Below are 115,343 nucleotides of genomic sequence, written 5' to 3'. Positions count from 1 at the left end.
TTCTTCTTCAACAGCTATTTCGTGGCGGGAGCGGTGACCGTGCTGACGGTGCTGATCGCCTTGATGGCGGCCTACGGCTTCAGCCGCTTCAACTTCCGCGGCAAGGGCAGCCTGAACACACTCATCATCAGCACGCAGACGATTCCGCCGATCACACTTTTGATCCCCTTCTTCGGGCTTGTCGTCTCATACGGTATCTTCGATACCTACGTCGCACTGATCCTGACCTACCTGGTGTTTACACTGCCGTACGCGATCCTGCTGATGACGGGATATCTGAACACCTTGCCCCGCGATCTCGATGAAGCCGTGGCTGTCGATGGCGGCACCAGTTGGACAGCGCTTTGGCGGGTGATCGTCCCGATTTCTTTGCCTGGTATCGTGGCGACCGCGGTCTACACCTTCCTGTTGTGCTGGAACGAATTTCTCTTTGCGCTGACGCTGACGAAGTCAACGTCCATGCGCACCGTCCCGATCGGCATCCAGCTGTTGATGGGGCAGCACGCCTTCGAATGGAACCAGATGATGGCGATGAGCGTGCTCGGCTCGCTACCGCTCTTGCTCATCTACCTCGTTGCCCAGAGGTACTTCCTCGCCGGCATGACCGCGGGCTCGGTCAAGTAGGATGTCCACCCCAGGGAGAACCGAAGGAGCAGGCCCCCGCCTATCGCAATCGATGATTTACGCCGATCGTGCTCGTGCTGCTCTTCCCGCGCCACCTCATCGAGCGGCTGACGCAGGGCGCATCAAGAATAGGCGGTATCAAGGAATGAAAGGATGAACGTGAAAGACCTCAAAGTCGGCTGCCAGACCTTCACCTGGGAAATGCTTGGCAAGGGCTGGACTGGCGGCCCCGACGATCTGCTCAAGGCGATCACCGATGGCGGCTACGCCGGCATCGAAATCACCGACACCATGATCGGTCATTATGCCGGCAAGCCGTCGGAGTTCGCCGCTGCGCTGAAGGCGTCCGGGCTGATGCTGGTCTCCTTCGCCTTCGGCTCGAACAGCGGTTTCACGCTGAAGGAGAAGATCAGCGCCGATCTTGAGACCGCCAAACGCTGGATAGACTTCGCGGCTGCGTTTCCCGGCGCGCTGGTCTCGATGGGCTCGGCGACCGTGATGTCCGAAGGGCCGCGCGACGACAAGTTCGCCATCGCCGCGGAGGTTTACAACAAGGCCGCCGAGATCGGCCGCAAGGCCGGTGTGGATGTCGCGGTGCATCCAAGCTCGCACCACAACACGCTGCTGTTCGGCCGCGCCGACTACGACACGATCTTTGCCTTGCTCGACCCCGATCTGGTCGGCTGGGTGCCGGATACCGGCCATATCCTGCGCGGCCACAAGGACATGTCCGACACGCTGCGCACCTATCGCGACCGCATCCGCTACATCCACTTGAAGGACATAGATGCCAGCGGCACCTGGGCCATGCTCGGCAAGGGCGTCTGCGACACCCCTGCGGTCATCGAGATCGCCGGCACTGCGCCACGCTTCAACGGCTGGGTGGTGCTGGAGGAGGAATCCGAGACGGCCGCCGCCGATCCCGCCGGCGCGGTCAAGACCAACCGCCAGACAATGCGCTCCTACGGCGCCTGAAGAACGAGACGATGATCAAGAAACAGGACAGACGCCTCAGGGTCGGCGTGCTCGGCTGCGGCCCCATCGCGCAGTTCGCGCATCTGGAGTCCTGCGTGAAGGCCGGCAATGCCGACCTCTACGCCATCTGCGACGCGGCCCCAGACCTGCTTGCCCGCATGGGCGCCATCTACGAACCGCGGAAGATGTATGGCGACTATGACGCGATGCTCGCCGATCCCGAACTGGAAGCAGTGATCGTCGCCACGTCGGACGCCTATCACGTGCCGACGTCGATCAAGGCGCTCGATGCCGGCAAGCATGTTCTGTGCGAAAAGCCGATCGGAACTTCGGTCGAGGAAGGCGAGGCGCTCGCCGAAGCGGTTAGGCGTTCGGGCAAGGTGCTGCAGGTCGGGCACATGAAGCGGTTCGACCCGGCGCTGGAAGCAGCGCGCGACTTCGTCCGCGACGAGATCGGCGAGGTGCTGGCGCTAAAGGCCTGGTATTGCGATTCCACCCATCGCTACACCAACACCGATGCCGTGCAGCCGCTGCCTGTCACCAGCAAGCTGGCGATGAAGCCGGCGGGCAATCCTAAGGCCGATCTGCGGCAGTATTTCATGCTGGCGCATGGCTCGCATCTCGTCGACACGGCGCGCTTCCTGTGCGGCGATATCATCGCCGTGCGCGCCCGCCTCAACGAACGCTTCGGTGCCTATTGCTGGTTCGTGGAGACCGAGTTCGCCAGCGGCGCGCTCGGCCATCTCGACCTCACCGTCGCCGTACGCATGGACTGGCACGAAGGTTTTCAGCTTTATGGCGAGAACGGCTCCGTCATCGCCAGGACATTCAACCCCTGGTATTTCCGCGCCAGCGAAGTCGAGATCTTTCATGAGAAGACCGCCACGGCCCACAAGCCGCTCGGCGCCGACGGCCATTTCTTCCGCCGCCAGCTGGAAGGTCTTGCCCAAACCGTGCTGGAAGGCACGCCGATGCGCGGCGCCAATGTCGAGGACGGCGTTGCGTCGATCCGCGCCATGATTGCCATCGCACGCTCGGTAGCATCAGGTGAACGCGTTGAGCTCGCCTCGGTTTCGGGAGCGGTTTGATGCGTCTCGGCATTTTCGCCAAGACCTTTCCCGGTGCCGAGCCGGCCGCGGTGCTCGCGGCGGTTAAGCAGGCTGGCTACGAGACGACGCAGTTCAACCTCGCCTGCGCCGGCCTGCCTTCGATGCCGGATGTCGTGCCGGCGGATGCCATTGCGGCGATCCGCGCCGCCGCGCGGTCGACCCATGTTTCACTCGTAGCATTGTCGGGCACCTACAACATGGCGCATCCCGACAAGGGCGTCCGCGACGATGGTCTCAGGCGCTTGGCCGTCGTCATCGAGGCTGCTGCTGCCCTGGACATCCCGCTGGTCACGCTCTGCACCGGCTCGCGCAACACCGCCGATCAATGGGCGTATCATCATGACAATGCCACGCCTGCCTCCTGGTTCGACATGGCCACCGAGATGTCGAAGGCGTTGGCGCTGGCCGAAGAGGCCGGCGTCGATCTCGGCATCGAGCCCGAACAGGCCAACATCGTCACCTCGGCGAACGACGCGATCAGGCTGATTGCCGAGATGGGATCGAAGCACCTGAAGATCGTGCTCGATCCGGCGAACCTGTTCGAACACGCGACGCCCGACGAGGCGCGCTCCATCGTTGCCGCAGCGATCGACGAGGCAGCCGGCCACATCGCCATGGCGCACGCCAAGGATCGCCACGGTGACGGCCGCTTTGCCACGTCTGGGCAAGGCATCGTCGACTTCCCCGACTTCGTCGCGCGGCTCAAGGCAGTCGGCTTCGAGGGATCGCTCGTCACCCACGGCCTGTCCGCCGAGGAAGCTCCCGGTGTCGCTGCCTTCCTGCGAGGACTGCTCTGATGGGCGCAGCACCGGCAATCCTGCTTCGCGACGATGCGGCACTTCGTGTTTTCGACACGCGGCAAGCCGGGCTTCCCGTAGTCTTCCAGCATGGCCTTGGCGGCGATGCCGCGCAGGTGGCGCTGAACTTTCCCGACAGTCCTTCCTACCGCCGGCTGACCGTGGAATGCCGCGCGCAGGGCGGCTCCGGCGCCGGCAGCGGTCGCCCCTTTTCGATCGACATGTTTGCCGACGATGTGCTGGCTGCCGCCGATGCGGCTGGCATCAAGCACTTCGTTGCCGGCGGCATTTCGATGGGCGCGGCCATCGCCTTGCAGCTTGCCGTCCGGTATCCGGACCGTGTCCTGGGTTTGGTGCTTTTGCGCCCGGCCTGGGCTTTCGAAGCAGCGCCGCAAAACATGCGCCCTTACGTGGAAGTGGCGGAATTCATCCGCAACGGTTCGCTTGATGAAGCGCGCGATGCCTTCGCTGCCTCGGCGACGGCAGTCCGGCTTCGCACGGAAGCACCGGATAATCTCGCCTCGTTGCTTGGCTTCTTCGGACGTGAGAATGCGGCTGTCTTCGCCGAGGTGATGCAGGCGATCGCTGCGGATGGGCCCGGCGTCACGCGGGTGGCGGCCACCGGCCTCGCAATCCCGACGCTCGTCATCGGCAGCGGTGCCGATCTCGTCCATCCACTGGCGACCGCCCGCGGCCTCGCCAACGTCATCCCCAATGCAGTCTTCACCGAGGTGGCCCCGAAAGGCACCGACAAAGATCGCCATTTCGCCGAGATCCGCGCTGCTATCGCGGGCTTTCTCGATGCTCGTTTCAACAACCAGGACCAGTCATGATTTCGAAACCAGCCTCAGGCCCAGCCGCTATCGCCGCATTGCCACGCGATCGCATGATCGCTGAATTCTCGCTGTGGTCAGCCGACCTCGCCAATTTCGAGAGCGACCTGAAACGCATCGAGCCCTATGTCGACCTTCATCACATCGATGTGGCCGATGGGCATTTTGCCCCGTCCTTCCTGTTCTTTCCTGATCTCGTCGCCCGCATCGCCAGGCTGACGGCCAAGCCCATCCATGTCCATCTGATGGTCGACGAAGCAATCGTCGAGGCGCAGACGCGCCAGTTCATCGAGGCCGGCGCCGACATGATCAGCGTCCATGCCGAGAATGGCGAGGCGGGGTTGCGCGCCGTCCGGCTGGCTCGCGAACTCGGCGCCGAAGCGGGCGTCGTGCTCAGGCTGGAGACGCCGGTCGAGACGGTGACGCCTTTCGTCTCCGAGGTTGCCTTCGTCACGCTCCTCGGGACGGCAATCGGCGTCAAGGGGCATAGCCTCTCGGACAAGGCCTGCGACAGGCTGGGCGACGCCCGCACCATCCTCAAGCAGGCCGGCCGCGAGGCAGACGTGGTTCTGGCGGCCGATGGCGGCATCCGCCACGAGACGGTGCCATTGCTGCGTGCCGCCGGCGCCGAAACCGTGGTCCTCGGTTCGCTCGCCTTTGGCGACAAGGACCTCGCCGGTCGCATCGGCTGGCTCCACGGCTTGAAGGTAGCGGCATGACGATACAAGCCGCCCTTGCGATCGATCTCGGTGGGACGGAGCTTCGCGCCGCCCTGGTCGACCGCGAAGGCAATATCCTGGCATTCGCGGCGGTGCCGACGCAGGCGCAGGCTGGTCCCGATGTGGTGATCGGCCAGATCGAGGCGCTGGCGGCAACCGTCCATGCCGAGGCGCCGACGCTCGCCATCGTCGGTGTCGGCGTTGGCGCGCCGGGGCCGCTCGATCCACTGGCCGGCATTGCCGTCGGCCCGCCGACACTTGCCGGCTGGCTGGACGTGCCGCTTGCCGATATCCTCGAACGGCGGCTTGGCCTGCCGGTGCGGCTGGAAAACGACGCCAACGCGGCTGCACTCGGCGAATGGCGCTTCGGCGCCGGTCATGGCGCTCGCTCGCTGGTCTTCGTCACGGTTTCCACGGGCATTGGCGGCGGTGTCGTCGTCGACGGGCGCATCCTGCATGGCCGCCGCGGCCTTGCCGCCGAGATCGGCCATATGACCATCACCAATGAAGGCGAACGCTGCGTGTGCGGCGTCGTCGGCTGTTTCGAGGCTATCGCTTCGGGAACCGCACTCGGCCGCCGCGCCACCGCCGCCACGGCTGCCGACGACGGCTCGACTTTGCGGCGCCTCTCAGGGGACGCGGAGGTGACCGGCCGCCATGTCGTCGAGGCGGCACGGCTGCGGGACAGTCTTGCCTCGGCCTTGCTGGACGAGGAAGCCCGCTGGTTGGGCGTCGGCTTCACCAACCTCTTGCATCTCTATTCGCCCGATGTGCTGGTCGTCGGCGGCGGCATTGCCAATGGGCTCGACCTGATGCTGCCGACCATCGAGGCGACCATCAGGCAGCGGGCCATGCGCGCCTATCGCGACGTGCCGGTCGTTCAGGCCCAACTCGGCCGCCACGCCGGTCTCGTCGGCGCCGCCAGCCTTGTCCTGTTCGATGACGTGGTCACCTTGGCGGCTCGCATGCCTGTCGGCCCGAGCACCTATCCGGACCAGAAGAGGGACTTCAATGGCTGAGCTCAAGCTGCGCGGTGTGCGCAAGTCGCCTTCGTCGGCCCGTCGGGCCTGCGGAAAATTGACGTTGCGACCTGAACGACAACCGCCGGAGGCAGCACGCCTCCGGCCGTTGTTGGTGTGAGACCGGACGGACTATTACTCGGCGGGAACGACATCCGCCGGCAGGCTGTCATCCGCGGTGCCCGCCAGGGCTCTCGCCAGCTTGGCCTCGTCGAGTTCGCCTTCCCAGCGCGCCACCACCAGCGTGGCGACGGCATTGCCGACGAAGTTGGTTAGAGCCCGGCACTCCGACATGAAACGGTCGACGCCAAGGATCAGCGCCATGCCGGCGACCGGCACCGCCGGAACCACCGAAAGCGTGGCGGCGAGGGTGATGAAGCCTGCCCCGGTGATGCCGGCGGCACCCTTGGACGAGAGCATCGCAACCAGCAGCAGCAGGATCTGGTCGCCCATCGACAGGTGGATGTTGGTTGCCTGCGCGATGAACAGCGCAGCCAGCGTCATGTAGATGTTGGTGCCGTCGAGGTTGAAGGAATAGCCGGTCGGAATGACCAGTCCGACCACCGAGCGCTTGGCGCCGGCCTTCTCCATCTTCTCCATCAGCGAGGGCAGGGCTGCCTCCGACGACGAGGTGCCCAGCACCAGCAACAACTCTTCCTTGATGTAGCGGATCAGGGACAGGATGGAGAATCCGTTGTAGCGGCAGACCGCACCCAGCACGACAAAGACGAACAGGAACGACGTCACGTAGAAAGTGCCGACCAGCATGGCGAGGTTGATGACCGCGCCGATGCCGTATTTGCCGATGGTGAACGCCATGGCGCCAAAAGCGCCGATAGGGGCTGCCTTCATCAGCACGCTGACCAGCTTGAAGATCGGCGTCGTCAGCGCCTGCAGGAAATTGAGGACGGGCGTGCCCTTGTCGCCGACCAGCGCCAGCGCAATGCCGAACAGCACCGAGAAGAACAGCACCTGCAGGATGTCGCCGTCGGCGAAGGCACCGACGATCGTCGTCGGGATGATGTTCATCAGGAAGCCGGTGACCGACTGATCGTGCGCCTTTGCGGCATAGGTGTTGACAGTCGAGGCATCGAGCGTCGCCGGGTCGATGTTGAAGCCGGCGCCCGGCTGCACGACATTGGCCACGACAAGGCCGATGATCAGCGCCAGCGTCGAGAAGGTGAGGAAGTAGAGCATCGCCTTGCCGGCGACACGCCCGACCTTCTGCAGGTCGCTCATGCCGGCAATTCCGGTCGTCACGGTCAGGAAGATGACCGGGGCGATGATCATCTTGACCAGCTTGATGAAGGCGTCGCCGAGCGGCTTCATGCTTTCGCCGACCGACGGATAGAAATGGCCGAGCAGGATGCCGACGGTGATCGCGACGAGCACCTGCACGTAAAGTTGGGCATAGAAAGGCTTGCGCTGCGCGGAAGCCGCGGCTGAATGATCTGCGATGTGCATCGAACTCTCCCTGGCCGGATAGGGCGGAAATGCACCGCCCTGCGTGACTTCTCCCATCGCGGCGCTCCGGTCGCACGCCGCTGCAAGGACTTTCGCAAGCGTCGTGCCAGTTCGCGGAAAGGCCGGAATCCTGGCATTTCCGCCTTTGTGCGAGGTCATGCGGGCGATGCCTGTGCGGATTTCCGCACAGGCGGCGTTTGCCTGGGCGGATTTTCGCATTACACTGGCTGCAAAGCCGGGAAGGGAATAGGAGAGGGCAGACGTCGCAAGCAGGCACCGATAGCGAATCCCCTGGATTTGCCGGCCGTCAATTGCTGCGCGAGGTGGCGGCCCGGCTGCGCGATGGCCGCTGGCTTGTCGTGGTCGTCGCCCTTGCCTTCCTGGTTGGCGCGATCGCAATTGCCGGGCGCATTGCCTCCGGCCAAGCGGCAGACAATCTACGCGAAACAGCACTTGCGGCCCTGCCGCTGGCGGCGGGGACGCTGACCGGCGAAATCGAAAAGCAGCGCCTGGTTCCCTTGGTGCTGGCACGTGACGACGCTGTACGCGGCGCTCTGCGCCGAGCCGGAAAAATGCAAGAAAAGGCCCTAGACGACAAGCTCAAGGCGATTGCCGGCGATGCCTCGGCGTCCGCCATTTATGTCATCGACACGGCAGGCATCGCCATATCAGCCAGCAATGCCGGCGAGCCGACCAGCTTTGTCGGCATTGACTACAATTTTCGGCACTATTTTCAGGAGGCCATGGCGCAGGGTGCCGCCAGCCAATATGGCCTCGGCACGATCAGCGGCAAGCCAGGCCTTTACCTGGCCAGCCGGGTCGACGATGGCGCCAAGCCGCTTGGCGTGGCGGTGTTGAAGGTCGAGCTAGACAGCGTCGAAGCCAATTGGCGCTCCAGCGGCTTTCTCGTCTTCGTCACCGATGAACGTGGCGTGGTGCTGGCTACCAGTCAGCCCGACTGGCGGTTTCGTGCCCTCGCACCACTCTCCGCGCAGGACACCGCCGCTGCCCACGAGCAGCTCCAACTGGCCGATGCCGGCTTCGAGCCCCTGCCGATCCGACGCGGCGCTGGTGACGGCCTGGCGACGATCGACAGTGCCGGCAAGCAGCGCCAGTTCGTCGAGGTGGTGCAGGACCTGCCGGGTGCTGTCCCCGGTTGGCGTCTCTGGCTGCTGACGCCCGCCGATGCTGCTCTCTCCGCCGCCGCCAACACGGCGCGCCTCACCACGCTGCTCGGCTTGCTGCTGATGGGCTTGCTAACCTTTGTGCTGACCCGGCGCCGGCGCGCCCACCGGCTGAGGCAGGAAGCGCTGGCGCGGATGAATGTCGAACTGGAGAGCCGGGTCAGCATGCGGACGGCCGAGCTGACGCGCTCCAACGCCGCCCTTGCCGGCGAAATCGCCGAGCGCGAGAACGCCGAAGCCAAGGTCCGCCGGCTGCGTGACGACCTCGCCCAGGCCAACCGGCTGTCGATACTTGGACAGATCGCGGCGGGCGTGGCGCACGAAATCAACCAGCCGGTCGCCGCGATCCGCACCTATGCAGAGAACGCCGGCCGCTTTCTAGACAGCGGCAAGACCGAACCGGCCAGCGGCAATCTGACGTCGATCGTCTCGATGACCGAACGTATCGGCGCAATCACCAGTACCTTACGCACCTTCGCCCGCCGGCCAGGCGTCGCCGCATCGCCGCTGCCGGTGCGCGAAGCGATCGACGGCGCGCTGTCGCTGCTGTCCGGCCGCATCCGCGATTCTGGCGTGACCATCGTCAAGCCGCGTGGCAACGCGTCGCCGGTCGTCATGGCGAGCCGCATCCGGCTGGAGCAGATCCTGGTCAATCTGTTGCAGAATGCGCTCGACGCCATGAAGGACCAGCCTGATCCCCGCATCGAGATCGAACTCGCCGAGCGCGACGATCGGGTGCTGATTTCGGTGCGCGACAATGGCCCCGGCCTCGGGGCGGAGGCCGCCGGCAATCTGTTCATGCCGTTCCAGACCACCAAGGAGAAGGGGCTTGGCCTCGGGCTGGTGATTTCGCAGGAGATCGCCCAGGAACTCGGCGGCACGCTGCGGCTCGATCCCGGCAGCACCAGCGCCCCCGGCAGCGCCAGCGGCGCATCCTTCACCATTGACCTGAGGCGGATAGAATGACGGACCGATCAGGGCTGGTGGCACTCGTCGACGACGATGCGGACCTGCTTCACGCCACCACGCAATTGCTCGAGCTTGCCGGTTTCACCGTGGTCGCGCTCGACGCCGCCCGGGCCGCGCTTGATGTCGTCGACGGGAATTTTGAGGGCGTGGTCGTCAGCGACATCCGCATGCCGGGCATGAACGGCCTGCAGCTGTTCGACCGCATCAAGGCGATCGATCCGGACATACCTGTGATCCTGGTCACCGGGCATGGCGATGTCGATCTTGCGGTGGCCGCACTCAAGGACGGCGTCTACGATTTCATCCCGAAGCCCTATGCTGGCGATCGCTTGGTCGAGGCGCTGAAACGGGCATCGGAGAAGCGGCGGCTGGTGATGGAGAACCGGCGGCTGCGCGAGGCAGCGGCGCAGGCTGCCGACGGTCTGCCGCTGATCGGCGAAGCGCCCGCTATCAGAAGGCTGCGCGAAACCTTGCGCCAGATCGCCGACATGGATGTCGACGTGCTGGTCGAAGGGGAGACAGGAACCGGCAAGGAAGTGGTCGCGGACCTCCTGCACAGATGGGGGCGGCGCCGGGCAAAACCCTTCGTGGCGTTGAATTGCGGCGCGCTGCCTGAGACCGTCATAGAAAGCGAGCTGTTCGGTCACGAAGCGGGCGCGTTCACCGGCGCGCAGCGGCGGCGCATCGGCCGCATCGAGCATTCCAGCGGCGGCACGCTGTTCCTCGACGAGATCGAATCCATGCCGCCGGCCCTCCAGGTCAAGCTGCTGCGCGTGCTTGAAACGCGCAGCGTGACACCGCTTGGCTCGAACGAGACCCGCCGCGTCGACCTCAGGGTCGTCGCCGCGACCAAGGTCGATCTCGGCAGGCCGGACCAGCGCGGCGACTTTCGCGAGGACCTGTATTTTCGCCTCAACGTGGTGACGTTGCGCATACCGCCACTGCGCGAGCGCCGCGGCGACATCCCGATGCTGTTCGGGCATTTCCTCGGCAAGGCCTCGGAGCGGTTCGGCCGGCCCGTCGCCAAGGTGAACGCCGCGGTCAGCGACCATCTCCAGTCGCATGCCTGGCCGGGCAATGTGCGCGAGCTCGCGCATTTTGCCGATCGCGTCGCGCTCGGCCTCGGCCCGGACGACGAGATGAAGGTGGTACCCACCCGAGTACCGGAACCAGAGGCGACGCTGCCCGAACGGGTCGGCCTCTACGAAGCAGAACTCATCCGCGATGCGCTGCGCGACCATGGCGGCGATGTGCGCAGCGCCATCGATGCGCTCGGCGTGCCGCGCAAGACCTTCTACGACAAGCTCAAGCGCTACGGCATCGCCGCGTCCGAATTTCGCAATGGCGGCGATCAGGACGCGCACCCTGTTCGGGGATCGATATGAAGACGACATTTGAGACGACGGCAAATCCCCTGCCGGAAGAACTCACCTTTCTCGGCGAGCGTCTGACGGCGTTCAACGATGGCGATGTCGGTGCTTCCGAAAGGAAGGCCCTGGCCGTGTTCGTGCGCGACGAGGCCGGTGCGGTCGTTGCCGGCATTTCGGGCTACACCGCCTGGGGCTGGCTCTACGTGCAATGGCTGTGGGTCGATGAGAGGCTGCGCGGCCAGCACGTGGCCGGCACTATGTTGGACGCGGCCGAACAGGAAGCTGTTGCGCGCGGCTGCAACAATGCCTGGATCGATACCTTCAATCCAAACGCCGCCAAGGTCTATCAGCGCCAGGGTTATCAGCCCTTCGGCACGCTGGCCGATTTCCCGGTCGGCCGCAGCCGTATTTTTCTCCAGAAGAAACTATCGCCGGCTTGATCAACCAGCCAGTTTTCCGCCGCGCATCGGCTGCGGTGCGCCGGTCGTGCTGGGGAAGCTGATCGGCAGGCCGCGCAGCACGCGAACCGCGAGGAAGGCGAAGCACTCCGCCTCGACCGCGTCCCCGCTCCAGCCCAGAGTTTCGGCCTGCACCACCTCGACGCCGGCGCGGCTGGCGAGCATTGCCATCATCGTCGGGTTGTGGCGCCCGCCGCCGCTGACCACCAGCTTTCTAGGCCGCCGTGGCAAAAGGTCGAGCGCCTTGCCGACGGCAGCAGCAGTGAAGGCGGTGAGCAGGGCAGCACCGTCTTCGGCGTTCAAACCGTCCGCCATCGCGGCACCGAAGTCGAATCGGTCCAGCGATTTGGGATAGGCTTTGCTCAGATAGGGGTGCTGCAATAGCTTGGCGAGCCGGGCCTCGTCGACCTTGCCCGCCCGGCCAAGCGCGCCGTCGCGGTCCATTTCGCCCAGACCCTTCGATTTGATGAAATCGTTGAGCGGCGCATTGGCGGGGCCGGTATCGAAAGCAACGACATTGTCGGCGCCGTCCCACCAGGTGATGTTGGCGACGCCGCCCAGATTGAGCACCGCCACCTCGCCATTGGCGCCGGCGCTGCGCATCAGCGCCGTGTGATAGACAGCGGCCAAAGGCGCGCCTTGCCCACCGGCGCGCATGTCGGCCGAACGGAAATCGTAGGCGACCTTGGTGCCCAACAGGGCGTGCATCAGTTCGCCATCGCCGAGCTGCCGGGTCTGGCCAAGCCGTCCGGCCTGCGGCGCACGATGCAGCACCGTCTGGCCGTGAAAGCCGACGACGCCGATGTCGGCCATCGTCATGCCATAGCTTTCGACCAACTCCTTGACCGCCGCCGACTGGGCTCGCGTCAGCGCTTCCTCCGCCTTGCGAAAGATCGCCGGCTCCGGCCCGGTGAAGTTCCAGGCCCGCGCCTCCTTCAGCGTCTCCTCCAGCAGGGAGCGGATCGACGGGGGATAGGGCATCAGCCGATAGGTGCCGAAATCGTCGATCCGTTCGCCATCGGTCTTGATCAGCGCGACATCGATGTTGCCGTCCAGCACGGTGCCGGTCATCAGGCCGACGGCCCAGATTGGTTCCATTATTGAGCTCCATTGACGAGATCGCCGACCGCCTGCCTAAGCGAACCGATTCCACTGTCGAAATGACGTGTCGGATGGATCCGGTTGGTGAGCAAGGTCCAAGCCTTGCCTCCGTCGAAGTCGATCCACAGTCCCGTGCCGGTGAAGCCGGTGTGGCCGATAGTGCCCGGACTGCACAAGGTCCCGCCGGACCAGCCTTCATACGGGCGCTCCCAGCCATGGGTGCGGGTGGCCGACAGGAGCGTGCGCATCAGCGCGATCGAACGTTCGGAGGCGCCGGTCAGCAGCCCTTGCGCGAAATCCAGCACCGAAGCGGCTGTTCCGAACAGGCCGGCGTGACCCGCGCCTTGCAGCGCCGAGCAATTGTCGTCGTGGACCTCGCCGGACAGCACGCGATGGCGCCAGGTGCAGTCCTCGGTCGCGGCGGCAGCATCCGGTTCGGCGGACCAGGCGAATCCGGGGCCGGGATCCATGTTCCGGATCGTTTTCCCCGACAGCCGCTCCAGCACAAAGCCGAGCAGGATGAAGTTGATGTCGGAATAGACGGGGTCGCGGGCCCGCCATTCGCGCTGCAGGATGAAGGCGCGCAGCAGTTCGGGGTCGCGCCCATACGTGTAGATCGGCTCGACCGCCGGAAAGGGCGTCTGGTGGCCGAGGCACTGCCGGAACGTCACCTTCCGCTCCCAGGCTTCGGCATCATACTGGCGCAGGTCCGGCAGGACAGAGACCAGCGGCGCATCGAGGTCGATGGCGCCATCTTCGGCCAGCGCCAGGATGCGTGGCGTGGTGAAGATAACCTTAGTTAGCGATGCCAGGTCGAACCAGGTGTTGTCCCGCATGGGGCGGGGCTTCGGCACGAGTTGCGCCGAGCCGATTGCTCTGGTGATGCGGTGGCCGTTTTTGTCGACGATGCCGAGCACGCCGCCGGGAATGCGCTTGGTGGAAACTGCCGTTGCTAGCGGTTGGAAGGCGCGGTCGAAGAGTTGGAAGAGGTTGCTCAATGCCAGCCTCCGTCCGAGAGGCGGTGATCCGTCACACCCCCCTCTGTCTTGCCGGACATCTCCCCCGCAAGGGGGGAGATTGGCAGCGTTGATGTCCCGCCAACCTTCCAATTTTGGAGATTGGCGAAAGCCGAGGCGACATCAGATCTCCCCCCTTGCGGGGGAGATGCCCGGCAGGGCAGAGGGGGGTGCTGTCCCGCCGAGTTTAGAAGTGTCTGCGCACCACCCATCATACCTCCACCCTCGCCATGTGATCCCCGCCAAACTGCTCCCATCTCGCCGGCGCCGGTTCAAACCCCTGCGGGCGGACCAGCGAAGGAACCTGGCGCGTATCGATCTCGAAATGCTCGTGCCGTCGGTCGATGGTCGGAACGGCGGCAATGAGTTTTTTGGTATAGGAATGCTTCGGTTGCGACAGCACCGAGGTCGCGTCACCGATCTCGACGATCTGGCCGGCATAGATGACGGCGATCCTGTGCGCGATGCGCTCGACGACCGCCATGTCGTGCGAGATGAACAGATAGGCTAGCCCGAACTCGCGCTGCAAATCGACCAGCAGCTCCAGCACCTTGGCCTGCACCGAGACGTCGAGCGCCGACACCGCTTCATCCAGAACGACGACCGAAGGGTTGAGCATCAGTGCGCGTGCGATGCACAGCCTTTGCCGCTGGCCGCCGGAGAATTCATGGGGGTAGCGCTCCAGGCTGTTCTTGGGCAAGCCTACGCGTTCGAGCAGGCTCGTCATTCTCGTGCGGATCTTGGCGTCCACCCGACCGCCGGTTGCGATCACCGGTTCGGCCAGGATGCTCTCGATGCTGAGCCTCGGATTGAGCGACGCGTAGGGGTTCTGGAACACCATCTGCACGGGCAGGGCGCTTTGTTGAGCAGACGCTTTTCTCGCGCCGACCGAGAAGCTGCCGCGCGTCGACCGCACCAGCCCCAGGACGGCACGCGCGGTGGTCGATTTGCCTGAACCGCTCTCGCCGACGATGGCCAAAGTTTCGCCTGGCATCAGGTCGAAATCGACGCCGTCGACGGCATGCACGGCGCCAGTGGCGCGGCTGAAGAAACTGCTCTTGAGAGGAAACCGCACCACGAGGCCGTCGACCTTCAAGGCCGGCTCGTGGCTCGCGACCTTGTCGCGCCGTCCGTCCGAACGCGTTGTGCTCCCATTGGTGAAATGCGGCACGTCCTGCAGCAGATGCTGCGTATAGGGATGCTGCGCATTGTCGAGGATCTGGTTCAACTCGCCTTGCTCGACGGCCTGGCCGTTCTGCATCACCATCACCTTGTCGGCGATGCCGGCGACCAGGCCAATGTCGTGCGTGATGAAGATCATCGACATGCCGGTTTCCCGCTTCAGTTCGGCAAGCAGCGCCATGATCTGCGCCTGCACCGTCACGTCGAGTGCCGTCGTCGGCTCGTCGGCGATCAGCAGGCGCGGATTGCAGGCCAGGGCAATGGCGATCATCACCCGCTGCAACATGCCGCCCGACAGCTGGTTGGGCGTGTATTTCAGCCGCCGCGCGGCATCGGGAATGCGCACGCGGTCGAGCGCATTCTTGGCCGCTGCAGTGGCTTGCCTGCCGGTCAGGCCGCGGTGCAGGCGAAAGGATTCCTCGATCTGCCAGCCGATGGTCAGCACCGGGTTGAGCGAGGTCATCGGCTCCTGGAAGATCATGCCGATCTCGGCGCCGCGAATGCCGGTCAGTTGCGGTTCGGTCGCGGTCATCAGGTCGAAAAGGCTGCCGTCGGCGCGTTTCAGCGTCATGGCGCCGCCGGTGATGCGGCCGCCGCTGAAATCGATCAGCCGATTGATCGAGAGCGCGGTGACGGACTTGCCCGAGCCGCTTTCGCCGACAATGGCCAGCGTCTCGCCATCGGCCAGATCGAAGCCTATGCCGCGCACCACTTCGTTGGCTTGCGGGTTGCGGCCGAAGCCAACGCGCAGGTCGCGAATGGACAGCAGCGGGATCATGCCGGCGCTCTCCGCATCTTCGGGTCGAGGATATCGCGCAGGGCGTCACCCAGCAGGTTGAAGCCGAGGATGCTGATCATGATCGTCAGCCCCGGAAAGATCATCAGCCAGGGGGCGGTCTCCATCAGATTGCGGCTGTCGCTCAGCATCAGGCCGAGCGAGGCCGCCGGCGGCTGTGTGCCGAGGCCAAGAAAGCTCAAACCGGCTTCGGTCAAAAGCGACCATGCCAGCGCCAGCGTCACCTGCACGGTCAAGGGCGCCACCAGATTGAGCAGCAGATGGCGCGTCACGATGTAGCTCGAACTGCTGCCGAAGGTGCGTGCGGCATCGACGAATTCACGCGCCTTGAGCGACAGCGCAGGGCCACGCACGACGCGGGTGAAGATCGGCGTGTAGACGATGCCGATGGCAACGACGCTGGTCCAAGTACCGGGTCCGGCGACGGTGACGATGAGCAGCGCCAAAAGGATCGCCGGGAAGGCCAGCAGCACATCCATGATCCGCATGACAGCTCCGTCCCAGCGGCGTCCGAGCCAGGCGGCGGCCAGCCCGAGCACGGTGCCGGCCAGAGTGGCGAAGGCCACCGAGAAGAAGGCAACCGTGAAGGACTGGCCGATGCCTGCCATCAGCCGGCTGGCCACATCGCGGCCGAACAGGTCGGTACCCATCCAGTAGACGCCGTTGGGGGCATGCAGTCGGTCGACGCGGTACTGCGTGATGGGATTGTGCGGCGTCAGCCCCAGCATGGCGAGGATGGCGACCGTGATATAGGCGCCGACGATGACGCCGCCGATGCGGCCGCTGCCGTGGCCGAAGATGGCGCGCAGGATGCGCATCAGGACTCTCCAAGCCGGATGCGCGGATCGAGCCCGACATAGGCGAGATCGACCAGGAGATTGACGATCATGAAGTTCAAGGCGATGAACAGCACGCTGCCCTGCACCAGCGCGTAGTCGCGCTGCTGGATCGCGTCCAGCACCATGCGACCGAGGCCGGGCAGCGCGTAGATCTGCTCGACGATCACGGCGCCGCCCAGGAGGTAGCCGAACTCGATGCCGCTCAGCGTCACGACCGGGATGAGCGCGTTGGGCAGAGCGTGCCGCCAGATGACGCTGCGCGCCGAGGCGCCCTTGCTGCGCGCGGTCCGCACATAGTCGTCGCTCAACACATCGAGCATGGCAGAGCGCGATATGCGGGTGACCGACGCGGCGAAGGCGAAGCCGAGCGTGATGGCGGGCAGGATCAATTGGCTGAGATTGCGCAAGGGATCCTGCCAGAGCGGTGCGAACTCGCCCATCGCCGGCAGCACGCCGAACCCGGCCGACAGCGTGTAGATGATCAGCAGGCCTAGCACGAAGCTCGGCGTCGACTGGCCGATCATGGCGACGATGCGCACTCCCAAATCGGACAGCTTCTCGTTGTGCGTGGCGGCATAGATCCCGGCCGGCATGCCGGCAGCGAGCGCGATGACCATCGATAGAACGGCCAGTTCGAGCGTCAGTGGAAAGCGCTCGAGGATGACGTCGAGCACCGGCCTGCCATAGGTGACCGAGATGCCGAGATTTCCATGCAGGATGCCGCCTATCCAACGCCAGTACTGGACGAACCAGGGCTGGTCGGTGCCGAAATAGGCGGCGAGCGAGTCACGCTGCGCCGGCGTCAGCAGCCCGGCTTCGGTGCCCAGCATCGCCGTGATCGAATCGCCAGGCACCATCCGGATCGCCACGAAGACCAGGATGGATACGCCAAGCAGGACGAGAGGAAACGTCGCCAGTCGTCGCATCAGATAATTCACGCGAAGAAGTCCTCTCGTCTAGAGCATGATGCCGAAAAGTGTGAAGCGGTTTTCTCGGACAAACGGATATCGTTTGTCCAGGCATCATGCTCTATCTCTACAGCCTGCGGTGGCTACTGCTGGATGGTAACCTTGCTCAGGCTGAACAGCGTACCCGTCGGCGTCGGCACGAACCCGGCGATGTTCTTCTGCTGGGCCGTATAGCTGTAGGATGTGTAGAGCCAGATCCACGGCGACATTTCAGTGAGGTGCTTCTCGAACGCGGCGAAGATCGCCTTGCGTTTTGCCGGATCGGTTTCGGCGCGGCCCTGCTGCATCTGGCTGTCGAGCGTGTCGTCGATGTAGTTCGCCACCTTCTGCAGATTGCCCGCCTTGGTCCAGTAGCGGTTGTACATGGTGTAGGGATCGGCGCGGCCGCCGTTCAAGGCGATCGCCATGTCGAAGTCGCCCTTCAGCCAGGCATCGACATAGACGTTGAGCTCCATCATCTTGATGTCGAGCTTGACGCCGATTTCGGCGAGCTGCGACTGGATGACCTGGGCCTCCGCCGCTGCCGTCGGCGGTTCGCCGGTGGCGCCGATTACGGTCGCCGAAAAGCCGTCGGCATAGCCGGCCTCTTGCATCAGCTTCTTGGCCTTTTCGACGTCGCGCTTGTAGCAGAACAACTGGCTCGGGTCGGTCGCGAGCGCCGGAATGGTGAGCGGCCCGGTGACCTTGCCTTCGCCCAGCGAAGCGGTGTCCAGCACTTCCTGGCGGTCGATGGCGCAGGAGATGGCCTGGCGCACCTTGAGCTCGGTCATCGGCTTGCGCGACGGATTGAGCTGCAGCACGTGATAGGCGAGCACCGGCACGCGGTTCAGCTGCAGGCTGGATTCCTTCGGCACCAGCGTGGCGACCAGCGGGTCGTTGAGCAGCGCGAAATCGATCTGCTTGGTGCGCATGGCGGCCAGGATCGCCGCTTCATCGGGAAGCACGCTGATTTCGATGCCGTCGACACCGGTTGCGCCCCCGGCCCAATCCTTGTTGGCGCTCAAGACTTCCTTGGCATTAGGGTCCCATTTGTCGAGCTTGAAGGGTCCCGAGCCTAAAGCCTTGGTGCCGATCGAGCCGGCCTTGATTTCGCCGGCCGGGACGATGGCCGCGTTGACGTCGCTCATCGCGGTCAGGATGGGCGCATCGGGCTGCGACAGATGAAACACCACGGTCGCTGCATCCGGCGTATCGATGCTTGCGATCGACAGGAAGTTGGCACGAGCCGCAGCCCCCGTCTTCTCGTCGAGGATGCGTTCGAACGATGCCTTGACGTCGGCCGAGGTCACGGCGGCGCCGTCCTGGAATTTCGCCTTGGGGTCGAGCTTGAAGGTCAGCTCCTTGCCGTCCTTGGAGAACTCCCAGGAGGTGGCGATGGCAGGGATGATCTGCAGGCTGGCGTCGACCCGCACCAGCGGCTCATAGATCAGTTCCAGCAGCCGCAGCGACGAAAAGGCCGTCTGCTTGTGCGGATCAAGTCCCGTGGCGTCCTGTGACCAGGCCATGTGCAGCGTTGCCGCGTGGCTCGAAACCGTCGCAATGCCGAGCATCGCGGCCAGCGTGATACCTGAAAGCAGTGTTCTTGTGAGGTGCCTTGCCATTTTCGTCTCCCTTTGTGATTTGACTCGATGCCTTGCAGTTCTGCCGACCGCTTCCAAGACACACATGCTTTGGACCATCGGCCCAGTCTATGCGGCTCATGCCGTCATGTCGCTGATTGCCTTTCGCAGGAACCCGCCGGCCTTGCCGACAGCCGCGCGCGCCTCCTCGACACCCGTGCCGGTGATCGTCACCAGGATCGCCAGCTTCACATCGTTGCCGGTCTGGCCGAGCGCCTTTTTTGCCTGTCGCGCCGTACAGCCGGTCGTCTGCATGACGATCCTGATCGCCCTCGCGACAAGCTTCTTGTTCGACGGGTTAAGGTCAACCATCAGGTTCTGGTAACTCTTGCCGATGCGGATCATCGAAGCGGTAGTCAGCATGTTGAGCACCAGCTTCTGCGCGGTTCCCGACTTCAGCCGGGTCGAGCCGGTGAGCACTTCGGGGCCGACAACCGGCGAGATGGCAATATCGGCGATGCCGGCGATGGTCGAGGCCGGATTGCAGGACAGGGCGACCGTCGTTGCGCCCACCTGCCGGGCATAGTTCAATCCGCCGATGACATAAGGCGTGCGGCCGCTGACCGCGATGCCGACCACCACGTCGTCTGCTGTGAGCGTGATCTCCCGCAATGCCTTGGCGCCCATTTTCGGATCGTCCTCGGCGCCTTCCGTCGACCGCACCAGGGCGTCGGGACCGCCGGCAATCAGGCCGACCACCATGCCTTCGGGCACGCCGAATGTGGGCGGACACTCCGATGCATCGAGAACGCCAAGCCGGCCGCTGGTGCCGGCGCCCATATAGACAAGCCGCGCGCCTCTCTGGAAGGCAAGCACGATACGATCCACCGCGGCAGCGATTTCAGGCAGGACCTTTTCGACAGCCGCCGCGACAGCCTTGTCCTCGTCATTGATCTTGCGCAGGACGTCGATGGTCGGCAGCAAGTCGATGTCAATCGTCCTTGGGTTCCGGCCCTCGGAAACCAGCCGGTCCAGCTCAGACATCAACCTTTGCTCGGTCATCCCAGTGCTTTCAAGAGCCACGCGGCACAGCCGGATGAGCATGGCTCGCCGATCGGGAGCGGCATATAGGGGCCAAGAGCCTATCCTCGCTACCGTGTTTTCTCTGTTAACTTTTTAGAATTGGATATTCGTATCGTCAACAGAAATCTGGAATATTTTATTCCTTCGGGGCAAGACGCTGCCGTCGGTGAACGGACCTCTTGGCAAGGATGATCGCGCCGGACACGGCATCGCCGTCAGCAGGCTTCAACCGGCGCCGGACATCGGGGGAGAGCCACGGTTCGAGCGGGCTGGCGAGGCCGCCGAGCAAGGCCACACGCGGCGCGCCTTTTTCGACCAGCACCCGCACCAGCGTATCGATCTGCTCGGCCGCACTTTGCACGATGCGCCGTCCGACCGGATCGCCTTGATCGGCGTGGCGCATCACCATCGGCGCCAGGGCGGCATAGTCCGTCGGACTTGCGCGATCCATCCAGGCGACCGCTTCCATCGGATCGTCTTCGAAACGCTGCATCACTTCTGCCAGAAGTGCTGTCCGCTCATGGCGGCCGTCATGGGCGCGCAACGCCAGCTGCACGGCTTTCAGGCCGAGATCGGCGCCGCTGCCCTCGTCGGAGATCGGAAAGCCGTAGCCGCCGACACGCAGGTCGCGTCCGTCGACAAAGCCGAGGCCGATCGAACCGGTGCCGGCGATGACGATGGCGCCGTCCTGGCCCGAATGCGCGCCCAGGCAGGCGCCGACTCCGTCGCTGACGAAATCGATGCTGGCGAAGGGATGCGCGATCGCCCTGAGTGCTTCCAGCGCGCCTTTGCGGCCGATGCCGGCAAGGGCGATACCGGCGTGGGTCCGGGCGATCTCCGCAGCCCCGAAGCCCGCTTCTTCGACCGCCGTGCCAAACGCTTTCGCGACCGACGCCCAGGCGGCGTCGATGCCGAGCCGCGTCGTCGCCGGGCCCGACAGTCCTTGTCCCAGCACAGTTCCATCCGAGTCCTCGATGCGGGCGCGACAGCCGGTGCCGCCTCCGTCGACGCCGAGAAAGTAGCGCCCCGGGCTCATGCGCTCAGCCGCTCGATGTCGGCGCCGCACAGGCGCAGCTTGTGGTCCAGTTGCTCATAGCCGCGGTCGAGGTGGTAGACCCGGTTGATGATGGTTTCGCCCTCGGCGACCAGAGCCGCCAGCACCAGCGACACCGAAGCGCGCAGATCGGTGGCCATCACCTGCGCGCCGTACAGTGTCGCCCCGCCGCGCACCAGCGCCGTCGTGCCCTGCAGTTTGATGTTGGCGCCGAGCCGCATCAATTCGGGAACATGCATGAAGCGATTCTCGAAGATGGTTTCACGCAGCAGCGATGCGCCGTCACTGCAGCACATCAGCGCCATGAACTGCGCCTGAAGGTCGGTCGGAAACCCCGGATAGGGTTCCGTGGTGAGATCGACAGCCTTGAGCGGCCTATCGCGCGAGACGATAAGCCCGCGGTCGCCGGGCCAGACGCTGACGCCGGTGGCCTCCAGCAATTGCACCACCGAGGCCATGTGCTCGAGCCGGGCGTGGGTCAGCTCCAGCTGGCCGCCGGTGATCGCAGCGGCAATCGCATAGGTGCCGGCCTCGATCCGGTCCGGGATGATGTCGTGCCTGGCCGCATGCCAACTCGTGCCGCCGGCAATCAGGATGCGGTGCGTGCCGGCACCCTCGATACGCGCGCCCATGGCGTTGAGGCAAGCGGCGAGATCAGCCACTTCGGGTTCGCGAGCCGCGTTGAGGATTTCGGTTTCGCCCTTGGCCGTGGTCGCCGCCATCATGGCGGTTTCCGTCGCGCCGACCGACGGTGAGCTCAAGACGATGCGCGTGCCGGTCAGCCCGTTCGGCGCCGATGCGACGATCGAACCGTTCTCGATGGCAATCCTGGCGCCCAGCGCGGCGAGTGCTGAGACATGCATGTCGACCGGCCGCGCACCGATCGCGCAGCCGCCCGGCAGCGAAACCCGGGCATGACCGAAACGGGCCAGCAGCGGCGCCAGCACCAGCACTGTCGCCCGCATTTTTCGCACCGTGTCGTAGGACGTTTCCTTTGATACGGCGGCACTGGTGTCGATCGTCGCGGCATGCGCCGACCGCGTCACTTGGGCGCCATGAAGCCGCACCACGCCGAGCATGTTTTCGACATCGGTCACATCAGGCAGATTGGTCAGTTCGAGCGGGTAGGGGTTGAGCAGCGCGGCCGCTATCTGCGGCAAAGCCGCGTTCTTGGCGCCGGATATGGTGACCGCGCCTTCCAGTCTTTGTCCGCCGACGATCCGCAATCTGTCCATGGTCTGAAACCTTCGTGCGAAAGCCGGCCACACACGGGGCAGCTCGCTCTGGAGATGTTGCTCCGAATTCCGGATCTTGGCTCGATCCAGTCGAGAATTAATTCTACGTTCTTGGCTGTCAATCGGAATTGGAATATTTTATTCCTTTTGAAAGCGCGAGGGAATCCGTGTCAGTTCTGAACAGGATCAATGCGAAGCTCGACGGCATGGCGCCTGGCGATCGTGAGATCGGCCAGTACATCGTCGACAATCCCGACCAGATGCTGCGCCTGTCGACGGCGGCTCTTGCCGCCGAGATCGGACGCAGCCAGTCGAGCGTCGTCAAGTTCAGCCAGAAGCTCGGCTATGCCAGCTATCAGGAGCTCAAGCTCGCCGTCAGCGAGGCCAAGGCGCAGGAATGGCAGGTGCCGGCGGGCATGATCCACGGGTCGATCGAGGTCGGCGACAACTACCAGGTCATTTTGAAGAAGCTGATCGGCAGCAAGCTCCTGTCGATGCAGCGCACGGTCGCCGCCAACACCGAGCGCATCATCTCCAGGACGCTGGAATTGCTGGATGGCGCGCGCCGCATCCATCTGGTCGGCGTCGGCGCTTCCTCGCTGGTGGCGCGCGATTTCTCCTACAAGCTGATGAAGCTTGGGCGCAATGTCCTGCATGACAGCGACAGCCATATCCAGATGGCCAATGTCTCGACGCTCGGGCCCGGCGACGTGCTGTTCGCACTCTCCTATTCCGGCGCCAGCATCGAAACCTTGCGCATCGCCGAGCTTGCGTACAAGCGCGGCACGACCGTGATCGCGGTCACCGGCCTGCACGACAATCCGCTGAGCCGCGTCGCAGACATCTGCCTCTACACCATCGCCGACGAGGAGCGGGCGCGCTCGTCCTCGATCACCGCGCGCGATGCGCAGCTGGCGCTGACCGACTTGCTGTTCATCCTGCTGGTGCAGAAGCAGCCGGACGCCAACGATTATGTCCACAACAGCGAAGCGGCGGTTTCAGTGCTGAAGGCGGAACGGCCTTCGTAGCGCCACAGGCGACACAGGACCGTGCTACGCCGGGCCTGCGACCGTCTGGCACAACACCTGCAACAATGCCATCTCTTGCCTGACGACCGGGAAGGCGCGACCCTGGCTGATCAGGCGAAACGTTTCCGCCGAAATCCGTAAGGAGAGAAAAATCATGACATCCGATGTGGCCGTCATTGCAGGTGCTGGCGCTGGTCTGAGCGCCTCGCTTGCGCGCCTTCTCACCCGGGAAGGCTTTCGCGTGGTTCTGGCCGCCCGCAACGTTGAGAAGCTGGGCGCTCTGGTCGACGAGACCGGTGCGCTGGCCGTCGAGACGGATGTCGCCGACGCTGCGTCCGTCGCCAAGCTGTTCGATGCCGCCGACAAGGCCGGCCCGCTGGCGCTTGTGGTGTTCAATGCCAGCGCGCGCACGCGCGGCCCGATCGCCGAGCTCGATGCCGAAGCGGTGAAACAGGCATTGCTGGTCGGCGCCTATGGCGGCTTCCTGGTCGGCCAGCAGGCGGCGCGGCGTCTGCTGGTCCGGGGTTCCGGATCGATCCTGTTCACCGGCGCCACCGCCAGCGTGAAGGGATTTTCCGGCTCGGCCGGCTTTGCCATGCCGAAGTTCGGCCTGCGCGGCCTGGCGCAGTCCATGGCCCGCGAACTCGCCCCGAGGAACATCCACGTCGCCCACTTCATCATCGACGGGGCGATCGAGCCGCCCGGTCAGCCCGGTGACCCGGACCGGCCGGACCGCCGCCTGTCGCCGGACGCCGTCGCCGAGGCCTATCTCGCGACCCATCGCCAGCATCGCAGCGCCTGGAGCTCAGAGCTCGAGCTGCGGCCCTGGGTCGAGACTTTCTGACAATCCAGCGGCTCGCCCAGGGCGACCGTGTCGTGCAAGCCCTTGGACCTAAACGCTTTCGAGATAGGTCTCGATCTCGAAATCGCTGACATTGAGCGCGAACGTGTTCAGCTCCTGCCGTTTGCAGGCAACGAAGGAGTCGCGCAGGATCGCCGGAAAGATCTCCGCCACATGTGTCCCGGTTTCAAAGGCGGCGATCGCGGACGCCCAGTCCGGCGGCAGCTTTGCCGGCGGAAGTCCCTGGCCGTCACTGCCGGTCGGATCGCCAGGCGACAACTGTCTTTCAATGCCTATCAGTGCGGCGCCCAGTATGGCGGCAAGCACCAGGTAGGGATTGGCGTCCGCTCCCGAAACCCGATGCTCGATACGGCGCGCACCGCTAGGTCCGCCGGGAATGCGGATCGCCACCATGCGGTTCTCATAACCCCAGGCGACCGCGGTTGGCGCATAGGATCGCGGGCGCAGCCTGCGGTACGAATTGAAGTGCGGTGCGAACACCAATGTGCTCTCGGCCATTGCCGCAAGCAGGCCACCGACCGCATGACGCATGATCTCCGAGCCCTGATCGGTGCCGTCGTCGAAGACGTTACGCCCTTCGGCATCGACCAGGCTGAAATGGACGTGAAAGCCATTGCCGGCCCGGTCGCCATAAGGCTTGGCCATGAAGCAGGCGGCAAAGCCGTGCTTGCGGGCAATGCCCTTCACCGTGCGCTTGAAAAGCACCGCATCGTCGGCAGCCCGCAAGGCGTCCGCGACATGGTTCAGATTGATCTCGAATTGACCGACACCGTTTTCGGCGATCGCCGTGTCGACAGGAATGCCTTGCGTCCGGCAGGCCTCATAGACGTCATGGATAAAGGATTCAAAGTCGTCGATCTCATCGATCGACAGCGCCGCGTCGGAATCGAGACGGCGCCCGGTCACCGGCGAAACAGGTCCGACCGGCCGTTGCGACTGCGGATCGACGAGGTAAAATTCGAGTTCCGTTGCCGCGACCGGGGTCAGGCCCAAGGCCTTGTAGCGATCGAGGATGCGGGCCAGCGCCCGTCGCGGGTCGCCGAGATAGGGCGCGCCGCTTTCGTCTGCAAGCCAGAGCGGAACGAGTGCCGTCGGATGCGCCGTCCAGGCGACCGGGAGAATGCCGCGGCCCGTCCATTGGCACAGTCCGTCGGCATCGCCGGTCGAGAACACCAGGCTGTTGCCTTCGATGTCCTCGCCCCAGACATCGAGCCCGATTAGCGAATAGGGCATGCGCAGCTTGCCTTCCAGCGCCTTCCTTGCCTGCTCGACAGGAATGCGCTTGCCGCGCATGATGCCGTTGAGATCGCACACCGCGGCCCTTAGGCTCTGGATGTCGGTTCTGCTTTCAAGCCAGTTCAAAACGTCCGCAATTGCATCGCTCAATTTCTAACCTCTGGTTTTGAAGGTCCCGCAAGCCTGATCGGCTGCATTGTCCCCGGTAAAGATAGCTTGTGAGTTTTCGAAAAACGGACCTGGCTGTCGCCAAGGGCTTTTCCTTATTTTTTCAATTCACTAGCTGGGATGTCGGGAGGCATTTCAAAAACCAATTGCGCGATCTGCGATCGCAACATAGGGGCAAGAAGCCGGAAAGCCAAGGGGCATCCAGGCTGTGATGTCGGCCCCCAGCTCTTGGGCCGATGCCTGCTTCTTCGGCGAGAAAGTCTTGACGGTGACGAACCGCATGCCTTGGCGATTGGCGGAAACATCGGTCACTTCGTCATCCACGGGCGAAGCAAGGAGCGTAGCGACGCGGCGCAGACCCCTGGAGCTGCTTCGCAGCCCAAGGGATCCATGCCGCGATGTCCGAGCGTTGCTGCGTTGCAGAATTCTGCTCCGTTGCATTCTTCGACCAAGGTCGCGGCATGCATCCCAGGGTCTCCGCGACGGAGCTTCGCTCCTGCTTCGCCCAGGGATGACGACGTTGGGGAGGCTTCAGCCAATCGCGAAGGTTTTGCGACAGTCCGCTGAAAGGAACGATAGGCGGCGCCTTTCGGGTGATCCATTCTAACCTCTAGCGTCCGGAAATCTGGCCTGCTGGAGGATGTGCGCGGCGCCTTCATCGATATCACGCACGATGGCCATGCGCGCTCGCTCCCCATCCTGGGCTTCGATCGCCGCGACGACTTCCTCGTGATAGTCGATGGCGAGAATCGAGGCGAGGTTATCCTCGAACCCCATGGCAAGGTTCCTGAGAAACGGGCCGACCTGCATCCACACGGTCTCGATCAGGAAGATCATCTGCTCGTTGGCGCAATGGCGATAGATCGAGAATTTGAACTCGTGGTTCTTGCGCAGGTAGTCGTCGATATCGCCCTTGCGGGCCGCCAGGGTCAGGTCGGTGCAGTGGCGTCGGATCGTCCGCAGATTGTTGCCGTTGATGCATTCTGTCGCAAGCTCTGTCGCCGAGCCTTCGAGGATCGTGCGCACGGCGGTCAACTGCGAAAACCGCTCGGCCGAAATGACCGGCACTTCCACGCTGCCGCTCGGCAGTGGACTGAGCGCGCGCAGTGCCTGAAGCCGCATGAAGGCGCTGCGCACCGGCATGTCGCTGGTGCCGAGCTCCTTGGCGAGCTTGCGCGAGGTCAGCTTCTGGCCCGGCGCGAACTGGCCGGACATCAGCGCCCGCACGAGTTCCAGATAGACTTTCTCATGCAGGGGAACGGTGTCGACGGCGGTCAACCCGAATTGTGTCTTGTCGGCCATTGGCGGGGGCGCTGCTTCATTCGTTCTGAAATCTACCCTGGCGACAACAGCCGCGCATAATCCTGCCTGGCCGATCGCGGCGAGAACGCCAAGTCAGCGATCTATCGACGCATGATAGACGCTTCGATCGTCGGGCAGCAAGCCAGCTCGTCACCTGCCGGCCGTTGCAGCAAACAAGCCTTTCCAGAGACGGTGCGGTTCTTCCGGCGGCTATCGCAACCGCATCGGATTCAGTCTGGCATATCCGCGTCGGACACTCACCTCCGCGATCCCCCTGTCCAAAACGTTCATCACAAATCTTGACCTAACACGCACTTGCACCTCTGGCCGCTCTCTGGCTTTTTGGGGTACCCATCCGAACGGACTGATTCGCGTCACGCCGCTCGATTGCAATGTTCCCAAGGCAGTCTGCCGGTGGGTCGTGAAGCGCGCGCAATTGGCGAAGGAGAAACAGGCATGGCCGAGTTCAAGAAGCCCGAAATCTCCGAGATGAGACCCAAGATCACCGTTATCGGCATTGGCGGCGGCGGCGGCAATGCCGTCAACAACATGATCGCGGAGCAGCTTCAGGGTACGGAATTCATCGCCGCCAACACCGACGCCCAGGCGTTGACCATGTCGAAGGCGACGCGGCTGATCCAGCTTGGCGCTCACGTCACCGAGGGATTGGGCGCTGGCTCGCTTCCAGAGATCGGCCGTGCCGCGGCCGAGGAATCGCTCGACGAGATCATGGATCATCTGGCCGGCACGCATATGTGTTTCGTCACCGCCGGAATGGGCGGCGGCACCGGAACCGGCGCTGCACCCATCATCGCCCAGGCGGCGCGCAAGGCCGGTATCCTGACGGTGGGTGTCGTCACCAAGCCGTTCACCTTCGAAGGCCGGCGCCGTATGCAGATGGCCGAAGAGGGCATCGAGCGGCTGCGCGAGAGCGCCGACACGGTGATCGTCATCCCGAACCAGAACCTGTTCAGGATCGCCGATGCCAAGACCACCTTCGCCGATGCATTCGTCATCGCCGACCGGGTGCTCTATGCCGGCGTCAGCTGCATCACCGATCTCATCGTCAAGGAAGGCCTGATCAATCTCGACTTCGCCGATGTCAAATCGGTGATGCGCGACATGGGCCGCGCCATGATGGGCACCGGCGAGGCGTCCGGTGAGGGCCGGGCGATGAAGGCGGCGGAAGCCGCGATCGCCAACCCCCTGCTCGACGAAGTGTCGATGAAGGGCGCCAAGGGCGTGCTGGTCTCGATATCGGGCGGCAGGGACATGACGCTGTTCGAGGTCGACGAGGCTGCCACCCGCATCCGTGAAGAGGTCTACGAGGATGCCGACATCATCGTCGGCGCGATCTTCGACAAGAGCATGGAAGGCCGCTTCAGGGTCTCGGTGGTGGCGACGGGACTCGACCGTGCGTCTGGAGCAGAAGATGGCGATGCCGGCATAGCCCGGGATCACCTCGGCCAGAGCGCGCGGACGCTTCAGTAGATCTGGCCGACCCGGATGCGGAGCGCTAGCCTCCAATGTCGTCATCCCTGGGCGGAGCAGCCGCGAAGCGGCGTCGCGGAGACCCTGGGATCCATGCCGCGACCTTAATCGTAGAGTGCAGCGGAGCAGAGTTCTGCACCGCGGCAGCGCCTGGAAGTCGCGGCATGGCAACAACACACAGGATCCTGGGGTCTGCGCCGCGTCGCTTCGCTCCTAGCTCCGCCCCAGGATGACGATTGACGGGTGTTCCCGCAATCTTCTGGGCACGCCCAAACCCACCACACCGATGATCGGATCGCTTGTCAGTCCGCTTTGGATAGAAATTTAAAACGTTTGCATTTTTGCGAAAGGCAATTACAAACGTTTCAAACTTGTTCGAGGGAGAAGGATGACGACCCGCGTCATCACGCTCAAGGAGCTTGCCGCAGGCCTCGACCTGTCGATCACGACGGTGTCGCGGGCGCTTGCCGGCCATGAACAGATCGCGCTGAAGACGCGTGAACGTGTCGCGCACGCGGCACGTCAGGCGGGCTACGTGCCCAACACCGCGGCGCGCACGCTTGTCTCCGGCCGCAGTGGCTTCGTCGGCCTCGTGTTGCCGATCCGCGGACCGAACCTTGTCGATTCCTTCCTTGGCGAATTCGTCACCGGGCTCGGCGAAGGGCTGGTATCGCACGGCGCCGACCTGATCCTGGCCACGGCCGCCTTCGGCCATTCGGAATTGTCGGTGCTGCGCCATGTGGTCGAATCCGGACGCGCCGACGGCGTCGTCGTCACGCGTATCGCCGCGGTCGACGAGCGGCTCGCCTATCTGCGCGACCGCGGATTTCCGTTCGTTGCCCATGGCCGTTTGCTCGACAGCGACTTCGGCTACAACTGGCTCGATACTGACGGTGCTCATGCCTTCGGCGAAGCCTTCGACATGCTTTACGATCTCGGCCACCGCCATTTCGGCCTGGTGACGATATCCGAGCCGATGACGTTCCGGCATCTCAGACAAGACGGCTTTGCCGCGGCCATGGCCCGTAGGGGCGATCCGTCGGTGCGGCTCGACGTGGTGACGGCGCCGCGCTTTGACCGTGAGGCCCGTGTCGATGCCGTCAACCGCATTCTGCAGCGGCCTGACAGGCCGACGGCCATTGTCGCTCTGTTCGACGAACTGGCTTTGACCGTGATGGAGGAGGCCGCCCGCGCAGGCCTCAGCGTGCCGCGCGACCTCTCCGTCATCGGTTTCGACAACATCGCTGCTTCGGCCTACGCGCCGCCGGGCCTGACCACATTCGATGCCTCGATCCGTCAATGCGCGCGCGAGATCGCCGACATGCTGCTCACCATCATCGCCGACAAGCCCGCCGCACCGTTGACGCGGCTGATCCGGCCGACGCTGGTTGCGCGCGCAAGCCATGGACCCGCACCGCAGATGAGAAGCTGACGCCGCCGTGACGGCGCATATCCAGGGAGGAAGACCGTGATGAAAGCATTGAAGACACTGCTCGGCGCCGCGCTGGCGTTATCGATCGCCTCAGGCGGCGCGCAGGCCCAGCAGGTGCTGTTCTGGTCGACGCAGGCGCGCCCCGTCGAGGAAACCCAAAAGATGCGCGACGAGGTGCTGAAGGGTTTTGACGGTGCGGTCGACTATCAGGTCGCCGAGACCGGCCCCTGGCTCACCCGCTTGCAGGCCGAACTGCAGGCCGGCACCGGCACTATCGGCGTGCTGGGTGGCCTGCATGGTGATTTCTCCAATGTCGGCGCGAACTTTGTCGATCTGTCCGGCGTCGATGTCGGCGGCGTCAAGCTCAACGAAGCTTACAAGAAGCTTGGCATGCTCGGCACCGGCGAGCAGAAATACCTGCCATGGATGCAGGCCACCTATTTGATGGCGGCCAACAAGCAGGCCTTGCAATATCTGCCGCAAGGCGTCGATCTCAACACCATCACCTATGACCAGCTGATCGAATGGTCGAAGAACATTGCCGAGAAAACCGGCTCGCCGAAATTCGGCTTTCCCGCCGGTCCAAAAGGGCTCAAGCACCGCTTCTTCGAGGGGTTCCTCTACCCGTCCTACACCGGCTCGATGGTGACCAAGTTCCGTTCACCGGAAGCCGAGATCGCCTGGAACAAGTTCAAGGAATTGTGGCAATACACCAACCCGAACTCGACCAACTATGCCTTCATGCAGGAGCCGCTTTTGACCGGCGATGTCTGGGTGGCGTTCGACCATGTCGCGCGGCTTGCCGACGCCTTCAACAAGAAGCCGGATGAGTTTGTTGCCTTTCCGGCGCCGGCCGGCCCCGCCGGTCGCGGATTCATGCCTGTCGTGGCCGGTGTCGCCATCCCGAAGACCTCGCCCGACATCGACAAGGCCAAGGCGCTGGTCGCCTACATGCTGAAGCCGGAAACCCAGATCGCGACGCTGAAAGCCACGAATTTCTTCCCGGTCGTCGACGTCAAGCTGCCTGACGACATGCCGGCTTCGGTCAAGGCCTTCGGTCCGGCGATCACCACCATGACCGGGGCTCCCGATGCCCTGCCGGCACTGCTGCCGATGGGGCTCGGCGATCTCGATGGCAAGTTCAACCAGGTCTACACCGACAGCTTCGAGCGCATCGTGCTCGGCGGCGAGGACGTGCATGGCGTGCTTGGCGAAGAGGCCACGGTGCTCAAGGGCCTGATCGACCAGGCCAAGGCGCCGTGCTGGGCACCTGACAAGCCATCCACCGGCGCTTGCCCCGTCGACTAAATCCTCCCGAGGGGGCGCCCGGAGTTTGTTGCACTCCGGGCGCCCAGACCCGCACCCACATGGCCGCAGCATCGCAAAGGACACCACCATGCACGGCAAGGCTCTGCCCTATCTGCTGCTGATGCCGGCGACCTTGTTCCTCTGCATCTTCTTCCTTTACCCCTTCGCGCTGGTCGCTTTCGAGGCGGTGACCCGGGACGGCGCCTTCACCCTCGACAATTTTCGCACCATGGCCGACAGCTGGAAATTCCCCGTCACGGTCCGCAACACGCTGCTGCTCGCGGCGATCGTCGTGCCGATCCAGCTCGCCATGGCGTTGCTGATGGCAAGCGTGGTGGCGCGGCTGGAGACCGGACGAAGCGCGGCGCTCTATGTGTTCGCCATTCCGCTCGGCATTTCCGACCTCGCCGCGGGCCTGATCTGGCTCGCTATCTTCGACCAGTCCGGCTTCCTCAACACGCTGCTCTCCAACCTTGGCGTCGTCGACAAGCCGATCATGTTTCTCGGCTATCAGAGCAAACTGACCATCTTCATCGCCGTAGCGCTGGCCGAGATCTGGCGTGCCACCGCGATCATGATGGTCATCCTGGTCGCCGGCATGGGCCTGATCCCCAAGGAATATTACGAGGCGGCGGAGGTGTTTGGGGCCAGCCCATGGCAGCGCTTTGTGCGCATCACGCTGCCATTGCTGCGCCCCAGCCTGCAGACGGCGATCATCCTGCGGGTGATTCTTGCCTTCGAGGTCTTTGCCGTCGTCGCAGCGCTTGGCGGCACGAACCTGCCGGTGCTGATGGGCGAGACCTACAATTGGCAATTCACGCTGCAGGACCGCAATGTCGCCGCCGCTTCGGCGCTGCTCATCCTCGCCATCTCGATAGGCTTCACGCTGTTCTTCCTCAGGGTGCTGCGTGTACCCAAGGAGGCGCGCATATGAGCGTAGTCACTGAAGTGCCGGCTGCCGTCACCGCCGACGCACGTAAGGCCGGCGACTGGCTGCTGATCGCCACCGCCATCCTGCTTTGCGTCTGGGTGCTGCTGCCGATCTACCTCTTGATCGTCAACGCGCTGTCGTCGCCGGATGAGGTCACGGCCTTCCCCAAGCGTTTCTTTCCGTCCTTTGATCCCGGCAGCCTGTCCTTCTTCATCAATTTCGCCGGTGTCGCCAGGGCGTTGTGGAACTCGGTCCTCGTCGCCACCCTGACGATGATCCTGTCCATCGGCTTCGGCGCTCCGGCCGGCTACGCGCTGTCGCGCTTCGACTTTCCCGGCAAGGAGACCTTCCGTTTCCTGGTGCTGATGACGCGCGCCTTCCCGTTGCCGCTGCTGGCATTGCCGCTGGCGGTGATGTTCATCCGCACCGGCCTCGACGACACCGCCATTGGGCTGGCGCTGGTCCACACCACGCTGGCGCTGCCCTTCGCCGTGCTGATCACCTTCTCGCTGTTTTCTGGCATTCCCGTCGAACTCGAAGAGGCGGCGTGGACGCTCGGCTGCACAAGGCTGCAGGCCTTTCGCAAGGTGATCTTGCCGCTGGCGTTGCCCGGTATCGCCGCCTCGGCGGTGTTTGCGTTCACCATCTCCTGGAACGAGGTGTTTGCCGCCGCCGTGCTCACCATCGAGAACCGCACGCTGACCGCCTTCCTGCTGCAAAGCCTCGGTGAATCGCCGCTCTATCTCAAATTCGCCGGCGGTGCGGCACTGGTCGTGCCGGCGCTGATCTTCATCTTCGCCGTTCGAAAATACCTGTTTGCCATGTGGGGGATCGCCAACCGATGACGCGAGACACGGAGACCGCACATGGCTGAAATCGCGATCAAGGGTGTGGCCAAGCGCTTCGGCGGTTTCACCGCCCTGCATCAGGTCGACCTCACCATATCAGATCAGGAGTTCATGGTGCTGCTCGGCGCCTCTGGCTGCGGCAAGACCACGCTGCTGCGCATCGTCGCCGGGCTGGAAACACCAAGCCAGGGCGAGGTCTGGATCGGCGGCCGCCGCGTCGACCATCTGCCGCCGCGCGACCGCGGCATCGCTATGGTGTTCCAGAATTATGCCGTCTTCCCGCACCTGACCGTGTTCGAGAACATTGCCTTCGGCCTGCGCATGAAGAAATTGCCGCAGGCCGACGTCAATCGCCGCGTCACCCGCACCGCCGAGCTTATGCATATCGAGCAATTGCTGAAACGCTATTCGGGCCAGCTGTCCGGCGGCCAGCGCCAGCGTGTCGCCGTCGCCCGCGCGCTCGCCATGGAGCCCGACGTCATCCTGATGGACGAGCCGCTGTCGAACCTCGACGCGCTGCTGCGGCTGGAGATGCGTGCCGAGCTCAAGGGTGTGCTCGCCGCCTCGAAGACCACCACCATCTATGTCACCCACGACCAGGTCGAGGCGATGAGCCTCGCCGACCGCATCGCCGTCATGCATCAGGGCCGCATCGTCCAGGCCGCGTCGCCGGTCGAGGTCTATCGCAATCCGGCCGCGCGTTTCGTCGGCTCCTTCATCGGCAATCCGCCGATGAATTTTATTCCGGCAACCAAGGCCGCGAATGGCAGCTGGACCGTTGCCGGACTGACGCTGCCCGGCCCCAAATCGGACAAGCAGAACATAGACTTCGCCATCCGCCCCGAAGACGTGGGTGACGGCAGCGAGGGCCTGCATGCCACCGTGCGCGTCATAGAGCCGCTCGGACCACACACGCTGGTCACCTGCGATGTCGAGGGCGGCCTGTTCCGTGCCATCCTGGACTCGAATGCCGGCGTCCAGGTCGGCGATCACCTGCGGCTCGCGCCCAAACCCGACCGCATCCGCTGGTTCGATCCCGAAACCACCAATGCCCTTTGATGCCGAAAGCTCCGAACGCTCATGACTGCTTCCGCCGCCAGTGACATCATCGCCCGCGCCGTCGAGGTGCTGAAAGAGAACGACAAGGGCGCCTACACCATCCCGACGAGAGGGCTTTATCCGTTCCAGTGGAACTGGGATTCCTGCCTCACAGCGCTCGGTCTTGCTCATTATGACGAGGCCCGCGCCTGGACCGAGATCGAGACCTTGTTCGCACACCAATGGCCGGACGGCATGGTGCCGCACATCGTCTTCCACGTCTGGAGCGACGACTATTTTCCCGGCCCTGAGGTCTGGCGGACCGGGCGCCCGACGGCCACCTCGGGTATCACCCAGCCGGCTGTTGCAGGCTTTGCCATACGCCGCCTGTTCGACCGTTCCAAGGACAAGAAATTGGCCGCGGAGCGGGCCCGCGCGCTGCTGCCGAAGATCGATGCCTGGCACCGCTGGTTCTACGAAAACCGCGACCCCAGGGGCGAGGGGCTGGTCGCCATCATCCATCCGTGGGAGTCCGGCCGCGACAATTCCATCGACTGGGACGATGCCTTCGAGCGTGTGCCGACCGAGGGTGTCGAGCCCTACACGCGCCGCGACACTTTACACGCCGATCCGGCGCACCGCCCGACGCAAGGCCAGTATGACCGCTACATCTGGCTGTTGCAGCACTTTCGCGGGCTTGGCTGGGACAACACCAAATTGCATGACGCCTCGCCATTCCAAGTCGTCGATCCCGGCTTCAACGCCATTTTGGTCCGCTCCTGCGCCGATCTCGCCAATCTGGCACAATTGCTGGGCGAAACCGGGATCGCCAGCGCCAATCGTGCCCGCGCTCGAAAGGGCCTGGATGCGATGGAGCGGCTGTGGAGCGATGCGCACGGCCAGTATCTCTGCCTTGACCGCGTCACCGGCAGACTGATCGACAGCGCCTCCGTCGGCGGCATCCTGCCGGCCTTCGCGGCCGTCCCCGAGGCTCGCACCGCTGCGCTGGCCGCAACCGTCGAACGCCTTGCCGCCAAGGCACGCTACATCGTCCCGTCGCATGATCCAAACGATCCACGTTTCGACGCCAAGCGCTACTGGCGCGGCCCGGTCTGGCTGGTGGTCAACTACATGATATCAGACGGCCTCGCCGCCGCCGGCCACAACGACGCGGCACGGCGCATCACGCAATCCAGCCTGGACTTGATCCGGGAAAGCGGCTTTGCCGAATATTACGACCCGCTCACCGGCGAGCCGCTCGGCGGCGGCCGCTTCACCTGGACGGCGGCAATGGTGATCGAGTTTTTGAGGGGGGCGTAGGGGCAGCACCGCCCTCTCTTTCCCTTCTCCCCTTGTGGGTCCCCTTGTGGGAGAAGGTGGCCGAGCGAAGCTCGGTCGGATGAGGGGTGCTCCAGAAGACACCGCCGCCTCACTCCGCTGGACCTCAACCGTCTCGGCGCTGCGCGCCGATCCACCTTCTCCCACAACAAGGGGAGAAGGGAGAACCGCCAAGGCAGGCTATCCGAACTTCGGATCGAGACTGCCCGACTTGTAACGCTTGGCCATTTCCGCGACTGGCAGCGGCTTGATCTTCTGTGCGTTGCCGGCGGTGCCGAACTGTTCGAAGCGCTCCTTGCAGAGCTTGCGCATCGCGGCCATGGCCGGCGTCAGATATTTGCGCGGATCGAACTCGCTCGGGTTCTCGGTCAGCACCTTGCGGATGGCTCCGGTCAGCGCCATGCGGTTGTCGGTGTCGATGTTGATCTTGCGCACGCCGTGCTTGATGCCGCGCTGGATCTCCTCCACCGGGACGCCCCAGGTCGGCTTCATCTGGCCGCCATATTTGTTGATGATCTCCTGCAGATCCTCCGGCACCGAAGACGAACCGTGCATGACCAGATGCATGTTCGGCAGGCGGCGGTGGATTTCCTCGATGACGTTCATGGCCAACACCGCGCCGTCCGGCTTGCGCGAGAACTTGTAGGCGCCGTGGCTCGTGCCCATGGCAACCGCCAGCGCATCGACATGGGTGTCCCTAGCGAACTCCACAGCCTGTTCAGGATCGGTCAAAAGCTGGTCGTGGCTGATCGCGCCTTCGATGCCGTGGCCGTCTTCCTGTTCACCGCCGCCGCTCTCCAGCGATCCGAGCACGCCGATCTCGCCTTCGACGGATACGCCGCCCCAATGCGCCATGTCGACGACGCGCTTGGTGATGCCGGAATTGTAGGCGTAGTCGGCAGGCGTCTTGCCGTCTTCCTTCAGCGATCCGTCCATCATGACCGAGGTGAAGCCATACTGGATCGCGGTGACGCAGGTGGCTTCGTTGTTGCCATGGTCGAGATGCATGCAGACCGGAATGTCGGGATGGATTTCGACCAGCGCGTCGATCAGCTTGGCCAGCACCACGTCATTGGCATAGGCCCGCGCGCCGCGGCTTGCCTGCAGGATGACCGGCGATTTGGTCTCCTCGGCGGCCTCCATGATGGCGAGGCCCTGTTCCATATTGTTCATGTTGAAGGCGGGCACGCCGTAGCCGTATTCGGCGGCGTGGTCGAGCAATTGTCTCAGTGTTATGCGAGCCACCCAATAGTCTCCCGTATCTGGTTTCAAGCGCAACGTCGCGGGCCGACCGGTAGCCGGCCGGCCCTTGATGCTTCTGGCCGGATTTCAGGCCAACCGCAACCTTCAGAAGTCTTGTCGATCGCAATTCTTGTTGCATGGCTGAAATCCGGGCTCTTTGGTCAGGCCGCGATCAACTCCCGCGCCGCCAGGATCTGCACGCAGGCGTTGGCCGCTTCCTTGCCCTTGACGGCGAAGTGCTCGAAGAAGAAGCGGTGATGCTCGGCGCTGTCATGGTAGTTGTGCGGGGTGAGCACCGCCGACAGCACCGGCACACCTGTCGACAGCTGTACATTCATCATGCCGTCGATCACCGCGCTGGCGACGAACTCATGCCGGTAGATGCCGCCATTGACGACAAAGGCGGCGCCGAGGATCGCGGCATAGCGGCCGGTTTGGGCCAGGGTCTTGGCGTGCAGCGGAATTTCATAGGCGCCCGGCACATCGAAGACATCGACGGCGAAGCGATTCTCCCCGAGCGCGGAAAGCTCTGCCTCGAAGGCTTGCACGCATTGGTCGACGATATCCGCGTGCCAGCGCGCGCGAATGACGGCGATGCGAACAGTTTCATAGTCTTTATGGGAATGCTGATTCATGGGTCCATCCTTCCGTTTCGAACCAGAATCAGGACGCACGATACGAAATCCGGCCCGCCAAGGCGGTCCGTTTTCCGTTTCGTTCTCTTCCATCCGGACTCTAACCGTCGGCTCCGGAATCACACCGGATCTGCTGACCCCTCCGACAACCGGAGGGCGCTCGCGGGCTCAGGCCGAAACCTTTACCGCCGGTGGGGACTTTCACCCCGCCCTGAGAACTTTAACGGCTTTGTATGGAAGGGCAGGGGTGCCGCTGTCAACCGGACGAAGAGCCGATGACCAATACAGTCTGTCAATTGGATCGGCGCCACGCCGCCGCCGACGCCGCAACCAGCATCAGCACTGCCGCGACCGCCGCGCATGTCGCAAAACCAAAGCTGGCATAAAGCGGCCCGAAGCTGGTGGTGCCGACGAAGACCGCAAGATAGGTTACCGCGCTGTTCAAGCCCATGATCGTGCCGCGGCGCGACGGATCGAGTGCTGACAGACGCATCACCAAGACGTTGAGGCCGAAATGATTGGCCAGTCCCCAAACGGCCACCATGGTCAAGGTCAGCCCGAAACTGCCGCTCGTCGCGGCCATTGCGACATAGACGACGGCGACCAGAAGGTAGGCGAATGGCATGACGCGTCGTGCACCCAGCCGATCGATGACGCCGTCGAGGAGAGCAGCGGTGCCGAACCCGATCCCATAGGCGAGTGCGGCGAGCCCATTGGCGCTGACCGGCTCTCCCAGCCCAACGTGAAGGTGGTCGCCGAGATAGCCATAGACACCATAGAAGGCGGTCATGAACGCGGCGCAGGCAATGAGAAGCGGGACGATGCCGGGAATGCCGAGCGCGTCCAGCGGGGTCGGTGCCGGACCGCTTTTCCTGACATCGTTTAGCGAGGAGAGTGAGAGGCCGGCCAGTGCAAGCACTGCCAGCAGAGCGACTGCTGCGAAGACGGCGCGCCAATGCACGAGATCGGCCAACACCGCCGACAGCGAGACGCCGGCCACCATGCTGAGCGTCCATCCGGTCAGCACGACGCCGATCGTGCCGCTCTCCCTGCCCGGTGGAGCGATGGCCGCCGCACTGGCATAGATCGCCGGCATGGCGATGCCTGCAGCGATGCCCGCCAGCAGCTGTGCTGCGACCAGCATGACCACCGTAGGCGCTATCGCACTTGCGACCAGCGCTATCGCCAGCAACAGCAATGCGCCCTGCAGCATCCTGCGCGCGCCGAGCCGGTCGATGTAGCGGGCCAGGAACAGGGCGCTTGCGGAGGTACCGAGGCCGAACGCGGCCGCCGCAATCATCACGGCCGGCACACTGGTACCGAACGAGGAGGCCACGGCCGGTGCTATCGGGCCCAGCACAAGCGAGTTCGAGCCGATGACCGCAATGCAGCCGGTCAGCAGGTAAGCAAGCGCCGGGATAGGGGCGCGAGCGCTTGGCGCCAGTGATGCAACTTGATCTGCGTTCGACATATCGTCATGATCGCCGTATTTTATTCAGCGGCAATCGGGAAATTGGCCATGGATGAAGAAACAGATGGTATTCCGCAGAACAAGGCTGCGACCCGCGACCTCGACGCGATAGACCGAAGAATATTAGGCGTCCTGGTCGATGACGCCACGATCAGCTACGCCGAACTGGGCGATCGCGTGGGCTTGTCGCCTCCTGCCGCGCACGAGCGGGTCAAACGCCTTCGGCGCAGCGGCGCCATCAGAAACACCGCGGCAATCATCGATCCCCGGGCGGTGAAAAAGCCTTTGCTTGCCTTTGTCCATATCGACACCAAGGGCTGGGGAAAAACCCCGGAGCTGATGGCGGTTTCGGAGTATCCGGAGGTCGAGGAGATCCATTCGGTTGCCGGCGACAGCTGCATGCTGCTCAAGGTCCGCACCGAGGACACCAGGGCACTCGAAGGGTTGCTGTCGCGCCTTTACGAGACGCCTGGTGTCACCTCGACACGCAGCTATGTGGTGCTGTCGACTTATCTCGAGCGGCCGGTGCAGCCCGGCACCACCACCGAGTGGCCAACGCCAAGGCATATGGCCAAGCCGCTGTATTGATGGTTCGATGGCCGGCTCCTACCCGCGCTCTGGAAACATCGCCTTCAAGCCTTCGCGCGATGCCTTGGCGACGCCGCGCTCGGTGATCAGGCCGGTCACCAGCCGCGCCGGCGTCACGTCGAAAGCCGGGTTCGCCGCGGGCGTCGTCGCCGGCGAAATCCGCACCTGGGCAATCTCGCCGCTGGCGGTCTTGCCCCAGACCAGCGAGACCTCGTCGGAAGAGCGCTGCTCTATCGGGATCTCGGCCAGACCGTCATGCACCGTCCAGTCGATGGTCGGCGACGGCAGCGCGACATAGAAAGGCACATCATTGTCGGCGGCGGCTAACGCCTTGAGATAGGTGCCGATCTTGTTGCAGACATCACCACTGGCAGTCGTGCGGTCGGTGCCGACAATGACCATGTCGATTGCGCCGCGCTGCATCAGATGGCCGCCGGCATTGTCGACGATCAGCGTGTGCGGCACGCCGTGGCCGGCCATCTCCCATGCGGTCAGCTGGGCGCCCTGGTTGCGTGGCCGCGTCTCATCGACATAGACGTGGACCGGAATGCCAGCCTCGGTGGCTAGGTAGATCGGCGCGGTGGCGGTGCCGTAGTCGACGGTGGCCAGCCAGCCGGCATTGCAGTGGGTCAGGATGTTGACCGGTTCGCCCTTCTGCTTGCGCGCCGCGATCGCCTTGATGATGGCGAGGCCGTTCTCGCCGATGGCGCGGTTGAGGCCTACATCCTCGTCGGCGATTTCACCGGCGCGTCGGTAGGCTGCTTCGGCGCGTTGCTCTGCTGGCAATGGCCGCAGGAAGCGCCGCATCTCGTCCAGCGCCCAGCGCAGATTGATGGCGGTCGGGCGCGTCTCGTGCAACGTCTCCCACGCGGCATCGAGCGCCGCATCGGAGGGATCGTCGGCCATCTGCATGGCGACGCCATAGGCAGCGGTGACGCCGATCAGCGGCGCGCCGCGCACCCACATGTCGCGGATCGCGGTGGCGATGCCGTCAACCGTGCCGATCGTCTCGATGCGGAAATCATGCGGCAGCCAGCGCTGGTCGATGATCTCCACCGAACGCCCGTCGCCGCTCAGCCAGATGGTGCGATAGTGGCGGTCGCCGACGTTCAAATGCTGCTCTCCTGTTCGATCAGCGCGGCCAGTTGGTTGACCTCGCCGATGCTATGGATATGGCGCCGGTTGACGGCGATGTGACGGCCGAATTTCAGCGCCTTTGCTTCACAACTGGCGCGCAAATCCTCGTCGGCAATGGTCTCGAAGTCGGCATTGTGGGCGAGGCCGAGGATGCGCCGGTGCACCTCGATGCCGGCAAAGCCGAGCAGGTCGGTCCAGATCTGGTGCAGCACATGGTCGAGTGCCTGCTCGGCGCCGAGCCTGTCGCCCTGATCCTCGAACAGGCTTTTCTGATAGAGCATGCCGGTGCGTTCGGTGCGCCACAGATGCGAGAACTCGGCGCGGAACACTGACCAGGTCTCGACTGTCACCTCGAGCAGATAGGCGCGCATGGCATCGCGCTTGCTCTCCTGCTCGTGCCCGCGTTGCGAGAAGAACGACATCCAGAAATTGGCAAGCAGCATGCCGACGTCGAAGGCCATCGGACCGTAGAAAGCGAATTCCGGATCGATCATCCGGGTTTCCGTGTCGGTGATCATGATCGAGCCGGAATGCAGGTCGCCATGCAGCAGCGTTTCGGCATTGGCGGCGAAGATGTGCTTGAGCCGCTGCGCCTCGACCTTCAGGTCGCGGTCGGCGCGCAATTCGGCGACGAGGCCGTCTAGCTGCGGCGAGGTATGTCGGTTCATCCTGGCGTCGAAATAGGGATCGGAGAACACCAGGTTTTCGGTGATATCGCAGAGTTCGATATTGTCGGCGAACAGCGCCAGATCCGCCTTGCGGTCTTTGGCCGTCATGTGCAGGTCGGAGCCGCGAAACAGCGTGCGGGCCATGAACAGGCCGATATCCCGAGCAATGTTCGGCAATCGCCGGCCTTCGATCAGCGCGCGGCGCAGGATGATGTGCGGCGGCGCTAGATATTCCATGATGATCAGCGCCTGGCTTTCGTCGAAATAATGGATCGCCGGCACCGATCCGGGGGCGCGCGCTTCTTGCCTGGTCAGCGCATGATATTCGAAGAAGGAGCGTTTTAAAGGCAGCGGCCAGCTGTCGCCGACCAGACGGACATAGGGCAGGGCCTGCTTGACCACCGCCGCACCGCTGGCACCCTCGACGATGAATACGAGGTTGAGATTGCCGTCACCGACCTCGCGGACCTTCCAGCGTGTGGTGTCATTGCCGATCTTCGCGCACAGCGCGTCGTTTGTGCCAAGGCGGGCAGCCAGGGTCTCGACCGATAGGGCTTCGAACGGCAATTCTTCAGTCATCGTCATCCTCCCGCATATGCGCGCCCCGAACATAATCGAGGCGTGACGGTCGGGCCAAGCTAGGAAGCGATCTGGCAATTGTCAATCGGGTTGACAATTGCCGACACAGCCCATAGCGTCATGTCAGGGAGGAACGCATGGTCGGCAATGCCGTGTTCCGCGTAGAGGGACTGAGGAAATCCTTTGGCCATAACGAGGTGCTTGGCGGCGTCTCGCTCGAATTGCATGCCGGCGAAGCGACCGTGCTGATGGGCGCCAACGGCGCCGGCAAATCCACCCTCGTCAAGATCATTTCCGGCGTCTACGAACGCGGTGGCGGCACGATGGCGCTCGCCGACCAGGATTTCGCCCCGAAAACGCCGGCCGAGGCGATCCGCGCAGGCGTCGTCACCGTTCACCAGAACATCAATGACGGTGTCGTCGCCGATCTCGACGTTGCTACCAATCTCACTCTCGACAGGCTGAGCGGCAGCGGCGCGCCGACCCTGTTCAATCCGGTGCGCGTACGCCGGGAGGCCAAGGCGGTCGCCGACCGCATGGGGCTGGCCATCGATCTGATGGCGCGGGTAAGCGATCTTTCGCTGGCCGATCGCCAGATGGTGGCGATTGCTCGCGCGCTGGCGCACCAGCCGAAAGTGCTGATCCTCGATGAGCCGACCTCATCGCTCTCCAGCACCGAGGCCGATCGGCTGTTTGCGCTGATCGACAGGCTGCGCGAGCAAGGCGTGGCGATCCTCTACATCTCCCACCGCATGTCGGATATCAGGCGACTTGCCGACCGCATCGTCTCCATGCGCGACGGGATCATCTCAGGCATCTTCGACAAGAAGCCGCTCGACTATGAAGGCGCGGTCAACGCCATGCTCGGCCGCAAGATCCATCTCGACCAGATCGTTGTTAGGAATTCGGCCAAGGCAATCCTGACGATCGAAGGCCTGCGCATCGCGCCGGGCGCCAAACCGATCTCGCTGACGCTCGGCGACGGCGAGGTCGTTGCGATCACCGGGCTCGTCGGTGTCGGCAAGACGGCGCTTGCCGAGACGCTGTTTGGCGTGCGCCAGCCGCTCGCCGGCACCATGACGATGAACGGCAAGCCCTATGCACCGCGATCGACGGGTGAGGCGATCGCCGCCGGCGTGTTTCTCGTCGCCAAGGACCGCGGCGAGAACGGCATCGTCGGCGGCTTCAACATCCAGGAAAATATCAGCCTGCCGTTTCACAAGCGCATGTCGCGTTTCGCTGTTCTCAAGCGCCGTCTCGAACGCGCCACGGCTCGCCGGCAGATCGAGGAACTGGGCATTGTCTGCCGCTCCGAGAAGGACGACATGTCCGAGCTGTCCGGCGGCAACCAGCAGAAGGTGATGGTCGCCCGCTGGATGGCTCAGGATGCAAGACTGTTCATTCTGGACGAGCCGTTTCAGGGCGTCGACATTTCCGCGCGGCGCGACATTGCCGCCAAATTGAGAGCGAGTGCAAACGGCCGCGCCACATTGTTGTTCGTCACCGAACTCGACGAGGCGCTGGAGACCGCCGATCGCATCCTGGTGATGTCGGAGCAGACCATCGTCGGCGAGCATCGCAATGCCGACGTCGATCTCGATCGTCTGCTGGCCGAGGTGGCGGGCGGACCGCTGCACAGCGCCGCCTGAGGGTCGCGGTGAATAGGATTGGGAATGGAGAAAGCATGGGTTCGAGTTGGGTAAAGACGGCAGCGGCGCGCGGGAGCGCTGAATGACGTCGCGCGACCACGCCATCCGCTACGGCTTCATCGTGCTCTTGTTCGGGCTCGTCGGCTATTTCGCCATTGCCGCCGACGGTTTCGTCTCTCCGCAAAGTGCCGTCTTCATCTTCCAGTCGGTTGCCATCACCGGTGTGCTGGCGCTCGGCGTCACCGCGACGCTCGTCGTCGGCGGCTTTGACCTGTCGATCGGCTCGGTCGCCACGTCGGCCATGATGGCGGCCGCCTATGTCATGGTGGTGCTGGAGCAGAACGCCTTCGTCGCGGTCGTGGTCTGCCTGCTGATCGGCGCCGTTGTCGGCCTAATCAACGGCTGGCTGATCGTCTACATGCGCGTGCCCGATCTGCTGGCGACGCTCGGCATGATGTTCCTGCTCGTCGGCCTGCAGCGCATCCCGACCGAAGGCCGCTCGATCGCCACAGGCATGACCATGCCGGACGGTTCGGTCGCCAACGGCAAATTCTCTGACGCCTTCCTCGCGCTTGGCCGCCACCGCTTCGATTTCTTCATCCCCAACCTCATCCCGGTGTCGGTGGTGGTGCTGCTCGTGCTCGCCGTGCTGATCTGGTTCTTCCTCGAATACACCCGTTTCGGCCGCATGATGTATGCGGTCGGCAGCAACGAGCGCGCCGCCGAACTCGCAGGCGCGCCTGTCAAGGCATACAAGATCTGGGCCTACGTCATTTCAGGAGTTTTTGCCTCGATCGGCGGCATATTGCTCGCCGCCCGGCTTGGACGCGGCGACATCGCCTCGGGTAATAATCTGCTGCTCGATGCCGTCGCTGCGGCGCTGATCGGCTACGCGGTGCTCGGCGCCGCCAAGCCGAACGCTTTCGGCACCGCCGTCGGCGCGCTGTTCGTCGGCATCTTGCTGCAAGGCCTGACGATGATGAACGCGCCTTACTACACGCAGGATTTCGTCAAGGGCGTGGTTCTGGTCGTCGCCCTTGTCTTCACCTTTGCACTTTCGGGCAGGGGCAGGAGGTAGTTTCGACCGGAACAGGATTTTGGGTTCAACAAGAGTGGAGGAAAACAAAGTGAGCATTACAAGAAGACTTCTGGGGAAGGTGGCGCTCGGATTGGCCGGCGCAACCATGCTGATGCAATTCCCGGCGCTGGCCGCCGACAAGCCGGCGCCTTTCGACAAGCCCGGCGTCAAGATCGCGCTGGTGCGTTATCTCTCGACCGGTGACTTCTTCCAGGCCTATCTCAGCGGCGTCGAGGCACAGTCGAAGGCGCTCGGCATCGACCTGCGCGTGCTCGACAGCCGCCAGGACGCCGCGCTTCAATCCGACATGGTCGACCAGGCCATTGCGCTCGGCGTTCAGGGGATCATCATCCAGCACGGCCTGACGGAATCGATGAAGGACGCCGCACAGCGTGCGGTCGACGCAGGCATCAAGGTTGTGGCTTTCGACGTCAATGTCGAGAACCCCAAGATCCCGCAGGTCGAACAGTCCGACCGCGACTTGGCCCGCCTCGCGCTCGAACAGGCGGTCAAGGACAATGGCGAGAGCTGGGATGCCGGCTATGTCTATGTCGCCGGTATCGCGCCGCTCGACCGCCGCAACGAGACCTGGGTCGACGTGAAGAAGAAGTATGCCGGCATCAAGGAAGTCGCGATGTTCGGCACATTAGACAATCCGATCGCCAATTCCGTCGCCAACCAGGCGCGCTCGGTGCTGTCGGCCCATCCCGACATCAAGGTGATGTTCGCCCCCTATGATGAATTCGCCAAGGGCGTGAAGATCGCTGTCGACGAAGCGGGATTGAACAAGGGCATCAAGATCTATTCGGCCGACATTTCGACCTCGGATATATCAGCGATGCGCGAGCCCGACAGCGCCTGGGCTGCCACGGCCGCCACTAACCCGGCCGTCGTCGGCCAGGTTTCGGTGCGCGCGCTGGCGCAGCTGCTGGCCGGTGAAGACCCCGGCCACAACGTTATCGTGCCGCCGACGCTGATCACCCAGAAGGACCTCATCGACAAGGACATCAAGAACATGGAGGACCTGTCGGCCAAGCTGCCGCAGTTCGCCCATGCCGATGTCGCGATGCCGGCCTGGATGCCGAACCCGAACGCCAAGTAGGTTCGCTATAGGAGGCCGACTGCAGCCGCTTGCTGCAGGCGGCTTTTTGCCGAATATTCGCAGAGCCAGTCCGCTGGTTCTGGAAGGTTCGGTGCATGTATGGAATCACAGGCCGCAATCGAGGAAAATCTGTCCGGTGCCGTCGCCGGAACATTGCTTCGATCCCCGCAGGCCACCACCGGCGTCGTTGTGTTAGGCGGATCGAGCGGCCGCGTCGATGTCGGGCGCGCACGGCTCTTTGCAAACGAGGGCTCATCTGCCCTGGCCCTGCAGTGGTTCGGCGGCGAGGGCCAGGCTCCCGGAATATGCGAAATTCCCCTCGAAACCTTCTTTGCGGCAGCCAACTTTCTCATTGAAACAGGATGCCGCCGCATCGTCTACTTCGGCACATCCAAGGGTGCCGAGGCATCACTGCTTGCGGCGGTCCATGACCAGCGCATCAACGCTGTGGTCGCTATCAGCCCGTCATCGGTGGTTTGGGGAAATATCGGTGCGGGCCGGGATGGCGTCAGCTGGCCTGAACGATCCTCTTGGTCGCTCGACGGTATTCCCCTGCCATTCGTGCCGACGGACCCGAATTGGACCCGAGAGTATGTGGATGGCCTTGTGTCCTATCGAGGACACTTCGAGCATTGTTTGAAAGCCTTCGAACAGGAAGCAAATGCGGCAGCCATCCCCGTTGAGACCGCATCGGCCGAGATTCTGCTGGTCGCAGGTGGCGACGATGCGCTGTGGCCCTCCCTGTGGTTCGCGACAGAGATTGTTCAGCGGCGCGGTGAAGTTGGTAAGATCACCCATCTCGTTTCATCGCCGGATGCGGGTCACCGCATTCTCCTGCCAGGCGAGATCACGCCACGCTCGGCATTGCATGCACACGGAGGCAATGACGAGGCTGATTCAAGGCTTGGCAGAAAGGCTTGGGAAGGCATCCGGGAACTGCTGTAGCAGACCGGCTTCGGGCTACTCGTTGAACAGATCGGAGTGAGAGCCGGTGCGAGCAAGCTGTAATTCGTCGCTGACCACCCGATAGAGCAAGAGCCAGTCCGGTTCTATGTGCGCGTCACGATAGCCTTTCCAGTCGCCTTTCAAGGGGTGATCCTTATAACTCGCCGGTAGCTCGTTTCCGGCGATCAGCCGGCCGAGCAGTTCGCGCAATTTGCCAAGGTCTTTGCAACGCTTCTCCATACGTTTCACGTCGCGACGGAATTGCCCGGAGCGAACAGGCGTCAGCACATCAGATGCCCAAATCCTTGAACAGCTCATCGGCCGAGGCGAAACGCTTGCCCTTGCCCTGTTCCAATTCGGCCATGGCCTTTCGAGTGGTTGCGTTAGGCACCTTCACCGGAAAGGGAAATTCCTTGTCGGCAGCGACGCGAACCAAAAGCAGGCGGATGGCGTCGGAAACCGACAGGCCCATTGCCGCCAGGGCTTCTGTTGCCTGATCCTTTGTCGCCGTATCGATCCGAGCGCGGACCACGGTATCAGTTGCCATGTTATAACTCCTCTGAGTGAGCTACAATGTAGCTACGGATTGCTAGCTGCGCAAGCCGGTTGATGCTCTCTCAATCTACCGCAACGCCGCCGCGATATTGCCGCCATCGACCGTCGTTACGTCGGCGGTGGTGCGATCGGCCAGCGCATGATGCAGGAACGCCTGCGCCACGTCCTGTGCCGTTACTTCCTGGCCGAGCAGATTGCCGGACATATAATCCTTCTCCGACACGCCGCGCGCGCCCGAACGGCTAGCGATCATGGCGTCGGTCAAAAGCCCTGAGCGGATGCGGTCGGCATTGACGGCGTTGGAGCGGATGCCGTGCGCGCCATAATCAAGCGCGTACTGCCTGGACAGGAACAGGGTCGCTGCCTTCGGCACGCCATAGGCGCCGAACTTCGGCCCCGGATTGACCGCTTGCTTGGAGGTGTTGAACAGCAGAACGCCGCCGGTGCCCTGTTCGAGCATGATGCGCACGGCGTTCTGCGCCACCGACTGATGGGCGAAGAAGTTGAGTTCGAAACTCTTGCGCAAAAGAGCATCGTCTAGCTCACCGATCCGGCCTTCCCAGGCAGCACCGGCATTGGACACCAGGATGTCGACACCGCCGAACACGGCGACCGCTCTGTCGAAGGCGGCACGCACCTGTGCCGGGTCGGTAATGTCGGCGGCGACACCGATCGAATTGTTGCCGGCTTTCTTCGCCGCCTCTGCGGCCTTCTCGGCATCGAGATCGACGACAACGGCATGGGCGCCATTGTCGGCGAACAGTTTTGCTGTCGCTGCACCGATTGCGCCGGCGCCGCCGGTGATCAGCACCACTTGGCCGGTCAGCGGCTTCGGCTTGTTGGAGGCAAGCTTGGCTTGTTCGAGCGACCAGTATTCGAGCGGGAACAGGTCGGCCTTGGAGAGCGGATGGAAACGCCCGACCGCCTCGGCGCCGCGCACCGCCTCGATCCACATCTCGCCGACATCCGACGCGATCTTCGCATCCTTCAAGGTGCGGCCATGGCCGAACATGCCGAGGCCCGGCACCAGCGTCAGCCGCGGCATCTGGTCGAGCATGGTGCGCTTGACGTCGTCGAGCGCATCATTGGCTTCGAAATAGGCGCGGTAATCCTTGGCGAAGGCATCGACATGGCTCTTGATCACGGATCTGTAGTCGCCGGCCTTGTCTGCATCGGGCGCCGGCAGCGCCATAGGTCCGGTCTTGATTCGGATCGACAGATCGGGCGTCGACACGCCGCGTCCGGCATAATCGGCAATCTCGGCCGAATTGATGAAATCGACGATTGCCGGCGAAGTGCGGAAGTCGCTGATCATGCGGTCGAAGCGGCCTTCGCCGCGCGCCACGGCAACGGCGCCGCGAAGCGTCGGCGCGATGGAGGCCGGTGTTGCTAGCTTTGCCGGCAAGGCTGCCTTTGCCGCCTTGGGCTTGCCGCTTGCGGCAATGTAGTCCTCGGCGACGTTCACATAGTGGATCATTCGGTCGTAGGCCTGCCTGGCATCGTCGCCGAAGGTGAAGATGCCATGCTTGTCGAGGATCAGGCCCTCGACCGCGGGGTCGGCGTCGAAGATGTCGGCCGCCGCCTTGGCAAGGTCGAAGCCGGGCATGATGTAGGGCACGTAACCCATCTTGCTCCCGAAGACCGTCTTCACCAGCGGCTTGGAGTCTTCCTGGTCGACGATGGCGAGGATGGCGGTCGAGTGCGTGTGGTCGACGAATTTGTGTGGCAGGAAGGCATGCAACAGCGTCTCGACCGAAGGGTTTGGCGATGACGGATCGATGAGGTTGACGCGCTGCAGCGCGACCATGTCCTCGTCGGCCAATCTGTTCAGCGCGCGCGCCTTGAGCAGCGGCTTGAGCTTGACCGCCGGCAGCCCCTGCGGCTCGATGACGCCCATGTCCCAGCCGCTGCCCTTGACGCACAGCACGTCCCACTCGTCACCGACGAGATCGGTGGCTGTCGTCTTGCAGGATGTGTTGCCGCCGCCATGCAGGACCAGCCTTGGTTCGCCGCCCAGCAGCCGGGTCGTGTAGACGCGCAAGGCCAGGTCGCGGCCGACGCCCTTCGTTGCATAGTCGGCAACGAGCTTTTCGGCTGCATCGTCATTCCACAGGTTCTTCATGTTCGCTTCGTCCAATTGCTGTCTTCTATGGTGAAATAGGAATGCCGCGATCCAGGAGCCGCTGTGCCATGCGCGCGCCGACCACCAGATGCGTGCAAAGGCCACCGGCGATCGCCGCGAGCAGCGGCTCGAACTTGCTGTCCTCCTGCACGACCATCAGCCGCCGGGCGATGGCGCGCAGCGAGGCAAGTTCGGCCGAGATCACACGCCTGTTATAACTGCAGTCGAGCACTTTGCCCTCGGCGTCGATGATCTGCCCGGCAATGACGCCGGCAGCGCCCTGCTTTCGCAGTTCCGCCATTTCACTTGGTGTCAGCGCGCCGCATTTGACCAGGTGGCTGTCGGCGTCGACCGCCCCGACCGAGTACAGCGCCAGGTCGCATTCGCCGACGCCCGACAATTGTTCGCGGATCACCGGCTCGGCACGCAGCGCGCGTGCCAGCTCTTCCGTCGACAGCACCAGCGGTGCGTAGAAGTTGAGTCCCTTGGCGTTAAGGCGCCGCGCAATCTCCATCGTGCACTGGTCGGGCCGATAGGAATAGGGCGCACCGAGATTGCCACAGAGCTGCACCACCGTGACATCCTGCAGGTCGGCATAGGACATGACGTCGGCGATCATGTAGACGGTCCGGCCCCAGGCGACGCCGATGCGGTCGCCCTTCTTGACCAGTTCGAGAAAGACGCTTGCCGCCAGCACGGCGATTTCCGTCGATGGGTCGGCGATATGGTCGTTTTCAGGCGCGATCCAGACGGCGTCGAGGCGCAGCGCATCCTCGAGTTTGCGCGCCAGCACATCGTCGGTGAAAAGTTGGGTCGAGGTCGAGATGTTGACGATGCCGGTCTCGCGCGCCTTGCGTAGATACATGGCGACCGAGGCACGGGAAATGTTAAGCTGGCTCGCCACCTGGTCCTGCCGGAGGCCATGGGCGTAATAGAGCCAGGCGGCCTTGTGGATAAGTTGTTCTGCCGGTCTGATCGCCATGCCGTCTCCTCGGCTGACATTATTCACGGCTCTCGACAAAAGTCAAACTGGACACGGGTATGCGATGCCCTTTGGCGCGGCGATTCTGGATCATCATTGCGCCAAATGTGCTCCAACGGAGCATCGCTGATGGTGACGCGGCCCGAGGCCGTGATTAGAACGTCTAAAGAAAGAACGCGGGGAGTATGGGGATGGGCAATCCTTACGAACAGGATCTCGACAAGAACGCGGCCAACCATCAGCCGCTGACGCCGCTCACCTATCTGGAGCGCGCGGCCAGGACCTATCCCGACCATATCGCCATCATCCACGGCCGCCAGCGCATCGACTATCGCAATTTCTGGCAGCGCTCGCTGAAGCTTGCCTCGGCGCTTCAAAAACGCGGCATCGGCAAGGGCGACACGGTCACGGTCATGCTGTCCAACACGCCGCCGATGCTGGAGGCGCATTTCGGCGTGCCGATGACCAAGGCGGTGCTGCATTCGCTCAACACACGCCTCGATGCCGCGGTCATCGCCTTCCAACTCGACCACGCGGAGACCAAGGTGCTGATCGTCGACCGCGAGTTCTCCAGCGTCAGGCAGGCCCTGGAACTGGCCAAGGTCAAGCCGCTGGTCATCGACTATGACGATCCCGACTACGCCGCCGACGCGCCGTACCCAAAAGGCGAGCGGATTGGCTTGCTCGACTATGAGGCCTTTGTCGCCGGTGGTGATGCGGATTTCGCCTGGTCGATGCCCGACGACGAATGGGATGCCATCTCGCTCAACTACACCTCCGGCACGACAGGCAATCCGAAGGGCGTGGTGTACCACCACCGCGGTGCCGCCCTGATGGCCTACACCAACACCATCCATGCCGGCATGGCCAAGCATGCTGTCTATCTGTGGACGCTGCCGATGTTCCACTGCAATGGCTGGTGCTTTCCCTGGACGCTCGCCGTCCAGGCCGGCACCCATGTGTGCCTGCGCTGGGTGCGGCCGAAGCCGATCTACGATGCGATTGCCGATCATGGCGTCACCCATCTATGTGGCGCACCGGTCGTCATGTCGGTGCTGATCAATGCGAAGGACGGGGACAAGCGGGAATTCCCGCAGACGGTGACCTTCAACACCGCGGCAGCACCGCCGCCGGAAGCCGTGCTGTCGGGGATGGCCGACGCCGGCTTCGCCGTCACCCATCTCTACGGCCTCACCGAGACCTACGGTCCGGCGGTCGTCAACGAATGGCACGGCGCCTGGGACGACCTCGAAAAGGGTGAACGCAGCGCCAAGAAGGCACGGCAGGGCGTACGCTATGCGGCACTCGAAGGCTTGACCATCATGGATCCCGAGACGATGCGGACGACGCCGGCGGACGGCGAGACCATCGGCGAGGTCATGTTCCGCGGCAACATCGTCATGAAGGGCTATCTGAAGAACCGCAAGGCCAGCGATGAGGCCTTTGCCGGCGGCTGGTTCCATTCTGGCGATCTCGGCGTCATGCATCCCGACGGCTATATCCAGCTCAAGGACCGCTCCAAGGACATCATCATCTCGGGGGGCGAGAATATTTCCTCGATCGAGGTCGAGGATGCGCTCTACAAGCATCCCTGCGTCGCCTCCTGCGGCGTCGTCGCCAGGCCCGATGACAAATGGGGCGAGGTGCCCGTCGCCTATGTCGAATTGAAGCCCGGCAAGTCGGCGACCGAGGCCGAGATAATCGAACACTGCCGCGCGCTGCTTGCCCGCTTCAAAGTGCCGAAGGCGGTGATCTTTGCCGAAATCCCGAAGACCTCGACCGGTAAGATCCAGAAGTTCCGGCTGCGCGAAATGGCAAAGGCCGCCTGAAGCGCCGACGGCCTCTCGCGGGAAATATTTTCTACAGTCCGCATCCTCCGCTGGCTTCGTGACGTCTATCGAATGTCACCATATGTCAACAGGCGTACAAGTACGTCGAAATTGCATTGACAGGTCACTCGTTTCGATTTACGAGTGACGAAAATTGAAATTCGTCATTCATAAAGCAACAGAGGTCATGTCCGAAGCCGCCACCATCGTCGCCGACGCCGCCCGACAGGAAAATGTGACGCGCATTCTCGATTGCGCCGAGCGCTTGTTCCGCCACTACGGCTACGGCAAGACCAATGTCGCCGACATCGCCCGCGAACTCGGCATGTCGCCGGCCAACATCTACCGCTTCTTCACTTCCAAGGTGGAAATCCACCAGGCTGTCTGCGGTCGGATGCTCGGCGCAAGCTACAAGATGGCCTACGATATTGCGCATTTGCCGGTCAGCGCCGAGGAGCGGCTTCGGCGCTACATACATGCCCAATACAAGATGACGACGGAAGTCATGCTCGACGAGCAGAAGGTCCACGAGATTGTCGTCGTCGCACTCGAACGAGACTGGGGCGTCATCGACAAGCATGTCGACAGCATTCACGACCTGATTGCGGACGTGATCCGCGACGGCATCGAGGCCGGTGAGTTCAGGGAACAGGATCCGGTGATCGCGTCTCGGTGTTTCGGCGCCTCGACCGTCATCCTGTGCCATCCGCAGATGGTGGCGCAATGCCTTGCCAAGACCAACCGGGCGATGCCCGACGACCTGATCGACTATGCGATCAGGGCTTTGAAGTAATAGCCGCCGAACGCCGGTGTCGACCGTTCATCTCCAGTCGGGAGTACAAGATGTCTTTGTCCAGTTCCATCCTCCGCAAACTGCCAGTTGCCGGCCTGATGGTCGCGGCCCTCGGGCTCGCCGGCTGCAGCCAAGAAAAAGCCGAAGTCAAGGAAATCATCCGGCCGGTCAAGGTCGTCGAGATCGCCCAGGCGCATGATACCCGCACGCTCTCCTATTCCGGCTCGGTGCGGGCCCGCACCGAAAGCGCGCTGGCTTTCCGGGTCAACGGCAAGATCACGGAGCGCCTCGTCGACATCGGCCAGCACGTGACCTCGGGCGATGTGCTCGCCCGCATCGATCCCATCGACTACGACCTTTCGGTCAAGAGCGCGCAGGCAGCCCTTGATGCCGCCGATCGGCAGGTCGAGACATCGGAGCTTGCCCGCAAGCGTGCCGAACAGCTGTTCGACAAGAAGTTCGCACCGAAATCGCAGCTGGAGCAGGCGACCCTGGCCTACGACCAGGCCGTCGCCACCCGCGATTCCGCCCGCTCGACGCTCGCCCAGGCCAGGAACCAGGTTGGCTACACCGATCTCAAGGCCGACAGGGATGGCATCGTCACCGCGGTCACCGCCGATGTCGGCCAGGTGGTCGGCTCCGGCTCGCCGGTGGTCACCGTCGCGGTCGACGGCGAAAAGGAAGTGCTGATCGCTGTTCCGGAAATGGAAATCGCCGAATTCAAGCCGGGCAAGGTCGTCAAGGCGGGCTTCTGGTCCGACGACGCGCTGGCGCTGGACGGCAAGGTCCGTGAAGTCGCCGGCAGCGCCGATCCGCAATCGCGCACCTTTGCCGTCCGCGTCAGCCTGCCAAACGACCCGCGCGTGCTTCTCGGCATGACCGCCGGCATCGAAGCCTCGGCGGCCAATGAGCGGCAGCTCGTCTCGATCCCGCTGAGCGCATTGGCAGAGAAAGACAGCCAGTCGATCGTCTGGACCGTCGATCGTGGCGCCGACACCGTTCATGCCCGTCTGGTCAAGGTCGCGAAGTTTGCCGCCGATGGCGTGCGTGTCGCAGAGGGTCTGAAGCCCGGCGACGTCGTGGTCGCTGCCGGCACGCAGTTCATGACCGAGAATCTCAAGGTGAAATTCGCCGGTGACACGGTGCTGCAATCCGCCTCTGCGGCGGGTGACGGCGGCGACACCAAGCAGGTGCGCTGACTCAAGACAACCGGCTGCGCGTTCCCGCAGCCGCTGGTTTCCGGGCGGCAAGCGCCCACCCGAGACGCTCGATTGATGTAACCCCCACATCGATTTTCGCGTCCCACCGCGATGAGCGTTTCTCCTCTCGGAGAGCCTTGCCGCCCGGAAGCCACTCCGAACCTCGATTGCTGAACAGATGGATCTGCATCCATGACCAATTCCACGGAAGAGAAGCGGCCCTTCAACCTGTCGCGCTGGGCAATCGGCCACCCCGCCATTGCGCGGTTCCTGTTTGGCCTGATCATCATTTCCGGCGCGCTCGGCCTGATGCGCATGGGCCAGAAGGAAGATCCCGATTTCACCTTCCGGGTCATGGTCGTCCAGGCAATCTGGCCGGGCTCGTCGATCCAGGAGATGGAAGACCAGGTCGTCAACAAGATCGAGCGCAAGCTGCAGGAGACGCCGCATCTCGACTTCGTCCGCTCCTTCACCCGCGCCGGCAGCGCCATCATCACGGTCCAGATCAAGGGCGACACCAACACCGCCGAGGTGACCGACGCCTTCTATCAGGTGCGCAAGAAAGTCGGCGACATATCAGGCGACCTGCCGCAAGGCCTGCTCGGCCCCTATTTCAACGACGAATTCGGCGACACCTTCATCACGCTGCATTCGATCAGCGGCGACGGCTTTAGTTATCCCGAGTTGAAGAAGTTCGCCATCCAGGCGCGCGACATGCTTTTGACGACGCCAGGCGTCGAGAAGGCCGTCATCATCGGCGATCAGCCGGAAAAGCTCTATATCGACGTCTCGTCCAAGGCGCTCGCCGAACGCGGCCTGACGCTGACCGATCTGCAGAACGCGATCAAGGGACAGAACAATGTCGATCCGGCCGGGTCCGTCGACACCGGCACCAATTCGGTGCGCATTGCCGTCGAAGGCGACGTCGCCAAGGTCGAGGATATCAGGAACCTGCGCCTGCGCGCCGGCGGCCAGGTGACAAGGCTGGGCGACATCGCCACGGTGACCTCGGGTCTGGAAGATCCGTTCCAGCGCAAATACCGCTTCAACGGTCATGACAGCGTGCAGCTTGGCGTCGTCATGGCCAAGGGATTTAAGGTCACCGATGTCGGCAAGGACGTCGAGGCCACCTACAAGCGCTTCGAGGAGACGCTGCCCTATGGCGTTTCGGTCGACCAGATTTCCGATCAGCCGGGCGTCGTCACGGATGCGGTGGCCGAGTTCATGCATGCGCTCGGCGAAGCGCTGCTGATCGTGCTCGTCGTCTCGTTCCTGTCGATCGGCTGGCGCTCGGGCCTGATCATCGCCATCACCATCCCGCTGGTGCTCGCTGCCACCTTCGCCATCATGTACGAACTCGGCATCGACCTGCAGCGCATCTCGCTCGGCGCCCTGATCATCGCGCTCGGCCTGCTTGTCGATGATGCCATGATCGTCGTCGAGATGATGGAGCGGAAGCTGGAAGAGGGGCTGGTCAAGATCGAGGCGGCAAGCTTCGCCTATTCCTCGACCGCCTTCCCCATGCTGACCGGCACGCTGATCACCACGGCCGGCTTCATCCCGGTCGGCTTCGCCGCCTCGACGGCCGGCGAATATGTCCGCACCCTGTTCTATGTCGTCGGCATCGCTCTGGTCGTCTCCTGGTTCGTCGCGGTGTATTTCACGCCGTGGCTTGGCAACATGATCCTCAAGCAGCGCAAGCATGCTGGCAGCCACCACGACGCCTTCGACACGCGCTTCTATCGCCGGCTGCGCGGAACCGTCGGCTGGGCGGTGCGCCATCGCATCATCGTCCTGGCCATGACTTTGGTCACCTTCGGCACCAGCCTGTGGGCGTTCCAGTTCATCCCGCAGAACTTCTTTCCGCAGTCGTCGCGTCCGGAAATCCTCGTCGATCTCTGGCTGCCGGAAGGCACCAGCATCAAGGAGGTCGAGGCACAGGCCAAGTCGCTCGAAGCCAAGATGATGGACGACAAGGACAAGCGCTTCATCGCGACCTATATCGGCGAAGGCGCGCCGCGCTTCTTCCTGCCGCTCGACCAGCAGCTGAGCAACCCGAACTTTGCCCAGCTGCTCGTTATGGCCAATGACGAACCGGCCCGCGAACGGCTGATCGTCAAATTGCGCACCGTCCTGGCCGAGGATTTTCCGTCGATCCGCGCCAAGGTCGACCGTTTGTTCCTCGGTCCGCCGACCGGATGGCCGGTGCAGATGCGCGTCATGGGGCCGGATCGCCAGGAGGTGCGCCGCATCGCCGACCAGGTGAAGGCGAAGTTCCACGAGAATCCGCTGCTCGGCGCAGTCCATGACGATTGGCTCGAGCCGGTGCCGGCCATGAAGCTGGACATCGACCAGGATCGCGCCCGTGCGCTCGGCGTCACCTCGCAGCGCATCCGCCAGACGCTGCGGGCGGCCATGTCCGGCGTGCCGCTCGACGACTTCCGCGACGGCGAGGAGACGGTGTCGATCGTCGCCCGCGAGCCGGATGCCAGCCGCAGCCTGCTGTCCTCGGTCGACTCCGTCTATATTCCGACCGATTTCGGCGGGTCCGTGCCGCTGTCGCAGGTGGCCAAGGTTGTGCCGGTGATGGAGCAAGGCATCGAATGGCGCCGCGACCGCTTGCCGACCATCAGCGTGCGGGCGACGCTGCCGGATGGCGTGCAGTCCAACGACGTCATCACCAAGATGTACAAGGACATGCAGGGCCTGCGTGACGGGCTGGCGCCCGGCTACAAGATCGAGATCCAGGGCGGTGCGGAGGATTCGGCGGAAAGCCAGGCTTCGATCGCCGCCAAGGCGCCGATAATGCTGGCCGTCATCGTCGTGCTGTTGATGATCCAGCTGCAGCATTTTGGCAAGGCGATGTTGGTTCTGGCGACCGGCCCTCTCGGCATCATCGGTGCTGCGGCGGCCCTTTTGATCAGCGGCGCACCGTTCGGCTTCGTCGCCATCCTCGGCGTCATCGCTCTGCTCGGCATCATCATGCGCAACTCGATCATCCTGGTCGACCAGATAGACCAGGACATTGCGAGAGGCATGGACCGCTACGAAGCGATCATCGGCTCGGCCGTGCGCCGCTTCAGGCCGATCGTGCTGACAGCGATGACGGCGGTGCTTGCACTGATCCCGATCTCGCGCGGCGTGTTCTGGGGGCCGCTCGCCTACGCCATGATGGGCGGCATCCTCGTTGCCACCGTGCTGACCATCCTGGTCCTGCCGGCGGGCTACGCCCTGTTCTTCGGCCGCGAGCCAAAGAGGATTGCCGCGAAGGAAGACGATTTGGCATCCAGCAAAGTAGCCGAAAGGCCTCGACTGGCCTTGGCGGCTGAATAAACGATATCGGCCGGTCGAGTTTCGACCGGCCGATTGTCCATCCTGTTAAGGCTTTCCGCTGCCGGCCTTTTCGGGAAGTCGTCAGATGACGAAAAACCAGTTGGCCAGCAGCATCACCACCACGCCGGCGACCAGCGTCAAATAGGGCAGCATGCCCGCCTTTTTGACCGCGAGGTCGGCTCCCGTCATGCCGAGGTCGGCCAGCATGTGGTCGGGGAACTTGCCCTTGTCCTGGACGTAGTGGCGGAAGCAGAACACCGGGATGATCAGCGCCGCTGTGATCAGTCCTGCCCACAGCGCCATCGGGTTCCACACCTTGGCGCCGGCGCCCATGAAGATGGCGTTGACATAGGCGAAGATCGCCCCGATCCCGAGCAGCCAGCTCGGCGCCTTCCAGGGCCGCGCGATATGGCCGTTGTCGATGCGGTGGATCCAGCCGGCGTTGAGGTTGAGGAAGTTGAAGATGATGTAGCCGCAGTTCGACACTGCGAGGATGAAGAAGAAGCTCGTCGCGTCGGCCGAGGCGATGGCCAGCACGATCAGGTTGAAGACGAGATCGGTCCACATGGCGCGGGTCGGTGCGCCGTGTTCGTTGACATGGCTCAGATAGCGCGGCAGCCAGCCGTCGACCGAGCCCTGGTAGAGCGTGCGCGAAGAGCCGGCCATGGCGGTCATGATGCACAGCACCAGCGCCAGGATCATCAGCATTACCAGCAGGCTGTGGATCAGCGCGCCGCCACCGACCATGCCGGCCAATGCGTCGGCGACGCCGGAGCCGTCGACGATCGGCGTGGCCAACATGCCGTTAAGGCCGAGCACGCCCTGGAAGGTGAAGGGCACCAGGATGAACAGCAGCATGCACAAAAGGCCGGAATAGAAGATCGCCTTGAAAGTGTCGGTACCGGGGTTCTTGAACTCCGAGGTGTAGCAGACGGCGGTCTCGAAGCCGTAGGTCGACCACGCGGCGATGAACATGCCGCCGAGCACCAGCGTCCAGCCAGCGATATTCCAGACGCCGGGTTCTGGCGCATAGGCAGCCGCCAGCGGTACAAATGGCGAAAAATTCGCCCAGTTGATCTGGCCAGTGATGATCGGCACGACGCCGACGATCAGCATCGGGATGATGACCAGCAGGCCGATATACTTTTGCACGTTGGCCGTCCCGAGGATGCCGCGATGCTGGATGGCGAAGATGATCAGCATCAGCACCGCGCCGATGAAGAAGGTCGCGTTGAAGGTGAACGAGACCGGTCCCAGCGTATGGCTGTAGAGCGTCCAGTTGCGGATCGCCGGCGTCGCGGCGGCTGTCACCGCCGTGATGGCGTCGGCGGCACTCGTTCCGGCATGGGCGGCGATATAGGCGACGACATCCGGCGAGGCGTCGGTGAACAGCGGCACCGGCGCCAGCGCGTTGAGGATGTAGGCGGCGGCGATCGAGCAACCGAGCGACAGCACCGGCGACCAGGCGAACCAATTGCACCAGACCGACAGCGGCGCGATGAACTTGGAATAGCGCAGCCAGGCGGTGGCGCCGTAGATCGAGGCGCCGCCGGATTTGTTCGGGAACAGGCCGGCGATCTCGGCATAGGTGAAGGATTGCAGGAAGCCCATGATCATGGAGGCGATCCAGATCGCGAAGGCCAACGTTCCGGTCGTACCGGCAATGCCGCCGATCGAGAACAGGACGAGGGCAGGGACGCCACTCGCCACCCAGAAGGCGCCGCGCCAATCGATATTCCGGTGCAGCTTGCCTTCTGCAAGCGGCTCCAGGGCAGTCGTTATCGTGCTCATGTGTGTTTGTTCCCCTTTTTGATGTTCCCCGTTCGTGACGGCCGCGACTTCGCGAGGCTTCATCATCGACGCATGCATTGAGCGACTGCGGGTGTTTCCACTCAGTCGCATTTTTTTCTTAGCAGTGAAGATTGATCCGGCGCGCTTTCAGGTCAAGCGTTTTGTGAAGCCATGCACATCACGCTTGTGAGCGTAGGATTCACGCGACCGGTGAAATTACAGACCGGCCGACCTGTTTGTCGTGAAAACGGTCCTCATGAGCGCGGTTTTGCCTTCTGCGGATCGTAATGCGCGAAGGCGACGACGCGCGCCGGCAGCCGCTTGGCATGGCCATCGAGCTTGCCGATCTCGACCTCGGTGCCAATGGCCGAATGAGTGACCTCGAGCCTCGCCAGCGCGATATTCTTGTTCAGCACCGGCGAACGCATGGCTGAGGTGACGACGCCGATCTGGGCGCGGCCGACATGCACGCAGTCGCCATGGCCGACGGCGACATTGGCGTCGATGTCGAGCCCGACCAGCTTCGTCCGCGGGTGCTCCTTGCGGCGGATCAGCGCCTCGCGGCCGATGAAATCGTCGGTCTTGCTCTTCAGCGGCACGGTGAAGCCGATGCCGGCCTCGAACGGATCGGTCTGGTCGGAGAATTCGTAGCCGGCGAAGATCAGCCCGGCCTCGATGCGCACCATGTCGAGTGCCTGCAGCCCCATCGGCTTCAGCCCATGTGGCTGGCCGGCCGCCCAGATGGCATCGAACACCTTTTCGGCGTCGCGCGGATGGCACCAGATCTCGTAGCCGAGCTCGCCGGTGTAGCCGGTGCGCGAGACGACGACCGGAATGCCGTTGCCGCCACCGATGCGGGCGACGGCGAAACGGAACCATTCGAGTTCATCGATCGACGGCTGCAGCGGCGACGTCCAGATGACTTCACGCAGGATGTCGCGGCTCTTCGGCCCTTGCAGGGCGACATTGTGCATCTGGTCGGTGGAGGAGCGGACCAGCACGTTGAGCCCCAGCTTTGCCGCTGTCTCGCGCAGCCATTCGCCGGACAGATCGTCGCCGCCGACCCAACGGAAATTATCCTTGCCGAGGCGCAGCAGCGTGCCGTCATCGATCACGCCGCCATGTTCGTAGCACATGGCGGAATAGACGACCTGGCCGACGCCGAGCTTCTTGACGTCGCGGGTCAGCGTGTACTGCAGCAGCGCTTCGGAGTCGGGACCGGTGACCTCGAACTTGCGCAGCGGCGACAGGTCCATGATCACTGCGTCCTGCCGGCAGGCCCAGTATTCGGCGATCGGTCCTTCCTTGGCGAAGGAGTTGGCCAGCCAGTAGCCCCTGTACTCCTGAAAGTTGCGGGTGTGCTTGGCAAAGCTCGAATGAAAGGAGGTCTCGCGGGTCATTTTCGGTTCCGAATCAGGCGTCATGCGTCTGGCGATCGCTCGCGAGAATTTGTGCTGGCCGGAATAGGTGCGCACATGGATGTCGGTCGGGTTCCAGCCATTGGCCGGCGTCGTGTCGTCGGGGCAGGCGGAGGAAACGCAGACGATGTCGGTGAGCGCGCGCAACAGCACATAGTCGCCGGGCCGCGACCATGGCTCATCGGACACCATCACGCCATGCGCGTCGATCGCGGTGTTGAAGAAGAAGTTGATCGCCATCCAGCCGGCACGAGGATTGACGCCCCTGTCCGCCAGCGCGCGATTGAAATTCTCCGAGCAGTTGGTGTGGCCGGGATAGCCGATATCGTCGTAATATTTGGCTGCGCAGGCGAGCGCGAACGCATCATGCCGACCGCATGTGTCCTGCACCACTTCGACCAGCGGCTCCATGTCCTGGTCGTAATATTTCGAATGCAGGCCGGGCATCGGATAGCTCGCACCCATCAGCGTGCGGGTCGTCGTCACGTCGAGTGGATGGTCGAAGCCCTTGTCCAGCTTGCGCGCCGAAAAGCACTGGAAGTCGGTGCACTGGCGCCCATCGACATCGATGATCTGCAGATAGTCGCCCGCCTTGACGAAATAGGACTGCGCCGTCGCCGAATGGACGCGCAGGTCCAGCACCGGATCGGCCAGCGGATCGGCCAGTTGCGATTTCGCCGCCGGGTGGATTGTGGCGCGGCGCACGATAACCGTGAGCGGCGTCGCGGTGTCGTGGCCATCGACCAGCATCGGCCCGCCGGGTGCGGCGATGACCATCGAGCCGTCGCGCGCGACGGTGAAAGCCTGCTCGCTGCCGGCAGGCGTGGAGCCGCCGAACACGCGCACCGCCTTGGCCTGGTCCAGCTGCACCTGCCGGCGTGAGAGCCCGCCCCGCAGGGATGCGAGACTATCGTCGCCATCGTCCAGCAGCGCCTTGATGCCGGCTGCATTGCTGTTCGACGTTTCTCCAAAAATGCCGGGATCGGTCGCGCCGGTCTTGTCCCAGGCCAGCAACTCGCAGGCCTGGCCGCCCTCGACATTGCGCACGGTGATCGTATCGCCGGCCTCGATGTCGATCAGCACGGCGCCGTTGCCATGGATCGTGTAACGCTCCATGCCCGGCGGCAGCGCAATCTGGCCGGGTCTCAGGATGAGGCTCGGCCGGGGCGGTCCGGCTGCAATTGCGGGGTAGGGCGACCGGCTCATCTCAGCCTTGCGGTTAGAGAAACAAGTTTGCCTGTGTGTGAAATTATTTTAGCAGCAAGAATAGCAGTGCGGTTGCGTTTGGCAAGGCGGAGGGCGCGCACAAGCGCTACGCCAGCTCCTCGGAATGGCTGACGTCGACGCCATATTCAGCCGCCGCATCAAGCATCGTGCCCCACAGGCTTTCGGCAAACGTCGCAAACACCAGTAAATTGAACACCGCCTGCCCATCCGGCCGGTCGCCGCCGCGCCAGAGCGTCACGCTGGTGTGGTCCATCGAGGTTGCGGCGGCGGCGCCAATCGGAAATGCTCCCGCGTGCAGATCGATCGACGACAGTTTCACCAGCATCATCCGCGCCTTGGCTCCGGAAATGCTGATCAAGGCGCGCGCATGCGATTGGTCGGACAGCGAGGCGGCACCGGACAATGAAGGCGCCAGCGTCTGCATCGCGTGCTTGCCGCCATTCGACAGCACGAAGAACTGATCCGGTCCGGACCAAATCAGCGTGGCGTCCTGAGCCTGTATCGCCTTGGGCACATCGGGAGCCGCCACGCCAAAACGGGCCATTGCCGCCTTTGCCAGCTCGGCCGCTTGGCCGCGCCGCGCCATCACCTGGATCAGGTCGAAGTTGCGTATCTCGGTCAGCGATACGCCGGCGTCGGTGCTGCTTGCACCATGCACGCCGGCGACCAGCGCATGCTCGAGAGGACTGCGGGGAGCCCAGGAAAACTCAGCCACGCTGGCGCCCTCCATCGGGATCGCAGTAGACGGGATTGCACAGCTCGACATCATAGTCCTCACCGCGCAATGGGTCATGCGCGTGTACGATCTCGCCGATGCGCTCGCGGCCGCGTTCGACAAGTGCGAGCCCGATCCATTGGTCCGATGTCGGCGAGAAACAGACCGAGGTGACATACCCCTGGTCGTTGCCGGGGCCAGGTGTCTGCCCTTTCGGAATGACATGCGCGCCGGAGCGTAGCCGGCGAGCCTTGTCGGTCGGCTTGACGCCGACAACGACCTGGCGATCCGGCGCGACCAGCGCTTCGCGCCCCGCCATGACGCGGCCGATATAGTCCTTCTTGGTCGACATCATCTTGCCCAAGCCGAGATCGGCCGCCGTCGTCGTGCCGTTCAGTTCCGGTCCGGCGATGTGGCCCTTTTCGATCCGCATGACGCCGAGCGCCTCGGTGCCGTAGGGCGTGACGCCGAATGGCGCGCCGGCCAGCATCAGATTGCGCGCCATGGCGTCGCCGAAGCGTGCCGGCACCGAAATCTCGAAGGCCATCTCGCCGGAGAACGAGATGCGGAACAGCCGCGCCTTGAGGCCGCCGCGAAGCGCCACTTCGCGGGCGCCCATGAACGGAAAGCCTTCGTTCGACAGGTCTTCCGACGGGTCGACGACTTCCCTGAGCAGGTCGCGTGTCTTGGGCCCGGCGATCGAGAACTGCGCCCACTGGTCGGAGACCGAGGTGAGCTGGACGTCGAGTTCCGGAAACAGCACCTGCCGGCAGAATTCAAGATGCTGCATCACCAGCCCGGCCTTGGCGGTGGTGGTGGTCAGGAAATAGTGATCCTCGGCCAGCCGCGACGTGGTGCCGTCGTCATAGACGATGCCGTCCTCGCGCAGCATCAGCCCGTAGCGGGCTTTTCCCACCGCAAGGCTGGAGAAGGTGTTGATGTAGACGCGGTCGAGGAAGGCACCGGCATCCGGGCCGTGCACGTCGATCTTGCCGAGCGTCGAGACATCGCAGAAGCCGACGCCGCCGCGCACCGCCTTGACCTCGCGGGTCACCGATTCCAGCCAGTCCTTTTCGCCGGCGCGCGGATACCATTGCGCACGCTTCCACAGGCCAGTGTCGACGAAGATCGCACCCTGTCCGGCCGCCCAGTGATGCGACGGCGTCAGCCGCGTCGCATGGAAAGTCTCGTCGCGGTGATGGCCGGCGAAGGCGCCGATGGCGACCGGCACGTAAGGAGGCCGGTAGATCGTCGTCCCGGTCTCGGGAATGGATCGTCCGCTTACCGCGGCCATGATAGCGAGGCCGGCGACATTCGATGTCTTGCCCTGGTCGGTCGCCATGCCGAGCGTCGTGTAGCGCTTCAGGTGCTCGACGGATTCAAAGCCCTCGCGCTGCGCCAGTTCGATATCGGAAGCGGTGACATCATGCTGGTAATCGACAAAGGCTTTTCCCTTACCGGCGACATGCCAGAGCGGCGTCAGCGAAAAGGCCTCGTCGTCAGCGACAGGAGTGGCACCCGCCATACCATTGTGCCCCGCGTCACGCGCCGCTGCCGCGCCGGCGGCAAATCCCTGGCTCAGGCAGGCGCCGAGTCCGAAGTCGCCGTTGGCGGCCCCGGCGGCAACCATTCCGGGTGGCGCGCCGTCGGGCACGAAGGCGGAGATGTCGTCACGCCATTTCGGCCGGCCGCGATGGTAGGAGGTCAGCCCGACCGCCGGGTTCCAGCCGCCGGAAACGGCGAGGCCGTCCGCTTCGACCTCGGCGCGCGCGCCGCCCGTCAGCGACACCGCGATTTTCCTGACGCCGTCCTTGCCGCCCTCGACACCACTGACGGAGCCGTGCAGCACCGCGAAGCCACCCTTGGAAGCGAGCGATCGGCGGGCTAGAGATATATCAGGCCGTGTGTCGATGACCGCTGCGATCTGAAGTCCGGCGCCAAGCGCGGTCTCGATCGTACGCCAGCCATCCTCATTGTTGGTGAACAGCGCGATGCGCCTAGCCGGCGTCGCTGCATAGCGCGCGATGTAGGTTCGCATGGCTGAGGCCATCATCACGCCGGGCGTGTCGTTACCGGCAAAGACGATCGGCCGTTCGATGGCGCCGGCCGCGACAACGCAGCGCTTCGCCACGATCCGCCACAGGCGCTGGCGCACCTGATGCTCGGGCGGCGAGGGCAGGTGGTCGTTGACCCGCTCGATCGCACCATAGGTGCCGCCATCGTAGACGCCGAACAATGTCGTGCGGGTCACGATGCGGACGTCGGGCATATCAGCCAATTCGGCCAGCGTCCGCGACAGCCACTCGGCTGCCGGCAAGCCATCGATCGTGCCGCCGTCCGACAGGAGACGGCCGCCGAGCGTGAAATCTTCTTCGCACAGGATGACGCGGGCACCAGAGCGGCCGGCTGCCAACGCTGCGGCCAGACCGGCCGGGCCGGAGCCGGCTATCAGCACATCGCAATGCGCCCATGCCTTGTCGTAGTGGTCGGGATCGGCGACGCCGGCGGCGCGGCCAAGGCCGGCGGCGCGGCGGATCGCCGGCTCATAGATCGCTTCCCAAAACTTCGCCGGCCACATGAAGGTCTTGTAGTAGAAGCCGGCGACGAAGATCGGCGCGAACAGCTGGTTCACCGACATCACATCGTGGCGCAGCGACGGCCAGCGGTTCTGGCTCGCGGCTTCCAGACCGTCATAGAGTTCGGCCGTCGTCGCCTTGGTGTTCGGCTCGCGCCGTGCACCCGTGCGCAGTTCGACCAGCGCGTTTGGCTCTTCCGAGCCAGCGGTGAGGATACCGCGCGGGCGATGGTATTTGAACGAGCGGCCGACCAGCTTGACGCCATTGGCGATCAGCGCCGAGGCGAGCGTGTCGCCCTGGAAGCCGGAGAACGTCTTGCCGTCGAAACGGAAGTTCAGCGGCACTGAGCGGTCGACAAGACCGCCGGATGTGAGGCGATGGGATTGGGACGACGTCACGACTGCCGGCCTTCCGTGAATTCGATGAAATGCGAGACGGTTGCGCCGCCTCTTACCCTCCCCCTTGTGGGGAGGGTCGCTGCGCAGCAGCGGGGTGGGGGTGCGGCACCGCCCGCCACCCGGACCTGCGGTCCGACCTCCCCACAAGGGGGAGGTGGAGGGCTGGCGCTTTTCGCGACGGCTATGGTCTCGACAGGAAAACTCATTTCGCGACCTGCCTCGCCCCAGCGCCGACCGCCGGCTCCACCGACGAAATCTCATGCGTCAGCGTGTTGCGGGTGACCTTCAGCCAAGCCCGGCAGCCGCCGCCATGATACCAGTATTCGCTGGTTTGCCCGGCGACGTTGTCGCGCAGATAGACATAGTCGAAGACCTCGTCTTGTGAGGCGCCGGCTTCGGGCCGCACCGGCTTGGCATCGCCGAGATAGGTGAACTCGCCGAGTTCACGTTCGCCGCAGAAGGGACAGACAATGCGCATGCTGTTCTAGGCCGCCTTCAATGCAGGTTCGGTTGGGCGCCCTGGCCCTTTTCGTCGATCATCGCACCAGTCCGGAACCGGTCGAGGCGGAACCGCGCCGCCTCTTCGTGCGGCGTGTCGTGGGCCAGAAGATGGGCAAAGACAAAGCCGGAGCCCGGCGTCGCCTTGAAGCCGCCATAGCACCAGCCGGCGTTGATATAGAGCCCTTCGACCGGGCTCTTGTCGATGATCGGCGAGCCATCCATCGACATGTCCATGATGCCGCCCCACTGGCGCAGAAGACGCACACGGCCGATCATCGGCATCAGCGCCATGCCGCCCTCGCAGACGTCCTCCATCACAGGCATGTTGCCGCGCTGGGCATAGGAATTGTAGCCGTCTATGTCGCCGCCGAAGACCAGCCCGCCCTTGTCTGACTGGCTGACATAGAAATGGCCGGCGCCGAAGGTCATGACGCCGGGGATGAGCGGTTTGATCGCCTCGGAGACGAAGGCCTGCAGCACATGGCTTTCGATCGGCAGGCGCAAACCGGCCATCGCCGCGACGCGCGAGGAACTGCCGGCAACAGCCATGCCGACCTTTCCGGCGCCGATCTTGCCGCGCGACGTCTCGACGCCGGTCACCTTGCCGTTGGCGTCGCGGGTGAACCCCGTCACCTCGCAGTTCTGGATGATGTCGACGCCGAGCGCGCTTGCCGCATGGGCATAGCCCCAGACCACGGCATCGTGGCGCGCCGTGCCACCGCGCCGCTGCAGGAGCCCGCCTTGCACGGGAAAGCGCGCATTGTCGAAGTTCAGGAACGGTATCATCTTCTTGACGGCGGCGAGGTCGAGCAGTTCGGCGTCGATGCCGTTGATGCGCATCGTGTTGCCGCGCCGTGCATAGGCGTCGCGCTGTGCGTCGGAGTGGTAGAGGTTGATGACGCCGCGCTGGCTGACCATCGTGTTGTAGTTGAGGTCCTGCTCCATCCGCTCCCACAGCTTCATCGACAGTTCGTAGAAGCCGGTGTTGCCGGGCAGGCCGTAATTGGAGCGGATGATGGTGGTGTTGCGGCCGGCATTGCCGGAGCCGATCCAGCCTTTTTCGAGCACGGCGACGTTTCTGATGCCGTACTCGCTGGCCAAGAACCAGGCGGTTGCCAGCCCGTGGCCGCCGCCGCCGATGATCACCACGTCGTAATGGTCCTTCGGCGTGGCGTCACGCCACGTGCGTTGCCAGTTCTTGTGGCCGGACAGGGCGGCGCGGGCGAGCGAGAAGATCGAATATTTCATACGTTCATTCCGAGGTCGCTCGCATCCCGCCGGGTCGTCAGATATCCAGCGTGTGGTCGCGCTCCCATTGCGTGAAGTGCGAAGCATAGGAATTCCATTCCTGGTGCTTCAGCTTTAGGTAGGCCGACGAGAATTCCTCACCCAGCGCCGCCTTGAGCGATTTGTCGTTGTCGAACTCGCGCAACGCATCGAGCAGGTTGAGCGGCAGCTTCGGCGCGCCCTCCACCGTATGGCCGTGCTGGTACATGTCGATGTCGTAGCGCCTGCCCGGATCGGCTTTCGAGCGGATGCCGTCGAGGCCGGCCGCGATGATGACCGCCTGCAGCAGATAAGGGTTGGCGGCACCATCCGGCAGGCGCAGTTCGAAGCGGCCGGGACCGGGCACGCGCACCATGTGGGTGCGGTTGTTGCCGGTCCAGGTCACCGTGTTCGGCGCCCAGGTCGCACCCGAAATGGTGCGCGGCGCGTTGATGCGCTTGTAGGAATTCACCGTCGGGTTGGTGATCGCAGCCAGGGCCGAAGCATGCTTCATGATGCCGCCGAGGAAATTCCTGCCCTTCGCCGACAGGCCGAGTTCCATCGCATTGTCGGCGAAGACGTTGGTCTTGCCGGCCTTGTCCCACACCGAGATATGGGCGTGGCAGCCATTGCCGGTCAGTCCCTGGAAGGGTTTGGGCATGAAGGTCGCTCGAAGGCCATGTTTTTCCGCGATCGACTTGACCATGAATTTGAAGAACGAGTGCTTGTCGGCGGTCGCCAGCGCGTCGTCGAAGGCCCAGTTCATCTCGAACTGGCCGTTGGCATCCTCGTGGTCGTTCTGGTAGGCGCCCCAGCCGAGCGCCAGCATGTGGTCGCAGATTTCCGCGATGACATCGTAGCGACGCATCACCGCCTGCTGGTCGTAGCAAGGTTTCGACGCCGTATCGTATTCGTCGGAGATCGTCTTGCCGTCCGGTGAGATCAGGAAGAACTCGGCCTCGACGCCGGTCTTGACGTGCATGCCGTCACTGGCGGCTTCCGCGATCAGCCGCTTCAGCGTGTTGCGCGGCGCCTGGTCGACCTCCTTGTCGTCCATGATGCAGTTGGCTGCGACCCAGGCGACCTCAGGCTTCCACGGCAGCTGAATGACCGAATTCGGATCCGGCACCGCCAGCATGTCGGGATGCGCCGGCGTCAGATCGAGCCAAGTGGCGAAGCCGGCAAAGCCGGCGCCATCCTTCTGCATGTCGGCGATCGCCTGCGCCGGCACCAGCTTGGCACGCTGGCCACTGAACAGGTCGGTGTAGGAAATCATGAAGTATTTGACGTTTTTCGCCCTTGCGAATTCAGCAAGATCAAGTGTCACCGCAGTTCCCCATTTTTTGTCAATTGTTGGCCCCAGAGCATGTGGGCTTCGGCCCTTCGTTGATCAGAAGCCGTTCTTCCCCGGTATCCAATTGGTGCCGGCCAGCGGCACGCCGGCCATTGCGGCTGCCTCGATCGTCAGCGCGACGAGGTCCTCGGGCTCGAGATTGTGCAGGCTGTTCTTGCCGCACGCGCGGGCGATCGTTTGAGCCTCAAGCGTCATCACCTTGAGGTAGTTCGCCAGCCGGCGTCCGGCGGCAATGGGATCGACCCGCTTCATCAGTTCCGGGTCCTGCGTGGTGATGCCGGCCGGGTCGCGCCCCTCGTGCCAGTCGTCATAGGCGCCAGCCGTGGTGCCGAGTTCGTTATATTCCGCCTCCCAGTGCGGATCGTTGTCGCCGAGCGCGACAAGGGCAGCCGTGCCGATCGACACCGCATCGACGCCGAGGGCCAGCGCCTTGGCGACATCGGCGCCGTTGCGGATGCCGCCGGAGACGATCAGCTGCACCTTGCGGTGCATGCCGAGATCCTGCAGCGCCTGCACCGCCGGCCTGATGCAGGCAAGTGTCGGCTGGCCGACATTCTCGATGAATACTTCCTGGGTCGCGGCGGTACCGCCCTGCATGCCGTCGACGACGACGACATCGGCGCCGGCCTTCACGGCAAGCGCAGTGTCATAATAGGGCCGCGCGCCGCCAACCTTGACGTAGATCGGCTTCTCCCAGTCGGTGATTTCACGCAGTTCGAGAATCTTGATCTCGAGATCGTCGGGTCCGGTCCAGTCCGGGTGGCGCGAGGCGGAGCGCTGGTCGATGCCTTTCGGCAGCGTGCGCATTTCGGCGACGCGGTCGGAGATCTTCTGGCCAAGCAGCATGCCGCCGCCGCCAGGCTTGGCGCCCTGGCCGACGACCACCTCGATGGCATCGGCCCGGCGCAAATCGCGCGGGTTCATGCCGTAGCGGGAGGGCAGGTATTGATAGACCAGCTGCTTGGAATGGCCGCGCTCCTCCTCGGTCATGCCGCCATCGCCCGTGGTGGTCGAGGTGCCGGCCAGCGTCGTGCCGCGCCCAAGTGCTTCCTTGGCAGGCCCCGACAGCGAACCAAAGCTCATGCCGGCGATGGTGATCGGGATCTTCAGCTCTATCGGCTTCTTGGCGTGGCGCGAACCCAGCACCACGCTGGTGTCGCAGCGTTCGCGATAGCCTTCGAGCGGGTAACGCGAGATCGAGGCGCCGAGGAACAGGAGGTCGTCGAAATGCGGCAGCTTGCGTTTGGCACCGCCACCACGGATGTCATAGATGCCGGTCGCCGCGGCACGGCGAATTTCGGAAAGCGTATAGTCGTCGAAGGTCGCGGATTTGCGCGGCGTCGTCGGCGGGTTCCTGTAGGTCATGCTGCCTCAATACGCGTCGGCGTTGTCGATATTGAAATTGTAGAGCGTGCGCGCCGAGCCGTAGCGCTTGAATTCCGACGGCTTGACGCCGGTGATGCCGGCGCGGTCGAGCAGGCCCTGCAGCAATTCCAGGTGCTCGGTCCGCATCTCCTTGGCAATGCAGTCGGCACCCAGGCTGTCGACCTTGCCGCGCACGAACAGCCGCGCCTCGTAGATGGAATCGCCCAGCGCGTCGCCGGCATCGCCAAGCACCACCAGATTGCCGGACTGCGCCATGAACGCAGACATGTGGCCGATATTGCCGTGAACGACGATGTCGATCCCCTTCATCGAGATGCCGCAGCGCGACGAGGCGTTGCCCTCGATGACCAGCAGGCCGCCCCTGCCGGTGGCGCCGGCATACTGGCTGGCGTCACCCTTGATGGTGATCGACCCCGACATCATGTTCTCGCCGACGCCGGGACCCGCCGAGCCATGCACGGTAATCGTGCTGCCGGAATTCATGCCGCCGCAGTAATAGCCGACGCTGCCGCGCACATCGATGGCGACAGGCTGGTCGACGCCAACGGCGACCGAATGACTGCCTTTCGGATGGAGCACCTCCCAGGCTGTTTCATTCGAGCCGGGAGCCAGATTGTGAAGTGCCTGGTTGAGTTCGCGCAGCGACAGCTGGTCGAGATCGAAGACCCGAGGGTCGTGCGCCGTCGTCTTTGAAAGGCTGATTGCCGGCATGAACTCAGTGCTCCCAGAAATAGACGGTTGCGGGCTCGGGTTCCCAGACCCTTGCATTGTCTATGCCGGGCAGTTTGGTCAGCGCGCGATATTCCGAGCCGAAGGCGACGTACTGGTCTGTCTCGGCCATGACGGCGGGCTTGCAGGCGATCGGGTCGCGCACTACGCCAAAGCCGTTCTTGGTGCCGACGACGAAGGTGAAGAAGCCATCGAGATCGGAGAGCGTGCCTTCGAGCGCTTCGCCGAGATTCTTGCCATGCGCCATCTGCGACGAGAGATAGGCGGCGGCGACCTCGGTGTCATTCTCGGTCTCGAAGGTCATGCCTTCGCGGATCAGCTCGCGGCGGACATTGTTGTGGTTGGACAGCGAACCATTGTGCACCAGGCACTGGTCGGCGCCGGTCGAGAACGGATGCGCGCCCATCGTCGTCACTGCCGATTCCGTCGCCATGCGGGTGTGGCCGATGCCATGCGTGCCGGTCATCTTGCGAACATCGAAGCGATCGACGACGGCCTCGGGCAGGCCGACTTCCTTGTAGATCTCGACAACGTCGCCGGCGCCCATGATGCGGATGTCGGGGCGTAACGCTTGGATGGTTTCGCGCGCTTCGTCGATCTTGGCAGGCGTGGTCCTGACGACCGCATGGGTGGATTTCACCGCGATCGTCACCGGTGTGCCGATGGCCCTGGCGAGTTCCGCCTCGAGGCCGCGGAAATCGCGCTCCGGCTTGGCTGACTGGATGGTGATCTTGGCCTCGTCTTTGGAAGGCGCGCCATAGATGGCGATGCCGGCGCTGTCCGGGCCGCGATCACTGAGCGAGATCAGCATCTGCGACAGCATCGCCCCAAGCTGGGGTTCCAGCGCCTTGTCTTTCAAAAACAGTCCGACAATCCCACACATGTCAGCCTCCCAACGTTTGTAACTATGAGATGATGTATCGAATGCGTTGGCAAAATTCAATGCTATGAAAGAAATTTTCCTCTGGTTACGTGCGTGGCGTAATGCCGCCATGCGAATTGTCGCTGCCCGTCCGCGCATTGTGAACCCATTTGGCGGTGCGGATGCGGGCGATCTTGTAGGCGTCGAGGATCGACAGGGCATAGATCAGGAAGCCGCCGGCATGGCGGCCGACGAAGCTGGCATCAGGCGGCGCGATCTTGGCCGTGACCCATGCCAGGATCACCATGAAGAAGAGGAACTGCAGGCCGCGCACCGGCACGCCGAGAATGACATGTCCGCTTGCCGGCAGCACGATTGCGGCGCCGAGGACCAGATAGGGATTGGTAGGTGCGGGGATGGAACTGGTCATGCGGCCTGCCGTTCGGTTTTGTTGATGGCGTCGCGCAGCGCCGACACCGATACCAGCAATCTTTCGATCAATGCTGGATCGAGTGTGGTGCCGCCAAATTCGGCTTGCCGGAAAACGCCGTAGCGTGCCCGTTCGGCCTCGGCCAACAGCCAGACGATACGCACTCCGTTCGGGGTGATCAGCAGTTCCTTGGCGCGGCCCTCGGCAAAGATCTCGATATGGCTGGCGATGAGGCCCTGGGGAAAGCGCGCCGCCCTGCGGTCGGTTCGCAGAACCGCCTCGGCAGGAAATCCCGGGGCCTTGGGCAGCGTATGCTCAAGGTGATCGAAATTGGAGAAGGTCGTCGGCGAGCCCGGCCGCATCATCATGTCGAAGGTAGCTGGCACCGCGACCGCTTCGGTGACCGAAACACTGAGCCAGCGCGCCGGCAGTTTCCGCGTCGCCAGCGTATCGATGATGGTGCGCACCTGCACGCGCCGGCCTCTCCATGATCCTTGCCAGGTGATGACGCCGGCGGTGCCCTCCGAAACAATGGCTGCGTCGGCGATGACTGTGCGGACGCGGCCCTGCTCGACGGCGAGCGCCACCGATGCCCTGTTGCGGCCGATGCGCGCCAGCCAGGCAAGGTGGACGACGAGAGCCAGGACAATGGCCCCGGCAAGCAGTGCTGATGTCACCTCGGACATGTTCTCATGCCAAGGCCCGTCCGGAGTCCGGACGGGCCTACTCCCATCAATACCCCTGCGGCTTCGGCCACGGCATGGTGAACTGGTCGCCGCGCCGCACGAATCTGTACCGGTAGAAATGGAACCACAGCGAGATCAGGAAGTAGAAGGCGACCATGGCGATCAGCTGCGAACCGAAGCCGAGGAAGATGGCGAAGAAGGTCACCACGCAAAGGCAAAACAGCACGATTGCCGGGACCGGATGGAACGGGTGCGTGTAGCCGCGGCGGATAGAGCCCAGCGGCCACTTCTTGCGGAACATGACGATGTTGATGCTCATGAACGTGTATTGCAGCACGCCTGACAGGATCGAGAAGGTGATCGCCTGGTTGAGGTCGGCGATGAAGGCGAAGGCCAGCGCGATCGGCAGCAGGAACAGGATCGAGCGGTAGGGCGTGCGATATTTCGGATGCACGGCCGAGAACCAGGTCGGCAGATAGCGGTCACGGCCGAGCGAGAACCAGGCGCGCGCGGCGTCGTTGATGCAGCCGTTGGCCGAAGCCAGCGCGGCAAGCAGCGTGGCGACGAACAGCAGGTTCTCGAGCAGCGGACTGCCGGTCAGCTTGCCCGCGTCCCACAGCGGATAATAGGTGATGCCCAGATATTCCCAGGGCATCATCGAGGCGCAGACATACCAGGTCATGGCGGCGGCGATCAAAAGCGTGATCATGCCGGCCATGGTGCCGTAGGGCAGCGAGCGGGCCGGCGAGCGCACTTCTTCGGCGGCCTGCGTCGTCCCCTCGATGCCGAGATAATACCAGATGCCGAACTGGAAGGCGGCGATGACGCCGATCCAGCCATAGGGCAGGGCGTTGCCAGGGGTGACCAGTTCGTTGAGCTTCAGCACGGCGCCTTGCGTCCACGGGCTGACCGAGAAGAACAGGATGACGATCGAGATGTAGGCGATTGCTGTGATGACGAAGTTGACGTTGAGCGTCATCAGCACGCCGCGATAGTTCAGCCACGCCAGCACGACGATGGTCGCGGCGATGAATGAATTGTGGGTCAGGCCTTCGACCCCCGCCTTGGCGACGATGGTGTCGCCGAGCAGGATGGCGTCGGACACTTCGAGCATAGTGTAGGCAAAGACCAGGAACAGCGCGACATTGAACGCCATCAGCGGTCCGACAATGTGCTTGGCCTGCGCATATTGGCCGCCGGCGGCGGCGACGGTCGATGTCACCTCGGAATCTATCATCGCGACCGAGGTGTAGAGCAATCCGACAACCCAGCAGACGATCAGTGCTGCCAGCGCGCCGCCCTTGTCGGCGGCAAAATTCCAGCCTGTGAATTCGCCGACGAGAACGATGCCGACGCCAAGCGCCCAGACATGGGCCGGGCCAAGCACGCGCAGCAGGGAAACCCTGTCTCCGTGGATTGCCGGTTCAAGTGTAACCGTCATTGTTCAATCCCCACTCAGATCCGGTGTTTTTCGGAAACGGCTTCCAGTTCACCTTCGCGCGATGAGGTCAGCACCTCTTCGGAGAAGGTCGTGTCGACCTTGAACCAGTCGTAGAGCATCCACAGGGCAAGCACGATCGAGATGCCCCAGCATGCGTAAGAGAGTACCGTCCACATGGTGCGTGCCCCAATTCTTGTCGTCGAAGCTTTTACTTGTCGTCGAATTTTTCGTTGATGACGTCGCGATATTCGCGGTCGGACGCGCGAAACAGGAAGACGAAATAGCCGATCAGCACGGCGGCCATGATGATCAGCGTCGGCCAGTCGATGACATAGTGGAAGCGGTTCTGGATGATGTCATGCGCCGTCTCGGGCGTGTAGCCGAGCTTTTCCCATATCGAAGCCATGGTCGGGTTCTGGCCGAGCGCTTCCCACGTCTTGGCGTCGAGCGCGTCGATCGATTTTGCCGCACCGGCGAGGCCCAGCTTGAGCGGCAGCCACAGCGCCACGAAAATGGCGACCACCACGACGGCGATGTCGAAAACCTGCCCGGCCTTGCTCTGCTCCGGTGGCGTGTAGCGCGGCATCTTTTCTACCCCTCAGGACTTGCGGTTGCGGAACGCGTCGGCGTTCTTGATATCGAGCCCGTAGATGAATTCCTTGTCTTCCTTGTAGTGCTTGACCATCGCCAGGATGGCGGCCGTGTTGAAGATCAGCACGGCAGCGGCGGCGGCGGCGACGACCGCCTTGATCCCCGTATTCGGGACGTACGGCCACGTCATGAAGAGGACGAAGAGGATCGTCGCCCACAGGCACACGATCAGGAGCGCGGACCCGCGCACGTCGGAACGGTACAGCGCTTCGATGCGCTGGTGCATTTCTGACATCGGTTTTCCCCTTTTCCCAACGTTCGACCCCGAATTGGCCGCCCGCTGCCCTCTTTCAAGAGAGTGAAATTTTTTTCATAAATTCCGTCCGAATCCCGCAATTGTCAAGCGCGATTTACACCGGGTTAACCGTTTGCTTCGCGCAATGGATTTTGCCTCACAATGAAATTAATTGCTTATGGGTATTGCGGCGCCCTGACGTTTGCGGTCAATATTCGGCCAAAGCTCCCGCCGCTGCGCAGGGAGCGGGGAATGGCAAAAGATTGTTCGAAGCGGAGGACGTGCGGATGACGGCATCCTGGAGATTTTCGGCCCTGGCGGATCGCCATCGCGCGCTCGGTTCGAAGCTCGAAGACTGGAGCGGCATGGGAACCGCCTGGAGCTACGACAAGAATGCCGACGAGGAGTACATCGCCATCCGCACCAAGGCTGGCCTGATGGACGTCTCCGGCCTCAAGAAGGTCCACATCACCGGGCCGCATGCCTCGCACCTGATTGATCTCGCGACGACGCGCGATGTCGAAAAGATCTATCCCGGCAAGTCGGCCTATGCCTGCATGCTGAACGAGGCGGGAAAATTCACCGACGACTGCATCCTCTACCGCACTAGCCCCAATGCCTGGATGGTCGTGCACGGATCGGGCACCGGCCATGAGGAATTGCAGCGCGCTTCGGTGGGACGCGACGTCTCGCTGCGCTTTGACGACAATCTGCACGATCTGTCGCTGCAGGGCCCGACATCGGTCGATTATCTGGCCAAGCACGTGCCGGGCATTCGCGATCTGAACTATTTCCACCACATGCAGACGCAGCTGTTCGGCTTTCCGGTGATGATCTCGCGCACCGGCTACACCGGCGAGCGCGGTTACGAGATCTTCTGCCGCGGCCAGGATGCCGGCACGATCTGGGACAGGATCCTCGACGAGGGTAAGAGCGCCGGCATCATTCCGTGCCGCTTCACCACGCTCGACATGCTGCGCGTCGAAAGCTACCTGCTCTTTTATCCCTACGACAATTCCCAAAAGTATCCGTTCGACAATGAAGGCCCCGGCGACACCCTGTGGGAACTCGGCCTCGACTTCACCGTCAGCCCCGGCAAGACGGGCTTTCGCGGCGCCGAGGAGCACTACCGCCTGAAGGGCAAGGAGCGCTTCAAGATCTATGGCGTTCTGCTTGACGGCAAGGAGCCCGCCGATGAAGGCGCGCCGGTCTATCGCGACGGAAAGAAGGTCGGCTTGGTGACCTGCGCCATGTATTCGCCGCTGGTCGAGAAATCGATGGGCATCGCCCGGCTCGACGTCGATTGCGCGGTCAAGGACACCAGGCTCGAAATCCGCAACAAGAGCGGTGCCATCAAGGCGACTGCGCAGCCGCTTCCCTTCGATGATCCCAAGAAGGCCAAGCGCACGGCGAAAGGTTGAGGCATAGTCAACGGCGAGGGGTTCGAGGCACGAAGAGTTAGATGGCAGTCAAAAGCATCATCAGCCGGCCGGTTTACGGAACCTTGGGTCCGCAACCGGGCAAGCATCATCTATTTATCGCGGATGCGGAAGGGGCGCTGGCGATAAGGGACATGGCCGGCAGCGCGCCGGCCGGGTTCTTCGACGGGGCCGAAATCGTCTTTATTCCTGGCTCTGACGGTAAACACATCGCCGCGCTCGAATCGCTGAAACCGGCACAGTTTCATCAGGCTCCGTCCTTCGCCAGCCTGCTGCCACGGCTCAGGCAGACACTCGCCAACGCGCATATGGGCCTGCGCCTCTATCTCGCCGGCACCGAAGGCCTGATCGGCCAGGCGATGCAGCTGGCGCTTGAAGCCGGCATCGACCACACCTCGATCCAGACCGAGCACCGCGGCTCGCGGGCGCGGCGCATGCAGTGCGTGCACTGCAAGGGCATCACCGAGAATGTGACGACGCAGCCGGCGACCTGCGCGCATTGCGGGCTGCTTCTCCTGGTGCGCGACCACTATTCCAGGCGCATCGCCGCCTTCCAAGGCGTCTGCATCAATGCGGAAGATCGCTCGGAGATTCCTCCGATGGAGGAGATTTTTCGATGAGCACCGGAACAACAAAACTCGATGTCGTGGTCAGCGATGTCGTACCGGTCAACGACCTGGTCACCCGCTTCCATTTCCGTCGCCGCGACGGCGAGCTTTTGCCGACCTTTTCCGGCGGCGCCCATGTCGTGGTCGAGATGCGCGATGGCGAGCGCACCAGGCTCAATCCTTATTCACTGATGGGCTCGCCGCTCGACACGCGCGAATATACGATCTCGGTGCGCCGTGATGATGTCGGCCGCGGTGGCTCGCTGTTCATGCACCGGAGCGTCAAGCCCGGCATGGAGATGGTGGTCAGCTATCCCGTCAATCTGTTCTCGCTCGACCTGCGCGCCAAGAAGCACCTGATGCTGGCCGGCGGCATCGGCATCACGCCGTTCATGGCGCAGACCGCGCAACTGGCGGCCGAAGGCGGCAATTTCGAACTGCACTACACCTGCCGCACCGCATCGCTCGGCACCTATGCCGATGTGCTGCGCGAGCGCTACGGCCGTCGCATCAGGCTCTATCACGACGATCGCGAGGAACGCATCGAGCTCGACCGCTTGCTGTCGACGCAGCCGCTCGGCACGCATCTCTATGTCTGCGGCCCGGCCGGCATGATCAATTGGGTGCGTGACCGCGCGGCAAGCCTCGGCTGGCCGCCGGAGACCGTGCATTTCGAGCATTTCGCGGCCCCCCAGCCCGGGCTGCCGTTCGACGTGACGCTTGCCGTCAGCGCCAAGACGATCCGTGTCGATGAGCAGCAGAGCCTTCTCGAGGCGATCGAGGCGGCCGGCGTCGATCCACCCTATCTCTGCCGCGGCGGCGTCTGTGGCCAGTGCGAAACCAACGTCATCTCTTCGGACGGCAGGTTCATCCACAACGACCACTGGCTGAGCGAGGAAGAGCACCGTTCAGGCAAGAAGATCATGCCGTGCGTGTCGCGCTTCGAGGGCCGGTCCCTGGTCCTGGAGCGCTAGGAGAAAATCATGGGCATCACCTTTCGCAAGGAAACGTTCCGCGACGATTTCACCTTCAGGAACAGCCCGGAGCACATAAGGCGGTTTCCGTTCCCGTTCCACGAAGACGCCTACATGTATGCGGTCAACATCGAGCCGCATGTCGTCGGGCCGAAGGGCAGCGTGCTGGAAAACCTGATCGACGTCGACGAGCACTATGTCGCCGAGATGCACGACCGTGCCTTGGTGCTGGCCGAGGATCCGCTGCGCTGCCAGTCGCTGCCGCACATGACGCTGGCCGGCTGGGACCTGCTCGAGCTTTTGATGGAGCAGCAGGCACTTGGCTATCCCGACCACTTCACGCTGACCCGTAACGGCGACCGCTGGCGCTGGATCAACCGGCCGCTGGGCATCGACGACACCTTCATTTTCGGCGACACCTCGACGCTGCCTTACGGCCCGATGGAATACATCACCCGCCAGAGCCAGGGCGATTTCTGCATCCTCGACCAGCGCGACGGCAATCTGTGGATGGATGCCGGCATGGTCACCACCCAGGCCGACTGGTCGCTCGATTTCGACATCGGCATGAACTTCTTCGAATGGCACGCGCCGGTGCCGCTGGCGCATGAGAAGGGGATTTTTGTCAGGGCGCTGAAATTCCTCACCAACATCCAGCAAGGCAAGCCGGCCCGGCGCCTGAACTGGACGATGACCATCAACCCGCGCCTCGACACGAGCCCGGAGAACTACCACAAATGGGGACCGGACCGGGCGACGGTGACGCCCGAAAATGTCGGCGACAAGGTGCATCTGCGCGTCGAACTGCAGAGCTTCTGGCGCCTGCCGCGCTCGAACGGCATCGTCTTTCCAATCCGCTGCTATCTGATCAAGATGGACGAACTGGTGACGCAGCCGAAATGGGCACGGCGCCTGCACCGCGTCATCCGCGACCTTCCCGACGAACTCGCCAACTACAAAGGCTTGACGCGCTACCGTTCGGCGTTGGTCAAGTGGTTGTCGAAATTGGATGATGGGAGTGCGACGAGCCCAGGCTTTGGGCCGGATTGAAGCTGCCACCCGCGAATCTGCCGATCTCCCCCCTCCGTGGGGGAGATGCCCGGCAGGGCAGAGGGGGGCGCGAAGGAACGCAAACCTTACCCACCCTCGGCGAAAGATCACCAACAACCCTGAGGTTGCAGTTGTGATGCATTGATAAGTTGGCAGGACAGCGCCCCCTCTGTCCTGCCGGACATCTCCTCCACGAGGGGGGAGATTGGCTAGCTCAGCCCGCACTCTGCGGATAACAAATGATCGAGAGATAGCGCATCGGCAATTTCGTCAGCTGCTCCGGCCCGTGCGGTGCATCGGCGTCGAAGAACAGGCTGTCGCCGGGCTTCATCGGGTAGAGATTGCTGCCGTGCCGGTAAACGACCTCGCCCTCGAGCATGTAGAGGAACTCCATGCCCTCGTGCTGGAAGGTCGGGAACACGTCCGAATCCTCCGTTAGCGTGATCAGATAGGGTTCGACGACGACGCCGCTGGTGTTGGAACCGATATGACCGAGCAGATTGTACTGGTGGCCGGCTCGCGTACCGCGGCGCTCGACATCGAGGCCCTCGCCCGCCTTGACGAAGACGGCACTGCGCTCTTCCTCGAAGCGGCGGAAGAAGGCGGTCACCGGAACGCCGAGCGCCCGCGACAGTGCCTGCAAAGTGGTCAGCGACGGCGAGGTGATGCCGTTCTCGATCTTCGACAGCATGCCCAGCGAAATGTCGGTGGCGACCGCGAGGTCTGCGACGGTGATGCCGAGCTTCTTGCGGAAGGCCCGCACCTCGCGGCCGATCGCCACCTCCAGCACTTTTTCACGGGTATCGCGAATGGCATGCGGGTTCTGCGTCAGCGGCGCGCGGATGGTTTTCCCGTCGGCCGAGACCTTTGGCAGCGGCTTGGCCTTCGCACCGGCGGAACCAGCCTTGAAATCGGAAACTGTCTTCGCCATGTCGCCCCGGCACTCCTGGGATTTATTTCACTCTAGGTGAACATGTCAGCTGCCGATACAGCAGCGCAACTGCGACGGCAAGTCGCCTGAAGGCGCATGCGCGTGATCCCGCGTTTGGCCGCACCAGTTTTTTTCGGAAATCCATCACGGTGCAACCTTGTTTCAGCACCGGCCGGTTGACAGCACGAAAGGGCCAATTATTGTCCTGTGGGTGAAATTTGTTTCGTAAGAGCAATTCGATGAAAAGCGTAAAGCGGTTTTCCCGGGAAAAGCCGGTTGCGCTTTCCCTTGGGGATTGCGTCAAGACAAAAGCCGAAATCAGATCGGGAGGCCTGCCATGAAAAGTCGCGTTGCCGTCATCGGAGCCGGTCCATCCGGCCTGGCACAGCTCAGGGCCTTCAAATCGGCGGCCGACAAGGGCGCCGACATCCCCGAGATCGTCTGCTTCGAAAAGCAGTCGGACTGGGGCGGCCTATGGAATTACACCTGGCGCACCGGCCTCGACGAACACGGCGATCCTGTGCATGGCTCGATGTACCGCTACCTATGGTCCAACGGCCCGAAGGAATGCCTGGAATTCGCCGACTACACTTTCGAGGAGCACTTTGGCCGGCCGATCGGCTCCTATCCGCCGCGCGCCGTGCTGTGGGATTACATCAAGGGCCGTGTCGAGAAGTCGGGCCTGCGCAAATGGGTGCGCTTCAACAGCCCGGTGCGCATGGTGACGTTTTCGGACGAGACGAAGAAGTTCACCGTCACCGCGCATGACCGCACCAATGACGTCACCTATTCGGAAGAGTTCGACAATGTCGTCGTCGCTTCCGGGCATTTCTCGGTGCCCAACGTGCCCTATTTCGAGGGTTTCTCCACCTTCAACGGCCGCATCCTGCACAGCCATGATTTCCGCGACGCGATGGAGTTCAAGGGCAAGGACATCCTGATCATCGGCCGCTCCTATTCGGCTGAGGACATCGGTTCGCAATGTTACAAGTACGGCGCCAAATCGATCACCTCCAGCTACCGCTCGAAGCCGATGGGCTTCAAATGGCCGGAGAATTGGAAAGAGGTGCCGCTGCTGCAGAGGGTTGTCGGCAAGACGGCGCATTTCAAGGACGGCACCACCAGGGATGTCGATGCCATCATCCTGTGCACCGGCTACCTGCATTCTTTCCCGTTCCTGACCGACGATTTGAAGCTCAAGACCGCCAATCGCATGTGGCCGCTCGATCTCTATGAAGGCGTCGTCTGGGAGAAGAACCCGCAGCTTTCCTATATCGGCATGCAGGACCAGTTCTACACCTTCAACATGTTCGACGCGCAGGCCTGGTTCGCGCGAGACGTGATCATGGGCCGCATCAAGCTCCCCTCTGCCGAGGCGATGGCCGAGCACGGCGCGAAGTGGCGGGCGCGTGAGGAAACGCTGGAAGACGCCGAGCAGATGATCTGGTTCCAGGGCGACTACACCAAGAAATTGATGGATCAGACCGACTATCCCGGTTTCGACGTCGAGGCGGTCAACCAGACCTTCATGGAGTGGGAGCACCACAAGGGCGAAGACATTATGAGCTTCCGCGACCACGCCTACCGCTCGCTGATGACCGGCACCATGGCGCCGCTGCACCATACGCCCTGGCTGCACGCGCTGGACGATTCGATGGAGAGCTATCTGGAAGTGAAGGGGGTAGCGGCTGAGTAGCTCCGGTCTCCGAACCGAAGGGTCGCATCAGCGAAAAGTGGATACCGATCTTTTGCTTCGCCGACCTCGGCTTCGGAAAAGATCATGGTCAAATAAGAAAACGAAAATAGAGTCCGCGGCCTAGGGTCAAAACCCAATCATTCTGAACGATCGAGTCCCGGCCCTCTCGGCCATTTGACGCCGAGAGCCTGGACGACGCAAGTTGACCCAATCACGACGCTCACTCCGGTCAGTGGTAACGTCCGGATTTGGCGCGCGATTCCGACCTCAGCGAACGAAGTTACGACACGCCATTCCAGTGTATGATTGCTTCGCCAAATTAGGTGTGCGCTGCAATAGCAGCCGGATTCAGTCGCGCTTGCCGAAGGGGCTGTCGGCTCTGGCGGGATTGGCGTAAGCTACAGCTAAGGGGGTGCACACATGCACCGCATCATCGCCATAGCGATCTTAGTTCTCGCGGCCGTGTTCAGCTCCGCGCGGGCGGAGGTGCTGATCGGCGTCTCGGCTGCGATGACGGGACGGCTCGCCTGGATCGGCGAGCAGGGACAGCGCGGCGCGGAGATGGCAGTGGCCGACGTCAACACGGCGGGCGGCGTGCTCGGCCAGAAGGTGAGGCTCATCTCGGTCGACGACTTCTGCGATCCCGAGCAAGCTGTGGCGGCCGCCAAGAAGCTGGTGGCTGACGGGGTCGTGCTCGTCGTCGGGCATTATTGCTCCGGGGCCTCGATCCCCGCATCAAAAGTGTACGAGGAGGCGGGCGTCGTTGAGATATCCCCAGGCTCGACCAATCCGCAGCTGACCGAACAGGGCCGTGCCAATGTCTTTCGCACCATTGGCCGCGACGACGCGCAAGGGTTCATCGCCGGCAACTACCTTGCCGATCGCTGGGGCAACAAGAAGATTGCGATCCTCCACGACAACTCGACCTATGGGAAGGGTCTCGCCGACGAGACCAGGAAGCAGCTGAACAAGCGGGGCGTGACTGAGGCCGTTTACGACGCATACATTCCCGGGAAGGACGACTATTCGGCCGAGGTCGCTGCGTTGCAGACCGCCGGCGTCTCGGCCTTGTATGTGGGTGGGTATCATGCCGAGGTTGCGCTGATTGCTCGCGCTGCACACGACAGTGGCTATACGCTTCAGCTCATATCCGGAGATGCTTTGGCGACCGAGGAATTTGCCCTGATCGCCGGCCCCGCGGCGGAGGGGACCCTCTTCACGTTCCCGGCGGACCCGAGGCGAAGCTCCGAAGCGGCCGCGGTCGTTGAGCAGTTCCGTGCGGAGAACTTCGAACCCGCGGGCTATACGCTGTTGAGCTACTGCGCGGTCCAGGTCTGGGCCCAGGCCGTCTCGAAGGCAGGTTCGCTGGAGCCGAAGGCCGTCATTGCGGCACTGCACGAACAGGAATTCGACACCGTCATCGGCCGGGTCGATTTCGACGACAAGGGCGACCTCACGAAGCAGAGCTGGGTTTGGTACGTCTGGCGCGGCGGAGAGTACGTGCCGGTTGAATAGGATTCGCTGATCGCCGGCGCGCCGGCTGAGACGTCTAGTCTGATGAAGACCAGTGTGGCCGGACTGTTCCGACTCGCCGAGATGCTTGAACGCCTCGGCATACGCGGCCGGCTGTTGCTCGCCTTTTTCGGGATCAGCGCCCTTGCGGTGCTAGCAACCGCTGCGGCGCTTTATGCCTTCCTCCAGGTTGGCGACGTCGTCGACCGAATTACCACGGATCGAGTGCCGTCGGCGCTCGCCTCCCTCCAGCTGTCGCGCCAGGCCGAACGGGTCGCTGCTGCCGCGCCATCGGTGCTGGCAGCGACAAGCAGGGCTCAGCACAGCGAGGTCTCGGCTGCCGTCGCGCTCGAGATGTCCCGCCTCGAGGCCCTGCGCACGGACCTCCGGGATGCCACGTCGGGCACAGTGCCTTTGGCCGAGATCGAGGAAGCCGCGATTGTTCTGAGGCGCAACCTGAAGGAGCTCGACTCTCTTGTTGTCGCCCGGCTCGACGTGGTAGCCCGTAAGGAGGAACTCCTGAACCGCCTCGCCGCGACGACGACCGGCAGCCAGCGCCTTGTCGCCACCGGCATCCTAGTGATGGATTCCAGGCTCCCGCAATGGCGGGCGGTCGCGGCCGACACGTCGCTGTCGCCTGATCGACGCGCAGCGGCGATGGCCGACCTGGTCCAGGCGATTGCGGCCTACATCCCCCAGCAGAAGGCGCAGCTGGAGATCTCGGCGGTCAACGACGCGCTGGTGAAGGTCGCGAACGCGCCGACGCCGGGCGACCTGGCGTTGATCCTTTTTCCGCTACGCCGTTCGCTCACTGCTCTTGAAAAGGTTGCCACGGAGATCGACGAAAAGCTGCGGATCCGCTTCCGGCAGCGTGTCGACGAATTCAAGGGTTTGACCGACGGCGAGGACAGCATCCCCAAGGCGCGGGAGGACGAGTTTGCTGTCCTGGCACAGGGCGAAAGGCTTCTGGCCGAGAACAATCGACTGTCGCGCAATCTCACCGCTGGCGTCGATCGCCTGGTCGCCACGGCAGACCAGGAGATCGCTGCGTCCGGTCGCGAAGCCGCGCTCGTCCAGCGCTACGGCACCGCGGTTGTGCTCGGCTCCGCCTTCCTCAGCCTCCTGAGTTCGGTTCTGGTTGTCTGGCTCTATGTCGACCGCAGCCTCCTTGCCCGACTGGGGGCCGTGAGCCAGGGCATGCTCGCGATTGCGGGGGGCAACCTTCGTGCGCCGCTGCCCGCAGCTGGCAGCGACGAAATCGGGCGCATGGCCGAAGCGCTGAGACTCTTCCGGGATACTGCTGTCGAGATCGAGGAAAAGAACCTGCGCGACGTTGCGGAAGCTCGTCAGCGGCTCATCGATGCCATCGAAAGCATCTCCGAAGGATTCGCTCTGTACGACTGGGAGGACCGGCTCGTCCTCAGCAACAGCCGCTACCGCGAATTGCTCTACACCGGTCTGGAGACCGAACTGACGCCCGGCACGACATTCGAGCAAATCATTCGCCGATCCGCTGAGCGCGGCTACATCAAGGACGCCGAGGGGCGGGTCGAGGAGTGGGTCGCCGAGCGCCTCTCGCGGCACCGCAACCCTGGCGAACCTTGGGTGCAGCGGCGAGGCGACGGGCGATGGGTCATGATCAGCGAGCGGCGGATCAGCGCCGGCGGCACGGTCGCCGTCTATTCGGACATCACTGAGCTGAAGCAAAGGGAGGAGAACCTCGCCGAGAAATCCGTGGTTCTGGAGGCGCTTTCCAGCAAGCTGGCGAAGTATCTGGCGCCCCAAGTGTATCGCTCGATATTCACCGGCCGCCAGGAGGTCAGGATCGCCAGCCAGCGGAAGAAACTGACAATATGCTTCTCCGATATCGCCGGCTTTACCGAGACCACTGACAAAATGGAATCCGAGGATCTCACCCAACTCCTCAATCACTATCTGACGGAAATGTCGAAAATTGCTTCGGATCACGGCGCGACAATCGACAAATATGTCGGCGACGCGATCCTGATGTTTTTCGGCGATCCCGAGACTCGCGGCGTCAAGGAGGACGCGCTGGCTTGCGCGCAGATGGCACTTGCAATGCAAAAGCGGATTAGCGAGCTTGCCGAAGTCTGGCGGGACATGGGGATCGAAACACCGCTGCGCTGTCGCATCGGCATCCATACCGACTACTGCACCGTCGGTAACTTCGGCAGCGAGGACCGGATGGACTACACGATAATCGGCGGCGCCGTGAATCTCGCCTCGCGCCTGGAGCAGGAGGCGCCGCCGGGGGCCATCCTCATTTCCTACGAGACGTTTGCGCAAGTGAAGGACTCAATCGACTGTGAGGAGTTGGGGCACGTCCAGGTCAAGGGGATCGCCTATCCCGTCGCCACCTACCGCGTCATCGATCTGAAGGACAATCTGGCGGCCGCTCGTTGTGCTGTTCGAACCGAGCTGCCGCACTTCAGGCTGGAACTTGAACCGGAGCTGATGTCCCCTGACGAGCGTGGCGATGCCGCCACTGCACTTCGAGACGCGCTGGATCGGCTTTGTCACAAGCCCGGGTAGTAGTGCTTGGTCCACGGTCATTCGGCCACGACCGGAAATGAAGCTCTGCGTTCGTTCGCTGACGAATCCTACCCCAGCCTCGCCCTGGCTTTCGCCGTCCAGGCGCTGAACAGCCGGTCGGCGACGATGCCGATGAAGGCTATTGCCAGGCCGGCGACGATGCCACGGCCGGAATCGGCCTTGGACAGCGCGATGAACACTTCCTGGCCGAGATCGCGCGTGCCGACCATGGCGCAGATGATGATCATCGCCAGCGCCATCAGGATCGTCTGGTTGACCCCCAGCATGATCTCCGGCAGCGCCAGCGGCAGTTGAACGCGAAAGAAGGTCTGGCGCGGCGTGCAGCCGGACACCTTGGCCGCCTCGATCAGCGCCGGCGGCACCTGCCTGATGCCGTGATTGGTGTAACGGATCGCCGGCACCACGGCGAAGGCTATCGTTGCGATCATCGCGGTGACATCACCGACCCGAAACAGCATCACCACCGGGATGATGAAGCAGAAGGAAGGCAGCACCTGCAGCGTGTCGATGACCGGGGTGACGATCTTTTCGAAGCGGTCGCTGCGCGAGGCCATCAGCCCGATCGGGATGCCGATCAGACAAGCGATGAAGGCCGAGATGCCGCAGAGATAGACGGTCGCCATGGTTTTTTCCCACAGGCCTGTGATGGCACAGAAGGCGGTCAGAGCGGCAACCAATACGGCCAGGCGGAAACCGCTAAGCTGATAGCCGGCGAGGCCGAGCAGGAAGACGGCACCCAACCAGGGAAAGCCTTCGCAAAAGGCGCGCAGCGGGTTCAGCAGGTTCAGGATGAGCGCCACACGAAACGCCTCGATCGTGTCGAAGAAATTGATCGTCACCCAGTTCACTGTCGCTTTCCACAGCGGCGCGGTGGTGAAGGTGATCGCTTTCGGCACCGCCGCGAAGGCCGGCACAAACAGGCCGAGCAGCGTTGTCACGACAAGTATGGCGATGGCCAGCGTCAGATTGGGGTAGCGCCGCCAGAGGCTCGGGCTGATCGCCTGATGGACATGACCCTTGGCCTGCTTGTGCGCGATGGCCTGGCTCAGTCGGTCGAGTGCGACGGCGAGCGCCACGATGGCGAGACCGGCTTCCATCGCTTCGCCGACCTTCAGCGCGCGCAGGGCCAGGAGCACGTCGTAGCCGAGACCACCGGCACCGATCATCGAGGCGATGATGACCATATTCAGCGCCAGCATGATCACTTGGTTGACGCCGACCATCAGTATCGGCCGCGCCGAAGGCAGCAGCACCCGCCACAATTTCTGGCGGGCCGTGCAGCCGGCCATTTCGCTGAAATCGTCGATCTCGGAGGGCACCCGCGACAGCCCCAGCATCGTCGCCCGCACCATCGGCGGCGTGGCGAAGATGGCGGTTGCGATCATCGCCGAGACCGGGCTGTTGCCGAACAGCAGCAGCATCGGGATGAGGTAGGCAAAGGTCGGGATCGTCTGCATCAGGTCAAGGGCAGGGGAGACGATGAGCTTTTCCGCCCAAGGCTTGCGCCATGCCCATATGCCGGCGAACAGGCCGGTGACGATGCAGAACGGCACCGCGATAGAGATCAGCGCCAGCGTCAGCATGGCACTGGTCCATTGGCCGAACAGCGCGATGTAGAGGAAGCAGCCGCCAACCAGCAGGCTAAGTTTCCGGCCGCCAACGGCACGTCCGGCGAGGAAGGCGGCAGCGCAGACGCCGACCCAGGACAGGCGCGGCAGGACATAGGCATCAATGCCATGGCCGATCTTGAAATTCTTGGCCAGCAGGTTGAGCGCGAAATCGAGCGGTACGCCGAGCACCGCGGTGATCGAGCGGGTCAGCCACGACAGGTTCGACTTGATCCAGCGCATCAGCGCGCTGACCCAGTCGGCGACCGGCACGACGGCGCTTGCCGGATAGTTGACGGCCCAGGGCAGGCGGTCCTGCAGCAGGAACACGACAAGCACGGCGGCAAGCGCGAACGCCCAGATCAGCAGCCAGATCTGAAGAGGTCGCGCCCTTGCTTCACTGGCGCTTGCCGTCGCCGTCATGCGCCGGCCCTCGAGCGATCGATACCGACCAGCAGATCGATCACCGCTTGCGGCGTCACCTCGCCGATGGGCTTGCCGGTGCCGTTGACCACCGCGAACGGCTTGTCGGCGGCAACAATGCCGGCCGAGAAGCTGGCGATCTTGGCATCCGGGGTAACGGTGCCGCCATGCTCCGAGCCGTCGCAGGCGCGCATCAGGCTGCGTGCCGAAATCACCTTGGCGCGGTCCACGTCGCGGGTGAACTCGGCGACATAGTCGGTCTCCGGATTGACCACCAGCTCTTCCGGCGTGCCGATCTGGATGACCTCGCCGTCCTTCATGATGGCGATGCGGTCGGCCAGCCGGGTCGCCTCGTCGAAATCGTGGGTGATGAAGACGATGGTCTTGTGCAGCATGGTCTGCAGCCGCATCAGCTCGTCCTGCATCTCGCGGCGGATCAGCGGATCGAGCGCCGAGAACGGCTCGTCGAGGAACCAGATTTCCGGTTTGGTCGCCAGGCTGCGGGCGATGCCGACACGTTGCTGCTGGCCGCCAGAAAGCTCGCGCGGATAGAAATGCTCGCGTCCGCGCAGGCCGACGAGTTCGATAACCTCGCGGGCCCGTGCCTCGCGCGTCGGCCGGTCCTGTCCCTGGATGCTGAGCGGAAAGGCGATATTCTCCAGCACGTTGAGATGCGGCAGAAGCGCAAAATTCTGGAACACCATCCCCATACGGTGTCGCCGCAATTCGATCAGTGCTGCATCCGAGATTTTCAGGAGGTCCTTGCCCTCGAATTCGACCTTGCCGTGGGTCGGCTCGACCAGTCTCGACATGCAGCGCACCAGCGTCGATTTGCCGGAGCCCGACAGGCCCATGATGATGAAGATCTCACCCTGGCGGATTTCGAGATCGACGGCGCGCACCGCGCCGACAAGTCCGGCAGCAGCGACTTCAGCCATGCTGGCCTTGCCGTCGCGTTCTCGGATGAAGTTGGCCGCATTCGATCCGAACAGTTTCCAGACATTGCGGCAGGCAAGTTTTATCGGGCGGGCATCCTTTGGCGTGCCAGCGGCGTTTGGTCCCTGTTCAGTCTTGTCCGTCATTCAAGCGTCCTTCTGGAACATCAAGAATTGAGGCCCGGCTGATCAAGCAGCCGGGTCTCATTTTTCCAGTTGGAACGATTACTGCGCCCAGGCTTTCCAGTCGGCCTCGTGGGCGGCGATCCAGGTGGCGGCGACATCTTCCGGCGTCTTGCCGCCGAGATCGATCTCGCCGCTCATCTTGTTGAGTTCGTCGGTGTCGACCGTGTAGGCCTTCGCCACCTTGTAGGCGACCGGCCATTTGTCCTTCATGCCGGCCCAGGAGTATTTCCAGATCTCGCCATGCGGCTTGCCGCAATCATATTTGGCGTCAGGGTTCACGCCCCATTTTGGGTCGTTGTAGCACTCGGGCGTGTATTCGGGGAATTCAATCCACTCGCCCTTGTATTTGGCCGGCGCCCAGTGCGGCGAATAGATCCACAGCATGATCGGCGCCTTGCGCTGATAGGCGGAATCCAGCTCGGCGAACATCGCCGCGTCGGTGCCGGCATGGATGACGGTGAAGGGCAGCTTCAGTGCCTCGACGCGCTCGTCATCAAAGCCTTCCCATGTCACCGGCCCGCCGAGATAACGCCCTTTCGGTGTGGTTTCCGCCGTCGAGAAGGCCTCGGCGCATTTCGGGTCCTTCAGCGCTTCCCAATTGGGCAGGCCGGGGCACTTCTCCTTCATGTATTCGGGAAACCACCACTCTTCCTTGGCCTTGGGTCCGAGCTTGCCCAGCCGTTCGGTCTGGCCGGTCGCATCGGAGGCTTTCATCGCCTCGCCGGCGGTCGTGTCCCAGAATTCCAGGCCGACATCGAGATCGCCATTGGTGAGACCGGTGGTCAGGCTGGAGAGGTAGTCGGCGGTCGGATATTCGACGGTATAGCCGAGCTTTTCCAGGATGCCGCCGAGGATCTTGGCGTTCAGATTGACACTGGTCCAGTCGAACAGCGCGATCTTGATCGGATCGTTGGATTCCGGTGCGGCGGCTTGAGCGGACGGCGTCAGCAGGCTTAACGTCGCCAGCGCGACGGCGCCCATCGAGAGTTTCGAGATGTGACTGCGAAATGACATGCTTGTTCTCCTTCAAGCTGTGACAGTTATCGGTCGTTCCCTTCTTGCGGCTTTTCTTGATTGTGTTGGAAAGGCAGTTCGTTGCGCAAGGCCATCGGCGCCAAATTGTTGCCTTGGCTTTGGCCAAAGCAGGCAAGATGGTGCTCAATTCTGGTGATGGTGGAAAATGCTGGGAGTCTCAGCGTCATGGCTGCCGACGGATCGCTGCGGGAGCGATCATCTGCGGATCAACTGCCGGTCCTGCGGCGCCCTGCAAGGTGCGAGCCATCAAGGTCCCATGATCCAGAGCATTTCCGGCGAAACACGATCGCCTCCAATGCTCCATCCGTTTGTTTTTACGCAATTCCGGACGCAAAACCGCTTCGCACTTTTGCTGCAATTGCTCTCGGCTATCGACCCGGGCAAGCCCTGTCTCGCCAAGGTCGTTTCATGGGATGAAATTACATACACCAAGGTTCATGTTGCGCAACGACTAACGCCTTCGGGACGTATAAATTCAGACTGCAGGCGAAGTCGAAGCCTACCAGCAGACGTAACCGCCATCGACGATCAGGTCGAGGCCGGTGACGAAGCTCGAGGCGCGGCTGGCCAGGAATACTGTCGGTCCGACCATCTCCTCCGGCGCCGCCATGCGCCCCATCGGCGTGTCGCGCTTGAAGATCTTGACCTCTTCCGCCACCTCCGGGCGCTTGTTCATCGGCGTCAGCGTGTAACCCGGGCTGACGACGTTGACCCGCAGCCCGCGGTCGGCCCACTCCATGGCGAGACTCCTGGACATGTGGATGACGGCGGCTTTCGAGGAATTGTAGTGCGCCTGCGTCAGGCCCCGGTTGACGATGGTGCCGGACATCGAGGCGATGTTGATGATCGAGCCCTTGCGTCGCGCCAGCATCTTGCGGGCTTCGGCCTGACAGGACAGGAAGACGCCGGCGACATTGACCTCGTGCACTTTCTGCCATGTCTCCAGCGGCATCGTCTCGGCGGGCTCGGAGCCGGCAATGCCGGCATTGTTGACGGCGACGGTCAGCGCACCGAGTTCGGCCTCGACGCGATCGATCGCCGCCGCGAGATCACCCTCGGACGTCACCGTGCCGGTCAGCACAAGCGCCTTGCGGCCGAGTGCGGTGATCCGGTGCGCGGTTTCGTCCAGTCCACCTTTCGACGCATGGCCGAAACAGGCGACGTCGGCACCCGCCTCGGCCAGCCCGATCGCGATCGCCTGGCCGATGCCGCTGCCGGCGCCCGTGACCAGCGCGACATCGCCGTCAAGTTTGAAAAGATCCATCGATAGCCCTCCCTGCTTTCGGGAAGGTACGCGCTGCGCTACGTCCCGATCAAGCGCCCATCCTCGACCTCGACAATGGTCGGCGAAAACCCGCCGAACGCGCCGAACAGCCAGGCGTAGGGCGCTTCGAGGCGTAAATTGGTCGGCGGGGCTTTGATGCCGCGGAGTTTCATCTCAGCGGCCGACTTCGAAGAAAGCTTTCCCGAGTAGGTCGGGAACGACGTCGATGCCAAGGCCCGGTCCGTCTGGAATGCCCATGCGGCTGCCGGTGACCGGCGGCATGTTCGACGCCGTGCGCACCGTCACCCATTCATGGAAAGCGATGGCGTGCAGCCGGCGCTCTTCAGGCGTCGACAGCGACAGATGCGCCATGGCAGCGGTGTCGATCTCGGCGCCGCCCGTATCCTCGACGGTGATCATGAAGCCGAGGTCGACGGCAAGGTCGCGGATCTGCCGCGTCCTGCTCACGCCGCCGAGCCGCGAGATCTTCAGCGTCAGCCCGTCGGCAGCACCCTTGCGGTGGATGTCGAGCATGTCGTCCAGCGAGGCGACGGACTCGTCGAGCACCATCGGCTTGTCGAGCGAGCGGCGCACCGACATGCATTCGTCGATCGTCGTGCAGGGCTGCTCGAATGTATAGTCGATGGCCCGTGTGGCGTCGGCAAACTGGCGCGCCTGGTAGGGCGTCCAGCCGGCATTGGCGTCGCAGAAGATAACCGTGCCTTTCGGCACCGAGGCGGCGACCGCTGTGATGCGCTCGATGTCGTCGTGGACATTGCCGCCGACCTTGACCTGCAGCCGGTGGAAGCCGTCCTTGACGATGCGCTTGGCCAGCGTGGCCATGGCCTCGACCCTGCCATGCGTGACGACCTTGTAGAGTTCGGCCGTCTCGCTCTCCTGGCCGCCGAGCAGCGTCACCAGCGGCACGTCGGCGGCGCGCGCCGCGAGATCCCAGCACGCCATGTCCAGCGCCGACTTGATGTAGGGATGACCCTTGAATACCGTGTCCATCAGCCGCCCGACGCTGGCAAGCCCGCGTGGATCGTGGCCGATCAGATGCGGGGCTATCTCCACCACGCCGGCGCGGACGCCGGCCGCGAAGGCAGGCGAATAGAAATTGCCGAGCGGCGCCATTTCGCCCCAGCCGGTGAGGCCGCTGTCGGAGGTAATGGACACGATCACAGCGTCGAAGGCATCGGCAACGCGCCCCTTCGACATGCGGTAGGGCCCGTCCACGAAAGGCTGCACGACATGGTAGGCTTTGATGGTTTGGATCTGCACGTGTCTTTTCCGTTGGCTGCGATAGTGGGGACGAGTCAAACGCCTTTCAACGGGCACTGTTCGAGGCCGCGCGCGTAGGAGAGACAGCAACCCAATCAGGTTGTCGACAATCGAACAAGAGCCATTATGAATTCTTCGAAGGCGCCGGCCTGGCGATCATCTCGGCGAGACTGGGCCTCGCCGTTGGTCACCGCGTCATGGCCCGCGCCGATCCCGAGACTGGCCGGCCGATCGCGATGTCACCGGTGTCGGTGCGTCTCGGCCATTCCTGACTGGGGGGACTGCTCACGAAAGCGGCGCCCGCGACCAGTGGGAAGGTCGGGGCGCCGCGCTGAAGCCGGTCCTGACGGGGGAGTTCAGGTGGCCGGCTTTTCCGGCGTTGGAGATACAGGCATTCCGGGTCCGATCTTCTGCAGATTGCCCGTGATGACCTGATCGCCCTCGGCGACGCCGCTTAAGATGGCGACCTGATCGCCGCTCGTCGGGCCGAGCGAAACCAGCCGCTGGTCGACCGTGTTGCCCTTGCCGACGACATAGAGATATTTGCCGAGCTGGCTCGAGCCCAGCGCCGTCTGCGGCACCATGAGCGCATCGGCCTGCTGCCTCACATGCAACCGGACACGAACATATTGGCCGGGCAACAGGGTGAACTTGCCGTTGCCGATCGTCGCTCGCGCGGTGATGGTGCCGGTCGAACGGTCGACCGAATTGTCGATGAAGGTGAGTTCGCCCTTCTGGCTCGCCTCGGTCTGGCCGGGAAGCAGGACCTCGACCTCGATCGGGCCGCTGGCGCGGGCCTGCTCGATCTCGGCCAGATCCGTCTCGCTCGGATTGAAGGTGACGTAGATCGGATCGAGCTGCACCAGCGTGTTGAGCACCGTGCCGGCGACGCTGACCAGCGTTCCGACCGAGGCCTGGTTGCGACCCAGGCGTCCCGCAAACGGTGCGCGGATTTCGGAATAGCTCAGATTGAGCTCGGCCGTGCGGACCGCCGCCTGGTTGAGCGCCAAAGACGCTTGCGCTTCGCGCAAGGTGCTTGTGCGCTGGTCGAAGCCGTCCTTGGCGAGGTACCCGCTCTTGGCAAGCTCGGTGCCGCGGCCAAGATTGGAGCGGGCGTAGTCGAGCGTTGCCATGTCGCGCTGCACCTGCGCCTTCGCCTGGTCAAGAGCGGCCTGGAAGTCGTCAGGCGAGATCTTGTAGAGAAGATCGCCTTGCCGGACGTCGACGCCGTCAGCAGCGTTCTGTTCCTGCAGATAGCCTGGAATCCTGGCTTGCAACGTTATGCTGCGGATCGGTTCCGTCCGCGCGGCGTAGTCGAGGTAGATCGGGATCGTCTTCCTGACGACGCTGACCACCGGCACCGGCATGACGAACGCCGCCGGGGCGGGTGCGGCGCCGGCCGTGCCGGCATTGAGGCTGAGATTGCCCATGTCCAGCAGGTGGACGCTGGCCACCGAGATCGCACCCAGCGCGACAGCCGTTCCCAAAGCGATTTTCCATTTACGCATGATCAGTCTCCAATCTTATTCGGCCGCTTCCGCCAGGGGCGGGAAGGCGTGCTCAGTCGTTGGCTCATTGTCTTGAGTAGCGGGCTCGTCATTGCCGCGGCGTTCGCGCAGCTGTTCGATGACCGCGTAGAAGACCGGCACGAACACCAGCGACAGGATGGTCGCGGCGACCATGCCGCCGAAGACGGTGGTGCCGATCGACTGACGGCTTGCTGCACCGGCGCCGGTCGCAAACATCAGCGGCAGCACGCCGAGGATGAAGGCGAAGGCCGTCATCAGGATCGGCCGCAGCCTGAGCCGGGCGGCTTCCATCGCCGCCTCGACAATGCTCAAGCCTTCCTCGCGCCGTCGCCGGGCGAACTCGACGATCAGGATCGCGTTCTTCGCCGCCAGGCCGATCAGCATAACGAAGCCGATCTGCGAGTAGACGTCGATCTGCATGCCGCGCATCCACAGCACCACGAACGCGCCGAACAGAGCGAGCGGCACCGCCAGCAACACCATGAATGGCATCGCCCAGCTCTCGTACTGCGCCGCCAGGATCAGGAAGACGAAGACGATGGCGAGGCCGAAGACGACGGACGCGATCGATCCTGCCTTGAGCTCCTGGAAGGTGATGCCGGTCCATTCGAAACCGAAATCCCTGGGCAGCGCGGTGGCGGCGGCCCGTTCCATCGCGGCGACCGCCTGGCCCGAGGAGAAGCCCGGTGCAGCGCCGCCATTGATCGAGGCCGAGGCGTTGTTGTTGTAGTGCGGCACGGTTTCCGGGCCGACGAACGGCACGAGCTTGCCCAGTGTGCTGAGCGGCACCATGCCGCCGGAGGCATTGCGCACATAGAGCCGCGAAATGTCGGCAGCGCCCGCACGTGCATCCTTGTCAGCCTGGATGGTCACCCGGAAGGTGCGGCCGAACAGGTTGAAATCGTTGACGTAGAGCGAGCCGAGATAAATCTGCAGCGTGCTGAACACATCCGGCAGGTTAAGGCCGAGCAGTTTCGCCTTGCTGCGGTCGAGGTCGTAGTTGAACTGCGGCGTCGAGGTCGAGAACGGCGAGAACAGCTGCTGCGGATTGATCTCCGGCTGCTTGCGCGCCTCGGCGATCACAGCTTGCGTGGCGTCGTTGAGAGCTGCGCTGCCGCGACCAGTGAGGTCTTCGACGACGAATTCGAAGCCGCCTGTCGTACCGATACCCGGGATCGACGGTGGATCGAAGCTCAGCGCAAACGCTTCCGGGATCTGCATCAGCTTGCCGCGCACGTCGGCGACGAGCTTGGAGGCGCTCTGATCGGGACCGCGTTCCTCCCATGGCTTCAGGATGGCGAACTCGACCGCCGAGTTCGATTGAGCCGCACTGGTCAGGAAGTTCAGGCCGCTGATCGAGCCGACGATTTCGACGCCGGGCGTTGCCTGCAGGATGTCGCGCGCCTTCTTGGCCACCGCGTCGGTGCGTTCCAGCGAAGCGCCGTCGGGCAACTGGATGACGACGAAGAAATAGCCCTGGTCCTCGACCGGAAGGAAGGTCGAGGGCAGGCGCTGCCAGACGAAGTAGGTGGCGACCAGTCCGGCCGCGAACAGGCCGAGCATGATCCAGCGCAGGCGGATGAGAATGCGCACGCCGTGCGCATAGGCATGCGACAGCCTGTCGAAGCCTGTGTTGAACCAGCGGAACGGGGCGAACTGCGTCTCGCCGCGATGCCGCAGGAAGGCGGCACTGAGCGCGGGGCTCAGCGTCAGCGAGTTGAAGGCGGAGATACCGACGGAAATCGCCACCGTCAGCGCGAACTGATTGTAAAGCCTGCCGGAGACGCCCGGAATGAAGGCAACAGGGACGAACACGGCCATCAGCACCGCCGTCGTGGCGATGATAGGACCGGTGACTTCGGCCATCGCGGCCTTGGTGGCCGCCAGCGGTTTGAGCCCGGCCTCCAACTGTCGTTCGACATTCTCGACCACGACGATGGCATCGTCGACGACGAGGCCGATCGCCAGCACCATGCCGAGCAGGGAGAGCATGTTGAGCGAGAAGCCGAGCATCTCCATGACGACCAGCGTCGCCACCAGCGAAACCGGTATGGCGATGGTCGGGATGATCGTCGTGCGCCAGCTTTGCAGGAAGATGAACACCACGGCGACGACCAGCACCAGCGCTTCGCCGAGCGTGATCAGCACGTCATGCATCGACGCCGAGACGAAGCGGGTCGTGTCGTAGTGCATCGCATAGGAGACGCCCTTCGGGAAACGGCCGGACAGCTCCTGCATCTTGTCCTTGACGCGCTGCTGCAGATCGAGCGCGTTGGAACCCGGCATCTGGTAGACGGCGAGCACGACGGTCGGATCCTTGCCAAAGAAGGCGGACGACGAATATTGCAGCGCTCCGAGTTCGATGCGGGCGACGTCGCGCAGCCGTACCAGCGAGCCGGTGCCGGTGTTGGCGCGCACGACGATGTCCCCAAATTCCTTGGGATCGCTCAGGCGACCGACGGCGTTGACCTGCATCTCGAAAGCGGTGCCGGCGGGGGCCGGCGACTGGCCGATCTTGCCGGCCGCCACCTGGACATTCTGTTCGGCGATGGCGTTTTGCACGTCGACCGCGGTGATGCCGAGGTTGGCAAGCTTGTCGGGATCGAGCCAGACGCGCATCGAATAGCGGCGCTCGCCGAAGATCTGCACGTCGCCGACGCCCGGCAACCGCTTCAGCGGATCGACCACCTGCAGATAGGCAAGGTTGCTCAGCGCCACCGGATCGACGGAACTGTCCGGCGATGTCAGGTTGACGATGAGGACGAAGTTCGGGTTCTGCTTCTTGATCGTCACGCCGCCCTGGTTGACGATCGCCGGCAGCGACGAGGCCGCCTGCGAGACGCGGTTCTGGACGTCGACCGCGGCGGTGCTCAGCGAATAGCCGACATCGAAGGTGATTGTGATGGTCGAGGAGCCGTCATTGGAGCTCGTCGACGACATGTAGGTCATGCCTTGCACGCCGTTGATCTGCTGCTCGAGCGGCGTCGTTACCGTGTCTGCCACCACTTGCGCGCTGGCGCCCGGATAATGGGCGCTGACCACGACCTGCGGCGGTGTGATGTCGGGGAACTGGGAGACGGGCAGCAGGAAATAACAAATCGTCCCGGCGAGCACCATGATGATGGCGATCGCTGAGGCGAAGATCGGACGATGGATGAAAAAGTTTACCACGACACACACGCCTCCCCGGCCGCCGTTGCCCTGCCGAAGGCACTGGCAACCCTGGACAACCTTTGAGCGCGCCCGACACCAAACTCATCCTGCGAACGGAATAACGGCACCTCGCGCTGCTGCGCATCGGCGAGTGAGCGAAGCATGTTTTCGAAGGCGCGCGGATCGACGCCATCGGCTTTCATGACCAGCCGGATCATCGGATCCCGGACGGCTTCCTCTATGGTAAGATCGCGGCGCTGTGGCATTGGCCGGCTCCTTGTCTGTCGGTTCGCAGCCCATGCTCGCGAACCGTTTTTCATCTCTTCACCGGCCGAGGCCGCATGATTGGCAGTTTTTCATCCGCCTTCGCCTGGCAGGGCCAGTTCACGGCCTTGTTATTGACGACGGACGATAGAGGTGTTACCAGTAAGTAACATTCTGGAAGTTACAGACCGGTAACACCCTAGTCAAGAGGTGGCCGAGGGTTTTTTGGAAACGAAAGGAGATCATGATGACAGAAGGCGTCGTGGAGCGCTCTCGTCCACGGGAGCGGATCCTGGAGACGGCACGCGACATGTTCCACAAGCATGGCATCAAGGGCGTCGGGGTCGACGCCATCACCGAAGCTGCCGGCACGAACAAGATGACGCTCTATCGTCACTTCGAATCCAAGGACGAACTGATCGTCGAATGCCTGCGCGCCAATGCGGCCAAGGCCGGCGCTATGTGGGATGTATTTGAAGCCGAATTTCCTGGTGACAAGCTTGCCCAGCTGCATGCCTGGGTTCGCAAGGCGGCTGCCATGCTCAATGCTGACGGTCGTGGCTGCGACATGGCCAATGCCGCCGCTGAACTGACCGAGCCGGACCATCCGGCCAGGCTGGTGATCAAGGAGCTCAAGGAAGCCCAGCGTGAGCGCCTTGTAACGCTATGCAGAGATGCGGGTATCGGTCAGGCCGAACTACTCGCCGATACGCTGTCGCTGCTGTTCGAGGGCGCGCGTGTCAGCGTGCAGACCGTGGGAAACGAAGGTCCTAGCATGCAGTTCGTGCGCATGGCCGAAGGGTTGATCGTTTCCTTCCGGGGCACCGCCGCCGGTTGATCTCAACCGCGACTGTTGGCGTCTTGCCCGTCGTGTGACCGAGGCGATGACCGCCGCCCCAACGCGGGCGCACCGGAAATTTCCAAGGACCGAACAAAAAAAGCCCGCTGCCGGGAGGAGGTGGCAGCGGGCTCGATTTCGAATGTGGTGCGGGAGGAGGTGCACCCCATTCAGCGTCGGCATCGCATCTGGGAGGAGTAGATGGCCGACAACCAGAAACTACGATTTGCCCAATGATTCGGCAATAATGAATCCTGCATAGCTGCTGTGCAGATTTGCCGTGTCAATTGTCGTACAAATCCGGGTTGTGCCTTGTCGCCCACCTCACTGCACCGGAATGTTTTCCCTGAAGATCAACCGCGGTTCGATGAACTTCCTGGTAAGGTAGGGCGCCGAGGAGGCAATCGAGCCGAGCAGGCGAATGACCGACTGTTCCGCGATCAGCCTGGCATTTTGGTCGATGACGACATCGAGCAGATCGTCGACCAGATGGCCGCGTGTGTCCTTGGTGAGGTCGTGGCAGATGAACACCGGTTTGCGGTTCGGCCTCGCTTCCCGGATCGCCCTTGCAACGCCCGAATGTCCGGCTCCGACGCAATAGATGCCCAGCAGTTCCGGTTCGTTGCGCAGTGCCTTCATGGTTTCGGCATAGCTAATCTCAGGCTCGTCGTTGATCTCGACTGCGCTGCTCACCGTCAGGTTGGGAAACTCTTCATTGAGCACCGAGCGGAAACCCATCTCGCGTTCCTCGTGGCCGCGATAGGAGCGCGAGCCGACGACCATCGCCAGATGGCCGGTGCGGCCGCCAAGGAAGCGTCCCATCAACAGCGCCGCCGTTCGTCCCGCCACCCGGTTGTCGATGCCGACATAGGCCGAGCGCGGTGCCGCCGGAACATCGGACACCAGCGTCACCAGGCGCATGCCGGCGTCGACGATGTCGCGCAGGATGTTGCGCGTACGCGGATGATCGACGGCGATGACACCGACGCCATTGGCCTTGAGCGAGAGATTTTCGACGGCACTCTGCAGCGCGTTCGGCGAGATGCCTGCGAGGTTGTGGATCCGGCACGAGGCGACGAGCGGCAGGCGCGCGGCGTAATCCTCGATATGGCCGGCAAGATCGCGCATGAAGGCATTGCTGCCGATCGGCAGCAGGAATTCGAGGTGCGCGGGCCGCGAGGGCAGCGTCACCTGATCCGCGACCGGCAGATAGCCGAGCTGCTTGGCCGCCTCCATGACGCGCTGCCGGTTGGCGGCGCTCGCACCCGGCCGGTTGTTGAGCACCCTGTCGACCGTTGCGGTCGACAGCCCGCAGTTGCGGGCGATATCCGAGACGGTGGCTTTCATGCCGGAACCCCCGGCCCGCAATTGCGGGCGTGATCCGAAACGGTGGCTTTCATGCCGCAACCCACGGCCCGCAATTGCGGGCGAAATACGAGACGGTGGCTTTCATGCCGCAACCTATGCGCCGATGCGAGGCCGCGCCAGATGAACGATGCGACCTGAGTGACGGATGATTGCCGTCCATCACAGATAGTCAGTGCGATGGCTTGCCATCGGCAATGGCATCACGGATTTCCTTGTCCGACATGCCGGTGATGATCCGCTCGACTTCCAACACGCTGGTCTTCTTGGGGTCGATGTCGTCGGCGACCACCTTGCCCCGGCGCATGACGACGATGCGGTCGACCACCTGGAAGACATGGTGGATGTTATGCGCGATGAAGATGCAGGAATGACCGGAATCGCGGGCGTTGCGAACGAAGCTGAGCACGCCCTGTGTTTCGGCGACGCCGAGATTGTTGGTCGGCTCGTCGAGGATAATCAGGTCGCTGTCGAAATGCATGGCGCGAGCGATCGCCACCGCCTGGCGCTCGCCGCCCGACAGCGAGCCGATCGGCGTCGTCGGCGGGATGTTCTTGGAGATGCCGACCTGCTTGAGCAGGTCGCGGGCGACCACGTTCATGGCGTCCTGGTCCATCCGGTTGAGGAAGCGCGGCGGCTTGACCGGCTCGCGTCCGAGGAACAAATTGCGGGCGATCGATAATTGCGTAACCAGCGCCGAATCCTGGTAGATCGTCTCGATGCCCTGGGCGATGGCGTCGCTGGTGTTGCGCAAATTCACCTTCTTGCCGCGGATGAAGATGTCGCCGCTGGTCAGCGGCACAGCCCCCGAAAGCACCTTGATCAGCGTCGACTTGCCGGCGCCGTTGTCGCCGAGCAGGCCGACGATCTCCCGTTCGTTGACATGGAAATTGGCATCCACCAGCGCCTGCACGCGGCCATAGGACTTGCGGATGTTCTGCATGCGGATCAGTGGCTCGGCCATGGTTCAAGTCCCTGCCTGATGCCGGCGTTCCAGCCATGAATGGAGCGCCATCATGCCAAGGATGATCGCGCCGATGAAGATGTTGTAGGCAAGGCCTGGCACGCCGATCAGCACGATGCCGTTGCGCATCACGCGCAGGATCAGGATGCCGAGCACGGTGCCGATGATGGTGCCGCGCCCGCCGGTGAGTGCTGTACCGCCGATCACCACCATGGCGATGACTTCCAGCTCATAGCCGGTGCCGCTGTTGGGGTTGGCAGCCGAGGTGCGCAACGAAGAGATGACGCCGGCAAGCGAGGCCATGACCGACGACAGCACGAACAGGCCGATCTTGACGCCGCTGACATTGACGCCGCGGGCGCGCGCCGCATTGGGATTGCCGCCGGCCGCCTGGATCCAATTGCCGGTCCGGCTCTGCGTCAGCACATAGCCGAGCGCGATGGCCGCGGCGATGAACCAGAACAGCGACATGTAGATGCGGAACGGCCCGATGAAGAAATCGCCGACCAGCGCTTCCGCCAGCCAGCTGCCTTCCGCGCTCCAGGTGCGCTGCGGAAAGCCATCGGTGACGAAAAGGGCGGTGCCGCGTACCACCAAAAGCATGCCGAGCGTCACCAGGAAGGACGGGATCTTGAGCTGCGTCACGAACCAGCCGTTGACCAGCCCGATGAAGCCGGCAACCAGCAGTGCGGCGACAAAGCCGACCTCCAGCGATGTCAGGCCGCTGTTGAACAGCGTCCACATCAGCACCGGCGAGAAACCGAACAGCGAACCGACCGAGAGGTCGAATTCGCCCGACGTCATCAACAGCGTCATCGCCAGCGCGATCAGGCCGAGCTCGACCGTGAAGGCAAGCGTGTTGGAGATGTTCTGCGGCGACAGGAAGTCGTGGTTGATGCCCCAGAAAACGGCGATCTCGACGACGAGCAGCACGAAGGGGCCGAATTCTGGCCGTGCGACGAAGTGTTGGATGAGGGAACGATTTTCCACGAGCAACCCGCGACATAGGTGGAAAGGCTGAGCCTTGCATATTCGTGCGTGAACGGCTCTGCGAAAATAGGAAGCCAGTCGCGATCACCGAGGCGATCGCGACTGTTTGGGCACGGGATATTACTTGCCGGACAGGATGTTGTCGTAGACCTGCGCGGTGTCCTTCTCGTAGAGCGCGCCGGTGATGACGTTGAAGCCCGGAGGAATGCCGCTCGCGGCCATATTGGCGAGCGAGAGTGCGACATAGCTGGTCGCCTGCGGATCCTGCCACTGGCCGGCATTGACGTAGCCGTTCAGCACTTCCGGGGTGGTGTCGAGCGAGTTGCCCCAGCCGACGACCGGGATTTCGCCCGGCTTGATGCCGACCTGGTCGAACACCCGCTTGATCGAGCCGGTGACGAGATCGCCGAGGCCGATGATCGCCTTGACCTTGGCTTTGTTGGCTGTGAGGTAGTCGACCATGCGGTTGATCACTTCAGCCTGGTCGAGCGTGGCTTCGGTGATTTCATAGGTGATGCCGAGCGGCCCGAAGACGCTCTTGATGCCTTCTTCTTCCTGGACGCCATAGGTGGCGCCGGGGACCTCGACAGGCATCCAGACGAAGTCGCCCTTCTTCACCAGCCCCTTGTCGACCAGGTATTGTGCCCAGTGCTTGCCGAAGGTGACATTGTCGCCGCCGACATACGCGTTGAAGTCCGCTTTCGGGTCCGGCGTGTTGAAATTGATGATCGGCACTTTCGCCGCACGCGCTTCCTTGACGATCTCTACCAGGCTGCCCGGATCGGGGCTCGTGGTGACGATGCCATCGGCCTTGGCGGAGAGGGCGGCGCGAACCGCTTCCTGCTGCGAGGCGACATCGCCATTGTGGAACGAGGTGTTGACGGTGTTGCCGGTGTCCTTGGCCCATTGCTTGGCGCCGGCCAGGAAGTAGGTCCAGACCGGATCGGCCGGGCCGCCATGCGAAATCCAGTAGAATGTCTTGGCCTGTGCCGCTGCCGGAACAATCGTCAGCGCCACCAACAGGCCGTATAGGACAAGTCTTAGCCGTGTCAGCATTTGATTTCCTCCCGTTTGTCGATGGTCAGTTCTCAATCCGTCCCTTGTTCCGGCGACCGCCGGATTGCGTCTTTGCCAGCGCCGTCAGAGCATTCCCTTTTTCGGCGATTGGCAAGCCTCCGTCTGCAGATGTAGTTGGCGCCTGACGGGGCGCCATCAGCGCTCCCATCAGATCGCATCAGTTGATGTGATTTTTCAGACTGTCGGATAACTGGCGTCGAACTGAGCCGAACGGGTCGTCCTGTTTGCCCGACCTGCGATAGCGCAACCAGCACTGACGAGGATGACGCCGGCGGCCACTCCTCGGACCAGCGTCAACAACCGAACCCACGGCTGCGTGTCGAAAGGTGCTAGATCAGATCGGCCTTCGCCAGTTCCCGCATCAAACGGCTGGCGCCGTAGGTCCAGTGCGGGCAATCGGGCGATAGCCGCACCCTGTTGACCAGCGCGCCGAATTTTTCCGACGAGATGGTGACGATGTCGCCGACCTTGTGGGTAAAACCCTTGCCCTTCTCGCCGCGATCCTTCGACGGCACGAACATGGTGCCGAGATAGAGCGCCAGCCCGTCCGGATACTGGTGGTGCGGACCCATGGCGGCGGCAATCAGCTCTTCCGGCGAGCGGCTGATCTCGGCCATCGAGCTCGCGCCCTCCAGCGAAAACCCATCCTCGCCCTCGACCTTGAGGCGCACGACCGCGCGCTTGACGTCATCGATCGAGAAGGTGTCGTCGAACAGGCGGATGAAGGGACCGAGTGCGGCCGAGGCATTGTTGTCCTTGGCCTTGCCGAGCAGCAGCGCCGAACGCCCCTCGACGTCACGCAGATTGACGTCGTTGCCGATGGTGGCACCGACGATCCTGCCGCTGCTGGCGGCGATCATGGCGATCTCGGGCTCCGGATTGTTCCAGGTCGACACCGGGTGCAGGCCGACATCGGCGCCGAAGCCGACCGAAGCCATCGGCTGGCACTTGGTGAAGATCTCGGCATCGGGGCCTATGCCCACTTCCAGATATTGCGACCAGGCGCCGCGCGCGATGAGCTTGGCCTTGATCTCCATCGCTTCGGGCGAACCGGGCTTCAGCTTCGACAGATCGTGGCCGATCAGTCCGGCGATGTCGGCGCGGATGGCGTCCGCCTTCTCCGCCGAGCCGCGCGCTTGTTCCTCGATCACCCGTTCCAGCAGGCTGACGACAAAGGTGACGCCCGAGGCTTTTACCGCCTGCAGGTCGACTGGGGAGAGCAAATACGGCTTTGCCGGATCGCGCCTGGTTTCAAAACTGTTGGCGGCGATGTCGTCGAGCGACCCGATCGGTTTGCCCTTGGCCGAGCGGACGTGCCCTGCCGGATCGGCCATCTCGCAAAGGTCGCGCATGGTTGGCGCTGTGCGCGACGTGATGTCGAAGACCGTGCCGTCGCGCACCGTGACCACCAGCGGATGCGAGGCGCTGCTGGCGCGGCCGACAAAGAGCCCCTCGGTGGGCAGGTGCATCTGGTTCGTCATGGCGTTTGGTCCTCTGAAATGATCGACAAATGCGGCTGGCTGGATCGGCGCGGCACTTTCACCGGATTCCCTTGAAAGGTCTATCCCGTCGCTGGCGATCGAGATTCCGGCTTCTGATCATCTGTCGGGTTCACAGACGACAACTGAAGTGCTCTTTCAAAAATATGAAATCGTCACTACAATTTTCACTGATCCACAACGCATCCAGGTGACCCTTTGTCCGCACCATTCTCCGATCCCATCTGGCGCAAGCCGCAGTCAGATTCCAGGTTTCGATCGCTTTTTCCAAGCGGTGATCGTGTCGATATCGTGGTTGTCGGCGGTGGGATCATGGGGCTGTCGACTGCCTTGCATGCTGCCCGCCTTGGCCTGTCCGTGCAGGTGCTGGAGGCCGGCGAAATCGGCCAGGGTGCATCAGGACTGAATGGCGGCCAGGTCATTCCCGGCCTGAAATATGATCCGGAATGGCTACTGGCGCATTTTGGCCCGGAGCGCGGCGAGGCTCTCGTCGATTTCGCCGCCTCGACCGCCGATGCCGTCTTCGAGTTGATCCGCGGCGAAAAATTGGCGGTGCCGTTCGTTCGCAATGGCTGGATCCAGGCGGCGCACACCGAGGTCGCGCTGAAGGCCGCGGCAAACCGTGACCGGCAGTGGCGGGCGCGCGGTGCCGATGTCAGGCTTTTGGGCGCGACGGAGATTACGGCGATGACCGGCGCGCAGGGCTATCTCGGCGGCTGGCTCGATCGCCGCGCAGGTGTCATCGATCCGCTTGCTTACACATCGGAACTGGCACGAATTGCCGCGGCAGCGGGCGCGAAAATCGCCGAACACCAGAAGGTGGTCCGGTTGGAGAAGAGCGCCGGCGTTTGGCGGATCTCAACCGAGAACGGGGTGCAATTGCAGGCAAAAGCGGTCGTGCTGGCGACCAATGCCTATACGGATGGTCTGGTCCCCGGCCTCGCCGAGACGATCGTGCCGTTGCATTCGTTCCAGATCGCGACAGCGCCATTGCCGCCCGATTTTTCAACCACGATCCTGCCTGAGGGGCAGGCGGTGTCGGACTCCAGGCGCATTCTCGTCTACTACCGCAAGAGCGCCGACGGACGGCTGGTGCTTGGCGGGCGTGGCCGCATGGCCTTGCCGACGAGCACCAGTGACTGGGCACATCTTGAGCGGGCGCTGCGGCGGCTCTATCCCGTGCTGTCCGAAATCGCTATCGAGAAGCGCTGGTTCGGCCGGGTGGCGATGACGCCGGACCACCTGCCGCACATCCACGAGCCGGAGCAGGGCCTGCTTGCCGTGGTCGGCTGCCAGGGCCGCGGTGTCGGACTGATGACAGCGCTTGGCGGGCGTATCGCTGGCTATCTCCAAAGTGGCGATGCGAGGCAATTGCCGTTCCCGCTTTCGCCGATCCGGCCGATCCCATTCCACGCCTTCCGGCAGGTCGGCGTCGCCGCGACCATCGCCTGGTATCGCCTGCTCGACGCGCTGGAGCGCTGACCACGGCAATTCATTCCAGCGGGGTTCGGTTGGGATTCCGCTTGACAGTTTCATGAATATGAAAAACTCTAAGCCAATTTCAAAATTTCGGTAGGCAGGTCGATGTCGACCATCGTTGCAGCACCAGCGCCAGAGGCCCGGTCGTCATCGGGCTTCCGGGTCGCCATGCAGCTGCCGGGCGCGCTTGTCACCTTCCTGCTGATCCTGTTTGCCCTCGGCCTAGTGCTTTTCCTCGCCTTCCGCGGCAATGACGGGTCGCTGCTCGGCGCCGGTTTCACCGTGGCGAATTTTGTCACCGTGGTGTCCGATCCGCTGTACTGGACGGTCACACTGCGCTCGCTGATCATTGCCGGCCTGGTCACGCTGGCCACGGTCGTCACCGCCTATCCCGTCGCCTACTATCTCGCCTTTCACGCCGGCCGGCGGCGCGGCCTGCTGCTGTTCCTCGTGACGCTGCCGTTCTGGACCAGCTATCTCCTGCGCGTCTTCGCCTGGAAGATCGTGCTCGCCTATAATGGCGTTTTAAACTCGGCGCTGATCGAAAGCGGCATCTGGTCCGAGCCGACATTGGCCTTTCTCAACACGCCGGCCGCCGTCGTCGTCACGCTGGCGCACGCCTATGCGCCATTCGCCATCCTGCCGATCTATGTGGCGCTGGACACGATCCCGAAATCGCTGATCGAGGCCGCTTCCGATCTCGGCGCGCGGCCTTTCACCTCTTTCCGCCGTGTCGTGCTGCCCAATTCGATGCCGGGGGTGCTGGCGGCAGCCCTTGTCGTCTTCGTGCCGACGGTTGGCGATTATGTCACGCCGGCCCTCGTCGGCGGTCCGGCCAGCACCATGATCGGCACGCTGATCCAGGCGCAATTCGGCAAGGCCAATGACTGGCCGTTTGGCGCCGCACTCTCCGTCGCCGTCATGCTGGTCATCCTCTGGGTGGTGCTGGTCGCGCGCTTCGCCGACCGCAGATTTGGCAGCCGCACATGAGAACCACGCGCACGCAGCGAGACGGCCGCTGGCTTGGCGCCTACGTCATCGCCTACCTGGTCTTTCTCTATCTGCCGGTGTTGCTGATCCCGCTGTTTTCCTTCAACAACTCGATCCAGGCGGCGTTTCCGCTGCAAGGCTTGACCTTGCAATGGTACGCGACTTTGTTCGGCAATTCGGCACTGACCAGTGCGCTCCTGAACAGCCTCGTCATCGGCGTCATTGCCGCCACGGGGGCTACGCTGTGCGGCATCACCGTATCCTATATGGACCTCTATGGCCGCTCGCCGCTGGCCGTCACCATTAGCGGCATTGCCCGACTGCCGATCCTCATCCCCGGCGTCATCGTCGGCATATCGCTGCTGATCCTCATCAACTTCATCGGCCTCGGGCCATCGCGCGTTGCCATCGTTCTCGGCCACATCCTGGTGGCGCTGCCAACGACGGTGGTGATCATGCGCAGCCGTTTCGCCGCCATCCCGAAAACCATTCGCGAGGCGGCTCTCGATCTCGGCGCTTCAGATTGGACGACGTTCCGGCGGGTCATGCTGCCGCTCAGCCTGCCGGCCATCGTCTCGGCCTTCATGCTGGCCTTCCTGATCTCCTTCGACGAATTCATCGTCGTCTTCTTCCTGGCCGGCACCGAGCCGACGCTGCCGCTCTACATCTGGAGCCAGCTCAGGTTCCCCAAATCGCTGCCGACGGTCATGGCGCTGGGCACGTCGATCCTGGCGGTGTCCTTCGTCATCGCGGCAGCCGCCGAAATCCTGCGCCATCGCGGCCTGGCCGCAGCGGCGCCCGCCGTTCCACTGCAATCAAAACAAACCAAGAGAGGAGAACTGCAATGGCATTCGACCTGAAATTTGGCGACCTGAAATCTGGCGACTTGATATCTGGAAGGACTGTCCGGGCCGGTCTTGCCGCCCTGGCATTGGCGCTGTCGTCCACGGTCGCTTTCGCTGGCGACAAGCTGCAATATTTCACCTGGTCGGGCTACGAACTGCCCGATTTCAACAAGAGCTTCCTGGTTGCGCACCCCGACGGCGTCGAGGCCTCGATCTTCGGCGACGACGACGACGCGTTCACCAAGGTCAAGGCCGGCTTCCGCCCCGATATTGCGCACCCTTGCTATGACAAGGTGGCGCGCTGGAACAAGGAAGGCCTGCTGCAGCCGATCGACACCAAGCGCATCAAGAACTGGGATTCGATCTTCCCGGTGTTCAAGAACCTGCCCGACCTGCAGGCCGGTGACGGCAAGGTCTGGATGGTGCCGTGGGACTGGGGCAACACCTCGATCCTCTACCGCACCGATCTGGTGAAGAATCCGGAGGCGAGCTGGAACCTCCTGTGGGACAAGCAGTATGCCGGCCGCATGGCGACCATCGACGCGGTGCACGACACGCCGATCGTTGCCGCACTTCTGGCCGGCGTCAATCCGTTCGACATGACGCCTGCCGAGATGGACAAGGTCGCCGAGAAGCTGCGCGAGCAACGCCCGCTGCTTTCCAGCTACACAACCGACATGACCTCGGTCGAACAGGCGCTGGCCAGCGGTCAGCTGGTCGCCGCCATGACCTGGAACGCGTCGGCCACCTCGCTGAAGAAGCAGGGCGTGCCGGTCGAGTTCATGAAGCCGAAGGAGGGCATGCTGACCTGGGCCTGCGGTTTCGTCATGCTCAAGGACGCCAAGAATGTCGATCTCGCCTATGATTTCATCAACAGCCGGCTGGACGCCGATTCCGGCAAATATCTGATCGAGTCCTATGGCTATGGCAGCTCGCTGGGTTCCGCCTTCGCCACCGTGCCGAAGGAGGAACTGGAAAAATTGCAACTGCCATCCGACCCGGAAGTGATGCTGAAGACCACCATCTTCACCGGCCCGATGAAACAGAATGACGAGCTGGCCAAGATGTTCGAGAAGGTGAAGGCCGGCGGGTGACTCTGGCCTTCCCTTCTCCCCTTGTGGGAGAAGGTGTCGCCGAAGACGACGGATGAGGGGTGCTCCAGCTTGGCACTGGCGGCGCTCCGGCCAACACCCCTCATCCGTCTCGGCGCTGCGCGCCGATCCACCTTCTCCCACAAGGGGAGAAGGCAGAACCGCGAAGCACCGCGCCAGTGAAGTGACCACAACAAGGACCGACCTATGGACATGCTGGACGAAGCGGCTGAGAAGCCGAAGGACGATGCCGATGTGCGGGTCGGCCGGCGGGTGCGGGCGCTGCGGCTCGAGCGCAAGCTGTCGCTGGCCGATCTTGCCGCCAGGGCAGGCGTGTCGATCGGGGCACTGAGCCAGATCGAGCGCGGCATGTCCTCGCTGCGCGTCAAGGTGATCTGGCCGCTCGCTGCCGCCCTCGACATCGAGCCGTCGGCGCTGATCGCCGACGGCAACGATGCCGCCAACGATCTCTATTGTGTGCGGGCCGGCAGCCGGCGGCAAATCCCGGTCAAGTCGGAAGGCATTGCCAAGGCGCTGCTGTCGCCGCCTGGCGCGACGCTGACCGGCATGCTGGTGACGGTGGAAGCCGGCGGCGGCACAGCCGAGGCCTATGCCCATGCCGGCCATGAGTTCGGCTTCGTCCTGTCGGGCGAGGTCGAACTGGTGGTGGATGCGACAAGATACGTGCTGAAGGCGGGCGACAGTTTTGCCTTCAAGAGCACGCTTTTGCACGCTTTCCGCAATCCGGGCGCCGAGCGCTGCCAAATCCTCTGGGTCAACACCACGAAGCCGTCCGAGGTTCGCGATGGCGCCTGATTCTCTCGTCCGGCTGCAAGCGGTCTCAAAGATCTTTCCCGGCGGCATCGTCGGGCTTGACGCCGTCGACCTCGACATTGTCAGCGGCGAGTTCATCACGCTGCTCGGCCCGTCCGGCTGTGGCAAGACCACCAGCCTGCGCGTCATCGCCGGCTTCGAAAGCCCGTCGAGCGGCAAGGTGGTGCTCGATGGCCGCGACATCACGGCGCTGCGGCCCTACGACCGGCCGGTCAACACCGTGTTCCAGGATTATGCGCTGTTTCCGCACATGAACGTTGAAGAAAATGTCGGCTTCGGCCTGTCGCTGCGCAAGCTTTCAGGCAGCCAACAGGCAAGACGCGTCGGCGAAGCGCTCGACATGGTCGGCCTCGCCGACAAGATCGGCGCCCGCGTCTCCGAACTGTCGGGCGGCCAGCGCCAGCGCGTCGCGCTCGCCCGCGCCATCGTCTGCGAGCCGCGCGTGCTGTTGCTCGACGAGCCGCTGTCGGCGCTTGACGCGCATCTGCGTGAGCAGATGCAGGTCGAACTGAAGCGGTTGCAGTCGCGGCTCGGCACCACCTTCGTCATGGTCACCCACGACCAGACGGAAGCGCTGTCGATCTCGGACCGCATCGTCGTCATGAACAAGGGCCGCATCGAGCAGATCGCACCGCCGGCCACACTCTACGACCGGCCAGCCACCAAATTCGTCGCCAGCTTCATCGGCACGATGAACCTGCTGCAGTCGCGTTTCATTGGTCGCGACGGCGATCGCCTGCATTTCGCCGCCGGCGCTCTGCCGCTGGAGGCCATGTCCGAGGCCGGCGAGGCTCCCACTGAAGGGGCCATGCGCACCGTCGGCGTGCGGCCAGAGGATCTGCTGGCGGCCACCGAGGCCGCGGCCGGCACGGCGCCGGCGCGCGTCAACAGCATCGTCTTTCACGGCCGCACGCTGCGCCTGCATGCCGAACTCGGGCAGGGCGCACCTGTTGTCATCGACGCGCCGCGCCAGGCCGAGGGTTTTCAGTTCAGCGTCGGCGACGTTGCGCATATCAGCCTGCGCCGTGGCGCCAACTGCCCCGTGCTGCCGGGCTAGGCTCATCGACGTAACAACTGGAGCAACACGTTCGCGCCGTTCGGCGGCCACAAGCAGTCCACGGCCGCATGAAATTAAGTATGATTTGACTGCCATGGAATATATTCCTAAATCTGGTCGATGCCGGAACCTAGCAGCCGACCGCGCCGAAATGTGCAAACCCTGTGCCTGGCGCACGACTTCGGGCAACTCGTTCGCGTCCGATGCCGGAACTGCAACATCACTCGGCACTACCTGCCCGGCGACCTCGCAAAGCTGGTCGGTGACATCCCCTTTTGGGATGTGGAACGGCATATGCGGTGCGAACGCTGCAAACTACGCGAGCTTGACGCCGATATCATCCTTCCGAGTGCTGCTGAACGATTGAAAATCCGTGTCAGACGCCTTGTCGAAGTCCGCATGGTTCGCCGGGTGATGTGGCGAGACGAGGATTGAGGAAGGGGCTGACACGGCGATTCTGCAACTTAGAAAAGTGATCCCTGGGCTGGCACGCGCTGCGGGAACTTGATCTGTGTGGCTGGTTTCTCGACGATCACCAACGCGTCGTCGAGCGCAGTCCGCTGCAAATGCCGTGCTTCTGACCACGGCGCTGTCAGCCAGGCCTCGGTCTCTTCCGACGTCGTCAGGATCACCGGCATGGCCTTCTCATGGATCGGCGCGATGAGCGCATTAGGCCTGGTTGTCATGAAGGCGTACAACTCGAAGTCACCAGGACCATCCTTGACTTTCCGCACGCCATGCCAGCTGGTCCAAAAACCAGCGAAGAAAAATAGAGGTCGGCTTTCGTCACGGGCAAACCAATAATTGCGCTGGATTCCTGTTTCCGGGTCTTTGTCGTTCGGTGTGGGGCTGGGTTCTGCAAAGCTGGTCACGGGCACGACGCATCGATGCTCGACGCCGACAAACTGTTGCCAGTGCGAATATTGCGGATTGCGAACGTTCGTGGTGCCGTAGTCGGTCCTAGCTTTCATGCGCTCTGGCGGCGTTGGCAAACCCCAAAGCAGTTTCGCCAGCTCACGCGTCCCGTCTGGCGTATTGCGAACAACCGGGCCGGCCTGATTTGGATAGATGTCGACCGAAGGTTCAAGGTTGCCGATGACGTCGCGCAGTGTGCGTGTCCATTGGCGGACCGCCTCTTGCGTTGTGGTGATGTTGTAGAGGTTGCACATTTACCTAGGATCGCGGAAATGGCTCGTGTCCGCAACCGAATGTGCGGGGATCCGGTCCCGCGATATCATCCTGACATGACGTGTCAGCTACGACCGGCCAGACGATGGCAAGCCAGCAACCTGTCCCCTATTTGCAATGCGTCGGAACAGGAGGAACACAAATGACCATCGCGGAAATTGCCAAGGATTTCACCGAACTGCTCAAGCAGGGCGAACACGAAGCGGCCGCCGAAAAATACAATGCCGACGATATCGTCAGCCTCGAAGCCATGGAGGGGCCGATGGCCATCGCCCGTGGCAAGGAGGCTCTCAGGCAGAAGGGCCAGTGGTGGCAGGAGAACAATGAAGTGCATGGCGGCTCGGTCGAGGGGCCCTATGTCAACGGCGACCAGTTCGCGGTGCGCTTCAAGTTCGACATAACGCCCAAGGCTACCGGCGAGCGTGTCACCATGGACGAAGTTGGCCTGTACACGGTCAAGAACGGCAAGATTGCCGAAGAGCGCTTCTACTATTGAGGCCGGAGCGGCTTTAGGGAGCTTGCTCCCTTCGCAGTTGGGTGGAGATCAGGGTGGCGGCCAAGACGATGTCTTGGCTGCCACGTGCGAGGTTCAGATCGTCTTCACATACGCCAAACCAGCCGCTCGTTCGGCACGATTTCGAGAAAGCAGCAATGGCGGTCGTTGACCTCATTGCGGTCTCGCGACTGCATGCGCGTCCGGAACAGTCCGCCGGGGCACCGATGCGGCCGCTGGCAAAGTGCGCTGAGCGTCCTTAGTCTGCGATCAGATTCGAATCCGAAGGGCGGCCACTGTTTTGACGATCACCATCTACGGCATCACCACCTGCGACACCGTCAAGAAGGCGCGCGTCTGGCTGGAGGGCCATGACGTTGCCTACCGGTTTCACGATTTCAGGGCAGAGGGGCTGGACGCCAAGCGGCTCGACGGCTGGGTTGGCAAGGTCGGCTGGGAAAAGCTGCTCAACAAGGCAAGCACGACGTTCCGCGAACTGGCTGACAAGGACAAGCAGGGTCTGGATGAAAAGAAGGCCAAGGCGTTGATGCTGGCCAAGCCGACCATGATCAAGCGGCCGGTGCTGGAGGTCGGCGAGCGCGTTCTGGTGGGGTTCAAGGCTGATGATTATGAGCAAGCGGTGGGTGGGAAGTAGAGCCAACGGAACGGCGAAGCTGCCAATCTCCCCCCTTGCGGACAGCCCTGCGCAAGGAGGGAGATTGGCCAATGGTCAAGCGGTGACCCTCAGCCTTCGCGCAGATACGCCGCCAGCGCCAACGCATTGTTGTGGGCCTCGTCATGCGCGCCATAGAGCAGCGTCACCTTGCCGTGGCGAAGCAGGCCGCGCAATTTGTCCACTGCCTCGCCGTTTCCATCCAGCTCCACCCGATACCGCTTCTGAAACTCCGCCCAGCGCTCGAGCTCATGGCCGAACCATTTGCGCAAATCGTCGCTCGGCGCGATCTCCTTCAGCCACAACGTCAGCCCGGCGTCTTGCTTGCTGACGCCGCGTGGCCAGATCCGGTCGACCAGAACCCGCTGCCCGTCATCGGGAGCGGGTGGCTCGTAGATACGCTTGACCGCCAGGTCGAAGGTCATCGGACCCTCCGTACGCGGGTCAGGCCCACTCGCCCTTGCGCATGACAGGCACGCGGGCGCCGTCCTTGTGGACGCCATCGATGTCGATCTTGTCCGAACCGATCATCCAGTCGATGTGGATGAGGCTCTTGTTGCCGCCGCGCTGAGAAATCTCGTCCTGGCTGAGCGAGGCGCCGTCGACGAAGCACTTCGAATAGCACTGGCCGAGGGCGATGTGACAGGCGGCGTTCTCGTCGAACAGCGTGTTGAAGAACAACAGCCCGCTCGCCGAAATCGGCGAGGAATGCGGCACCAGCGCCACCTCGCCGAGACGGCGCGCGCCCTCATCGGTGTCGAGCACCTTCTTAAGCACGTCCTCGCCCTTCGAAGCCTTGGCCTCGACGATCCTGCCTTCTTCGAAGCGCACCGATATATCGTCGATCAGCGTGCCCTGATAGGACAGCGGCTTGGTCGACCTAACATGGCCCTCGACGCGCCTTGCATGCGGCGTGGTGAAGACCTCTTCGGTCGGGATGTTGGGATTGCAGGTGATGCCGTTCTTGGCGGTCGAAGCGCCGCCCATCCATTCATGGCCGTCCGCCAGCCCGACGGTCAGGTCGGTACCCGGCCCGGTGAAGTGCAGCGCATGGAAATTATGGCGGTTGAGCCATTCGGTCCGGCTGCGAAGCGCTGCGTTGTGCGCCTTCCAGTTGCCGATCGGATCCTCCACATCCACCCGCGAAGCGGCGAAGATGGCATCGGCAAGCTTCACCACCGCAACATCGTCGGCATCGCCGGGGAACACCTGCCTGGCCCAGGCGAGGTCGGGATAGGCGACGATGTTCCAGTTGATGTCGAAGCCGGTGATCTTTTCCAGCGCCGGCTGATAGGCCATCGAATTGGCCTTGTTGGCGCGCGCCACTTTCGCCGGGTCCTGTGCCGACAAAAGCGACGGATCCTCGCCGCGCACGGCAAGCCTGGCCGCATTGTCGGCAAAGGCTTTCGCCATGCCTTCGTAGAGCCAGCCGGCTGCTCGGTCGAAGCTCGCATCGGCGCCGAAGCGATAGCGCGCCAGCGTCATCTCGTCGTCGTTGAAGATCGGCGTCACCAGTCCGGCGCCGGCCTTGTACGCATGCTCGACGATCCGCCTGGTCAGCGGCAGTGCCGCGATCGACGATGTCACCACCAGATCCTGTCCCGGTTGCAATTGCAGCCCTACCTTGATGGCGACCTCCGCCAGCCTGTCGAGCTTCACCGGGTCGATCGATGCGGAAACGCCGCGCGAATGTGTGGTCATGATCCTGCCTGCCGTAGTTTGATGTCCGACTCATCATAGAGCGGTGCCACGGTCGTTTCCACCGCGATCGCGCCGGCAGCGCCCGTGGTCGCAGACCCGAACTGCGCCATGGTCGCCTCGATCTCTTCCTTGATCCAGGCCTTGAAGTCCCGGACCTTGCGGCTTTCGGTCCTGGCGGAGGAGGTCACCAGCCAATAGCCGAGGCCGCTCTGGGCACGGATTCCGAAAGGCGCTACCAGCCGACCATCGGCGAGCGCATCGGCGGCAAGCAACTGCCAGCCCAGCATCACGCCATGGCCGGCAATCGCCGATTCCAGGCACAGCATCGGGTCGGTGAAACGCGCGCCCTTCAGGAAGGTGACCGGCGGGACACCGGCCGTCTCGAACCAGCTGTCCCAACTGATCATTGCCCGCTCGTCGGTGATCGCGCAGGTCTGGGCAAGGTCCTCGATCGACCTCAGTTTCTTGGCGATCGCCGGCGCGCAGACCGGGAAGACTTCCTGCGCCAAGAGCAGTTCCTTGCGTCCGCCCGGCCACTTGCCGTCGCCAAGCCGGATGGCGATGTCGATGTCGGAATGATCGAGGTCGGCCAGCCGCACCGAAGCGTCGATACGCAACAGCACGTTGGGATGCCGGGCGAAGTGACGCGACAGTCGCGGCAGCAGCCATTTTGACGCAAAGGCCGGCGCCACCGAAACCACCAGGGTGCATTGCGTGGCCTCGTCGGCCAGCGCCACGGCGTGGGCAAGCTCGCGAAATCCAGCACCAAGGCGGGGCGCGAAGAGGGCACCGAATTCGGTCAGCACGAGACCGCTCGCCGTTCGCTCGAACAGCGTCTGGCCGAGTTGCTTCTCGGTGCGGCTTATCTGTTGGCTGACGGCGCTGACGG

General features: G+C 63.3%; 102 protein-coding genes and 1 riboswitch (2 of these 103 only partly in view). Of the genes, 44 read left to right on the top strand and 58 right to left on the bottom strand.

The genetic code is table 11. The features are described from left to right. From NKJ89_RS05475 to NKJ89_RS05445, 7 genes are all read left to right on the top strand, one after another. A protein-coding gene (locus NKJ89_RS05475; RefSeq protein WP_023756671.1) for a carbohydrate ABC transporter permease crosses the window boundary here: on the top strand, positions 1-624 show its 3' portion. It extends 219 nt beyond the left edge of the window; only the last 624 of its 843 coding nucleotides appear in the window; the start codon falls outside the window, past its left edge; its stop codon occupies positions 622-624. Between the two features lie 153 nt (positions 625-777). Next, entirely contained in the window at positions 778-1,599 is an 822-nt protein-coding gene (locus tag NKJ89_RS05470; RefSeq protein WP_352600581.1) for a sugar phosphate isomerase/epimerase family protein, read from the top strand. 11 nt (positions 1,600-1,610) lie between these two features. Beyond that, a complete protein-coding gene (locus NKJ89_RS05465; RefSeq protein WP_352600579.1) occupies positions 1,611-2,687 on the top strand; it encodes a Gfo/Idh/MocA family protein in 1,077 nt (358 codons plus the stop codon). Next, positions 2,687-3,505 carry a sugar phosphate isomerase/epimerase family protein gene (locus tag NKJ89_RS05460; protein ID WP_352600577.1) on the top strand — a complete coding sequence of 273 codons (819 nt, stop codon included), beginning with the start codon at positions 2,687-2,689 and terminating at the stop codon, positions 3,503-3,505. The genes NKJ89_RS05465 and NKJ89_RS05460 overlap by 1 nt, the downstream gene beginning before the upstream one ends. Then, positions 3,505-4,338 carry an alpha/beta fold hydrolase gene (locus NKJ89_RS05455; protein WP_352600575.1) on the top strand — a complete coding sequence of 278 codons (834 nt, stop codon included), beginning with the start codon at positions 3,505-3,507 and terminating at the stop codon, positions 4,336-4,338. Before NKJ89_RS05460 ends, NKJ89_RS05455 begins: the two co-directional genes overlap by 1 nt. Beyond that, the gene (locus NKJ89_RS05450; protein WP_352600573.1) at positions 4,335-5,057 is read left to right on the top strand and encodes a ribulose-phosphate 3-epimerase; all 723 of its coding nucleotides are present in this window, start codon (positions 4,335-4,337) and stop codon (positions 5,055-5,057) included. The genes NKJ89_RS05455 and NKJ89_RS05450 overlap by 4 nt, the downstream gene beginning before the upstream one ends. Continuing rightward, a complete protein-coding gene (locus NKJ89_RS05445) occupies positions 5,054-6,076 on the top strand; it encodes an ROK family protein (RefSeq protein WP_352600571.1) in 1,023 nt (340 codons plus the stop codon). The genes NKJ89_RS05450 and NKJ89_RS05445 overlap by 4 nt, the downstream gene beginning before the upstream one ends. Positions 6,077-6,211: 135 nt before the next feature. Here NKJ89_RS05445 and NKJ89_RS05440 read toward each other — a convergent pair whose 3' ends face one another. Then, positions 6,212-7,540, bottom strand: coding sequence for a dicarboxylate/amino acid:cation symporter (locus NKJ89_RS05440; RefSeq protein WP_352600770.1), 1,329 nt, complete (start codon positions 7,538-7,540; stop codon positions 6,212-6,214). 311 nt (positions 7,541-7,851) lie between these two features. Here NKJ89_RS05440 and NKJ89_RS05435 point away from each other — a divergent pair, with 311 nt between their 5' ends. From NKJ89_RS05435 to NKJ89_RS05425, 3 genes are read left to right on the top strand one after another with little or no spacing between them, the layout of a single operon-like run. Beyond that, complete coding sequence (locus tag NKJ89_RS05435; RefSeq protein ID WP_352600569.1) at positions 7,852-9,690, top strand: sensor histidine kinase; 1,839 nt, start codon at positions 7,852-7,854, stop codon at positions 9,688-9,690. Further along, positions 9,687-11,078 carry a sigma-54-dependent transcriptional regulator gene (locus tag NKJ89_RS05430; RefSeq protein WP_352600567.1) on the top strand — a complete coding sequence of 464 codons (1,392 nt, stop codon included), beginning with the start codon at positions 9,687-9,689 and terminating at the stop codon, positions 11,076-11,078. Before NKJ89_RS05435 ends, NKJ89_RS05430 begins: the two co-directional genes overlap by 4 nt. Continuing rightward, the gene (locus NKJ89_RS05425; RefSeq protein WP_352600565.1) at positions 11,075-11,503 is read left to right on the top strand and encodes a GNAT family N-acetyltransferase; all 429 of its coding nucleotides are present in this window, start codon (positions 11,075-11,077) and stop codon (positions 11,501-11,503) included. The genes NKJ89_RS05430 and NKJ89_RS05425 overlap by 4 nt, the downstream gene beginning before the upstream one ends. On the opposite strand, the gene NKJ89_RS05420 is transcribed toward NKJ89_RS05425, so the two are convergent. The 9 genes from NKJ89_RS05420 to murA all read right to left on the bottom strand — a co-directional run bounded on the left by NKJ89_RS05420 (position 11,504) and on the right by murA (position 22,354). Then, positions 11,504-12,619 (bottom strand): anhydro-N-acetylmuramic acid kinase, encoded by a 1,116-nt coding sequence (locus tag NKJ89_RS05420; RefSeq protein WP_352600563.1) that lies wholly within the window; start codon positions 12,617-12,619, stop codon positions 11,504-11,506. It abuts the gene before it with no gap. Continuing rightward, a complete protein-coding gene (locus NKJ89_RS05415) occupies positions 12,619-13,620 on the bottom strand; it encodes a serine hydrolase domain-containing protein (protein ID WP_352600561.1) in 1,002 nt (333 codons plus the stop codon). Before NKJ89_RS05415 ends, NKJ89_RS05420 begins: the two co-directional genes overlap by 1 nt. 229 nt (positions 13,621-13,849) lie before the next feature. Further along, a complete protein-coding gene (locus NKJ89_RS05410) occupies positions 13,850-15,598 on the bottom strand; it encodes an ABC transporter ATP-binding protein (RefSeq protein ID WP_352600559.1) in 1,749 nt (582 codons plus the stop codon). Further along, complete coding sequence (locus NKJ89_RS05405) at positions 15,595-16,434, bottom strand: ABC transporter permease (RefSeq protein ID WP_352600557.1); 840 nt, start codon at positions 16,432-16,434, stop codon at positions 15,595-15,597. Before NKJ89_RS05405 ends, NKJ89_RS05410 begins: the two co-directional genes overlap by 4 nt. After that, the gene (locus tag NKJ89_RS05400) at positions 16,434-17,393 is read right to left on the bottom strand and encodes an ABC transporter permease (RefSeq protein ID WP_352600555.1); all 960 of its coding nucleotides are present in this window, start codon (positions 17,391-17,393) and stop codon (positions 16,434-16,436) included. The genes NKJ89_RS05405 and NKJ89_RS05400 overlap by 1 nt, the downstream gene beginning before the upstream one ends. A gap of 113 nt (positions 17,394-17,506) precedes the next feature. Continuing rightward, positions 17,507-19,024 (bottom strand): ABC transporter substrate-binding protein, encoded by a 1,518-nt coding sequence (locus tag NKJ89_RS05395; protein WP_352600553.1) that lies wholly within the window; start codon positions 19,022-19,024, stop codon positions 17,507-17,509. 96 nt (positions 19,025-19,120) lie between these two features. After that, positions 19,121-20,044: an N-acetylmuramic acid 6-phosphate etherase gene (gene murQ, locus NKJ89_RS05390; RefSeq protein ID WP_352600551.1), complete on the bottom strand. Its 924-nt coding sequence runs from the start codon at positions 20,042-20,044 to the stop codon at positions 19,121-19,123. 157 nt (positions 20,045-20,201) lie between these two features. Further along, positions 20,202-21,101, bottom strand: a complete 900-nt coding sequence (locus NKJ89_RS05385) for a glucosamine kinase nucleotide-binding domain-containing protein (protein WP_352600549.1) — start codon at positions 21,099-21,101, stop codon at positions 20,202-20,204. Further along, positions 21,098-22,354 carry a UDP-N-acetylglucosamine 1-carboxyvinyltransferase gene (gene murA / locus NKJ89_RS05380; RefSeq protein ID WP_352600547.1) on the bottom strand — a complete coding sequence of 419 codons (1,257 nt, stop codon included), beginning with the start codon at positions 22,352-22,354 and terminating at the stop codon, positions 21,098-21,100. The genes NKJ89_RS05385 and murA overlap by 4 nt, the downstream gene beginning before the upstream one ends. Positions 22,355-22,521: 167 nt before the next feature. Here murA and NKJ89_RS05375 point away from each other — a divergent pair, with 167 nt between their 5' ends. Together NKJ89_RS05375 and NKJ89_RS05370 are read left to right on the top strand one after the other, a co-directional pair. After that, entirely contained in the window at positions 22,522-23,382 is an 861-nt protein-coding gene (locus tag NKJ89_RS05375; protein WP_352600545.1) for a MurR/RpiR family transcriptional regulator, read from the top strand. A gap of 154 nt (positions 23,383-23,536) precedes the next feature. After that, a complete protein-coding gene (locus NKJ89_RS05370; RefSeq protein WP_352600543.1) occupies positions 23,537-24,226 on the top strand; it encodes an SDR family NAD(P)-dependent oxidoreductase in 690 nt (229 codons plus the stop codon). Between the two features lie 48 nt (positions 24,227-24,274). Here NKJ89_RS05370 and NKJ89_RS05365 read toward each other — a convergent pair whose 3' ends face one another. The 3 genes from NKJ89_RS05365 to NKJ89_RS05355 all read right to left on the bottom strand — a co-directional run bounded on the left by NKJ89_RS05365 (position 24,275) and on the right by NKJ89_RS05355 (position 26,950). After that, positions 24,275-25,630, bottom strand: coding sequence for a glutamine synthetase family protein (locus NKJ89_RS05365; RefSeq protein ID WP_352600541.1), 1,356 nt, complete (start codon positions 25,628-25,630; stop codon positions 24,275-24,277). 153 nt (positions 25,631-25,783) lie between these two features. Further along, a complete protein-coding gene (locus NKJ89_RS05360) occupies positions 25,784-25,960 on the bottom strand; it encodes a hypothetical protein (RefSeq protein WP_352600539.1) in 177 nt (58 codons plus the stop codon). A gap of 291 nt (positions 25,961-26,251) precedes the next feature. Continuing rightward, complete coding sequence (locus NKJ89_RS05355; RefSeq protein WP_352600537.1) at positions 26,252-26,950, bottom strand: GntR family transcriptional regulator; 699 nt, start codon at positions 26,948-26,950, stop codon at positions 26,252-26,254. A 456-nt stretch (positions 26,951-27,406) separates the two neighbouring features. Between NKJ89_RS05355 and ftsZ the strand changes: the two genes are divergently transcribed. The 7 genes from ftsZ to NKJ89_RS05320 all read left to right on the top strand — a co-directional run bounded on the left by ftsZ (position 27,407) and on the right by NKJ89_RS05320 (position 35,318). Then, positions 27,407-28,441 carry a cell division protein FtsZ gene (gene ftsZ, locus NKJ89_RS05350; protein WP_023758975.1) on the top strand — a complete coding sequence of 345 codons (1,035 nt, stop codon included), beginning with the start codon at positions 27,407-27,409 and terminating at the stop codon, positions 28,439-28,441. A gap of 388 nt (positions 28,442-28,829) precedes the next feature. Next, complete coding sequence (locus NKJ89_RS05345) at positions 28,830-29,873, top strand: substrate-binding domain-containing protein (protein WP_352600535.1); 1,044 nt, start codon at positions 28,830-28,832, stop codon at positions 29,871-29,873. Positions 29,874-29,912: 39 nt separating this feature from the next. Then, positions 29,913-31,181: an ABC transporter substrate-binding protein gene (locus NKJ89_RS05340; protein WP_352600533.1), complete on the top strand. Its 1,269-nt coding sequence runs from the start codon at positions 29,913-29,915 to the stop codon at positions 31,179-31,181. Between the two features lie 88 nt (positions 31,182-31,269). Beyond that, entirely contained in the window at positions 31,270-32,115 is an 846-nt protein-coding gene (locus NKJ89_RS05335; protein WP_352600531.1) for a carbohydrate ABC transporter permease, read from the top strand. Beyond that, positions 32,112-32,957, top strand: coding sequence for a carbohydrate ABC transporter permease (locus NKJ89_RS05330; RefSeq protein ID WP_352600529.1), 846 nt, complete (start codon positions 32,112-32,114; stop codon positions 32,955-32,957). The genes NKJ89_RS05335 and NKJ89_RS05330 overlap by 4 nt, the downstream gene beginning before the upstream one ends. A 21-nt stretch (positions 32,958-32,978) precedes the next feature. Continuing rightward, the gene (locus NKJ89_RS05325; protein WP_352600527.1) at positions 32,979-34,019 is read left to right on the top strand and encodes an ABC transporter ATP-binding protein; all 1,041 of its coding nucleotides are present in this window, start codon (positions 32,979-32,981) and stop codon (positions 34,017-34,019) included. A gap of 21 nt (positions 34,020-34,040) precedes the next feature. Then, positions 34,041-35,318 (top strand): amylo-alpha-1,6-glucosidase, encoded by a 1,278-nt coding sequence (locus NKJ89_RS05320; RefSeq protein WP_352600526.1) that lies wholly within the window; start codon positions 34,041-34,043, stop codon positions 35,316-35,318. Positions 35,319-35,516: 198 nt separating this feature from the next. Here the strand turns inward: NKJ89_RS05320 and fba are convergent, their stop codons facing one another. From fba to NKJ89_RS05305, 3 genes are all read right to left on the bottom strand, one after another. Beyond that, positions 35,517-36,581 (bottom strand): class II fructose-bisphosphate aldolase, encoded by a 1,065-nt coding sequence (gene fba / locus NKJ89_RS05315; protein WP_352600525.1) that lies wholly within the window; start codon positions 36,579-36,581, stop codon positions 35,517-35,519. Positions 36,582-36,739: 158 nt separating this feature from the next. Next, complete coding sequence (locus tag NKJ89_RS05310; RefSeq protein WP_352600523.1) at positions 36,740-37,213, bottom strand: 6,7-dimethyl-8-ribityllumazine synthase; 474 nt, start codon at positions 37,211-37,213, stop codon at positions 36,740-36,742. A gap of 77 nt (positions 37,214-37,290) precedes the next feature. Next, positions 37,291-37,436: riboswitch (FMN riboswitch) on the bottom strand. A gap of 69 nt (positions 37,437-37,505) precedes the next feature. Beyond that, entirely contained in the window at positions 37,506-38,684 is a 1,179-nt protein-coding gene (locus NKJ89_RS05305; protein WP_352600521.1) for an MFS transporter, read from the bottom strand. 48 nt (positions 38,685-38,732) lie between these two features. Here NKJ89_RS05305 and NKJ89_RS05300 point away from each other — a divergent pair, with 48 nt between their 5' ends. Then, positions 38,733-39,272 carry an Lrp/AsnC family transcriptional regulator gene (locus tag NKJ89_RS05300; RefSeq protein ID WP_023758986.1) on the top strand — a complete coding sequence of 180 codons (540 nt, stop codon included), beginning with the start codon at positions 38,733-38,735 and terminating at the stop codon, positions 39,270-39,272. Positions 39,273-39,290: 18 nt separating this feature from the next. On the opposite strand, the gene mtnA is transcribed toward NKJ89_RS05300, so the two are convergent. Together mtnA and mtnK are read right to left on the bottom strand one after the other, a co-directional pair. Next, positions 39,291-40,385, bottom strand: coding sequence for an S-methyl-5-thioribose-1-phosphate isomerase (gene mtnA / locus NKJ89_RS05295; RefSeq protein WP_352600519.1), 1,095 nt, complete (start codon positions 40,383-40,385; stop codon positions 39,291-39,293). Then, positions 40,382-41,656 (bottom strand): S-methyl-5-thioribose kinase, encoded by a 1,275-nt coding sequence (gene mtnK, locus NKJ89_RS05290; protein ID WP_352600517.1) that lies wholly within the window; start codon positions 41,654-41,656, stop codon positions 40,382-40,384. The genes mtnA and mtnK overlap by 4 nt, the downstream gene beginning before the upstream one ends. A 137-nt stretch (positions 41,657-41,793) precedes the next feature. Here mtnK and NKJ89_RS05285 point away from each other — a divergent pair, with 137 nt between their 5' ends. From NKJ89_RS05285 to NKJ89_RS05270, 4 genes are all read left to right on the top strand, one after another. Beyond that, positions 41,794-43,305, top strand: a complete 1,512-nt coding sequence (locus NKJ89_RS05285) for a sugar ABC transporter ATP-binding protein (protein WP_352600515.1) — start codon at positions 41,794-41,796, stop codon at positions 43,303-43,305. A gap of 82 nt (positions 43,306-43,387) precedes the next feature. Next, positions 43,388-44,383 (top strand): ABC transporter permease, encoded by a 996-nt coding sequence (locus NKJ89_RS05280; protein ID WP_352600513.1) that lies wholly within the window; start codon positions 43,388-43,390, stop codon positions 44,381-44,383. A 49-nt stretch (positions 44,384-44,432) separates the two neighbouring features. Further along, positions 44,433-45,485: a substrate-binding domain-containing protein gene (locus NKJ89_RS05275; RefSeq protein ID WP_352600511.1), complete on the top strand. Its 1,053-nt coding sequence runs from the start codon at positions 44,433-44,435 to the stop codon at positions 45,483-45,485. A gap of 99 nt (positions 45,486-45,584) precedes the next feature. Continuing rightward, a complete protein-coding gene (locus NKJ89_RS05270) occupies positions 45,585-46,430 on the top strand; it encodes an acyl-CoA thioester hydrolase/BAAT C-terminal domain-containing protein (protein WP_352600509.1) in 846 nt (281 codons plus the stop codon). A gap of 15 nt (positions 46,431-46,445) precedes the next feature. Here the strand turns inward: NKJ89_RS05270 and NKJ89_RS05265 are convergent, their stop codons facing one another. From NKJ89_RS05265 to NKJ89_RS05250, 4 genes are all read right to left on the bottom strand, one after another. Then, the gene (locus NKJ89_RS05265) at positions 46,446-46,718 is read right to left on the bottom strand and encodes a type II toxin-antitoxin system RelE/ParE family toxin (RefSeq protein ID WP_352600507.1); all 273 of its coding nucleotides are present in this window, start codon (positions 46,716-46,718) and stop codon (positions 46,446-46,448) included. 1 nt (position 46,719) lies between these two features. After that, a complete protein-coding gene (locus NKJ89_RS05260; protein WP_023758994.1) occupies positions 46,720-46,977 on the bottom strand; it encodes a type II toxin-antitoxin system RelB/DinJ family antitoxin in 258 nt (85 codons plus the stop codon). A gap of 75 nt (positions 46,978-47,052) precedes the next feature. Beyond that, positions 47,053-49,107 (bottom strand): bifunctional aldolase/short-chain dehydrogenase, encoded by a 2,055-nt coding sequence (locus NKJ89_RS05255; RefSeq protein ID WP_352600768.1) that lies wholly within the window; start codon positions 49,105-49,107, stop codon positions 47,053-47,055. 25 nt (positions 49,108-49,132) lie between these two features. Continuing rightward, positions 49,133-50,089 (bottom strand): sugar-binding transcriptional regulator, encoded by a 957-nt coding sequence (locus tag NKJ89_RS05250; protein WP_352600505.1) that lies wholly within the window; start codon positions 50,087-50,089, stop codon positions 49,133-49,135. Between the two features lie 191 nt (positions 50,090-50,280). Here NKJ89_RS05250 and NKJ89_RS05245 point away from each other — a divergent pair, with 191 nt between their 5' ends. From NKJ89_RS05245 to NKJ89_RS05230, 4 genes are all read left to right on the top strand, one after another. Continuing rightward, positions 50,281-51,918, top strand: a complete 1,638-nt coding sequence (locus NKJ89_RS05245) for an acyl-CoA synthetase (protein WP_352600503.1) — start codon at positions 50,281-50,283, stop codon at positions 51,916-51,918. Between the two features lie 187 nt (positions 51,919-52,105). Next, positions 52,106-52,711, top strand: a complete 606-nt coding sequence (locus NKJ89_RS05240) for a TetR/AcrR family transcriptional regulator (protein WP_352600501.1) — start codon at positions 52,106-52,108, stop codon at positions 52,709-52,711. 50 nt (positions 52,712-52,761) lie between these two features. After that, positions 52,762-53,910, top strand: coding sequence for an efflux RND transporter periplasmic adaptor subunit (locus NKJ89_RS05235; protein WP_352600499.1), 1,149 nt, complete (start codon positions 52,762-52,764; stop codon positions 53,908-53,910). Positions 53,911-54,102: 192 nt separating this feature from the next. Continuing rightward, positions 54,103-57,243, top strand: coding sequence for an efflux RND transporter permease subunit (locus tag NKJ89_RS05230; protein WP_352600497.1), 3,141 nt, complete (start codon positions 54,103-54,105; stop codon positions 57,241-57,243). A gap of 81 nt (positions 57,244-57,324) precedes the next feature. On the opposite strand, the gene NKJ89_RS05225 is transcribed toward NKJ89_RS05230, so the two are convergent. From NKJ89_RS05225 to NKJ89_RS05150, 16 genes are all read right to left on the bottom strand, one after another. After that, entirely contained in the window at positions 57,325-59,034 is a 1,710-nt protein-coding gene (locus NKJ89_RS05225; protein ID WP_023759001.1) for a trimethylamine N-oxide permease, read from the bottom strand. A 254-nt stretch (positions 59,035-59,288) separates the two neighbouring features. Beyond that, positions 59,289-61,658: a trimethylamine N-oxide demethylase gene (locus NKJ89_RS05220; protein WP_352600495.1), complete on the bottom strand. Its 2,370-nt coding sequence runs from the start codon at positions 61,656-61,658 to the stop codon at positions 59,289-59,291. A gap of 106 nt (positions 61,659-61,764) precedes the next feature. After that, a complete protein-coding gene (locus NKJ89_RS05215; protein ID WP_352600493.1) occupies positions 61,765-62,394 on the bottom strand; it encodes a sarcosine oxidase subunit gamma in 630 nt (209 codons plus the stop codon). Then, positions 62,387-65,368, bottom strand: coding sequence for a sarcosine oxidase subunit alpha (locus NKJ89_RS05210; RefSeq protein WP_352600491.1), 2,982 nt, complete (start codon positions 65,366-65,368; stop codon positions 62,387-62,389). Before NKJ89_RS05210 ends, NKJ89_RS05215 begins: the two co-directional genes overlap by 8 nt. Positions 65,369-65,570: 202 nt before the next feature. Next, positions 65,571-65,846 (bottom strand): sarcosine oxidase subunit delta, encoded by a 276-nt coding sequence (locus tag NKJ89_RS05205; RefSeq protein WP_352600489.1) that lies wholly within the window; start codon positions 65,844-65,846, stop codon positions 65,571-65,573. A gap of 17 nt (positions 65,847-65,863) precedes the next feature. Further along, positions 65,864-67,117 (bottom strand): sarcosine oxidase subunit beta family protein, encoded by a 1,254-nt coding sequence (locus NKJ89_RS05200; protein ID WP_352600487.1) that lies wholly within the window; start codon positions 67,115-67,117, stop codon positions 65,864-65,866. 37 nt (positions 67,118-67,154) lie between these two features. Continuing rightward, positions 67,155-68,462 (bottom strand): type III glutamate--ammonia ligase, encoded by a 1,308-nt coding sequence (gene glnT / locus NKJ89_RS05195; protein ID WP_352600485.1) that lies wholly within the window; start codon positions 68,460-68,462, stop codon positions 67,155-67,157. Between the two features lie 63 nt (positions 68,463-68,525). Then, positions 68,526-69,854, bottom strand: a complete 1,329-nt coding sequence (locus NKJ89_RS05190; protein ID WP_352600483.1) for an FMN-binding glutamate synthase family protein — start codon at positions 69,852-69,854, stop codon at positions 68,526-68,528. Between the two features lie 6 nt (positions 69,855-69,860). Further along, the gene (locus NKJ89_RS05185) at positions 69,861-70,586 is read right to left on the bottom strand and encodes a GltB/FmdC/FwdC-like GXGXG domain-containing protein (RefSeq protein ID WP_352600481.1); all 726 of its coding nucleotides are present in this window, start codon (positions 70,584-70,586) and stop codon (positions 69,861-69,863) included. 4 nt (positions 70,587-70,590) lie between these two features. Further along, positions 70,591-71,487 (bottom strand): class II glutamine amidotransferase, encoded by an 897-nt coding sequence (locus NKJ89_RS05180; protein WP_352600479.1) that lies wholly within the window; start codon positions 71,485-71,487, stop codon positions 70,591-70,593. An 85-nt stretch (positions 71,488-71,572) separates the two neighbouring features. Then, a complete protein-coding gene (locus NKJ89_RS05175; protein WP_352600477.1) occupies positions 71,573-71,896 on the bottom strand; it encodes a hypothetical protein in 324 nt (107 codons plus the stop codon). Beyond that, complete coding sequence (locus NKJ89_RS05170; protein ID WP_352600475.1) at positions 71,893-72,582, bottom strand: hypothetical protein; 690 nt, start codon at positions 72,580-72,582, stop codon at positions 71,893-71,895. Before NKJ89_RS05170 ends, NKJ89_RS05175 begins: the two co-directional genes overlap by 4 nt. A gap of 46 nt (positions 72,583-72,628) precedes the next feature. Then, positions 72,629-74,023, bottom strand: a complete 1,395-nt coding sequence (locus tag NKJ89_RS05165) for an APC family permease (RefSeq protein WP_352600473.1) — start codon at positions 74,021-74,023, stop codon at positions 72,629-72,631. Between the two features lie 14 nt (positions 74,024-74,037). Then, positions 74,038-74,199 (bottom strand): hypothetical protein, encoded by a 162-nt coding sequence (locus NKJ89_RS05160; RefSeq protein WP_023759014.1) that lies wholly within the window; start codon positions 74,197-74,199, stop codon positions 74,038-74,040. Positions 74,200-74,231: 32 nt separating this feature from the next. Beyond that, on the bottom strand, positions 74,232-74,609 hold the full coding sequence (locus tag NKJ89_RS05155; RefSeq protein ID WP_023759015.1) for a hypothetical protein: 378 nt from the start codon (positions 74,607-74,609) through the stop codon (positions 74,232-74,234). Between the two features lie 12 nt (positions 74,610-74,621). Next, a complete protein-coding gene (locus NKJ89_RS05150) occupies positions 74,622-74,900 on the bottom strand; it encodes a hypothetical protein (protein WP_352600471.1) in 279 nt (92 codons plus the stop codon). A 296-nt stretch (positions 74,901-75,196) separates the two neighbouring features. Between NKJ89_RS05150 and NKJ89_RS05145 the strand changes: the two genes are divergently transcribed. The 4 genes from NKJ89_RS05145 to NKJ89_RS05130 are packed head-to-tail and all read left to right on the top strand — an operon-like array spanning position 75,197 to position 78,980. Further along, the gene (locus NKJ89_RS05145) at positions 75,197-76,330 is read left to right on the top strand and encodes an aminomethyl transferase family protein (protein WP_352600470.1); all 1,134 of its coding nucleotides are present in this window, start codon (positions 75,197-75,199) and stop codon (positions 76,328-76,330) included. Between the two features lie 41 nt (positions 76,331-76,371). Beyond that, entirely contained in the window at positions 76,372-76,968 is a 597-nt protein-coding gene (locus tag NKJ89_RS05140; RefSeq protein ID WP_352600468.1) for a dimethylamine monooxygenase subunit DmmA family protein, read from the top strand. Then, positions 76,965-77,930: a PDR/VanB family oxidoreductase gene (locus NKJ89_RS05135; RefSeq protein WP_352600466.1), complete on the top strand. Its 966-nt coding sequence runs from the start codon at positions 76,965-76,967 to the stop codon at positions 77,928-77,930. The genes NKJ89_RS05140 and NKJ89_RS05135 overlap by 4 nt, the downstream gene beginning before the upstream one ends. Before the next feature lie 9 nt (positions 77,931-77,939). Then, positions 77,940-78,980, top strand: coding sequence for a heme-dependent oxidative N-demethylase family protein (locus tag NKJ89_RS05130; RefSeq protein WP_352600465.1), 1,041 nt, complete (start codon positions 77,940-77,942; stop codon positions 78,978-78,980). Between the two features lie 214 nt (positions 78,981-79,194). On the opposite strand, the gene NKJ89_RS05125 is transcribed toward NKJ89_RS05130, so the two are convergent. Then, positions 79,195-79,911, bottom strand: coding sequence for a helix-turn-helix domain-containing protein (locus NKJ89_RS05125; protein ID WP_352600463.1), 717 nt, complete (start codon positions 79,909-79,911; stop codon positions 79,195-79,197). Positions 79,912-80,248: 337 nt separating this feature from the next. Between NKJ89_RS05125 and NKJ89_RS05120 the strand changes: the two genes are divergently transcribed. From NKJ89_RS05120 to NKJ89_RS05110, 3 genes are all read left to right on the top strand, one after another. Next, positions 80,249-81,607, top strand: coding sequence for a trimethylamine monooxygenase (locus NKJ89_RS05120; protein ID WP_352600461.1), 1,359 nt, complete (start codon positions 80,249-80,251; stop codon positions 81,605-81,607). A gap of 420 nt (positions 81,608-82,027) precedes the next feature. Next, complete coding sequence (locus tag NKJ89_RS05115) at positions 82,028-83,122, top strand: branched-chain amino acid ABC transporter substrate-binding protein (RefSeq protein ID WP_023759023.1); 1,095 nt, start codon at positions 82,028-82,030, stop codon at positions 83,120-83,122. 81 nt (positions 83,123-83,203) lie between these two features. Continuing rightward, entirely contained in the window at positions 83,204-85,672 is a 2,469-nt protein-coding gene (locus NKJ89_RS05110) for an adenylate/guanylate cyclase domain-containing protein (RefSeq protein WP_352600766.1), read from the top strand. A gap of 68 nt (positions 85,673-85,740) precedes the next feature. Here the strand turns inward: NKJ89_RS05110 and NKJ89_RS05105 are convergent, their stop codons facing one another. The 9 genes from NKJ89_RS05105 to NKJ89_RS05065 form a co-directional block, all read right to left on the bottom strand. Next, on the bottom strand, positions 85,741-87,723 hold the full coding sequence (locus NKJ89_RS05105; protein WP_352600459.1) for an ABC transporter permease: 1,983 nt from the start codon (positions 87,721-87,723) through the stop codon (positions 85,741-85,743). After that, positions 87,720-88,805, bottom strand: coding sequence for a quaternary amine ABC transporter ATP-binding protein (locus NKJ89_RS05100; RefSeq protein ID WP_352600457.1), 1,086 nt, complete (start codon positions 88,803-88,805; stop codon positions 87,720-87,722). The genes NKJ89_RS05105 and NKJ89_RS05100 overlap by 4 nt, the downstream gene beginning before the upstream one ends. A gap of 78 nt (positions 88,806-88,883) precedes the next feature. After that, a complete protein-coding gene (locus NKJ89_RS05095) occupies positions 88,884-89,858 on the bottom strand; it encodes an ABC transporter substrate-binding protein (protein ID WP_352600455.1) in 975 nt (324 codons plus the stop codon). 520 nt (positions 89,859-90,378) lie between these two features. Next, complete coding sequence (locus NKJ89_RS05090; RefSeq protein ID WP_352600453.1) at positions 90,379-91,143, bottom strand: SDR family oxidoreductase; 765 nt, start codon at positions 91,141-91,143, stop codon at positions 90,379-90,381. A gap of 38 nt (positions 91,144-91,181) precedes the next feature. Next, positions 91,182-91,316: a hypothetical protein gene (locus NKJ89_RS05085; RefSeq protein WP_352600451.1), complete on the bottom strand. Its 135-nt coding sequence runs from the start codon at positions 91,314-91,316 to the stop codon at positions 91,182-91,184. A 1-nt stretch (position 91,317) separates the two neighbouring features. Beyond that, the gene (locus tag NKJ89_RS05080; protein WP_352600449.1) at positions 91,318-92,424 is read right to left on the bottom strand and encodes a mandelate racemase/muconate lactonizing enzyme family protein; all 1,107 of its coding nucleotides are present in this window, start codon (positions 92,422-92,424) and stop codon (positions 91,318-91,320) included. Between the two features lie 356 nt (positions 92,425-92,780). Further along, a complete protein-coding gene (locus NKJ89_RS05075; protein ID WP_352600447.1) occupies positions 92,781-93,932 on the bottom strand; it encodes an efflux RND transporter periplasmic adaptor subunit in 1,152 nt (383 codons plus the stop codon). Between the two features lie 15 nt (positions 93,933-93,947). Further along, on the bottom strand, positions 93,948-97,124 hold the full coding sequence (locus tag NKJ89_RS05070; RefSeq protein WP_352600445.1) for an efflux RND transporter permease subunit: 3,177 nt from the start codon (positions 97,122-97,124) through the stop codon (positions 93,948-93,950). Next, positions 97,118-97,372, bottom strand: coding sequence for a hypothetical protein (locus NKJ89_RS05065; RefSeq protein WP_023759032.1), 255 nt, complete (start codon positions 97,370-97,372; stop codon positions 97,118-97,120). The genes NKJ89_RS05070 and NKJ89_RS05065 overlap by 7 nt, the downstream gene beginning before the upstream one ends. A gap of 245 nt (positions 97,373-97,617) precedes the next feature. On the opposite strand from NKJ89_RS05065, the gene NKJ89_RS05060 reads away from it, so the two are divergent. Further along, positions 97,618-98,208: a TetR/AcrR family transcriptional regulator gene (locus NKJ89_RS05060; protein ID WP_023759033.1), complete on the top strand. Its 591-nt coding sequence runs from the start codon at positions 97,618-97,620 to the stop codon at positions 98,206-98,208. A 324-nt stretch (positions 98,209-98,532) separates the two neighbouring features. On the opposite strand, the gene NKJ89_RS05055 is transcribed toward NKJ89_RS05060, so the two are convergent. From NKJ89_RS05055 to NKJ89_RS05035, 5 genes are all read right to left on the bottom strand, one after another. Then, positions 98,533-99,555, bottom strand: a complete 1,023-nt coding sequence (locus NKJ89_RS05055; protein ID WP_352600443.1) for a LacI family DNA-binding transcriptional regulator — start codon at positions 99,553-99,555, stop codon at positions 98,533-98,535. Positions 99,556-99,745: 190 nt separating this feature from the next. After that, positions 99,746-100,537 (bottom strand): ATP-binding cassette domain-containing protein, encoded by a 792-nt coding sequence (locus tag NKJ89_RS05050; RefSeq protein ID WP_352600441.1) that lies wholly within the window; start codon positions 100,535-100,537, stop codon positions 99,746-99,748. A 3-nt stretch (positions 100,538-100,540) separates the two neighbouring features. After that, the gene (locus NKJ89_RS05045) at positions 100,541-101,527 is read right to left on the bottom strand and encodes an ABC transporter permease (protein ID WP_023759037.1); all 987 of its coding nucleotides are present in this window, start codon (positions 101,525-101,527) and stop codon (positions 100,541-100,543) included. A gap of 120 nt (positions 101,528-101,647) precedes the next feature. Then, positions 101,648-102,583: a substrate-binding domain-containing protein gene (locus tag NKJ89_RS05040; RefSeq protein WP_352600439.1), complete on the bottom strand. Its 936-nt coding sequence runs from the start codon at positions 102,581-102,583 to the stop codon at positions 101,648-101,650. Positions 102,584-102,933: 350 nt separating this feature from the next. Next, positions 102,934-104,085, bottom strand: a complete 1,152-nt coding sequence (locus NKJ89_RS05035) for a fumarylacetoacetate hydrolase family protein (protein ID WP_352600437.1) — start codon at positions 104,083-104,085, stop codon at positions 102,934-102,936. Positions 104,086-104,301: 216 nt separating this feature from the next. Here NKJ89_RS05035 and NKJ89_RS05030 point away from each other — a divergent pair, with 216 nt between their 5' ends. The 6 genes from NKJ89_RS05030 (at position 104,302) to NKJ89_RS05005 (ending at position 110,399) form a co-directional block, all read left to right on the top strand. Further along, positions 104,302-105,585 (top strand): NAD(P)/FAD-dependent oxidoreductase, encoded by a 1,284-nt coding sequence (locus NKJ89_RS05030; protein WP_502904087.1) that lies wholly within the window; start codon positions 104,302-104,304, stop codon positions 105,583-105,585. 102 nt (positions 105,586-105,687) lie between these two features. Then, positions 105,688-106,572 carry an ABC transporter permease gene (locus NKJ89_RS05025; protein ID WP_352600435.1) on the top strand — a complete coding sequence of 295 codons (885 nt, stop codon included), beginning with the start codon at positions 105,688-105,690 and terminating at the stop codon, positions 106,570-106,572. Next, entirely contained in the window at positions 106,569-107,432 is an 864-nt protein-coding gene (locus NKJ89_RS05020) for an ABC transporter permease (protein ID WP_352600433.1), read from the top strand. The genes NKJ89_RS05025 and NKJ89_RS05020 overlap by 4 nt, the downstream gene beginning before the upstream one ends. Further along, positions 107,417-108,511, top strand: a complete 1,095-nt coding sequence (locus tag NKJ89_RS05015; RefSeq protein WP_352600431.1) for an ABC transporter substrate-binding protein — start codon at positions 107,417-107,419, stop codon at positions 108,509-108,511. Before NKJ89_RS05020 ends, NKJ89_RS05015 begins: the two co-directional genes overlap by 16 nt. Before the next feature lie 204 nt (positions 108,512-108,715). Then, on the top strand, positions 108,716-109,324 hold the full coding sequence (locus NKJ89_RS05010; RefSeq protein WP_023759044.1) for a cupin domain-containing protein: 609 nt from the start codon (positions 108,716-108,718) through the stop codon (positions 109,322-109,324). Next, a complete protein-coding gene (locus tag NKJ89_RS05005) occupies positions 109,314-110,399 on the top strand; it encodes an ABC transporter ATP-binding protein (RefSeq protein WP_023759045.1) in 1,086 nt (361 codons plus the stop codon). The genes NKJ89_RS05010 and NKJ89_RS05005 overlap by 11 nt, the downstream gene beginning before the upstream one ends. 464 nt (positions 110,400-110,863) lie before the next feature. Here NKJ89_RS05005 and NKJ89_RS05000 read toward each other — a convergent pair whose 3' ends face one another. Then, entirely contained in the window at positions 110,864-111,568 is a 705-nt protein-coding gene (locus NKJ89_RS05000) for an SOS response-associated peptidase (RefSeq protein WP_352600429.1), read from the bottom strand. A gap of 161 nt (positions 111,569-111,729) precedes the next feature. On the opposite strand from NKJ89_RS05000, the gene NKJ89_RS04995 reads away from it, so the two are divergent. After that, positions 111,730-112,083 carry a nuclear transport factor 2 family protein gene (locus NKJ89_RS04995; protein ID WP_023759048.1) on the top strand — a complete coding sequence of 118 codons (354 nt, stop codon included), beginning with the start codon at positions 111,730-111,732 and terminating at the stop codon, positions 112,081-112,083. 104 nt (positions 112,084-112,187) lie between these two features. Here NKJ89_RS04995 and NKJ89_RS04990 read toward each other — a convergent pair whose 3' ends face one another. After that, on the bottom strand, positions 112,188-112,292 hold the full coding sequence (locus tag NKJ89_RS04990; RefSeq protein ID WP_280948949.1) for an SRPBCC family protein: 105 nt from the start codon (positions 112,290-112,292) through the stop codon (positions 112,188-112,190). A gap of 89 nt (positions 112,293-112,381) precedes the next feature. Between NKJ89_RS04990 and NKJ89_RS04985 the strand changes: the two genes are divergently transcribed. Continuing rightward, on the top strand, positions 112,382-112,735 hold the full coding sequence (locus NKJ89_RS04985; protein WP_023759049.1) for an ArsC family reductase: 354 nt from the start codon (positions 112,382-112,384) through the stop codon (positions 112,733-112,735). A gap of 89 nt (positions 112,736-112,824) precedes the next feature. Here the strand turns inward: NKJ89_RS04985 and NKJ89_RS04980 are convergent, their stop codons facing one another. The 3 genes in view from NKJ89_RS04980 to NKJ89_RS04970 are tightly spaced (at most 19 nt apart) and all read right to left on the bottom strand, a layout consistent with a single transcriptional unit that may run on beyond the window. Next, entirely contained in the window at positions 112,825-113,178 is a 354-nt protein-coding gene (locus tag NKJ89_RS04980) for a DUF488 domain-containing protein (RefSeq protein ID WP_352600427.1), read from the bottom strand. A gap of 19 nt (positions 113,179-113,197) precedes the next feature. Then, positions 113,198-114,454, bottom strand: coding sequence for an aminopeptidase (locus tag NKJ89_RS04975; protein WP_352600425.1), 1,257 nt, complete (start codon positions 114,452-114,454; stop codon positions 113,198-113,200). Next, positions 114,451-115,343: the 3' portion of a LysR substrate-binding domain-containing protein gene (locus NKJ89_RS04970; RefSeq protein ID WP_352600422.1), read on the bottom strand. The gene runs 100 nt beyond the window's last position; the window shows 893 of its 993 coding nt (coding positions 101-993); its start codon lies beyond the right edge, outside the window; its stop codon occupies positions 114,451-114,453. Before NKJ89_RS04970 ends, NKJ89_RS04975 begins: the two co-directional genes overlap by 4 nt.

It is taken from the genome of Mesorhizobium sp. M0047, from assembly GCF_040323315.1.
Classification (GTDB): Bacteria; Pseudomonadota; Alphaproteobacteria; order Rhizobiales; family Rhizobiaceae; genus Mesorhizobium.
This window is presented reverse-complemented; position numbering and strand designations above follow the sequence as displayed.

What these genes read in the sequence shown, in the direction of transcription:
- NKJ89_RS05470 (WP_352600581.1), top strand. Translation starts at nt 778, where the DNA reads ATGAACGTGAAAGACCTCAAAGTCGGCTGCCAGACCTTCACCTGGGAA.
- NKJ89_RS05465 (WP_352600579.1), top strand. Translation starts at nt 1,611, where the DNA reads ATGATCAAGAAACAGGACAGACGCCTCAGGGTCGGCGTGCTCGGCTGC.
- NKJ89_RS05460 (WP_352600577.1), top strand. Translation starts at nt 2,687, where the DNA reads ATGCGTCTCGGCATTTTCGCCAAGACCTTTCCCGGTGCCGAGCCGGCC.
- NKJ89_RS05455 (WP_352600575.1), top strand. Translation starts at nt 3,505, where the DNA reads ATGGGCGCAGCACCGGCAATCCTGCTTCGCGACGATGCGGCACTTCGT.
- NKJ89_RS05450 (WP_352600573.1), top strand. Translation starts at nt 4,335, where the DNA reads ATGATTTCGAAACCAGCCTCAGGCCCAGCCGCTATCGCCGCATTGCCA.
- NKJ89_RS05445 (WP_352600571.1), top strand. Translation starts at nt 5,054, where the DNA reads ATGACGATACAAGCCGCCCTTGCGATCGATCTCGGTGGGACGGAGCTT.
- NKJ89_RS05440 (WP_352600770.1), bottom strand. Translation starts at nt 7,540, where the DNA reads ATGCACATCGCAGATCATTCAGCCGCGGCTTCCGCGCAGCGCAAGCCT.
- NKJ89_RS05430 (WP_352600567.1), top strand. Translation starts at nt 9,687, where the DNA reads ATGACGGACCGATCAGGGCTGGTGGCACTCGTCGACGACGATGCGGAC.
- NKJ89_RS05425 (WP_352600565.1), top strand. Translation starts at nt 11,075, where the DNA reads ATGAAGACGACATTTGAGACGACGGCAAATCCCCTGCCGGAAGAACTC.
- NKJ89_RS05420 (WP_352600563.1), bottom strand. Translation starts at nt 12,619, where the DNA reads ATGGAACCAATCTGGGCCGTCGGCCTGATGACCGGCACCGTGCTGGAC.
- NKJ89_RS05410 (WP_352600559.1), bottom strand. Translation starts at nt 15,598, where the DNA reads ATGATCCCGCTGCTGTCCATTCGCGACCTGCGCGTTGGCTTCGGCCGC.
- NKJ89_RS05405 (WP_352600557.1), bottom strand. Translation starts at nt 16,434, where the DNA reads ATGCGCATCCTGCGCGCCATCTTCGGCCACGGCAGCGGCCGCATCGGC.
- NKJ89_RS05395 (WP_352600553.1), bottom strand. Translation starts at nt 19,024, where the DNA reads ATGGCAAGGCACCTCACAAGAACACTGCTTTCAGGTATCACGCTGGCC.
- murQ (WP_352600551.1), bottom strand. Translation starts at nt 20,044, where the DNA reads ATGACCGAGCAAAGGTTGATGTCTGAGCTGGACCGGCTGGTTTCCGAG.
- NKJ89_RS05385 (WP_352600549.1), bottom strand. Translation starts at nt 21,101, where the DNA reads ATGAGCCCGGGGCGCTACTTTCTCGGCGTCGACGGAGGCGGCACCGGC.
- murA (WP_352600547.1), bottom strand. Translation starts at nt 22,354, where the DNA reads ATGGACAGATTGCGGATCGTCGGCGGACAAAGACTGGAAGGCGCGGTC.
- NKJ89_RS05370 (WP_352600543.1), top strand. Translation starts at nt 23,537, where the DNA reads ATGACATCCGATGTGGCCGTCATTGCAGGTGCTGGCGCTGGTCTGAGC.
- NKJ89_RS05355 (WP_352600537.1), bottom strand. Translation starts at nt 26,950, where the DNA reads ATGGCCGACAAGACACAATTCGGGTTGACCGCCGTCGACACCGTTCCC.
- ftsZ (WP_023758975.1), top strand. Translation starts at nt 27,407, where the DNA reads ATGGCCGAGTTCAAGAAGCCCGAAATCTCCGAGATGAGACCCAAGATC.
- NKJ89_RS05345 (WP_352600535.1), top strand. Translation starts at nt 28,830, where the DNA reads ATGACGACCCGCGTCATCACGCTCAAGGAGCTTGCCGCAGGCCTCGAC.
- NKJ89_RS05340 (WP_352600533.1), top strand. Translation starts at nt 29,913, where the DNA reads ATGAAAGCATTGAAGACACTGCTCGGCGCCGCGCTGGCGTTATCGATC.
- NKJ89_RS05335 (WP_352600531.1), top strand. Translation starts at nt 31,270, where the DNA reads ATGCACGGCAAGGCTCTGCCCTATCTGCTGCTGATGCCGGCGACCTTG.
- NKJ89_RS05330 (WP_352600529.1), top strand. Translation starts at nt 32,112, where the DNA reads ATGAGCGTAGTCACTGAAGTGCCGGCTGCCGTCACCGCCGACGCACGT.
- NKJ89_RS05325 (WP_352600527.1), top strand. Translation starts at nt 32,979, where the DNA reads ATGGCTGAAATCGCGATCAAGGGTGTGGCCAAGCGCTTCGGCGGTTTC.
- NKJ89_RS05320 (WP_352600526.1), top strand. Translation starts at nt 34,041, where the DNA reads ATGACTGCTTCCGCCGCCAGTGACATCATCGCCCGCGCCGTCGAGGTG.
- NKJ89_RS05310 (WP_352600523.1), bottom strand. Translation starts at nt 37,213, where the DNA reads ATGAATCAGCATTCCCATAAAGACTATGAAACTGTTCGCATCGCCGTC.
- NKJ89_RS05305 (WP_352600521.1), bottom strand. Translation starts at nt 38,684, where the DNA reads ATGTCGAACGCAGATCAAGTTGCATCACTGGCGCCAAGCGCTCGCGCC.
- NKJ89_RS05300 (WP_023758986.1), top strand. Translation starts at nt 38,733, where the DNA reads ATGGATGAAGAAACAGATGGTATTCCGCAGAACAAGGCTGCGACCCGC.
- mtnK (WP_352600517.1), bottom strand. Translation starts at nt 41,656, where the DNA reads ATGACTGAAGAATTGCCGTTCGAAGCCCTATCGGTCGAGACCCTGGCT.
- NKJ89_RS05285 (WP_352600515.1), top strand. Translation starts at nt 41,794, where the DNA reads ATGGTCGGCAATGCCGTGTTCCGCGTAGAGGGACTGAGGAAATCCTTT.
- NKJ89_RS05280 (WP_352600513.1), top strand. Translation starts at nt 43,388, where the DNA reads ATGACGTCGCGCGACCACGCCATCCGCTACGGCTTCATCGTGCTCTTG.
- NKJ89_RS05270 (WP_352600509.1), top strand. Translation starts at nt 45,585, where the DNA reads ATGGAATCACAGGCCGCAATCGAGGAAAATCTGTCCGGTGCCGTCGCC.
- NKJ89_RS05260 (WP_023758994.1), bottom strand. Translation starts at nt 46,977, where the DNA reads ATGGCAACTGATACCGTGGTCCGCGCTCGGATCGATACGGCGACAAAG.
- NKJ89_RS05255 (WP_352600768.1), bottom strand. Translation starts at nt 49,107, where the DNA reads ATGAAGAACCTGTGGAATGACGATGCAGCCGAAAAGCTCGTTGCCGAC.
- NKJ89_RS05250 (WP_352600505.1), bottom strand. Translation starts at nt 50,089, where the DNA reads ATGGCGATCAGACCGGCAGAACAACTTATCCACAAGGCCGCCTGGCTC.
- NKJ89_RS05245 (WP_352600503.1), top strand. Translation starts at nt 50,281, where the DNA reads ATGGGCAATCCTTACGAACAGGATCTCGACAAGAACGCGGCCAACCAT.
- NKJ89_RS05240 (WP_352600501.1), top strand. Translation starts at nt 52,106, where the DNA reads ATGTCCGAAGCCGCCACCATCGTCGCCGACGCCGCCCGACAGGAAAAT.
- NKJ89_RS05235 (WP_352600499.1), top strand. Translation starts at nt 52,762, where the DNA reads ATGTCTTTGTCCAGTTCCATCCTCCGCAAACTGCCAGTTGCCGGCCTG.
- NKJ89_RS05230 (WP_352600497.1), top strand. Translation starts at nt 54,103, where the DNA reads ATGACCAATTCCACGGAAGAGAAGCGGCCCTTCAACCTGTCGCGCTGG.
- NKJ89_RS05225 (WP_023759001.1), bottom strand. Translation starts at nt 59,034, where the DNA reads ATGAGCACGATAACGACTGCCCTGGAGCCGCTTGCAGAAGGCAAGCTG.
- NKJ89_RS05220 (WP_352600495.1), bottom strand. Translation starts at nt 61,658, where the DNA reads ATGAGCCGGTCGCCCTACCCCGCAATTGCAGCCGGACCGCCCCGGCCG.
- NKJ89_RS05205 (WP_352600489.1), bottom strand. Translation starts at nt 65,846, where the DNA reads ATGCGCATTGTCTGTCCCTTCTGCGGCGAACGTGAACTCGGCGAGTTC.
- NKJ89_RS05200 (WP_352600487.1), bottom strand. Translation starts at nt 67,117, where the DNA reads ATGAAATATTCGATCTTCTCGCTCGCCCGCGCCGCCCTGTCCGGCCAC.
- NKJ89_RS05190 (WP_352600483.1), bottom strand. Translation starts at nt 69,854, where the DNA reads ATGACCTACAGGAACCCGCCGACGACGCCGCGCAAATCCGCGACCTTC.
- NKJ89_RS05185 (WP_352600481.1), bottom strand. Translation starts at nt 70,586, where the DNA reads ATGCCGGCAATCAGCCTTTCAAAGACGACGGCGCACGACCCTCGGGTC.
- NKJ89_RS05180 (WP_352600479.1), bottom strand. Translation starts at nt 71,487, where the DNA reads ATGTGTGGGATTGTCGGACTGTTTTTGAAAGACAAGGCGCTGGAACCC.
- NKJ89_RS05175 (WP_352600477.1), bottom strand. Translation starts at nt 71,896, where the DNA reads ATGACCAGTTCCATCCCCGCACCTACCAATCCCTATCTGGTCCTCGGC.
- NKJ89_RS05170 (WP_352600475.1), bottom strand. Translation starts at nt 72,582, where the DNA reads ATGTCCGAGGTGACATCAGCACTGCTTGCCGGGGCCATTGTCCTGGCT.
- NKJ89_RS05165 (WP_352600473.1), bottom strand. Translation starts at nt 74,023, where the DNA reads ATGACGGTTACACTTGAACCGGCAATCCACGGAGACAGGGTTTCCCTG.
- NKJ89_RS05160 (WP_023759014.1), bottom strand. Translation starts at nt 74,199, where the DNA reads ATGTGGACGGTACTCTCTTACGCATGCTGGGGCATCTCGATCGTGCTT.
- NKJ89_RS05155 (WP_023759015.1), bottom strand. Translation starts at nt 74,609, where the DNA reads ATGCCGCGCTACACGCCACCGGAGCAGAGCAAGGCCGGGCAGGTTTTC.
- NKJ89_RS05150 (WP_352600471.1), bottom strand. Translation starts at nt 74,900, where the DNA reads ATGCACCAGCGCATCGAAGCGCTGTACCGTTCCGACGTGCGCGGGTCC.
- NKJ89_RS05145 (WP_352600470.1), top strand. Translation starts at nt 75,197, where the DNA reads ATGACGGCATCCTGGAGATTTTCGGCCCTGGCGGATCGCCATCGCGCG.
- NKJ89_RS05140 (WP_352600468.1), top strand. Translation starts at nt 76,372, where the DNA reads ATGGCAGTCAAAAGCATCATCAGCCGGCCGGTTTACGGAACCTTGGGT.
- NKJ89_RS05135 (WP_352600466.1), top strand. Translation starts at nt 76,965, where the DNA reads ATGAGCACCGGAACAACAAAACTCGATGTCGTGGTCAGCGATGTCGTA.
- NKJ89_RS05130 (WP_352600465.1), top strand. Translation starts at nt 77,940, where the DNA reads ATGGGCATCACCTTTCGCAAGGAAACGTTCCGCGACGATTTCACCTTC.
- NKJ89_RS05125 (WP_352600463.1), bottom strand. Translation starts at nt 79,911, where the DNA reads ATGGCGAAGACAGTTTCCGATTTCAAGGCTGGTTCCGCCGGTGCGAAG.
- NKJ89_RS05120 (WP_352600461.1), top strand. Translation starts at nt 80,249, where the DNA reads ATGAAAAGTCGCGTTGCCGTCATCGGAGCCGGTCCATCCGGCCTGGCA.
- NKJ89_RS05115 (WP_023759023.1), top strand. Translation starts at nt 82,028, where the DNA reads ATGCACCGCATCATCGCCATAGCGATCTTAGTTCTCGCGGCCGTGTTC.
- NKJ89_RS05110 (WP_352600766.1), top strand. Translation starts at nt 83,204, where the DNA reads ATGCTTGAACGCCTCGGCATACGCGGCCGGCTGTTGCTCGCCTTTTTC.
- NKJ89_RS05105 (WP_352600459.1), bottom strand. Translation starts at nt 87,723, where the DNA reads ATGACGGCGACGGCAAGCGCCAGTGAAGCAAGGGCGCGACCTCTTCAG.
- NKJ89_RS05100 (WP_352600457.1), bottom strand. Translation starts at nt 88,805, where the DNA reads ATGACGGACAAGACTGAACAGGGACCAAACGCCGCTGGCACGCCAAAG.
- NKJ89_RS05095 (WP_352600455.1), bottom strand. Translation starts at nt 89,858, where the DNA reads ATGTCATTTCGCAGTCACATCTCGAAACTCTCGATGGGCGCCGTCGCG.
- NKJ89_RS05090 (WP_352600453.1), bottom strand. Translation starts at nt 91,143, where the DNA reads ATGGATCTTTTCAAACTTGACGGCGATGTCGCGCTGGTCACGGGCGCC.
- NKJ89_RS05085 (WP_352600451.1), bottom strand. Translation starts at nt 91,316, where the DNA reads ATGAAACTCCGCGGCATCAAAGCCCCGCCGACCAATTTACGCCTCGAA.
- NKJ89_RS05075 (WP_352600447.1), bottom strand. Translation starts at nt 93,932, where the DNA reads ATGCGTAAATGGAAAATCGCTTTGGGAACGGCTGTCGCGCTGGGTGCG.
- NKJ89_RS05065 (WP_023759032.1), bottom strand. Translation starts at nt 97,372, where the DNA reads ATGCCACAGCGCCGCGATCTTACCATAGAGGAAGCCGTCCGGGATCCG.
- NKJ89_RS05060 (WP_023759033.1), top strand. Translation starts at nt 97,618, where the DNA reads ATGACAGAAGGCGTCGTGGAGCGCTCTCGTCCACGGGAGCGGATCCTG.
- NKJ89_RS05055 (WP_352600443.1), bottom strand. Translation starts at nt 99,555, where the DNA reads ATGAAAGCCACCGTCTCGGATATCGCCCGCAACTGCGGGCTGTCGACC.
- NKJ89_RS05050 (WP_352600441.1), bottom strand. Translation starts at nt 100,537, where the DNA reads ATGGCCGAGCCACTGATCCGCATGCAGAACATCCGCAAGTCCTATGGC.
- NKJ89_RS05040 (WP_352600439.1), bottom strand. Translation starts at nt 102,583, where the DNA reads ATGCTGACACGGCTAAGACTTGTCCTATACGGCCTGTTGGTGGCGCTG.
- NKJ89_RS05035 (WP_352600437.1), bottom strand. Translation starts at nt 104,085, where the DNA reads ATGACGAACCAGATGCACCTGCCCACCGAGGGGCTCTTTGTCGGCCGC.
- NKJ89_RS05025 (WP_352600435.1), top strand. Translation starts at nt 105,688, where the DNA reads ATGTCGACCATCGTTGCAGCACCAGCGCCAGAGGCCCGGTCGTCATCG.
- NKJ89_RS05020 (WP_352600433.1), top strand. Translation starts at nt 106,569, where the DNA reads ATGAGAACCACGCGCACGCAGCGAGACGGCCGCTGGCTTGGCGCCTAC.
- NKJ89_RS05015 (WP_352600431.1), top strand. Translation starts at nt 107,417, where the DNA reads ATGGCATTCGACCTGAAATTTGGCGACCTGAAATCTGGCGACTTGATA.
- NKJ89_RS05010 (WP_023759044.1), top strand. Translation starts at nt 108,716, where the DNA reads ATGGACATGCTGGACGAAGCGGCTGAGAAGCCGAAGGACGATGCCGAT.
- NKJ89_RS05005 (WP_023759045.1), top strand. Translation starts at nt 109,314, where the DNA reads ATGGCGCCTGATTCTCTCGTCCGGCTGCAAGCGGTCTCAAAGATCTTT.
- NKJ89_RS05000 (WP_352600429.1), bottom strand. Translation starts at nt 111,568, where the DNA reads ATGTGCAACCTCTACAACATCACCACAACGCAAGAGGCGGTCCGCCAA.
- NKJ89_RS04995 (WP_023759048.1), top strand. Translation starts at nt 111,730, where the DNA reads ATGACCATCGCGGAAATTGCCAAGGATTTCACCGAACTGCTCAAGCAG.
- NKJ89_RS04980 (WP_352600427.1), bottom strand. Translation starts at nt 113,178, where the DNA reads ATGACCTTCGACCTGGCGGTCAAGCGTATCTACGAGCCACCCGCTCCC.
- NKJ89_RS04975 (WP_352600425.1), bottom strand. Translation starts at nt 114,454, where the DNA reads ATGACCACACATTCGCGCGGCGTTTCCGCATCGATCGACCCGGTGAAG.